The sequence below is a fragment of the Cellulomonas sp. WB94 genome, assembly GCF_003115775.1.
Taxonomy (GTDB): Bacteria; Actinomycetota; Actinomycetes; order Actinomycetales; family Cellulomonadaceae; genus Cellulomonas_A.
Genome location: NZ_QEES01000002.1, coordinates 792218 through 906322, shown reverse-complemented (window position 1 = coordinate 906322; position 114105 = coordinate 792218). Strand labels below are relative to the sequence as shown.

At 72.2% G+C, this 114105-nt stretch carries 107 protein-coding genes, 3 tRNA genes and 2 pseudogenes (2 of these 112 only partly in view); 86 read left to right on the top strand and 26 right to left on the bottom strand.

Going from position 1 to position 114105, the window contains the following annotated elements; translation table 11 throughout:
- The 6 genes in view from DDP54_RS05315 to DDP54_RS05290 are tightly spaced (at most 28 nt apart) and all read left to right on the top strand, a layout consistent with a single transcriptional unit that may run on beyond the window.
- Positions 1-646 carry the 3' portion of a TadA family conjugal transfer-associated ATPase gene (locus tag DDP54_RS05315; RefSeq protein ID WP_242448438.1) on the top strand. 548 nt of this gene lie to the left of the window's left edge, so 646 of the gene's 1194 nt are visible here — the last part of the coding sequence; the start codon falls outside the window, past its left edge; the stop codon is at positions 644-646.
- A complete protein-coding gene (locus tag DDP54_RS05310; protein ID WP_242448234.1) occupies positions 643-1419 on the top strand; it encodes a type II secretion protein F in 777 nt (258 codons plus the stop codon). The genes DDP54_RS05315 and DDP54_RS05310 overlap by 4 nt, the downstream gene beginning before the upstream one ends.
- 28 nt (positions 1420-1447) lie before the next feature.
- Entirely contained in the window at positions 1448-2062 is a 615-nt protein-coding gene (locus DDP54_RS05305; protein ID WP_109130861.1) for a type II secretion system F family protein, read from the top strand.
- Positions 2059-2613, top strand: coding sequence for a DUF4244 domain-containing protein (locus DDP54_RS18895; protein ID WP_347338497.1), 555 nt, complete (start codon positions 2059-2061; stop codon positions 2611-2613). The genes DDP54_RS05305 and DDP54_RS18895 overlap by 4 nt, the downstream gene beginning before the upstream one ends.
- 14 nt (positions 2614-2627) lie before the next feature.
- Positions 2628-3047, top strand: a complete 420-nt coding sequence (locus DDP54_RS05295) for a TadE family type IV pilus minor pilin (protein WP_242448232.1) — start codon at positions 2628-2630, stop codon at positions 3045-3047.
- Positions 3044-3532, top strand: a complete 489-nt coding sequence (locus DDP54_RS05290; RefSeq protein ID WP_109130859.1) for a pilus assembly protein TadG-related protein — start codon at positions 3044-3046, stop codon at positions 3530-3532. Before DDP54_RS05295 ends, DDP54_RS05290 begins: the two co-directional genes overlap by 4 nt.
- A 62-nt stretch (positions 3533-3594) precedes the next feature.
- On the opposite strand, the gene DDP54_RS05285 is transcribed toward DDP54_RS05290, so the two are convergent.
- Positions 3595-6354, bottom strand: a complete 2760-nt coding sequence (locus DDP54_RS05285) for a DEAD/DEAH box helicase (RefSeq protein WP_242448230.1) — start codon at positions 6352-6354, stop codon at positions 3595-3597.
- 345 nt (positions 6355-6699) lie between these two features.
- On the opposite strand from DDP54_RS05285, the gene DDP54_RS05280 reads away from it, so the two are divergent.
- From DDP54_RS05280 to DDP54_RS05270, 3 genes are all read left to right on the top strand, one after another.
- Positions 6700-8526 carry a ribonucleoside triphosphate reductase gene (locus DDP54_RS05280; protein ID WP_109130858.1) on the top strand — a complete coding sequence of 609 codons (1827 nt, stop codon included), beginning with the start codon at positions 6700-6702 and terminating at the stop codon, positions 8524-8526.
- Between the two features lie 26 nt (positions 8527-8552).
- On the top strand, positions 8553-9242 hold the full coding sequence (locus DDP54_RS05275; protein WP_109132371.1) for an anaerobic ribonucleoside-triphosphate reductase activating protein: 690 nt from the start codon (positions 8553-8555) through the stop codon (positions 9240-9242).
- 132 nt (positions 9243-9374) lie between these two features.
- Entirely contained in the window at positions 9375-9710 is a 336-nt protein-coding gene (locus DDP54_RS05270) for an STAS domain-containing protein (protein WP_109130857.1), read from the top strand.
- A gap of 12 nt (positions 9711-9722) precedes the next feature.
- Here the strand turns inward: DDP54_RS05270 and DDP54_RS18545 are convergent, their stop codons facing one another.
- Complete coding sequence (locus DDP54_RS18545; protein ID WP_242448473.1) at positions 9723-9980, bottom strand: hypothetical protein; 258 nt, start codon at positions 9978-9980, stop codon at positions 9723-9725.
- 106 nt (positions 9981-10086) lie between these two features.
- Positions 10087-10275: pseudogene (locus DDP54_RS18830) on the bottom strand (sigma factor); the annotation flags it as partial.
- 204 nt (positions 10276-10479) lie between these two features.
- Here DDP54_RS18830 and DDP54_RS05260 point away from each other — a divergent pair.
- The 24 genes from DDP54_RS05260 to DDP54_RS05145 all read left to right on the top strand — a co-directional run bounded on the left by DDP54_RS05260 (position 10480) and on the right by DDP54_RS05145 (position 39662).
- On the top strand, positions 10480-12795 hold the full coding sequence (locus tag DDP54_RS05260) for a sodium-translocating pyrophosphatase (RefSeq protein ID WP_109130856.1): 2316 nt from the start codon (positions 10480-10482) through the stop codon (positions 12793-12795).
- A 73-nt stretch (positions 12796-12868) separates the two neighbouring features.
- Complete coding sequence (locus DDP54_RS05255; RefSeq protein WP_146192364.1) at positions 12869-13543, top strand: endonuclease/exonuclease/phosphatase family protein; 675 nt, start codon at positions 12869-12871, stop codon at positions 13541-13543.
- A gap of 67 nt (positions 13544-13610) precedes the next feature.
- Positions 13611-15209, top strand: coding sequence for a methyltransferase (locus DDP54_RS05250; RefSeq protein ID WP_109132369.1), 1599 nt, complete (start codon positions 13611-13613; stop codon positions 15207-15209).
- 63 nt (positions 15210-15272) lie between these two features.
- Complete coding sequence (locus tag DDP54_RS05245; RefSeq protein WP_146192363.1) at positions 15273-16649, top strand: biotin/lipoyl-binding protein; 1377 nt, start codon at positions 15273-15275, stop codon at positions 16647-16649.
- Entirely contained in the window at positions 16646-17389 is a 744-nt protein-coding gene (locus tag DDP54_RS05240; protein WP_109130853.1) for an ABC transporter ATP-binding protein, read from the top strand. The genes DDP54_RS05245 and DDP54_RS05240 overlap by 4 nt, the downstream gene beginning before the upstream one ends.
- Positions 17386-18606, top strand: coding sequence for an ABC transporter permease (locus DDP54_RS05235; protein WP_109130852.1), 1221 nt, complete (start codon positions 17386-17388; stop codon positions 18604-18606). The genes DDP54_RS05240 and DDP54_RS05235 overlap by 4 nt, the downstream gene beginning before the upstream one ends.
- 62 nt (positions 18607-18668) lie before the next feature.
- Positions 18669-19256, top strand: a complete 588-nt coding sequence (locus tag DDP54_RS05230; RefSeq protein WP_109130851.1) for a DUF5666 domain-containing protein — start codon at positions 18669-18671, stop codon at positions 19254-19256.
- Between the two features lie 173 nt (positions 19257-19429).
- Positions 19430-20788, top strand: coding sequence for a biotin/lipoyl-binding protein (locus tag DDP54_RS05225; protein ID WP_109130850.1), 1359 nt, complete (start codon positions 19430-19432; stop codon positions 20786-20788).
- 130 nt (positions 20789-20918) lie between these two features.
- Positions 20919-21617 (top strand): DUF5666 domain-containing protein, encoded by a 699-nt coding sequence (locus DDP54_RS05220; protein ID WP_109130849.1) that lies wholly within the window; start codon positions 20919-20921, stop codon positions 21615-21617.
- 65 nt (positions 21618-21682) lie between these two features.
- Positions 21683-22438 carry an ABC transporter ATP-binding protein gene (locus tag DDP54_RS05215; RefSeq protein WP_109130848.1) on the top strand — a complete coding sequence of 252 codons (756 nt, stop codon included), beginning with the start codon at positions 21683-21685 and terminating at the stop codon, positions 22436-22438.
- Complete coding sequence (locus DDP54_RS05210; protein ID WP_109130847.1) at positions 22435-23166, top strand: ABC transporter permease; 732 nt, start codon at positions 22435-22437, stop codon at positions 23164-23166. Before DDP54_RS05215 ends, DDP54_RS05210 begins: the two co-directional genes overlap by 4 nt.
- A 109-nt stretch (positions 23167-23275) precedes the next feature.
- Entirely contained in the window at positions 23276-24139 is an 864-nt protein-coding gene (proC, locus tag DDP54_RS05205) for a pyrroline-5-carboxylate reductase (protein ID WP_242448229.1), read from the top strand.
- 8 nt (positions 24140-24147) lie between these two features.
- Positions 24148-25206 carry a LacI family DNA-binding transcriptional regulator gene (locus DDP54_RS05200; protein WP_242448228.1) on the top strand — a complete coding sequence of 353 codons (1059 nt, stop codon included), beginning with the start codon at positions 24148-24150 and terminating at the stop codon, positions 25204-25206.
- An 84-nt stretch (positions 25207-25290) separates the two neighbouring features.
- Complete coding sequence (araB, locus tag DDP54_RS05195; RefSeq protein ID WP_109132367.1) at positions 25291-27102, top strand: ribulokinase; 1812 nt, start codon at positions 25291-25293, stop codon at positions 27100-27102.
- A complete protein-coding gene (locus DDP54_RS05190; RefSeq protein WP_109130845.1) occupies positions 27099-27872 on the top strand; it encodes an L-ribulose-5-phosphate 4-epimerase in 774 nt (257 codons plus the stop codon). The genes araB and DDP54_RS05190 overlap by 4 nt, the downstream gene beginning before the upstream one ends.
- The gene (araA, locus tag DDP54_RS05185) at positions 27869-29377 is read left to right on the top strand and encodes an L-arabinose isomerase (RefSeq protein WP_109130844.1); all 1509 of its coding nucleotides are present in this window, start codon (positions 27869-27871) and stop codon (positions 29375-29377) included. The genes DDP54_RS05190 and araA overlap by 4 nt, the downstream gene beginning before the upstream one ends.
- Before the next feature lie 185 nt (positions 29378-29562).
- Positions 29563-30714: a multiple monosaccharide ABC transporter substrate-binding protein gene (gene chvE / locus DDP54_RS05180; protein WP_109130843.1), complete on the top strand. Its 1152-nt coding sequence runs from the start codon at positions 29563-29565 to the stop codon at positions 30712-30714.
- A 91-nt stretch (positions 30715-30805) separates the two neighbouring features.
- The gene (gene mmsA / locus DDP54_RS05175) at positions 30806-32335 is read left to right on the top strand and encodes a multiple monosaccharide ABC transporter ATP-binding protein (RefSeq protein WP_109130842.1); all 1530 of its coding nucleotides are present in this window, start codon (positions 30806-30808) and stop codon (positions 32333-32335) included.
- 5 nt (positions 32336-32340) lie between these two features.
- On the top strand, positions 32341-33522 hold the full coding sequence (gene mmsB / locus DDP54_RS05170) for a multiple monosaccharide ABC transporter permease (RefSeq protein ID WP_109130841.1): 1182 nt from the start codon (positions 32341-32343) through the stop codon (positions 33520-33522).
- Between the two features lie 281 nt (positions 33523-33803).
- Entirely contained in the window at positions 33804-34814 is a 1011-nt protein-coding gene (locus DDP54_RS05165) for an ABC transporter substrate-binding protein (protein ID WP_109130840.1), read from the top strand.
- A gap of 109 nt (positions 34815-34923) precedes the next feature.
- Positions 34924-36450 (top strand): sugar ABC transporter ATP-binding protein, encoded by a 1527-nt coding sequence (locus DDP54_RS05160; protein WP_109130839.1) that lies wholly within the window; start codon positions 34924-34926, stop codon positions 36448-36450.
- Positions 36447-37490: an ABC transporter permease gene (locus tag DDP54_RS05155; protein ID WP_109130838.1), complete on the top strand. Its 1044-nt coding sequence runs from the start codon at positions 36447-36449 to the stop codon at positions 37488-37490. Before DDP54_RS05160 ends, DDP54_RS05155 begins: the two co-directional genes overlap by 4 nt.
- On the top strand, positions 37490-38533 hold the full coding sequence (gene yjfF, locus DDP54_RS05150; RefSeq protein WP_109130837.1) for a galactofuranose ABC transporter, permease protein YjfF: 1044 nt from the start codon (positions 37490-37492) through the stop codon (positions 38531-38533). The genes DDP54_RS05155 and yjfF overlap by 1 nt, the downstream gene beginning before the upstream one ends.
- Positions 38534-38615: 82 nt before the next feature.
- The gene (locus DDP54_RS05145; RefSeq protein ID WP_242448227.1) at positions 38616-39662 is read left to right on the top strand and encodes a LacI family DNA-binding transcriptional regulator; all 1047 of its coding nucleotides are present in this window, start codon (positions 38616-38618) and stop codon (positions 39660-39662) included.
- Here the strand turns inward: DDP54_RS05145 and DDP54_RS05140 are convergent.
- Together DDP54_RS05140 and DDP54_RS05135 are read right to left on the bottom strand one after the other, a co-directional pair.
- Positions 39659-40351 carry a TrkA family potassium uptake protein gene (locus tag DDP54_RS05140; protein WP_109130836.1) on the bottom strand — a complete coding sequence of 231 codons (693 nt, stop codon included), beginning with the start codon at positions 40349-40351 and terminating at the stop codon, positions 39659-39661. The genes DDP54_RS05145 and DDP54_RS05140 overlap by 4 nt on opposite strands.
- Positions 40344-41720: a potassium transporter TrkG gene (locus DDP54_RS05135; protein ID WP_109130835.1), complete on the bottom strand. Its 1377-nt coding sequence runs from the start codon at positions 41718-41720 to the stop codon at positions 40344-40346. Before DDP54_RS05135 ends, DDP54_RS05140 begins: the two co-directional genes overlap by 8 nt.
- A 165-nt stretch (positions 41721-41885) precedes the next feature.
- Here DDP54_RS05135 and DDP54_RS05130 point away from each other — a divergent pair, with 165 nt between their 5' ends.
- From DDP54_RS05130 to DDP54_RS05115, 4 genes are all read left to right on the top strand, one after another.
- Positions 41886-43067, top strand: a complete 1182-nt coding sequence (locus DDP54_RS05130) for an acetoin utilization protein AcuC (RefSeq protein WP_109130834.1) — start codon at positions 41886-41888, stop codon at positions 43065-43067.
- 155 nt (positions 43068-43222) lie between these two features.
- Positions 43223-43450 (top strand): helix-turn-helix domain-containing protein, encoded by a 228-nt coding sequence (locus tag DDP54_RS05125; protein WP_109130833.1) that lies wholly within the window; start codon positions 43223-43225, stop codon positions 43448-43450.
- 220 nt (positions 43451-43670) lie between these two features.
- The gene (locus DDP54_RS05120) at positions 43671-43769 is read left to right on the top strand and encodes an AURKAIP1/COX24 domain-containing protein (protein WP_003792170.1); all 99 of its coding nucleotides are present in this window, start codon (positions 43671-43673) and stop codon (positions 43767-43769) included.
- Between the two features lie 275 nt (positions 43770-44044).
- Positions 44045-45052 (top strand): LacI family DNA-binding transcriptional regulator, encoded by a 1008-nt coding sequence (locus tag DDP54_RS05115; protein WP_109132365.1) that lies wholly within the window; start codon positions 44045-44047, stop codon positions 45050-45052.
- A 63-nt stretch (positions 45053-45115) separates the two neighbouring features.
- On the opposite strand, the gene DDP54_RS05110 is transcribed toward DDP54_RS05115, so the two are convergent.
- The 3 genes from DDP54_RS05110 to DDP54_RS05100 all read right to left on the bottom strand — a co-directional run bounded on the left by DDP54_RS05110 (position 45116) and on the right by DDP54_RS05100 (position 48465).
- On the bottom strand, positions 45116-46030 hold the full coding sequence (locus DDP54_RS05110) for a carbohydrate ABC transporter permease (protein ID WP_109130832.1): 915 nt from the start codon (positions 46028-46030) through the stop codon (positions 45116-45118).
- On the bottom strand, positions 46030-46998 hold the full coding sequence (locus DDP54_RS05105) for a sugar ABC transporter permease (RefSeq protein WP_242448226.1): 969 nt from the start codon (positions 46996-46998) through the stop codon (positions 46030-46032). The genes DDP54_RS05110 and DDP54_RS05105 overlap by 1 nt, the downstream gene beginning before the upstream one ends.
- 195 nt (positions 46999-47193) lie before the next feature.
- The gene (locus tag DDP54_RS05100; RefSeq protein WP_109130831.1) at positions 47194-48465 is read right to left on the bottom strand and encodes an extracellular solute-binding protein; all 1272 of its coding nucleotides are present in this window, start codon (positions 48463-48465) and stop codon (positions 47194-47196) included.
- Positions 48466-48979: 514 nt separating this feature from the next.
- Between DDP54_RS05100 and DDP54_RS05095 the strand changes: the two genes are divergently transcribed.
- Entirely contained in the window at positions 48980-50491 is a 1512-nt protein-coding gene (locus DDP54_RS05095; RefSeq protein ID WP_109130830.1) for an alpha-N-arabinofuranosidase, read from the top strand.
- 4 nt (positions 50492-50495) lie between these two features.
- Positions 50496-51569, top strand: coding sequence for an arabinan endo-1,5-alpha-L-arabinosidase (locus DDP54_RS05090; RefSeq protein ID WP_109130829.1), 1074 nt, complete (start codon positions 50496-50498; stop codon positions 51567-51569).
- 40 nt (positions 51570-51609) lie between these two features.
- Here DDP54_RS05090 and DDP54_RS05085 read toward each other — a convergent pair whose 3' ends face one another.
- Together DDP54_RS05085 and DDP54_RS05080 are read right to left on the bottom strand one after the other, a co-directional pair.
- The gene (locus DDP54_RS05085; RefSeq protein WP_109130828.1) at positions 51610-52146 is read right to left on the bottom strand and encodes a GNAT family N-acetyltransferase; all 537 of its coding nucleotides are present in this window, start codon (positions 52144-52146) and stop codon (positions 51610-51612) included.
- A gap of 49 nt (positions 52147-52195) precedes the next feature.
- Positions 52196-53029, bottom strand: a complete 834-nt coding sequence (locus DDP54_RS05080; RefSeq protein ID WP_109130827.1) for an HAD-IB family hydrolase — start codon at positions 53027-53029, stop codon at positions 52196-52198.
- Positions 53030-53064: 35 nt separating this feature from the next.
- On the opposite strand from DDP54_RS05080, the gene DDP54_RS05075 reads away from it, so the two are divergent.
- Positions 53065-53421, top strand: a complete 357-nt coding sequence (locus DDP54_RS05075) for a glutaredoxin family protein (RefSeq protein WP_109130826.1) — start codon at positions 53065-53067, stop codon at positions 53419-53421.
- Positions 53422-53484: 63 nt separating this feature from the next.
- Here the strand turns inward: DDP54_RS05075 and DDP54_RS05070 are convergent, their stop codons facing one another.
- Entirely contained in the window at positions 53485-54042 is a 558-nt protein-coding gene (locus tag DDP54_RS05070; protein ID WP_109130825.1) for a YceI family protein, read from the bottom strand.
- Between the two features lie 134 nt (positions 54043-54176).
- Here DDP54_RS05070 and DDP54_RS05065 point away from each other — a divergent pair, with 134 nt between their 5' ends.
- The 7 genes from DDP54_RS05065 (at position 54177) to DDP54_RS05035 (ending at position 60111) form a co-directional block, all read left to right on the top strand.
- A complete protein-coding gene (locus DDP54_RS05065) occupies positions 54177-54671 on the top strand; it encodes a MarR family transcriptional regulator (RefSeq protein ID WP_109130824.1) in 495 nt (164 codons plus the stop codon).
- Positions 54672-54727: 56 nt separating this feature from the next.
- Positions 54728-55384, top strand: a complete 657-nt coding sequence (locus DDP54_RS05060) for a histidine phosphatase family protein (RefSeq protein WP_109130823.1) — start codon at positions 54728-54730, stop codon at positions 55382-55384.
- 83 nt (positions 55385-55467) lie between these two features.
- Positions 55468-56052, top strand: coding sequence for a TlpA disulfide reductase family protein (locus tag DDP54_RS05055; RefSeq protein ID WP_242448436.1), 585 nt, complete (start codon positions 55468-55470; stop codon positions 56050-56052).
- Positions 56049-56960 carry a cytochrome c biogenesis CcdA family protein gene (locus DDP54_RS05050; RefSeq protein WP_109130822.1) on the top strand — a complete coding sequence of 304 codons (912 nt, stop codon included), beginning with the start codon at positions 56049-56051 and terminating at the stop codon, positions 56958-56960. The genes DDP54_RS05055 and DDP54_RS05050 overlap by 4 nt, the downstream gene beginning before the upstream one ends.
- On the top strand, positions 56960-58723 hold the full coding sequence (locus tag DDP54_RS05045) for a cytochrome c biogenesis protein ResB (RefSeq protein WP_109130821.1): 1764 nt from the start codon (positions 56960-56962) through the stop codon (positions 58721-58723). The genes DDP54_RS05050 and DDP54_RS05045 overlap by 1 nt, the downstream gene beginning before the upstream one ends.
- A complete protein-coding gene (gene ccsB, locus DDP54_RS05040; RefSeq protein ID WP_109130820.1) occupies positions 58720-59790 on the top strand; it encodes a c-type cytochrome biogenesis protein CcsB in 1071 nt (356 codons plus the stop codon). The genes DDP54_RS05045 and ccsB overlap by 4 nt, the downstream gene beginning before the upstream one ends.
- Before the next feature lie 21 nt (positions 59791-59811).
- Positions 59812-60111 (top strand): DUF4229 domain-containing protein, encoded by a 300-nt coding sequence (locus DDP54_RS05035; protein WP_109130819.1) that lies wholly within the window; start codon positions 59812-59814, stop codon positions 60109-60111.
- A gap of 13 nt (positions 60112-60124) precedes the next feature.
- On the opposite strand, the gene DDP54_RS05030 is transcribed toward DDP54_RS05035, so the two are convergent.
- Together DDP54_RS05030 and menE are read right to left on the bottom strand one after the other, a co-directional pair.
- Positions 60125-60994 carry a 1,4-dihydroxy-2-naphthoate polyprenyltransferase gene (locus tag DDP54_RS05030; protein WP_109130818.1) on the bottom strand — a complete coding sequence of 290 codons (870 nt, stop codon included), beginning with the start codon at positions 60992-60994 and terminating at the stop codon, positions 60125-60127.
- A 59-nt stretch (positions 60995-61053) separates the two neighbouring features.
- A complete protein-coding gene (menE, locus tag DDP54_RS05025; RefSeq protein WP_277949598.1) occupies positions 61054-62175 on the bottom strand; it encodes an o-succinylbenzoate--CoA ligase in 1122 nt (373 codons plus the stop codon).
- A 142-nt stretch (positions 62176-62317) separates the two neighbouring features.
- Here menE and DDP54_RS05020 point away from each other — a divergent pair, with 142 nt between their 5' ends.
- The 3 genes from DDP54_RS05020 (at position 62318) to DDP54_RS18355 (ending at position 64768) form a co-directional block, all read left to right on the top strand.
- Positions 62318-63403, top strand: a complete 1086-nt coding sequence (locus DDP54_RS05020; protein WP_109130816.1) for a DUF3048 domain-containing protein — start codon at positions 62318-62320, stop codon at positions 63401-63403.
- Positions 63355-64476 carry a DUF3048 domain-containing protein gene (locus DDP54_RS05015; protein ID WP_242448225.1) on the top strand — a complete coding sequence of 374 codons (1122 nt, stop codon included), beginning with the start codon at positions 63355-63357 and terminating at the stop codon, positions 64474-64476. The genes DDP54_RS05020 and DDP54_RS05015 overlap by 49 nt, the downstream gene beginning before the upstream one ends.
- 127 nt (positions 64477-64603) lie before the next feature.
- Positions 64604-64768, top strand: coding sequence for a hypothetical protein (locus DDP54_RS18355; RefSeq protein ID WP_197711318.1), 165 nt, complete (start codon positions 64604-64606; stop codon positions 64766-64768).
- 48 nt (positions 64769-64816) lie between these two features.
- Here DDP54_RS18355 and DDP54_RS05010 read toward each other — a convergent pair whose 3' ends face one another.
- A complete protein-coding gene (locus DDP54_RS05010) occupies positions 64817-65785 on the bottom strand; it encodes a 1,4-dihydroxy-2-naphthoyl-CoA synthase (protein WP_109130815.1) in 969 nt (322 codons plus the stop codon).
- 59 nt (positions 65786-65844) lie between these two features.
- Between DDP54_RS05010 and DDP54_RS05005 the strand changes: the two are divergent.
- The 3 genes and pseudogenes from DDP54_RS05005 to DDP54_RS04995 all read left to right on the top strand — a co-directional run bounded on the left by DDP54_RS05005 (position 65845) and on the right by DDP54_RS04995 (position 70508).
- Positions 65845-66809 (top strand): annotated as a pseudogene (locus tag DDP54_RS05005) (o-succinylbenzoate synthase).
- A gap of 30 nt (positions 66810-66839) precedes the next feature.
- The gene (gene menD, locus DDP54_RS05000) at positions 66840-68633 is read left to right on the top strand and encodes a 2-succinyl-5-enolpyruvyl-6-hydroxy-3-cyclohexene-1-carboxylic-acid synthase (protein WP_109130814.1); all 1794 of its coding nucleotides are present in this window, start codon (positions 66840-66842) and stop codon (positions 68631-68633) included.
- Positions 68634-68777: 144 nt separating this feature from the next.
- A complete protein-coding gene (locus DDP54_RS04995; RefSeq protein WP_109130813.1) occupies positions 68778-70508 on the top strand; it encodes a trypsin-like peptidase domain-containing protein in 1731 nt (576 codons plus the stop codon).
- A 176-nt stretch (positions 70509-70684) separates the two neighbouring features.
- Here DDP54_RS04995 and DDP54_RS04990 read toward each other — a convergent pair whose 3' ends face one another.
- Positions 70685-72079 carry a chorismate-binding protein gene (locus DDP54_RS04990; protein WP_109130812.1) on the bottom strand — a complete coding sequence of 465 codons (1395 nt, stop codon included), beginning with the start codon at positions 72077-72079 and terminating at the stop codon, positions 70685-70687.
- 59 nt (positions 72080-72138) lie between these two features.
- Between DDP54_RS04990 and DDP54_RS04985 the strand changes: the two genes are divergently transcribed.
- From DDP54_RS04985 to DDP54_RS04885, 21 genes are all read left to right on the top strand, one after another.
- On the top strand, positions 72139-72834 hold the full coding sequence (locus DDP54_RS04985) for a demethylmenaquinone methyltransferase (RefSeq protein ID WP_109130811.1): 696 nt from the start codon (positions 72139-72141) through the stop codon (positions 72832-72834).
- A gap of 151 nt (positions 72835-72985) precedes the next feature.
- Positions 72986-74293: a geranylgeranyl reductase family protein gene (locus tag DDP54_RS04980; RefSeq protein WP_197711317.1), complete on the top strand. Its 1308-nt coding sequence runs from the start codon at positions 72986-72988 to the stop codon at positions 74291-74293.
- A 106-nt stretch (positions 74294-74399) separates the two neighbouring features.
- Positions 74400-74762 (top strand): NADH-quinone oxidoreductase subunit A, encoded by a 363-nt coding sequence (locus DDP54_RS04975; protein ID WP_109130809.1) that lies wholly within the window; start codon positions 74400-74402, stop codon positions 74760-74762.
- 12 nt (positions 74763-74774) lie between these two features.
- Positions 74775-75326 (top strand): NADH-quinone oxidoreductase subunit B, encoded by a 552-nt coding sequence (locus tag DDP54_RS04970; protein WP_109130808.1) that lies wholly within the window; start codon positions 74775-74777, stop codon positions 75324-75326.
- On the top strand, positions 75323-76066 hold the full coding sequence (locus DDP54_RS04965) for an NADH-quinone oxidoreductase subunit C (protein WP_109130807.1): 744 nt from the start codon (positions 75323-75325) through the stop codon (positions 76064-76066). Before DDP54_RS04970 ends, DDP54_RS04965 begins: the two co-directional genes overlap by 4 nt.
- 38 nt (positions 76067-76104) lie before the next feature.
- Positions 76105-77421: an NADH-quinone oxidoreductase subunit D gene (locus DDP54_RS04960; protein WP_242448433.1), complete on the top strand. Its 1317-nt coding sequence runs from the start codon at positions 76105-76107 to the stop codon at positions 77419-77421.
- Entirely contained in the window at positions 77421-78170 is a 750-nt protein-coding gene (nuoE, locus tag DDP54_RS04955) for an NADH-quinone oxidoreductase subunit NuoE (protein ID WP_109130805.1), read from the top strand. The genes DDP54_RS04960 and nuoE overlap by 1 nt, the downstream gene beginning before the upstream one ends.
- Positions 78170-79516 (top strand): NADH-quinone oxidoreductase subunit NuoF, encoded by a 1347-nt coding sequence (gene nuoF / locus DDP54_RS04950; protein ID WP_109130804.1) that lies wholly within the window; start codon positions 78170-78172, stop codon positions 79514-79516. Before nuoE ends, nuoF begins: the two co-directional genes overlap by 1 nt.
- A complete protein-coding gene (locus tag DDP54_RS04945; RefSeq protein WP_109130803.1) occupies positions 79513-82158 on the top strand; it encodes an NADH-quinone oxidoreductase subunit G in 2646 nt (881 codons plus the stop codon). The genes nuoF and DDP54_RS04945 overlap by 4 nt, the downstream gene beginning before the upstream one ends.
- A complete protein-coding gene (nuoH, locus tag DDP54_RS04940; protein WP_109130802.1) occupies positions 82155-83525 on the top strand; it encodes an NADH-quinone oxidoreductase subunit NuoH in 1371 nt (456 codons plus the stop codon). The genes DDP54_RS04945 and nuoH overlap by 4 nt, the downstream gene beginning before the upstream one ends.
- Positions 83526-83565: 40 nt before the next feature.
- Positions 83566-84237, top strand: coding sequence for an NADH-quinone oxidoreductase subunit NuoI (nuoI, locus tag DDP54_RS04935; RefSeq protein WP_109132361.1), 672 nt, complete (start codon positions 83566-83568; stop codon positions 84235-84237).
- On the top strand, positions 84234-85190 hold the full coding sequence (locus DDP54_RS04930) for an NADH-quinone oxidoreductase subunit J (protein ID WP_109130801.1): 957 nt from the start codon (positions 84234-84236) through the stop codon (positions 85188-85190). Before nuoI ends, DDP54_RS04930 begins: the two co-directional genes overlap by 4 nt.
- The gene (nuoK, locus tag DDP54_RS04925; protein WP_109130800.1) at positions 85187-85486 is read left to right on the top strand and encodes an NADH-quinone oxidoreductase subunit NuoK; all 300 of its coding nucleotides are present in this window, start codon (positions 85187-85189) and stop codon (positions 85484-85486) included. The genes DDP54_RS04930 and nuoK overlap by 4 nt, the downstream gene beginning before the upstream one ends.
- A gap of 20 nt (positions 85487-85506) precedes the next feature.
- The gene (nuoL, locus tag DDP54_RS04920) at positions 85507-87474 is read left to right on the top strand and encodes an NADH-quinone oxidoreductase subunit L (RefSeq protein ID WP_242448432.1); all 1968 of its coding nucleotides are present in this window, start codon (positions 85507-85509) and stop codon (positions 87472-87474) included.
- A 16-nt stretch (positions 87475-87490) separates the two neighbouring features.
- On the top strand, positions 87491-89041 hold the full coding sequence (locus DDP54_RS04915) for an NADH-quinone oxidoreductase subunit M (RefSeq protein WP_109130798.1): 1551 nt from the start codon (positions 87491-87493) through the stop codon (positions 89039-89041).
- The gene (gene nuoN / locus DDP54_RS04910; protein WP_109130797.1) at positions 89038-90738 is read left to right on the top strand and encodes an NADH-quinone oxidoreductase subunit NuoN; all 1701 of its coding nucleotides are present in this window, start codon (positions 89038-89040) and stop codon (positions 90736-90738) included. Before DDP54_RS04915 ends, nuoN begins: the two co-directional genes overlap by 4 nt.
- Positions 90735-91742, top strand: coding sequence for a polyprenyl synthetase family protein (locus tag DDP54_RS04905; RefSeq protein ID WP_109130796.1), 1008 nt, complete (start codon positions 90735-90737; stop codon positions 91740-91742). Before nuoN ends, DDP54_RS04905 begins: the two co-directional genes overlap by 4 nt.
- Positions 91743-91830: 88 nt before the next feature.
- Positions 91831-92568, top strand: a complete 738-nt coding sequence (locus tag DDP54_RS04900) for a protein phosphatase 2C domain-containing protein (RefSeq protein ID WP_109130795.1) — start codon at positions 91831-91833, stop codon at positions 92566-92568.
- Positions 92569-92764: 196 nt separating this feature from the next.
- Positions 92765-94171 (top strand): FAD-dependent oxidoreductase, encoded by a 1407-nt coding sequence (locus tag DDP54_RS04895; RefSeq protein WP_109130794.1) that lies wholly within the window; start codon positions 92765-92767, stop codon positions 94169-94171.
- An 89-nt stretch (positions 94172-94260) separates the two neighbouring features.
- Complete coding sequence (htpX, locus tag DDP54_RS04890) at positions 94261-95124, top strand: zinc metalloprotease HtpX (RefSeq protein ID WP_109130793.1); 864 nt, start codon at positions 94261-94263, stop codon at positions 95122-95124.
- Between the two features lie 92 nt (positions 95125-95216).
- The gene (locus tag DDP54_RS04885) at positions 95217-96488 is read left to right on the top strand and encodes an FAD-dependent oxidoreductase (RefSeq protein ID WP_242448224.1); all 1272 of its coding nucleotides are present in this window, start codon (positions 95217-95219) and stop codon (positions 96486-96488) included.
- Here the strand turns inward: DDP54_RS04885 and DDP54_RS04880 are convergent.
- Positions 96485-96982, bottom strand: a complete 498-nt coding sequence (locus tag DDP54_RS04880; RefSeq protein WP_109132359.1) for a YajQ family cyclic di-GMP-binding protein — start codon at positions 96980-96982, stop codon at positions 96485-96487. The two genes, DDP54_RS04885 and DDP54_RS04880, sit on opposite strands and share 4 nt — an antisense overlap.
- A gap of 179 nt (positions 96983-97161) precedes the next feature.
- Here DDP54_RS04880 and DDP54_RS04875 point away from each other — a divergent pair.
- Positions 97162-97243: transfer RNA gene (locus DDP54_RS04875), tRNA-Tyr, on the top strand.
- Between the two features lie 255 nt (positions 97244-97498).
- Here the strand turns inward: DDP54_RS04875 and DDP54_RS04870 are convergent.
- Positions 97499-97702, bottom strand: coding sequence for a hypothetical protein (locus DDP54_RS04870; protein WP_109130792.1), 204 nt, complete (start codon positions 97700-97702; stop codon positions 97499-97501).
- 230 nt (positions 97703-97932) lie between these two features.
- Between DDP54_RS04870 and DDP54_RS04865 the strand changes: the two genes are divergently transcribed.
- The 5 genes from DDP54_RS04865 to DDP54_RS04850 all read left to right on the top strand — a co-directional run bounded on the left by DDP54_RS04865 (position 97933) and on the right by DDP54_RS04850 (position 99290).
- Positions 97933-98005, top strand: a tRNA-Thr gene (locus tag DDP54_RS04865).
- A gap of 64 nt (positions 98006-98069) precedes the next feature.
- Positions 98070-98143, top strand: a tRNA-Met gene (locus tag DDP54_RS04860).
- A gap of 79 nt (positions 98144-98222) precedes the next feature.
- Positions 98223-98393 (top strand): 50S ribosomal protein L33, encoded by a 171-nt coding sequence (rpmG, locus tag DDP54_RS18110; RefSeq protein ID WP_158274455.1) that lies wholly within the window; start codon positions 98223-98225, stop codon positions 98391-98393.
- A gap of 22 nt (positions 98394-98415) precedes the next feature.
- The gene (locus DDP54_RS04855; RefSeq protein WP_158274454.1) at positions 98416-98865 is read left to right on the top strand and encodes a MaoC family dehydratase N-terminal domain-containing protein; all 450 of its coding nucleotides are present in this window, start codon (positions 98416-98418) and stop codon (positions 98863-98865) included.
- Entirely contained in the window at positions 98862-99290 is a 429-nt protein-coding gene (locus DDP54_RS04850; RefSeq protein ID WP_109130790.1) for a MaoC family dehydratase, read from the top strand. The genes DDP54_RS04855 and DDP54_RS04850 overlap by 4 nt, the downstream gene beginning before the upstream one ends.
- Here DDP54_RS04850 and DDP54_RS04845 read toward each other — a convergent pair.
- Both DDP54_RS04845 and DDP54_RS04840 read right to left on the bottom strand, forming a co-directional pair.
- Positions 99287-100480 carry an AI-2E family transporter gene (locus DDP54_RS04845; protein WP_197711315.1) on the bottom strand — a complete coding sequence of 398 codons (1194 nt, stop codon included), beginning with the start codon at positions 100478-100480 and terminating at the stop codon, positions 99287-99289. The two genes, DDP54_RS04850 and DDP54_RS04845, sit on opposite strands and share 4 nt — an antisense overlap.
- A gap of 87 nt (positions 100481-100567) precedes the next feature.
- The gene (locus tag DDP54_RS04840; protein ID WP_242448223.1) at positions 100568-101638 is read right to left on the bottom strand and encodes a LacI family DNA-binding transcriptional regulator; all 1071 of its coding nucleotides are present in this window, start codon (positions 101636-101638) and stop codon (positions 100568-100570) included.
- 223 nt (positions 101639-101861) lie between these two features.
- Here DDP54_RS04840 and DDP54_RS04835 point away from each other — a divergent pair, with 223 nt between their 5' ends.
- The 6 genes from DDP54_RS04835 to DDP54_RS17935 all read left to right on the top strand — a co-directional run bounded on the left by DDP54_RS04835 (position 101862) and on the right by DDP54_RS17935 (position 108138).
- Positions 101862-103397: an MFS transporter gene (locus DDP54_RS04835; protein WP_242448222.1), complete on the top strand. Its 1536-nt coding sequence runs from the start codon at positions 101862-101864 to the stop codon at positions 103395-103397.
- Positions 103394-104650: an MFS transporter gene (locus tag DDP54_RS04830; protein ID WP_109130787.1), complete on the top strand. Its 1257-nt coding sequence runs from the start codon at positions 103394-103396 to the stop codon at positions 104648-104650. The genes DDP54_RS04835 and DDP54_RS04830 overlap by 4 nt, the downstream gene beginning before the upstream one ends.
- On the top strand, positions 104647-105735 hold the full coding sequence (locus DDP54_RS04825) for a UDP-N-acetylmuramate dehydrogenase (protein WP_109130786.1): 1089 nt from the start codon (positions 104647-104649) through the stop codon (positions 105733-105735). Before DDP54_RS04830 ends, DDP54_RS04825 begins: the two co-directional genes overlap by 4 nt.
- 81 nt (positions 105736-105816) lie before the next feature.
- Entirely contained in the window at positions 105817-106314 is a 498-nt protein-coding gene (locus DDP54_RS04820; RefSeq protein ID WP_109130785.1) for a peptidase inhibitor family I36 protein, read from the top strand.
- A gap of 79 nt (positions 106315-106393) precedes the next feature.
- The gene (locus DDP54_RS04815) at positions 106394-107011 is read left to right on the top strand and encodes a sigma-70 family RNA polymerase sigma factor (protein WP_158274453.1); all 618 of its coding nucleotides are present in this window, start codon (positions 106394-106396) and stop codon (positions 107009-107011) included.
- Complete coding sequence (locus DDP54_RS17935) at positions 107008-108138, top strand: hypothetical protein (RefSeq protein WP_146192362.1); 1131 nt, start codon at positions 107008-107010, stop codon at positions 108136-108138. The genes DDP54_RS04815 and DDP54_RS17935 overlap by 4 nt, the downstream gene beginning before the upstream one ends.
- Here DDP54_RS17935 and DDP54_RS18825 read toward each other — a convergent pair.
- The 7 genes from DDP54_RS18825 to DDP54_RS04775 all read right to left on the bottom strand — a co-directional run.
- Positions 108045-108518, bottom strand: coding sequence for a GntR family transcriptional regulator (locus DDP54_RS18825; RefSeq protein ID WP_109130782.1), 474 nt, complete (start codon positions 108516-108518; stop codon positions 108045-108047). The two genes, DDP54_RS17935 and DDP54_RS18825, sit on opposite strands and share 94 nt — an antisense overlap.
- Positions 108515-109474: a hypothetical protein gene (locus tag DDP54_RS04800; RefSeq protein ID WP_109130781.1), complete on the bottom strand. Its 960-nt coding sequence runs from the start codon at positions 109472-109474 to the stop codon at positions 108515-108517. The genes DDP54_RS18825 and DDP54_RS04800 overlap by 4 nt, the downstream gene beginning before the upstream one ends.
- A 109-nt stretch (positions 109475-109583) precedes the next feature.
- Complete coding sequence (locus DDP54_RS04795) at positions 109584-110606, bottom strand: adenosine deaminase (protein ID WP_109130780.1); 1023 nt, start codon at positions 110604-110606, stop codon at positions 109584-109586.
- 53 nt (positions 110607-110659) lie between these two features.
- The gene (locus DDP54_RS04790; protein ID WP_109130779.1) at positions 110660-111352 is read right to left on the bottom strand and encodes a response regulator transcription factor; all 693 of its coding nucleotides are present in this window, start codon (positions 111350-111352) and stop codon (positions 110660-110662) included.
- A complete protein-coding gene (locus tag DDP54_RS04785; RefSeq protein WP_109132357.1) occupies positions 111349-112875 on the bottom strand; it encodes an ATP-binding protein in 1527 nt (508 codons plus the stop codon). The genes DDP54_RS04790 and DDP54_RS04785 overlap by 4 nt, the downstream gene beginning before the upstream one ends.
- Entirely contained in the window at positions 112872-113378 is a 507-nt protein-coding gene (locus DDP54_RS04780; RefSeq protein ID WP_109130778.1) for a hypothetical protein, read from the bottom strand. The genes DDP54_RS04785 and DDP54_RS04780 overlap by 4 nt, the downstream gene beginning before the upstream one ends.
- A 95-nt stretch (positions 113379-113473) precedes the next feature.
- A protein-coding gene (locus DDP54_RS04775; protein WP_109130777.1) for a pyridoxal phosphate-dependent aminotransferase crosses the window boundary here: on the bottom strand, positions 113474-114105 show its 3' portion. The gene runs 607 nt beyond the window's last position; 632 of the gene's 1239 nt are visible here — the last part of the coding sequence; its start codon lies off the right edge, out of view — the gene reads right to left on this strand; its stop codon occupies positions 113474-113476.

Genomic DNA, 114105 nt, shown 5'->3' with positions numbered 1-114105 from the left:
CCTGGCGCCTGTGCTGCGCGCGCTGGTCCTGACCCGCGCGAACCTGCTCGTCACCGGGGCGACCGGCTCGGGCAAGACGACGCTGCTGTCCGCCCTGCTGTCGGTCGTCCCGGACGACGAACGCATCGTCTGCATCGAGGAGTCCGGCGAGCTCACCCCGCACCACCCGCACGTCGTGCGGCTGCTGGCCCGGCGGGCGAACGTCGACGGCGCCGGTGAGGTCCCGCTCGCGGAGCTCGTCCGCCAGGCGCTGCGCATGCGGCCCGACCGGATCGTGCTGGGGGAGTGTCGCGGCGCCGAGGTCCGGGACGTCCTCACGGCACTCAACACCGGTCATGAGGGCGGGTGCGCGACCCTGCACGCCAACGCAGCCGCCGACGTCCCGGCCCGGCTCGAGGCACTGGCGTCCCTCGCCGGGATGGGCCGCGAGGCCGTGGCCGCCCAGGCCGCGAGTGCGTTCGACGCCGTGCTGCACCTGCGCCGCGACGGCCCGCGCCGGTACCTCGCGGAGATCGCCGTGGTGCGCCGTGGTCCCGCGGGGGAGCTCGTCGTCGAGGCGGCCGTCACGGTCGCCGCCGGCGGGCTGCCGGTGCGAGGGACCGGCTGGTCGGCACTCGCGATGCGGATAGGGCTGGGTGCCGCATGAGCGCGCTCGTCGGGCTCCTGGTCGCGGCGGCTGCGCTCGGCGCGCTCGGTCCGCGGGGCCGCAGCCCTGAGGCTCTGGCCGGCGGGCCGCCCGCGCTACGACGCGGCGGACGTGACGGGGCCGGGACGCGACGTCCCCGCGGGTTCGCCGGAGAGCCGGACGGCTCCTCGGTCCCCTCGCTGTCAGGCGCCGTCACAGCCGTCAGCTCCGCGCTCCGTTCCGGTCAGCCGCCTGCGTCGGCGTGGCGCGCCGTGCTGGGCTGCCCGGTCGGGCCGGACGGGGTGCCCACGGTCGACGACCTCCTCGCGGCGACCAGTGAACCCGGCTCCGGACGGCTCGCCGCTCGCACCGAGGCCCTGCTGGCCCGGGTGCCGTTCGTCTCGGCCACGCGCTCCGGTGGTCGCTCGCCCCGGCGGGCAGCTCTCGAACGCCGCGCGGAGGCGGTCGTCGCCGCTGGACGCCTGGCCGCAGCGCTGGGTGCCCCGCTGGCGCCGGTGCTCGACCGGGTGGCCGAGTCGATCGTCGCCGACGACGAGGTCGAGGGCGAGCGTCGTGCCGCGCTCTCCGGGCCAAGGTCGACCGCCACGCTTCTCGGCTGGCTGCCGTTCCTGGGGATCGGCCTCGGGTTCGCGCTGGGGGCCGATCCGGTGGGCGTGGTGCTGCGCGGCGGGGCGGGAACCACCTCGGCCGTCATCGGTGGGCTGCTGCTGCTCGGCGGCCGCCGCTGGACGGGGCGTCTGGTGTCTCGGGCGATGCACGCGGGCAGCGCATGAGCGGTCAGCCGGTCGTGCGGGGTGTGTCGTGACGTCGGTCCTCGTCCTCGCGCTCGAGGTCAGTGGGCTGCTCGCTGGAGCCACGGTGCCGTGGCGCGGAGGGAGCGGTGGCCGGCTCGCTGCTGTCCGAGCGCCCGGTCGGGCTGCGCTGGGCGCCCCCAGCGGTCGCGGGCCCCGGCAGGGTTGGCGCGGCCCTCGGCACGACCGCGCCGAACCGTGCCGGGACGTCGTGCTGCTGCTCGACCTCCTGGACATGGCAGTGACCGCGGGCGCGGGCGTCCCGCGGGCCCTCGAGGCAGTGGGTGAGGCGGTCAGGGGTGCCGACGGTGAACGGCTCACCCGGGTGTCCGTCGAGCTCCTGCTCGGCGCCCCGTGGACCGCCGCCTGGGCGGCGACCTCGGACGACCTCCGACCGATCGCCGAGTGCCTCGAGGCCTCCTGGGTGCAGGGCGCCGCCCCTGGCCCCGCCCTGCGGGCGCGAGCGGGTGCGGTCCGCCGGGATCGGCGTCGGGACGCGCGCGAGGCCGCCGGGCGCCTGGGGGTGCACCTCGTGCTGCCGCTCGGACTCTGCTTCCTGCCAGCGTTCGTCCTGCTCGGGCTGGTGCCGGTGCTGGTGTCGCTCGCGAGCGGTCTCACGCTGTGAGGTCCGTCCACCCACAGCCCGTCGGAGGCCGCGGCGGCGCACGGTCTGGCGCCGCGACCGTCCGGGCGCGGGTCTGGAGCGCGGATCGTCGGGTCCGACGGGCGCTCAGTCGGAGGGTCCGACGAACGAGGGAGAGTCACGTGTCGGACCGTGGAAGTCGAACGGCGGGCGCATCGTCGGGGTCGGGGTCGGGGTCGGGGTCGGGGTCGGGGTTGGGCGCCGGGTCGGCGGTGCGACAGGCCGCGTCGGCCGGGCGAGCTGCGGCGTCCGGCGCCCGGACGGTGGTGTCGGCTGCCCGCGGCCGGGTTTGGGCCTGCCGACGGGTCGCGGCACGGCTCGGCCGAGCCGCATCGTCAGCGGGGGCTCGTGCGCTCGGCGGCGCGCGCGCCCGCATCGACGGTGCCCCCCGCGACGCGGGCATGGCGACCGCCGAGTACGCGATCGCGACGATCGCGGCGGTCGGGTTCGCGGGGCTTCTCGTCGTGGTGCTGCGCAGCGGCGAGGTCCAGGAGCTGTTGATGGGGCTCGTCCGCAGGGCGCTGACGGTGTGAGAAGGCGCGGCTGCGTGAGCTGGCCCCGGGGCACGCCACCGCCGGCGGAGCGGCGGTCGATCGCAGCACCGAGGAGCCGGCGGTCCCCGGGGATGCGGGACGCGGAGCGTGGCAGTGCGACGGCGGAGCTTGCCGTCGCCCTGCCCGCCGTGGTCCTGCTGATCGCCGTGGTCCTCGTGCTGGCAGCGTCCGCGAGTGCTCAGCTCCGTTGCGCGGATGCCGCACGGGCGGGGGCCCGAGCGGCGGCGCTCGGCGAGTCGACCGCAACCGTGACGGCGACCGCCACGAGGCTCGCCGGCGCGGGTGCGCGGGTCGTCCTCAGCCACGACGGCGACTGGGTCACCGTGACGGTCAGCCGGGCCGTCGCGTCCGGTCCTCTCGGCGGCGCCCCGCTCAGGGCCGCCGCGAGCGCGGTCGCCCTGGCGGAGCCGTGACGGGTGCTGCCGGTGTTGGTGCTGGTGCTCGTCTCGGCTCAGCGCCCGCTCGTAGTTCAGCGCCCCCTCGCCGCTCAGGGGTTCGTGACGGTGCCGGCGACCGCGGATCCGGGACCGTACTCGCGCTCGCGGTCATCGCGGTGGTCCTGGTCGTGACGACCGCGCTCGGCCTCCTCGCCGGCGCCCAGGCGGCACGCGGACAGGCGCAGGCGGCGGCGGACCTCGCCGCGCTCGCCGGTGCTTCGCAGCTCCTGCGGGCGGCGGTCGAGGACTCGGGCAGGGGAGGTGCCGGGCGGGGTGCGACGACGGCGTCGTCCGAGTCTGCCGCCTGTGCGACGGCCGCCGAGGCGGCCCGGCGGAACGGCGCGCAGATGACAGCGTGCGTGAGCGAGCCCGGTGGCGTGCTGCGCGTCGCGACGAGCCGTCGGGCCGCGGCGGGGGCGGCGACGGCGCAGGCGCGTGCCGGTCCGCGCTCGGCCCGCTGAGCAGCAGCGAACGTCCGGGGCTGCCGGCGTCAGCCGTGCGGTGCATCCGCTGCAGACCGGCGTCAGCCGTGCGGTGCGTGCGCGAGCACCGCGTCGAGCAGGCGGACGGCCGCCGCCTTCTCGAGCGGGTGGTTCGAGTTGCCGCACTTCGGCGACTGCACGCAGGCGGGGCAGCCGTTCGCGCAGCGGCAGCCCGCGATCGCGTCGCGGGTGGCGCGCAGCCAGGTCGCACCCAGGGCGAAGCCGCGCTCGGCGAACCCCGCGCCGCCCGGGTAGGCGTCGTGGACGAACACGGTGGCCTGACCGGTGTCGGTGTGCAGCTCGGTCGACAGGCCGCCGAGGTCCCAGCGGTCGCACGTCGCCAGAAGAGGAAGGAGTCCGATGGACGCGTGCTCGGCGGCATGCAGCGCGCCCGGGGCGAGCTCGGCGGTGACGCCGGCGGCCTCCAGCACTGACTCGGGGGCGGTCCACCACACGGCTGTCGTGGCAAGGGTCCGCGCCGGCAGCTCGAGCTCCTCGGTGCCGATCACCTGGAAGTCGGGGATGTGCTTGCGCTGATAGTTCATGACCTGCGTCGTGACGTCGACGGTCCCGAACCCCCAGGTCACCGGTCCCCACTGCAGCTCGGAGGTGACCGACGTGATCTCCGTCGAGGTCAGCCAGCGGGCCCAGGTGCCGTAGTCGACGTCGCGCCGTCCGACGAACGCGACGTCGTCGTCGAGACGCAGCTCGTCGACCACGTAGGTGGCGCCCTGGTGCACGTACACCGCACCGGGGTGCACGGTCGAGTCGGCTGCCGCGGCGTCCACCGTCCCGAGCACGCGGCCCGTCGTCGTCTCGATGACGCGGACGGGGTAGCCGCCGGTGCCGCGCAGGTCGGTCAGCCGCGATGCGGGATCGGCGTGCGTCCAGTACCAGCCCGACGGCCGGCGGCGGAGGGCGCCGCGCTCGACGAGCACGTCGAGGAGCTCGCGCGTGCCCGGTCCGAACAGCGGCAGGTCCTCGGTGCGGAGCGGCAGCTCGGCGGCGGCCGCGCACAGGTGCGGTGCCAGCACGTACGGATTGGTCGGGTCGAACACTGTCGCCTCGACCGGGGTGTCGAAGATCGCCTCGGGATGGTGCACGAGGTACGTGTCGAGCGGGTCCTCGCGCGCGACCAGCGCGACCAGCCCCTCCGAGCCCGCCCTGCCCGCCCGCCCGGCCTGCTGCCACAGCGAGACCCGCGTCCCGGGCCAGCCGGCGATGAGCACGGCATCCAGGCCCGTGATGTCGACGCCGAGCTCGAGCGCGTTGGTCGTCGCGAGGGCCCGCAACCGTCCGTCCCTGATCGCGGCCTCGAGTGCGCGCCGCTCCTCGGGCAGGTACCCGCCGCGGTACGCCGCGACCGTGCCTGCGAGCGAGTCGTCGATCTCGCGCAGGTGCGACTGGGTCACGGTCGCGACCGACTCGGCCGCCCGGCGCGAGCGGGTGAACGCCAGGGTCCGGGCGCCCGCGGCTGTGAGGTCGGCGAGCAGGTCGGCCACCTCGGCCGTGGCCGACCGGCGGGGGCGGTCGGGCTCGTCGGCGACGATTCGCTCGCCCGTGCCGAGCGGTCCGGAACCCTCGGTCGGCTCGAGTGGAGCCATGACGCCCAGCCCTGCGGGGCGGCCGACCCCGGCGGAGGCGTCCAGCCCTGCGAAGCCGTCGACCCCGGCTGCGCCGACGAGCCCCGCGGAGCCGCCGACCGCCACCGACGGGTCGAAACCTGCCGAGTCACCGGTCCCCGGCGAGCCGGTGGCGTCGTCGAGCGCGTCCCGGTCGACCGGCGGCAGGGGGAGCGGTACGGCCCAGGGGTCCTCGTCGTCGAGGAGTGCGGCCCGCTCACCGGGGATCTCCGGCGGCTGCCACAGGACGAACGTCTTGCGGCCGGCGGGCGAGGTGTCGGCGGTCACGGCGGTCACGTCGTCGGGGCTGACCCCGAGCAGGCGTGCGGCGCTCGCGGCGGGGTCGGACGTCGTCGCGGACGCGAGCAGGAACACGGGCCCGCGCCGCGGGGCTCGCCCGCCCGAGGCTGTCGTCGCCCCGACGGGTCCTCGTGAGGTGCCGCCGGCCAGTCCCCCGGGAGCAGTCACGCCGCCGGCAGATCCGGACTGGTACGACGCCGCGAGCCGTTGGAGCCGCCGCAGCACCTCCGCGACGTGGGCGCCGAACACCCCCCGGTACGCGTGGCACTCGTCGACGACCACGTACCGCAGCGACCCGAGCAGCCGCGCCCACCGCCGGTGGTTCGGCAGCAGGGCGAAGTGGAGGAAGTCGGGGTTGGTCAGGACGACGTCGCCGTACTGCTGCACCCACCGGCGCTCGTCGAACCCGGTGTCGCCGTCGCACGTCGCGACCCGGACGTCGCGGGCATGGCCGGCGGTCAGGAGCTTCTCGACGCTGACGAGCTGGTCGGCGGCGAGGGCCTTGGTCGGGCACAGGTAGAGCACGGAGCCGCGGCGTCCGACGGTCTCGATGCGCCCGGGGTCGAGCGCGGCTGCGGCGACGTCGGCACGCACGGCGGTCAGCGACGGGAGCCAGAACGCGAGCGACTTGCCCGATCCGGTCGAGGTGGCAAGGACCGTGTGCCGGCCGGACCAGGCTGCGTCGGCCGCCTCGACCTGGTGACGCCACGGCCGCGTCACGCCGAGCGACCGGTACCCGGCGACGAGGTCGGTGTCCGCCCAGGCGGGCCAGTCGACCTGCTCGCCGGGTCGGGCGGGCAGTCGTTCGACGTGCGTCACCCGATCGGCGCGGAGCCCGCCGGCGAGCAGCACGTCCAGCAGCTCACCGGTTCCGACCACGCGGCCATCCTCGCACCCGGCGGCGGGCTGACCTGTGCCCCACGGATGCCCCAGCGCGGTCCGCATCGCCGCGGGGACGGTCGTGCGACGCACATGTCGACGGGGGTCGGCGGTGCCGAGGGACAGGCGTCTCCGCGCGTCGTCCGCGACACGCCGGGCGTGGCGGGTGAGTTCAGCGCGAGGTGGCGCGTCAACCCCCGGCACGCGGCTGGCGCGAGGGACCAAGGTCCCGCCCGCGTTACGCCCATACGGCATAGAAATGGCACATCTAGTTGCTCGACGCTGCGATGACCACAAGATATAGTGGGGACAAAGCGGACGTCGCTCGAAGAGGAGTCGCGCGTCATGGATCATCTGCCCGTCGTCGAGGTCGGTACGTCGATCGATGAATACCTCGACCGCAGTGACTGGCGCGTCAATGCGAACGCGAACCAGGGCTACTCGCTGGGCGGGATGATCCTGAACACCGCGGGCAAGGTCGTCGCGAACTACTGGCTCAGCCACGTGTACGCCCCGGAGATCGGGCGCGCGCACCGCGAGGGCGACCTGCACATCCACGACCTCGACATGTTTGCCGGCTACTGCGCTGGATGGTCGCTGCGGACGCTCCTCCAGGAAGGCCTCAACGGCGTTCCCGGCAAGGTCGAGGCGCGCCCGCCGAAGCATTTCAGCTCCGCCGTCGGGCAGATCGTCAACTTCCTCGGGACGATGCAGAACGAGTGGGCGGGCGCGCAGGCGTTCAGCTCGTTCGACACGTACATGGCGCCGTTCGTCCGGCTCGACGACCTGTCGTACAAGGACGTGCTGCAGTGCGTCCAGGAGCTCGTCTACAACCTCAACGTGCCGTCGCGGTGGGGCACGCAGACGCCGTTCACGAACCTCACGTTCGACTGGGTGTGCCCGGCCGACCTGCGCGACCAGGTGCCGTTCATCGGCGAGGAGCCCGTCGACTTCACGTACGGCGAGCTGCAGGCCGAGATGGACATGATCAACCGCGCGTACATCGAGGTCATGACCGCGGGTGACGCGTCGGGCCGGGTGTTCACGTTCCCGATCCCCACGTACAACATCACCGAGGACTTCGACTGGGACTCCGAGAATGCGGAGCGGCTGTTCGCGATGACCGCCAAGTACGGCCTGCCGTACTTCCAGAACTTCATCAACTCCGAGCTGCAGCCCGGCGACGTGCGCTCGATGTGCTGCCGCCTCCAGCTCGACCTGCGCGAGCTGCTCAAGCGGGGCAACGGTCTGTTCGGCTCGGCCGAGCAGACCGGCTCGCTCGGCGTCGTCACGATCAACTGCGCGCGCCTCGGCTACCTGTACCGGGGCAACGAGGAGATCCTCATCAAGGAGCTCGACTACCTGCTCGAGCTCGCGCGCGACTCGCTCGAGGTCAAGCGTGTCGTCATCCAGAAGTACATCGACGAGGGTCTGTTCCCGTACACGAAGCGGTACCTCGGCACGCTCGACAACCACTTCTCGACGATCGGCGTCAACGGCATCAACGAGATGATCCGCAACTTCACGCGGGACGACGACGAGCCCGTGGACATCACGGACCCGCGCGGCCACGCGCTCGCGATCCGGCTGCTGGACCACGTCCGGGCGCGGATGGTCGAGTTCCAGGAGGCGACCGGCCACCTGTTCAACCTCGAGGCCACGCCGGCCGAGGGGACCACGTACCGGTTCGCCAAGGAGGACAAGAAGCGGTTCGCGGACATCCTCCAGGCCGGCTCGGAGTCCAACCCGTACTACACGAACTCTTCGCAGCTGCCCGTCGGCTTCACCGACGACCCGTTCGAGGCGCTCGAGCGGCAGGAAGAGCTGCAGCGCAAGTACACGGGCGGGACGGTCCTGCACCTGTACATGTCCGAGCGGCTCTCCACCCCCGACGCGTGCCGCGAGCTCGTGCGCCGGTCGCTGTCCACGTTCCGGCTGCCGTACATCACAGTGACGCCGACGTTCTCGATCTGCCCGAACCACGGCTACCTCGCGGGCGAGCACCAGACGTGCGACCGCTGCAGCGCCGAGCACCCGGACGCCGCGCCGGTCGTCTGCGAGGTCTGGACGCGCGTCATGGGCTACCACCGTCCGGTCAGCTCGTTCAACATCGGCAAGAAGGGCGAGCACGCCGAGCGCCTGATGTTCCGCGAGCCCGCCGGGGTGAAGTGACCGAGGAGCAGGTGACGGAGGTCGTCATGCCCGACGCGGCGGGAGCGGTGCGTCACCCGCAGGCCGCGACTGGCGGCGCGGACTCGCTCGCGATCGCGGGCCTGACGCCGCTGTCGTCGTGCGACTGGCCCGGCAAGCTCGTCGCGACGGTGTTCCTGCAGGGCTGCCCGTGGAAGTGCACCTACTGCCAGAACCCGGAGCTCATCGACCCGCGAGCGGCCGGGCAGGTGCCGTGGTCGCGCGTGCGTGGGCTGCTCTCGCGGCGGCACGGGCTGCTCGACGGCCTCGTGCTCTCGGGCGGGGAGCCGACACGCCAGGACGGGCTGCTCGACGCCGCTCGCGAGGTCCGCGCCCTGGGGTTCGGGGTCGGGCTGCACACGTCGGGCGCCTACCCGCGTCGCCTGGCGGCCGTGCTGCCCTTCGTCGACTGGGTCGGGTTCGACGTCAAGGCTCCAGCAGCCCTCTACAGGGCGATCACCGGGGTGGGTGCGAGCGCCGACGCGGCGTTCACGTCGCTGCGGCTCGTGCTCGACTCGGGCGTCGACGTCCAGGTGCGGACGACGGTCGACCCGACGGTCCTGTCGGCGGGCGACATGGCCGAGCTCGGGGTCACGCTCCGCAAGCTCGGCGTGCGGTCGCACGTGCTGCAGGAGGTGCGACCGGACGGGACCACGCCGGAGTATCGGGCAGCGCTCGCTGCGGTGCGTGCGAGCTGACGGCGCCCGCCGCCGGGCGGTCCCTGCAGGGTCGTCCGGGCTGCCTGCGTCCGGGTGAAACGACCGAGCGTGTCAGGAGGCGTCGCCGGGTGATGGGAGACTTCTCACCAGCGCGACGAAAGGAGGCCATCGATGGATGTCAGCGTGACGAGCAAGGACGTCGGTGACCGGACCGTCGTCGACGTGTCGGGCGAGATCGACGTCTACACGGCCTCGGTGCTGCGTGAGCAGCTGTCGAACCTCGTCGAGTCGGGGCGGACTGACCTCGTCGTCGACCTCACGGCCGTGAAGTTCATGGACTCCACAGGCCTCGGTGTGCTGGTCGGCGTGCTGAAGAAGGTGCGCGGGCACGACGGCCGCCTCCAGCTCGTCATCGACTCCGAGCGGCTGCTCAAGGTCTTCCGGATCACCGCGCTGACGCAGGTCTTCACGATCCACGAGACGCTCGACGCGGCGCTCGCAGACTGACCTGCCGGCTGCTCAGCTCGGGCTGATCAGGTAGACGACCGTGGCCTCGCCGTCGCTCGTGAGACTGCCCGTGACCCTGACCTGCCACCGGCCGTCGGGCGTCGGGGCCTCGAGCTGTGTGGAGCCGGCCGACTCCGGCCAGTAGCCCAGGGCGTCGATCGCGCGGGTCAGACCGTCGACACCGTCGACAGCCACCGTCACGGTCCACCCCGAGGCGGTCGTGCCGTCGAGCTGCTTCGCCTCGAGGAGCCGTCCGCCGATGATCGGCACGTCGGCGGGGAATCCGGCGGGCAGGCCGGAGCGGAGCGGGACCTCCCCCCTCGGCGTCGTCGAGCCGCGCCAGCAGGTGCCGCACCCCCGCCCAGCGGCGCCGGCGCCGGTAGCCGTCGAGGAAGATCGACAGGATCGCGCGTCGCACGTAGCTCTCGGCAGCCAGCGTCTGGCGGAGCGGTCGACCCTGGCTGAACGAGCGGACGAGGGCCTCCTGGACCAGGTCGTCGGCGTCGCCGAGGTTGCCCGTGAGGAGCGCGGCGTACCGCACGAGGGCCGGACCGCGCTCGCGCACCAACGCGTCGAGCACGTGCTCCCAGTCCGACACTGCGCCTGCGCGGCCGAGTCCGATCGGCGCGCGAGGTCGCACGCTCACTCATCAGGACGACCCTGAGGTCCGGAACGTTGGTCCGATCTGGATATGGTTGGCCCGTCCGCACGGCAACGACGCCGGGCGGTGTGGCGCAGTCAGGGGTCTGTGCCGGTGAGGGGAGGTCGCATGCTCACTGTCGGAACGACGAGCCTCACGATCGTCGGGGTCATCGCGGCGATCGCAGTCGTGTCGCTGGTCGTCGCGCTGGTGCTGCGGCGTCAGGTCCTCGCGGCGGGCGAGGGGACGCCGGCCATGCAGGACATCGCGACGGCAGTGCAGGAGGGCGCCTCCGCCTACCTGTCACGGCAGTTCCGGACCCTCGCCGTGTTCGCGGCCGTGGTCTTCGGGCTGCTCTTCCTGCTCCCGGGCGAGACCGGGATCCGGGTCGGTCGCTCGCTGTTCTTCCTGCTCGGCGCGGGCTTCTCCGCGAGCATCGGCTATCTCGGCATGTGGCTCGCGACGCGGGCGAACGTGCGGGTCGCCGCGGCCGCGTCCGAGCCCGGTGGTCGGGCCACCGGTGCACGCATCGCGTTCCGTACCGGCGGGGTCGTCGGGATGTCCGTCGTCGGCCTCGGCCTGCTCGGCGCCACCTCGGTCGTGCTGCTCTACCGCGGCGAGGCGCCCGCGGTCCTCGAGGGCTTCGGCTTCGGCGCGGCCCTGCTGGCGATGTTCATGCGGGTCGGCGGCGGGATCTTCACGAAGGCGGCCGACGTCGGCGCCGACCTGGTCGGCAAGGTCGAGCAGGGGATCCCCGAGGACGACCCGCGCAACGCCGCGACCATCGCGGACAACGTGGGCGACAACGTCGGGGACTGCGCGGGCATGGCCGCCGACCTGTTCGAGTCCTACGCCGTGACGCTCGTCGCGGCGCTGATCCTCGGCAAGGCGGCGTTCGGCGAGCGCGGTCTCGTGTTCCCGCTCATCGTGACCGCGGTCGGGGCGTTCGTCGCGGTGCTCGGCGTCGTCATCACGCGCATCCGCGGCACCGAGAGCGGGCTCGCGGCGATCAACCGCGGCTTCTACACCTCCGCGCTGGTCGGCGTGGTGCTCGCCGCCGTGGCCGCGTTCGTGTACCTGCCGTCGTCCTTCAGCGAGCTCACCGGCGGGACCGCCGGGATCGAGACCCACGGCGGCGACCCGCGGCTCATCGCGGCGACCGCGGTCCTCATCGGCGTCCTGCTCGCCGGCATCATCCTGTGGGTCACGGGCTACTTCACGGGCACGACGTCGAAGCCCACCATGCACGTCGCCCGGACGTCGCTCACCGGCGCCGCGACCGTCGTGCTCTCCGGGATCGGGATCGGCTTCGAGTCGGCCGTCTACACCGCGGGCATCATCGCGGCCGCGATCTGCGGGGTGTTCCTCATCTCCGGCGGCTCCGTCCCGCTCGCCCTGTTCCTCGTCGCGCTCGCCGGCTGCGGGCTCCTCACGACGGTCGGCGTGATCGTCGCGATGGACACGTTCGGCCCGGTGAGCGACAACGCGCAGGGCATCGCCGAGATGTCGGGCGACGTCAGCCCGGCCGGCGCCCAGATCCTCACCGACCTCGACGCCGTGGGCAACACGACCAAGGCCGTCACCAAGGGCATCGCGATCGCGACGGCCGTCCTCGCGGCGACCGCGCTGTTCGGCTCGTACGCCCAGGCGGTCACCACGGCGATCGGCCAGGCGGGGGACGTCGCCGGGACGGCCGACATCGTCAAGGCGATGATGACCTACTCGGTCATCTCCCCGATCACCCTCGTCGGCGTGATCCTCGGTGGCGCCACCGTCTTCCTGTTCTCGGGTCTGGCGATCGACGCCGTGACCCGCGCTGCCGGGGCGATCGTGTTCGAGGTCCGCCGCCAGTTCCGCGAGAACCCGGGCATCATGACGGGCGAGGTCCGCCCCGAGTACGCGCGCGTCGTCGACATCTGCACGCGCGACTCGCTGCGTGAGCTCGCGACGCCCGGCCTGCTCGCAGCGTTCGCACCGATCGCCGTGGGCTTCGGCCTCGGCGTCGGGCCGCTCGCGGGGTTCCTCGCCGGCGCCATCGCGACGGGCGTGCTCATGGCCGTGTTCCTGGCGAACTCGGGCGGCGCGTGGGACAACGCCAAGAAGATCGTCGAGGACGGCAGCTTCGGCGGCAAGAACTCTCCGGCGCACGCGGCGGTCGTCATCGGCGACACGGTCGGCGACCCGTTCAAGGACACCGCCGGGCCGGCGATCAACCCGCTCATCAAGGTGATGAACCTCGTGGCCCTGCTGATCGCGCCGGCGATCGTGGCGGTGAGCGTCGGCGACGGCGCGAACCACTGGATCCGGATCGGGATCGCGGTCCTCGCCGCGGCCGTCGCCTTCGGCGCCGTGATCGCGTCGCGGTTCCGGGCCGCGCGCGTCGACCGGGAGGGGCGACTCGAGCTGGAGATCGCCGAGCTCCTCCCTGACGTCACGCGCCCCTGACAGTTCGCCGCGCGCGAAGGCACGTCCGCCCGGCAGACTCGGAGACGTGCCCGAGCCCGATCGCCTCCGCATCATGACCTACAACGTGAAGGGCCTGTCGGTCGACGCCGAGGCTGCCGCGCAGGTCGTCCGGGACGCCGACCCCGACGTCCTCGGCATCCAGGAACCGCCGCGCGGACCGGTCGGTGCCGCGCGCCTGCGCCGGTTCGCGGCCGACGTCGGCATGCGGCCGGTCGTCACGGGGCACGGCGCGCGCACGACGGCGCTGCTCGTCGCCGATCTCCGCGTGGGCACGGTCGAGGCCGCCGCCGCGGTCCGGCTCCCGATGCTCGGGCGTCGGGAGCTCCTCGCGCCGCCGATCCCGCGCGGGTACGCGCGCGCGACGGTCGCGGGCGTGCAGGTCGTCGTCGTGCACCTCTCGCTCGACCCGGCCGAGCGCGCCCGGCACGTGACCCGCATCCTGGCCGACGTCCGGTCCCGGCTCGACGCGGGTGGGCAGTGCGTCGTCGTCGGCGACCTGAACGAGCTGCCGGACGGTCCGGCCTGGGCGCGGTTCGGCGTGCACCTGCGCGACTCCGCGACCGACCCCCAGCCGACGTTCACCGCGCTGCGGCCCGGTCAGCGCATCGACGTGGTCCTGGTGAGCGACGGGCTGCGCGTCGTCGCCTCGCACGTCCCGTCCGGCACAGCTGCCGAGCGTGGGAGTGACCACCGCCCGGTCGTCGCGGACCTCGCGCTGCCGCACTGACGCACCGGCGCACCCCGCGCTCCTGAACCCCGCGCTGCCGCGCGCCCACAGACGGCAGGATGGTCCGGTGAGCGAACCGGCCGACACCCTCCGCCCCGACCGCGCGCTGCTCGACGCCCTGCGCCGCGACCTCACCGTCGCGGGGTACACGGTCGACGGCGTCGAGGACCTGCTCGGCCCGGTGGCGTCCGCCGCGCTGCACCGCGAGGAGCCGGTCCCGGCGCTCCGGGCGACCGCCGACGTCGCAGGCGTCCGCGCCGACCCCCGTGCCACGCTGGTCAGGGCGTTCGTCCTGGGCGTCGAGGTGTCGCGCGCCGCGGCCGAGGGGGCGTTCGGGACGCTCGGTGTCGCGGGCGCCGAGCGGCTCGGGCTGGTCGAGGCCGCGGGGTCCGGGCCCGGTGACGCCGTCCACGCGCGCGTCGACCTGCGTCCCTACGAGGCGGTCGACGGGCTCGACCCGGCCGACGGCCACGACGCGTCCGGCGCGGTCGACTGGTGGATCGCGTCCGACCTCGGCGAGCTCGCGACCGGCCGCGCACTGCGGACCGACCATGTCCTCGGCGTCGGCGGCGCGTCCACGACGCTCGCGCAGGTCACCGTCCGGGACCCGCGCCGGCGCGTGCTCGACCTCGGCACGGGCTGCGGCATCCAGGCGCTGCACGCGAGCCGTCATGCCGCGAGGGTCGTCGGCACGGACATCTCCCACCGCGCCCTGGCCTTCGCCCGGTTCAACGCCGAGCTCGCGGGGCTCGCGCCCGGCAGGTTCGAGCTGCGCGCGGGCTCGATGCTCGAGCCGGTCACCGGTGCGGGAGAGGAGCTGTTCGACCTCGTCGTCTCGAACCCGCCGTTCGTCATCACCCCACGGGTCGCCGGGGTCCCCGCGTACGAGTACCGCGACGGCGGTCGCGCGGGCGACGCGATCGTGCGCGAGCTCGTGACGGGCGTCGGCGCCGTGCTCGCACCGGGCGGGGTCGCGCAGCTGCTCGGCAACTGGGAGGTGCGTCGCGGCGAGGAGTGGCACGAGCGCGTGGGGGAGTGGCTCGACGAGTCGGGCCTCGACGGCTGGGTCGTGCAGCGCGAGCTCCAGGACCCGGCGCAGTACGCCGAGACGTGGATCCGCGACGGCGGCACGACCCCGGACCGTGACAGGCCGGCGTGGGCGGGGCGCTACGGCGCGTGGCTCGACGACTTCGCGTCGCGGGACGTCGAGGCGATCGGCTTCGGGATCGTGACCCTGCGGCGGCCGGTGTCCGGTCCGGCGACGCTGCGCCGGCTCGAGGAGGTCACGGGCTCGGTCCGCCAGCCGCTCGGACCCGTCGTGGCCGCGACGATCGCGGCCCACGACTGGCTCGCCACGAGGGACGACGACGCGATCGCTGTCGAGCATCTTGTCGTCGCGGGGGACGTCACCGAGGAGCGCTACCTGACGCCCGGGGACGCGGACCCGAGCGTCGTGCTGCTATGCCAGGGGCGCGGGTTCGGCCGCACGGTCCGGGCGGGCACAGCGCTCGCGGGGTTCGTCGGGGCGTGCGACGGCGAGCTGACGGTCGGGCAGATCGTCGGGGCGCTCGGGTCGCTGCTCGGCGTCGGGGCCGCCGAGGTCGCGGCCGACGTCGTCCCGTCCGTGCGCGGGCTCGTCCTGGACGGGCTGCTGGCCCCCGCCTGATTCACAGGCGGGTCATAGGGTCCGCTGGCGGGGGTCCCAGCCCCCGCCGGGAGTCTTCGGGTCATGAGCCGAAAGACGCGAACAGACCGAGGCGGTGCGCGCGGCAGGTCCCGCCGCACCAAGCTCCTCATCAACAGCTTCCTGGTGGGAGCCCTCGCCCTGACCGCGGGCGGCACGTGGTGGTTCTTGCACCCCTCGGCCGCGCAGGCCGACAGCAGCGCGACGGCGCGGACCGCGACCGCGACCGTCGGGACGGTGTCCACGACCATCTCGGCTCAGGGCAGCATCGCGGCGGCGACGACGGCGTCCCCGTCGTTCGCGGTGTCGGGGACCGTCGCGACGGTCGACGTCAAGGTCGGTGACGTGGTCACGGTCGGGCAGCAGCTCGGGACCCTCGACACGAGCGACCTCGACGACGCGGTGACGCAGGCGCAGGCGCAGGTGGCGAGCGCGAAGGCGCAGGTCACGACCGCAGGCCTGCAGCTGACGGCGGCCCAGCAGTCGCTGTCGGAGGCCCAGACCGCGCTCGCGACCACCACGACGACGACCGATCCCAGCACGGGCGTGTCGACGACGACGAGCAAGGGCAGCGCGTCGCAGGTCACGAGCGCGAAGGCGCAGGTCAACAACGCTGCCGCCCAGGTGACGACGGCGCAGGCTTCCCTGACGCAGGCCACGACCGACCTCGCGACCGCCAAGGCGAACGTCTCCAAGGCGGTGCTGACCGCGCCCATCGCCGGCACCGTCACCGCGGTTACGGGTACGGCCGGCTCGACGGTCAGCGGGGGCTCGTCGAGCAGCTCCGCGAGCGGGACCACGACCGCCGCGACCACGACCGGGACGACGTCGACGGCCTCGAGCGGGTTCGTGACGATCGCCGACATGACGGTCCTGACGACCTCGGCGTCGTTCGCGGAGGCCGACGCGGCCCAGCTCAGCGTCGGGCAGGTCGCAGCGGTGACGTTCCCCGCGGTCGACGGCGCGACCGCCACCGCGAAGGTCACCTCGATCTCACCGACCGGCACCGCCACCAACAGCGTCGTGACCTACGCCGCGACGATCACCCTCGACTCGGCCCCGGCCGGGGTCCGGCTCGGTCAGACCGCCGACGTCACTGTGACGACAGCGCAGGCGACCGACGCGATCACGCTGCCGAGCAACGCGGTCACGGTCGGCACCACGGCCGCCGACGGCACGACGACCGGGACCGTCAGCCTGCAGGCGGCCGACGGCACCACGACCGTGACGACCGTGACGATCGGGGTGCAGGGCGACACCACCACCCAGATCGTGTCGGGCGTGGCGGAGGGTGACACCGTCGTGGTCTCTCTCGACACCGCGGTCGGCACGACGACGACCACGACCACCTCCCAGTTCGGCGGCGGCGGCGGTCAGTTGCCCGCCGGCGGCTTCCAGGGCGGGCCTGGTGGCAACGGATGACCGGCGCCCTGCGTCCCCCGGTCCTCGAGCTGCGCGGGATCCACAAGGTGTACGGCGAGGGTGAGGGCGAGGTGCGGGCCGTCGACGGTGTCGACCTCATGGTCGAGACCGGCGAGTTCGTGGCCGTGATGGGCGCCTCTGGCTCGGGCAAGTCGACGATGATGAACATCCTTGGCTGCCTGGACGTCCCCACCGAGGGGACCTACCGGCTCGACGGGACCGACGTGTCCACGCTGAGCGAGAAGCAGCTCTCGGCGGTCCGCAACCGGTCGATCGGCTTCATCTTCCAGTCGTTCAACCTGATCCCGAGCATGACGGCCCGCGCGAACGTCGAGCTGCCCATGCTGTACGCCGGGGTGGGCGCCGGTGAGCGCCGGGACCGGGCACAGGCCGCGCTCGAGCTCGTGGGGCTCGCCCCGCGGGCCGGCCACCGCCCGAACCAGCTCTCGGGCGGCCAGCAGCAGCGCGTCGCGGTGGCTCGCTCGCTCGTCAACGCCCCGGCGCTCATCCTCGCGGACGAGCCGACGGGCAACCTCGACTCGCGCTCGACCGAGGAGGTCCTCGACGTGTTCGAGCGGCTCGGGACCATGGGTCGCACGATCGTCCTGATCACCCACGAGCCGGACGTCGCCGCACGCACGCGTCGCGTCGTGCGGATGCGGGACGGACGCATCGTGTCCGACGGCCCGTCGACCCCCTCGCTCGGCGGGTTCGGCACGCACACCGAGGACGTCGCATGAACGCCATGGAGATCCTGCGGTCGTCCCTGCGGGGGATGACGTCGAACCCGATGCGCTCGGTCCTGACCCTGCTCGGGGTCCTCATCGGGGTCGGGTCGGTCATCCTGCTCGTCGGCGTGGGTGCCGGTTCGGCGAAGGCCGTCTCGGACCAGATCGACTCGCTCGGGACGACGACGCTCACGGTCCGGTCGGGCTCCGGCGGCGGGATCCGCTTCCAGGACCTCACGACCGGCGTGGCCGACGCGCTCCAGTCGTCGGTCGACTCGGGCGACGCGACGGCGCTGATCGCCGTCGTCCCCGAGGTCACGAGCTCGCAGACCATCACGGCCGGGACGAGCTCGACGACCGCGCAGATCATCGGCACGACGGCGAACTACTTCGACGTGACGAGCTCCAAGGTCGCCCAGGGCACGGCGTTCACCGCGAACGACCTCACGCAGTCGCGCCGGGTCGTGGTGATCGGCGCCGAGCTGGCCACGACGCTGTTCGGCTCGCAGGGCGACGCCGACTATGTCGACCCGGTCGGTCAGACCGTCGTCGTCGGCTCGACGCCGTACCTCGTGAACGGCGTCATGGCGGCCAAGGACTCGACCGGGACGGAGAGCACCAACAACGTGCTCGTCGTCCCGCTGACCCGGGTCCAGCAGTCGATCGCCGGCTACGGCAACCTCTCCTCGATCGTGCTGCAGGCCTCCGACGCGGGCGCGGTCGACGTGGCCGAGGCCGAGGCCACGACCGTCATCAACACGGAGCTCAAGATCGAGAGCACCGACGACGCGACCTACACGATCAGCAACCAGGCGCAGCTCCTCGCCGCCAGCACGTCGACCGCCTCGACGTTCTCGGCGATGCTCGCCGCGGTCGCCGGCATCTCCCTGCTCGTCGGGGGCATCGGGGTCACGAACATCATGCTCGTGACCGTCACGGAGCGGACCCGGGAGATCGGGATCCGCAAGGCGCTCGGCGCGACCCGCGGCGCGATCCTCGGCCAGTTCCTGACGGAGGCGACCCTGCTGTCGCTGCTCGGCGGGGCGCTCGGGGTGCTCGGTGCGGTCATCGGCTCGCAGTTCGAGATCCTCGGCGTGAAGCCGGCGATCGTCGGCTCCTCGGTGGTCCTGGCCCTGGGTGTGTCCATCGGGATCGGCGTGTTCTTCGGGGGCTACCCCGCCTTCCGCGCCGCCAAGATGCGCCCGGTCGACGCGTTGAGGCACGAGTGAGCCCATCCCCTGACCCCCTCGGACGACACCCGCTCGACCTCCCCGTGACGAAAGGCAGCACCATGACGATCCCCAGCCCCACCCCCGCCAGGAACGACGTCGCCGAGGACCTCCTCGCGCAGGACCTCCTCGCGCAGCGGCCCGCGGTCCTCGCCGGTCCCGCGCCGATCGCGGCGGCACCCCGTCGCCGGCCGTCGCTCACGATGATCCTGGGCGGCGTCGTCGGCGCGGCCGTCCTGTTCGCGGGCGGCCTGCTCGTCGGGCACGCCACGGGGTCGAGCACCACGGCCCAGACGGGACCCGGTGCGAACGGCATGCCGGGCGGTGCGGGTGGCTACGGCGCGACGGGCGGCGGGATCGCGGCCGGCGGCGGCTCCGGATCGGGCGGCCCGGGCGGGTTCACGTCCGGGGAGATCGCGTCGATCGACGGCTCGACGCTGACGATCACGACGTCCGATGGCACCACGGTCACGGTCACGACGAGCTCCGACACCACCGTGTCGCAGACCGCCGACGCGGACGTCTCGGCGCTCGCCGTGGGCGACACCGTGACGGTCGTCGGCCAGACCGCCGACGACAGCTCGGTCGCGGCCCAGGCGATCACCGAGGGCTCGACCGGGTTCGGCCTGCCGGGCGGCGCCCAGAGCTGACCCTTCCCCTGGGCCCGGCCCCCCTCGGCCCGGCACCCTCGGCCCGTGCCCCCGGCCCCTGCCCCCTGCGCGGCGGGCGGGGGCGCGGGCGTGGCGGCGCACTGTCAGCAGATCCATAGGTGGCACACAAGTTACCCAGGAGGAATCTCAGCAACCCCCGCCAGGGTGACGTCATGACTCGGATGTCCCGCGCGGAGCGGACGGCAGGTGCGCGCGCGCCACGGCGCGGCAGTCGCGCGAAGACCCTGACGAACGCCGGGCTCGTCGCCGTGCTCGCCCTGACCGGCGCGGGCACCTGGTGGTACCTGCACCCGTCGAGCGCCCAGGCGGAGACCGGCGCGACCGTCCGTACCGCGACGGCCACGGTCGGCACGGTCACCTCGACCATCTCCGCGCAGGGCAACATCGCCGCCGCGACGACGTCGTCCCCGACGTTCGTCGTCGCCGGGACGGTCGCGACCGTCGACGTCAAGGTCGGCGACGTCGTGACGGTCGGGCAGCGGCTCGGGACGCTCGACACCGCCGCGCTCGACGACGCGGTCACGCAGGCGCAGGCCACGGTGACGAGCGCGCAGCAGCAGGTGACGACTGCGGGCCTCCAGCTCACGGCCGCGAAGCAGTCGCTGGCCGACGCGCAGACGGCGCTGGCGACCACGACGACGAGCCCGACGGGCGTCACGACGACCCAGGGCTCCGCTTCCCAGGTCACGAACGCGAAGGCCCAGGTCAGCAGCGCGACGTCCCAGGTGACGACCGCCGTGGCTGCGGTGGCGCAGGCCAAGGCGGACCTCGCGACAGCGCAGGAGAACGTCGGCAAGGCGGTGCTGACCGCGCCGATCGCGGGCACCGTCACGGCGGTCGGCGCCACAGTCGGCTCGACGGTGGGCAGCGCGTCGAGCGGGTCGAGCGGGTCGACGGGCGCGAGCTCCTCGTCGGCGACGACCGCGTCGAGCGGCTTCGTGACGATCGCCGACCTGACGGTCCTGACGACCTCGGCGTCGTTCGCGGAGGCCGACGCGGCCCACCTCAGCGTGGGTCAGTCCGCCGCGGTGACGTTCCCCGCCGTCCCGAGCGCGTCCGCGACGGCCACGGTCACCTCGATCTCGCCGACCGGCACGACGACCAACGGCGTGGTCACGTACGCGGCGACCCTCACGCTCGACGCCCCGCCCGCCGGTGTCAGGCTCGGGCAGACCGCGGACGTCACGGTGACGACCGCCCAGGCGGTCGACGTGGTCACGCTGCCGAGCACCGCGGTGACGGTCGGGACGGTGGCGGCGGACGGCACGACGACGGGAACGGTCCGGCTCGTCGCGGCCGACGGCACGACGACCCCGACGGCCGTGACGATCGGCCTGCAGGGCGACTCGACGACCCAGGTCGTCGCGGGCGTCGCAGCGGGTGACACGGTCGAGGTCTCCCTCGACACCGCGGTCACGACGACGAACCTGCAGCAGCTCCGGGGCAGCTTCGGCGGCGCGGGCGCGTTCCCGGGCGGCGCCGGGTTCACCGGCGGCCGGAACGGCGGCTGATGGCTGGCGCGCCACCCACCTCCGCGGGGGCGTTCGGCGAACCCGCCCGGCGCGCGCCTGCACCGACCCGAGCGATCGGAACCACGGGCCCGTCCGACAGCCCACTCACCCCCGCACGAGAGGCACGACCATGACGACCCCCGACCCGCAGCCGAACCCCGCGCAGCCGAACCCCGCGCAGCCGAACCCCGCGGAGCCGAACCCTGCGCAGCCGCAGCACGGGATCCCCGCTGAGGACCTCCTCGCGCAGCGACCCGCGGCCATCGCCGAGCCGGTCCGCGCCTCGATCCCGACCCGCGGTCGGCCGTCGGTGACGACGATCCTCGCCGGTGCCGTCGTGGCGGCCCTGCTGTTCGCCGGCGGGCTGCTCGTCGGCCACGCCACCTCGTCGACCGCGACCGCCCAGGACGCCGCCGGCGGCTTCGCCGGGAACGGCCGGGCCTTCGGTGGAGCGGGTGGTCCAGGCGGCGCGGGCAGTGCCGCCGGTGTCGGCCGGACCGGCGGAGCCGACGACGCGGGGGCCCTCGGCGGCCCGGGCGGCTTCACGTCCGGGAAGATCACGTCGATCGACGGCTCCACGCTCACGATCACGACGTCGGACGGCACGACCGTCACGGTCACGACCACGTCGAGCACGACGGTGTCGACGACGGCCGAGTCGGACGTGTCATCGCTCGCGACCGGCGACACGGTGACGGTCGTCGGGGAGGCCGCGGCGGACGGCTCGGTCGCGGCGCAGCGGATCAGTGAGGGCACCGGCGGGTTCGGTGGCTTCGGCGGCCAGGGCGACGGCGCTCGGCCGGAGGCGAACCCGGCGCCGACCAGCTGATTGCGAGCCGCCGTCGCCCGCGAGCCGTCGTTGACCGCACCCGGTCGAGCGGCCAAGGTGTGCGCATGGGCCACCACGCCGCGGACGTCGCCATCCGGATCGAGGCCCTGCGCGTCGTGCGCGGCGGCCGGCGCGGTGTCGTCGTCCTGCCGGGCCTCGACCTGCTGGTCCCGGCCGGGCAGGTCGTCGGGCTGCTGGGCCCGAGCGGGAGCGGCAAGACGACGCTGATGCGGGCGATCGTCGGCGTCCAGACCGTCGAGAGCGGCACGGTCGAGGTGCTCGGCCTGCCCGCCGGGCACCCGGACCTGCGCCGACGCGTCGGGTACGTGACGCAGGCCCCGAGCGTGTACGGCGACCTGACGATCACCGAGAACCTCCGGTACTTCGCCGCCGTCGCGCACGCGGGTCCGGGGGACGTGGACCGTGCGATCGAGGACGTCGACCTCGCCCGGATGGCCGGACGCCGGGTCGACCGGCTGTCGGGCGGCGAGCGGTCGCGCGTGTCGCTCGCGGTCGCACTGCTGGCCTCGCCCGACCTGCTCGTGCTCGACGAGCCGACGGTCGGGCTCGACCCGGTGCTGCGCCGCGACCTGTGGGACCTGTTCGGGCGCCTCGCCGAACGCGGGACGTCGCTGCTCGTCTCGAGCCACGTGATGGACGAGGCGACGCGCTGCGACCGGCTGGTGCTGCTCCGCGACGGCGAGGTCATCGCCGATGCGACGCTCCCGGACCTGCTCGAGGAGACCGGCGCCCCGGACGTCGAGCACGCGTTCCTGGAGCTCGTCGACCATCAGCGCCGCCGACCGGAGGAGGACCGATGAGCGCGCGCCTGACGTGGGCGACCGCGGGGCGGGTGCTGTCGCAGGTCCGGCACGACCCGCGGACGATCGCGATCCTGCTCCTGCTGCCGTGCCTGCTGCTGTGGCTGATCTCGTGGATGTTCGAGGGCACCCCGGTGCTCGACCAGTTCGGCCCGCTCCTGCTCGGGCTGTTCCCGCTCATCGTGATGTTCATCGTGACCAGCGTCGCGACGCTGCGCGAGCGCACGACGGGCACGCTCGAGCGCCTCATGGCGAGCCCGATCGGCAAGGGCGACGTGATCGCGGGCTACGCGGTCGCGTTCGCGCTGCTCGCGGTGGTCCAGGCCGTCGTGCTGACGTCCTTCACGGTCGGGGTGCTCGGCATGAACAGCCGGGGATCGCTGGGCCTGATCATGCTCGTCGCGGTGCTCGACGCGATCCTCGGCTCGACGTTGGGCCTGGCCGCCTCGGCGCTCGCCCGCACCGAGTTCCAGGCGGTGCAGATGATGCCGGTGTTCTTGTTCCCCCAGCTCATCACGTGCGGCCTGCTCATCCCGCGGGCGGCGATGCCGTCGGTGCTCGAGGCGATCTCGCGCGTGCTCCCGCTCACGTACGGCATCGACGCGCTGCAGCGGCTCGAGGTGGGCGCGACGTTCACGGACGTCCGCGACGACGTGCTCGTGATCGTCGGCTTCATCACGCTGGCCGTCGTGGTCGGGTCGACGACGCTGCGCCGCCGCACGCCCTGACGACCCGAGCGGGGGTCCGCGCGCCCGATCGCGCCTGATCTCGCGATGACGGCCTCGTGCTGTGGCTAGGCTCACCCCCAGGTGACGGGCACGCGACGACGAGGACATGATGGCCGACGACGAGGGCACGACGACGGACGAGACCCCCACGGCGGTACCAGGTATGCACGTGGCGGTGCTGGGCGGCGGTGTCATGGGCGCCACGCTCGTCGCGGCGGTGCTGCAGGCCGGCTGGTCGGCCGACGACGTGGACGTGACCGAGCGCTACGCGGCGCGCGCGACGGAGCTCTCGCAGCTGTACGGCGTCAACTCCTCCGAGACGAACCCGACCGCGGTGCGCCGGGCCGACGTCGTCCTCATCGCGCTCAAGCCCGCCGTCGTGCCGGAGGTGCTCGACGAGATCGCCCCGGCGCTGCGTCCGGGCACCCTCGTCGTCAGCGTCGCGGCGGGTGTCCCGATCGCGGCCTACGAGCAGCGGCTGCCGGCGGGCACACCGGTCGTGCGCGTCATGCCGAACACTCCCGCCGTCATCGGCCACGGCGCGAGCGCGATCGCGGCGGGGACGCACGCGACCGAGGACCACCTCGCACTCGTCGAACGCGTGCTCGGTGCGACGGGCCTCGTCGTCCGCGTCCCCGAGAAGGACCTCGATGCCGTGACCGCGATCTCCGGGTCGGGACCGGCCTACGTCTTCTACGTCATCGACGCGCTCGCGGAGGCGGGGGTGCTGCTCGGGCTCACGCGCGAGCTCGCGACCCGGCTCGCGGTCGCGACCGTGGAGGGGTCCGCGGCCCTCGCGCAGCAGTCGGGCGAGCATCCGGTCGTGCTCCGCGAACGGGTGTCGTCCCCGGGCGGCACGACGGTCGCCGGGGTGCGCGAGCTCGACGCGCACGGCGTCCGGGCGGCGTTCGTGGCTGCGGCCGAGGCTGCGCGTGACCGCTCGCGCGAGCTCGCCGCCGAGTCGGCGAAGTAGGACCGCGCGTGTCCACCATCGTGCCCGTGTCCACCTCTGCGCCGCAGCGTCGTCGGCCGCCGGCCATGAGCGACGTGGCCGCGCTCGCGGGCGTCTCCCACCAGACCGTCTCGCGCGTGCTCAACGACCACGACAGCGTGCGTCCCGAGACGCGCGCGCGGGTCCAGGACGCCATCGCCCAGCTCGGCTACCGCCGCAACAGCGCGGCCCGCGCGCTCGTGACCAGGCGCTCGGGGATCATCGGGGTCGTGACGACCGAGTCGGCGCTGTACGGCCCGACGAGCACGCTGGTCGCTCTCGGTGGGGCGGCGCGTGACATCGGGTACTTCGTCAGCGTCGCGACGATCAGCCAGTTCGACTCCGAGGCCATGCACCGCGCGCTCGAGCACTTCATGGGCCAGGGCGTCGAGGGCATCGTCATCATCGCGCCGCAGGACGAGGCGTCGGCCGCGGTCGAGACGTTCGACGCCGAGGTTCCTGTCGTGATGGTCATGTCCGGGGTGCAGGCGCCCACCGAGTCGCTGCGGTGGGTCGGCGTCGAGCAGTTCGACGGCGCGCGGATGGCGACCCGGCACCTCATCGAGGCCGGGCACCGCGAGATCGTGCACCTCACCGGTCCGCTCAACTGCTTCGACGGCCGCGCCCGGCTCGAGGGGTGGACCGCGGAGTGCACCGCGGCGGGCCTGGTCCTCCCGGAGCCCATCGTCGGCGACTGGACGGCCGAGCGCGGGTACGCGGTCGGCCGGGACCTCGCGCGCCAGGGCGCGCCGACCGCGGTGTTCGCCGCGAACGACGAGCTCGCTCTCGGCCTGCTGCGCGCGTTCTGGGAGGCGGGCCTGCGGGTGCCGCACGACGTGGCCGTGGTCGGCTTCGACGACATCTCGAGCTCGGCGTACTTCATCCCGCCGCTGACGACCGTCCGGCAGGACTTCGCGGCGCTCGGCCGGCTCGCGATCCGCGCACTCACGGATGCGCTCGCGGGCGTCGACGAGCTGTTGGCGCCGATCCCGACGACCCTCGTGGTCCGCGCCAGCTCGCTCGAGGAGCCGTACCCGCGCAAGGCTTGACTTCCCCCGCCGTGTGAGCGTTAACATTGCCGAGGCCACCGACGTCCGTCGGGGGCCGTGCGATGGCGACGGGACAGCGACTCGATGGCGACGACGGTAGATCCCCGACGGGCCCTCGTGGTGGGTGTCGACTACGGGACGCTCTCCGGACGGGCCGTCATCGTCCGGGTGCACGACGGCGCCGAGCTCGGCTCTGCCGTCCTGGCCTACCCGCACGCGGTCATGGACCGCACGCTCACCGCCGGACCGGCCGGTGTCGCCGGCACCCCCGTGGCGCTGCGCCCCGACTGGGCGCTCCAGGTCCCGTCCGACTACGTCGACGTGCTCAGGTCCGCCGTTCCGGCCGCGCTCGCCGCCGCCCGGGCCGAGCACGGCGCCGACGTCGTCGACCCGAGCCTCGTCATCGGCATCGGCACCGACTTCACCGCGTGCACGATGGTCCCGACGACCTCCGACGGCACGCCGCTGAGCGAGCTGCCGCAGTTCGCGGACCGCCCGCACGCGTACGTCAAGCTGTGGAAGCACCACGCCGCGCAGGGTCAGGCCGACCGCATCAACGACCTCGCCCACGCCCGCGGCGAGTCCTGGATCAACCGCTACGGCGGCCTCATCTCGTCCGAGTGGGAGTTCGCCAAGGGCCTGCAGCTCCTCGAGGAGGACCGCGAGGTCTACGACGCGACCGAGCACTGGGTCGAGGCCGCCGACTGGATCGTCTGGCAGCTCTCGGGTCGCTACGTCCGCAACGCCTGCACGGCCGGGTACAAGGGCATCTACCAGGACGGCGCGTACCCGAGCGAGGGGTTCCTCGCGGCGCTCAACCCCGACTTCGCGGGCTTCGTCGCGGACAAGCTCGCCCACGAGATCGGCAGCCTCGGCGCCGCCGCCGGCACGCTGACCGCCGAGGCCGCCGCGTGGACCGGGCTGCCCGAGGGCATCGCGGTCGCGGTCGGCAACGTCGACGCGCACGTCACGGCCCCCGCGGCGGGCGCCGTCGAGCCGGGGCAGATGACCGCGATCATGGGCACCTCGACGTGCCACGTGATGAACGGCGAGTCGCTCCACGAGGTCCCCGGCATGTGCGGCGTGGTCGACGGCGGGATCGTCGACGGCCTGTGGGGCTACGAGGCCGGGCAGTCCGGTGTCGGTGACATCTTCGGGTGGTTCGTCGACACGTCGGTGCCCCCGGCGTACGTCGACGCGGCCGCCGCGCGCGGGATCTCGGTGCACGAGCACCTGACCGAGCTCGCCGCGCGTCAGCAGATCGGCGAGCACGGTCTCGTCGCGCTCGACTGGCACTCGGGCAACCGCTCGGTGCTCGTCGACCACGAGCTGTCCGGGGTCGTCGTCGGGCAGGCGCTCGCGACCACCCCGGAGGACCAGTACCGCGCGCTCCTCGAGGCGACCGCGTTCGGCACCCGCACGATCGTCGAGGCGTTCAACTCCTCGGGCGTCCCGGTCACCGAGCTCGTCGTGGCGGGCGGGCTGCTCAAGAACGCCCTGCTCATGCAGATCTACGCCGACGTGACGCGCCTGCCGCTGTCCACGATCGCGTCCGACCAGGGCCCGGCGCTCGGCTCGGCGATCCACGCGGCGGTCGCTGCCGGCGCCTACCCCGACGTGCGCGCGGCCGCCCAGGTCATGGGCCGGCGCACGGTCGCGGCGTACACCCCGATCGAGCCGAACGCGCTCCGCTACGACGCGATCTTCGCCGAGTACACGCTCCTCCACGACTACTTCGGAAGAGGTACGAACGACGTGATGCACCGACTCCGCGCGATCCGCCGCGCAGCAACCTCCCCCCAGCCGGCACCCCCCGCCGAGACTGCGCCCATGGCTGGTCCCGACGGTACTGAGACAACCATCAGCGCAGTCTCGGCGACGGCGGTGTTCGCGTGAGCGGGGCGAGCGGGCTGGCCGGGTACCCCTTCGAGGTCCGGGCGGAGGTCGAACGCGTCCGGGAGGTCGTGGCCCGGCTGCACGCCGAGCTGCCGCGGTGGGGGCTCGTCGTGTGGACCGCGGGCAACGTCTCGCAGCGCGTGAGCGTCCCGGGCTCGCCCGACCTGCTCGTGATCAAGCCCTCGGGGGTGACGTACGACGAGCTGACCGCCGAGTCGATGGTCGTGTGCGACCTCGACGGGAACCTCGTCGACGGCACCCGCGCACCGTCGTCGGACACCGCGGCGCACGCCTACGTGTACCGGCACATGCCCGAGGTGGGCGGCGTCGTGCACACGCACTCCACGTACGCGACCGCGTGGGCCGCGCGCGCCGAGCCCGTGCCGTGCGTCCTGACGATGATGGCCGACGAGTTCGGCGGCCCGGTGCCGATCGGCCCGTTCGCGCTCATCGGCGACGACTCGATCGGCCGCGGCATCGTCGAGACCCTGCGGGAGTCGCGGAGCCCGGCCGTGCTCATGCGCAACCACGGCCCGTTCACGATCGGCAAGGACGCGAAGTCCGCCGTCAAGGCGGCCGTCATGGTCGAGGAGGTGGCGCGCACCGTGCACATCTCCCGCCAGCTGGGCGAGCCCCTGCCGATCCCGCAGTCCGACATCGACGCGCTGTTCGACCGGTACCAGAACGTGTACGGGCAGGCCAGCACCGCAGTCAGCAGCACCCCACCGAGCGACGGCGACGCCGACGCAGATCAGGAGAACGCGCGATGAGCAAGCCGTACGCCGACCGTGAGGTCTGGTTCCTCACCGGCAGCCAGGGCCTCTACGGCAAGGACACGCTGCGGCAGGTCGCCGAGCAGTCCCAGGAGATCGCGCGCGCGCTCGACGCGTCGGGCGACGTCCCGGTCAAGATCGTCTGGAAGCCCGTCCTGACCGACTCGGGCGCCATCCGCCGGGCAGCGCTCGACGCGAACGCCGACGACGCCGTCATCGGGGTCATCGCCTGGATGCACACGTTCTCGCCCGCGAAGATGTGGATCGCCGGTCTCGACGCGCTGCGGACGCCGCTGCTGCACCTGCACACGCAGGCCAACGTCGAGCTGCCGTGGTCGACGATCGACATGGACTTCATGAACCTGAACCAGGCCGCGCACGGCGACCGTGAGTTCGGCTACATCCAGACCCGGCTCGGGGTCGCCCGCAAGACCGTCGTGGGTCACGTCTCGAACCCGGCCGTGACCGCGTCGATCGGCACCTGGGTGCGGGCGGCGGCCGCGTGGTCGGCGACGCACGAGCTCAAGCTCGCGCGGTTCGGCGACAACATGCGCAACGTCGCGGTCACCGAGGGGGACAAGACCGAGGCGGAGCTGCGCTTCGGGGTCTCGGTCAACACGTGGGGCGTGAATGACCTCGTGGCCGCGGTCGACGCCGTCGCCGACGCGGACATCGACACGCTCGTCGCGGAGTACGAGGACCTGTACGACGTCGCCGCCGAGCTGCGTCGTGGCGGCGAGCGGCACGACTCGCTGCGCTACGGCGCGCGTCAGGAGCTCGCGCTCCTCTCCTTCCTCGGCGAGATCGGGGCGACCGCGTTCACGACGAACTTCGAGGACCTCGGTGCGCTGCGCCAGCTGCCCGGCCTCGCCGTCCAGCGGCTCATGTCGCAGGGCTTCGGCTTCGGCGCCGAGGGCGACTGGAAGACGGCCGTGCTCGTCCGCGCCGCGAAGGTGATGGGCGCCGGGCTGCCCGGTGGCGCCTCGCTCATGGAGGACTACACGTACAACCTCGTGCCGGGTGCCGAGAAGATCCTCGGCGCGCACATGCTCGAGGTGTGCCCGTCGCTGACTGCGACGAAGCCCTCGCTCGAGATCCACCCGCTCGGCATCGGCGGCAAGGAGGACCCGGTCCGCCTGGTCTTCGACACCGACTCGGGCCCCGGCGTCGTCGTCTCGCTGGCCGACATGCGTGACCGGTTCCGGCTGACGGCCAACGTCGTCGACATCGTCCCGCCCGACGAGGCGCTGCCGAAGCTCCCCGTCGCGCGTGCCGTCTGGAAGCCGCAGCCCGACTTCGCCACGTCCGCCGAGGCCTGGCTGACCGCGGGCGGGGCGCACCACACGGTGCTGACGACGGCCGTCGGCGTCGACGCGTTCGAGGACTTCGCCGAGATCGCCAGGACCGAGCTGCTCGTGATCGACAAGGACACGACGCGGCGCGGCTTCCGCCAGGAGGTTCGCTGGAACGCGGCCTACTACCGGCTCGCCCAGAGCCTCTGACCGTCACCAAACTGAGTTCAAGTGTTATAGACATGTGACCCGCCATGGCGGTCAGCATGCCGATGTGAGCGCTAACCTGAGTTTCTGGCCTGAACGGCTGGACGCTCAGAACGTCCTGAACGTCAGGCCCGCACCATCGATCGACCGGCGATGCAGCCGTCAGTCAATCTCAACGAGGAGAGCACATGCGCATCAAGCACGTTGCCGCCATCGCGGCGGCATTCACCCTCACACTGGGCCTCGCGGCCTGCAGTGGTGGCGGTGCAGGTACGACGGCCGAGCCCAGCACGTCGGGTTCCGCCGCCGCCGCAGCACCTGCAGCAGAGGGCGCCCTCGTGGGCGTCGCGATGCCGACCAAGTCCTCCGAGCGCTGGATCGCTGACGGCAACAACGTCAAGACCCAGCTCGAGGCGCTCGGCTACAAGGTCGACCTCCAGTACGCCGAGGACGACATCCCGACCCAGGTCAACCAGATCGACACGATGATCACCAAGGGCGCCAAGCTCCTGATCATCGCCTCGATCGACGGCACGGCGCTGACGAGCCAGCTCGAGCAGGCGCACGCCAACGGCATCCAGGTCATCGCGTACGACCGCCTGATCCGGAACTCGGCGAACGTCGACTACTACTCGACCTTCGACAACTTCAAGGTCGGCGTGCAGCAGGCCACCTCGCTCCTCACCGGGCTCGGCGTCCTCGACGCCTCCGGCAAGGACGCGGGCAAGACCGGCCCGCTCAACGTCGAGCTGTTCGCCGGCTCGCCGGACGACAACAACGCGACGTTCTTCTTCAACGGCGCCATGAGCATCCTGCAGCCGTACATCGACTCCAAGGTCCTCGTCGTCAAGAGCGGCCAGACGGACTTCAAGACCGTCGCCACCCTGCGTTGGGACCCGGCCACGGCCCAGTCCCGCATGGAGAACCTGCTCACCTCGACGTACTCGGACGGCTCGCTCGTCTCGGGCGTCCTGTCCCCGTACGACGGTCTGTCGATCGGCATCCTCGGCGCCCTCAAGGGCGTCGGCTACGGCACGGCCAGCCAGCCGTGGCCGATCGTGACCGGCCAGGACGCCGAGGCGGCCTCGGTCAAGTCGATCATCGCGGGCGAGCAGTACTCGACGATCTACAAGGACACCCGTGAGCTCGCCAAGGTGACGGTCGCCATGACCGATGCCATCCTCAAGGGGAACACCCCCGAGGTGACGGACACGAAGACCTACGACAACGGGGTGAAGGTCGTCCCGTCGTACCTGCTCGACTCGCAGATCATCGTCAAGGACAACTACAAGAAGGTCCTCGTCGACGGCGGCTACTACACGGAGGCCGACCTGAGCTGACGCTCAGGCGCTTCCATCGCAGTACGGCGCTCCGCCGGCGGGAACCCCCGCCGGCGGAGCACCGCCCCGAACTAGTGAGATCGGCTGGGACATGAGCGACGACATCCTGGAGATGCGCAGCATCACCAAGACGTTTCCCGGCGTGAAGGCACTGCAGGACGTCAGCCTGTCCGTGGCGCGTGGTGAGATCCACGCGATCTGCGGAGAGAACGGCGCCGGCAAGTCCACGCTGATGAAGGTGCTCTCGGGCGTGTACCCGCACGGCACCTATGAGGGCGAGATCTACTTCGACGGCGAGCTGTGCGAGTTCGCGAGCATCAATGCGAGCGAGGCCCGCGGCATCGTCATCATCCACCAGGAGCTCGCGCTGAGCCCGCTGCTCTCGATCGCCGAGAACATCTTCATGGGCAACGAGCAGAGCTCGCGCGGTTTCATCGACTGGAACAAGACGAACGCCGAGGCGGCCAAGCTGCTCGAGCGCGTCGGCCTCGATGAGAACCCCGTGACGCGCATCGCCGACATCGGTGTCGGCAAGCAGCAGCTCGTGGAGATCGCCAAGGCGTTGTCCAAGGAGGTCAGGCTGCTGATCCTCGACGAGCCGACCTCGGCGCTCAACGACGACGACTCGGCCCACCTGCTCGACCTGCTCCGCCAGCTGAAGGCGGAGGGGATCACGTCGATCATGATCTCCCACAAGCTCAACGAGATCGCCGCGATCGCCGACTCCACGACGATCATCCGCGACGGCAAGACCATCGAGACGCTCAACATGGTCCGCGACGACGTCAGCGAGGACCGGATCATCCGCGGGATGGTCGGTCGCGACCTGGAGCACCGGTTCCCGGAGCACACGTCGAACGTCGGCGCCGAGGTCCTGCGCATCGAGGACTGGACCGTGCACCACCCGATCCAGCACGAGCGCATCGTCGTCAACGGCGCGAGCATCACGGTGCGTCGCGGGGAGATCGTCGGGCTCGCCGGGCTCATGGGCGCCGGCCGCACCGAGCTCGCGATGAGCCTGTTCGGCCGTGCGTACGGTGCCAACATCTCCGGCCGGGTCTACAAGGACGGCCAGGAGGTCCACCTGCACACCGTCTCGGACGCCATCGACGCGGGCATCGCGTACGCGACCGAGGACCGCAAGCGGTACGGCCTGAACCTCATCGAGGACATCAAGCGCAACATCTCGGTCTCCGCCCTCCGCAAGCTGTCCCGCCGCGGGTGGGTCAACGACAACGAGGAGACGAAGATCGCGCAGGAGTACCGCGTCAGCATGAACATCAAGGCGCCCTCGGTGCTCGCGATCGCCGGAAAGCTGTCCGGCGGGAACCAGCAGAAGGTCGTCCTGAGCAAGTGGATCTTCGCTGACCCGGACGTGCTCATCCTCGACGAGCCGACCCGCGGGATCGACGTCGGTGCCAAGTACGAGATCTACACGATCATCAACCGCATGGCCGACGCCGGCAAAGCGGTCATCTTCATCTCCTCCGAGCTGCCCGAGCTGCTCGGCATGTGTGACCGGATCTACGCGATGAGCGCGGGCCGGATCACCGGCGAGGTACCGCGCGAGCGTGCGACCCAGGAAACCCTCATGCAGTACATGACCAAGGTAAAGGACTGAGCCGGATGGGCGCCCTCGAATCGGTGAAGTCACTCTTCACCAAGAACCTTCGCCAGAGCGGTATCTACCTGGCGTTCGTCGCCATCATCATCCTGTTCTACTTCCTGACCGACGGCATCCTCCTGACGCCGCAGAACGTCACGAACATCGTCGTGCAGAACTCCTACATCCTGATCCTCGCGATCGGCATGGTGATCGTCATCATCGCCGGGCACATCGACCTCTCGGTCGGCTCGGTGGTCGCATTCACCGGCGCTGTCGCGGGTGTCCTGACGGTCCGCCAGGGCCTGCCGTGGTGGGTCGGCGTGATCGGCGCGCTCGTCATCGGCGCGGTCGTCGGTGCGTGGCAGGGGTACTGGGTCGCGTTCGTCGGCATCCCCGCGTTCATCGTCACCCTCGCGGGCATGCTCATCTTCCGCGGCGCGACGATGGTGACGCTCGGGAACACGCAGATCTCGCCGTTCCCGGACGCGTTCCGCAACATCGCGTCGGGGTACGTGAACGGGTGGCTCGGCGGCAACGGGGTCGACGTCTTCACGCTCGTGCTCGGCGCGGTCGGGGTGGCCGGCTTCGCGGTGAGCCAGTGGAGGAGCCGGCGTGCCCGCATCGCCTACCAGCAGGTCGTGGACTCCCTGCCCATGTTCATCGGGCGCATCGTGCTCATGGGCATCGTCGCGATGGCGTTCGCCTGGGAGCTCGCGAAGTACAAGGGCCTGCCGATCGTCCTGGTCGTCCTGGCGGTCCTGATCCTCGCGTACTCGGCCATCGCCAAGCGCAGCGTCTTCGGTCGCCACGTCTACTCGATCGGTGGCAACCTCAACGCGGCGATGCTCTCGGGCATCAAGGTCAAGTGGGTCAACTTCTGGATCTTCGTGAACATGGGCGTGCTGTCCGGTCTGGCGGGCATCGTCTTCACCGCCCGCCTCAACCTGGCCAACCCGAAGGCTGGCACGGGCTTCGAGCTCGACGCGATCGCGGCGTGCTTCATCGGTGGCGCGGCGGTGACCGGCGGTGTCGGCACGGTCATCGGCACGATCATCGGTGGTCTGATCATCGGTGTCATGAACAACGGCATGTCGATCATGGGCGTCGGCATCGACTACCAGCAGGCCATCAAGGGCCTCGTCCTGCTGCTGGCCGTCGCGTTCGACGTCTACAACAAGCGGCGGGCCGGCGCCGGGCGCTGACCTGGATGCCCTGACCGACGCAGCAGAGCGGGCGGTGCTTGCGACCCACGGGTCGTCGGCACCGCCCGCTTCGTCGTTCACGGGGGCGTGGGTCGGCGGGTACGTGACCGGGTTGACAGGGTCGCCTAACTGTTACCCAGCCGTGACCTGAAGTCGTGTCAAAGCGGTGCATGTTAACGCTAACGTCGGACCGAGGGCGGTGGGGACCGCTCTCAGCGGACTCACCCACCCGAGGACGATGCCGGCGACGATGCCGGCCCTGCATCTCAAGGAGGAGATCCATGTCCCACAGCAAGCACAAGCGGATCAGCGTCGTCGGGGCCCTGGCCGCGACCGCACTCATGGCCCTGGCGGCCTGCAGCAGCGGCGGGAGCACGGGCACCACGACGTCGGGCGCCGCGGCCGGCTCGGGCGACAAGCTCATCACCGTCGGCTTCTCCCAGGTCGGCTCGGAGAGCGGCTGGCGCGCGGCCAACACCAAGGACATCCAGGAGACGCTCACCAAGGAGAACGGGTTCGACCTGAAGTTCTCCGACGCCCAGCAGAAGCAGGAGAACCAGATCCAGGCGATCCGGACCTACATCGCGCAGGGTGTCGACGTCATCGCGTTCTCCCCGGTCGTCGAGTCCGGCTGGGACGCGGTGCTGGAAGAGGCCAAGGCCGCCAAGATCCCCGTCGTGCTCACCGACCGTGCGGTCGACTCCAAGGACACGTCGCTGTACGTGACGTTCCTCGGTTCCGACTTCATCAAGGAGGGCAAGGCTGCGGGCGACTGGGCCGTCACCGAGTTCGGCGACAAGCCGACCAACATCGTCGAGCTGCAGGGCACGACGGGCTCGGCCCCGGCCAACGACCGCATGGCAGGCTTCAAGGAGGCCATCGCGTCGCACACGAACCTCAAGATCATCGCGTCCCAGACCGGCAACTTCACGCGGTCCGAGGGCAAGACGGTCATGGAGGGCTTCCTGCAGGCCAACCCGAGCATCGACCTCGTCTTCGCCCACAACGACGACATGGGTCTCGGCGCGATCGAGGCCATCGAGGCCGCGGGCAAGGTCCCGGGCAAGGACATCAAGATCGTCACGGTCGACGCGGTCCACGACGGCATGCAGGCGCTGGCCGACGGCAAGATCAACTTCATCGCCGAGTGCTCGCCGCTGCTCGGTCAGCAGCTCGCCGACGTCGTGAAGCAGGTCATGGCGGGCAAGACGCCCGAGAAGCGCATCATCACGACGGAGACCACGTTCACGCAGGAGCAGGCCAAGGCTGCTCTCCCGACGCGCAAGTACTGAGCGCCGGGAGCCTCGCTCCACTGGTCAGCAGAGTGTCACGGCCGGACGATGTCGGTGGTTCGCCACCGGCATCGTCCGGCCCGGCACCCGCCCGTCGGAAGGCCGTCGCATGACCGAATCACCCGCCGCCGTCGAGATGCGCGCCATCTCGATCGAGTTCCCCGGCGTGAAGGCGCTCCAGAACGTCGACTTCACCCTCCGCCCCGGCGAGATCCATGCGCTCATGGGGGAGAACGGCGCAGGCAAGTCCACGCTCATCAAGGCCCTCACGGGCGTCTACACGATCGACTCCGGGTCCATCGTGGTCGACGGCACCGAGCAGGCCTTCGCCGGTCCCGCGGCCGCACAGGCCGCCGGCATCAGCACCGTCTACCAAGAGGTCAACCTCTGCGCCAACCTCACGGTCGCGGAGAACATCATGCTCGGCCACGAGCCGCGGCGCGGGAGCTCGATCGACTGGCGGGCCACGAGGGCCGAGGCCGCGACGTACCTCGCGCGCCTCAACCTCACGATCGACCCGAGGTCGTCGCTGTCCGCCCACTCGCTCGCGGTGCAGCAGCTCGTGGCCATCTGCCGGGCCATGGTCGTCGACGCCAAGGTCCTCATCCTCGACGAGCCGACGTCGAGCCTCGACGCGGGCGAGGTGGAGCAGCTGTTCACGGTCATGCACTCGCTGCGCGACCGCGGCGTCGCGATCCTCTTCGTCTCCCACTTCCTCGAGCAGGTCTACGAGATCTCCGACCGCATGACGGTCCTGCGCAACGGACAGCTCGTCGGCGAGTACGCCACGAGCGCGCTGCCGCGGCTCGACCTGATCTCGAAGATGATCGGCACGTCGCTCGCCGTCCTCGAGGAGCTCGAGGACGCACCCAAGCAGTCGGTCGCGGCCCTCGCGCACACCACCCCGTACCTCCAGGCCATCGGCCTCGGCCGACGCGGAGCCATCGAGCCGTTCGACCTCGACCTGTACGCGGGGGAGGTCGTCGGGCTCGCGGGCCTGCTCGGCTCGGGCCGCACCGAGCTCGCTCGCCTGCTCACGGGCGCCGACCGGCCGGACCACGGCCAGACGCGCATGGGCGACGCCGTCGTGCACCTGCGCACGCCGCGCTCGGCGCTCGCGCGCAAGATCGCGTACTCCTCGGAGGACCGCAAGGCGGAGGGGATCGTCGCGGACCTCACGATGCGCGAGAACATCCTGCTCGGCCTGCAGGCCGAACGCGGGTGGACCCGGCGCATCCCCGCGCGCCGCGCCGAGGAGATCGTGCAGCAGTACATCGCTGCGCTCGACATCCGGCCTCCGAACCCCGACATCCCCGCCCGGAACCTGTCGGGCGGCAACCAGCAGAAGGTCCTGCTCGCCCGCTGGCTCGCGACCGCACCCAAGCTCCTGGTGCTCGACGAGCCCACCCGCGGCATCGACGTCGGCACGAAGGCGGAGATCCAGCGGCTCGTCACCGAGCTGGCTCGGGACGGCATGTCCGTGGTGTTCATCTCCTCGGAGCTCGAGGAGGTCCTGCGGGTCAGCCACCGGGTCGCGGTCCTGCGTGACCACCACAAGATCGCCGACATCGAGAACTCGGACGTCGGCGTCGACGACATCGTCGAGCTCATCGCGAGCGGAGGGCGGGCCTCATGACCGCGTGGAAGACGTTCGTCGGGACCAAGATCTTCTGGCCCGTCATGGCGCTGGTCGCGCTGCTCGTGGCCAACACCGTCAAGACGACGAACTTCGTCAACATCCGCGTCCAGGACGGGCACCTGTTCGGGGCACTCATCGACATCCTGCGCAACAGCTCACCGCTGCTCCTCGTGGCCGTCGGCATGACGCTCGTCATCGCCACCCGCGGCATCGACCTCTCGGTGGGTGCCGTCGTGGCGATCTCGGGCGCGGTCGCGTGCAGCTACATCGCGTCGTCGTCGAACCCCACTGGGGTCGTGACCGTGCTCACCGCCGTCGCGATCGCCGCGGTCCTCTCGCTCGTCCTCGGGGCGTGGAACGGGTTCCTCGTCGCGGTCGTGGGCATCCAACCGATCATCGCGACGCTCGTGCTCATGACGGCCGGTCGCGGGATCGCGATGCTCATCACCGGCGGCCAGATCACGACGATCAACAGCCCGCCGTACAAGATGATCGGCTCCGGGTTCTGGCTCGCCGTCCCGGTCGCGGTCCTCATCGCAGGGAGCCTGTTCGCGATCGTCGCGGTCGTCACCCGCCGCACGGCCCTCGGCATGCTCATCGAGTCGGTCGGCATCAACCCGCAGGCCAGTCGGCTCGCGGGCGTCCAGGCGCGGACGATCATCTGGACCGTGTACGCCATCGCCGGGCTGTTCGCCGGCATCGCCGGGCTCATGATCAGCTCGAACGTCATGGCGGCCGACGCGAACAACGCCGGGCTCTTCATCGAGCTCGACGCGATCCTTGCGGTCGTGATAGGTGGGACGTCGCTCGCGGGCGGCAAGTTCTCGCTCGCCGGGACGCTCGTCGGGGTGCTCGTGATCCAGACCCTCACGCTCACCGTGACGATCCTCGGTGTGCCGCCCGCGGTGACCCCGCTGTTCAAGGCGGTCGTGGTCATCGCCGTCTGCATCATGCAGTCCCCGGTGGTCCGGAACCGGCTCGCCTCGAGACGGCGCATCCCCGTCGTCGCCCCCGTCCCCGCGAAGGTGGGTGCCTGATGACCACTCCCGACGTCCTGCCGACGACGGACGTGACCCGCGCAGAGCCGGACGGTCCCCGCGCACGCCTCACGCGCGTGGCCCGGTCCGTGCACGTGGACCGGCGGTTCCTGCCGGTCCTCGGCGCCCTGGTCGTCCTGGTGCTGATGTTCGTGGTCGGGGGCGTGCGCTACGAGAACTTCCTCTCGGGCCGCGTCGTGTCCAACCTGTTCATCAACAACTCCTACCTGATCGTGCTCGCGGTGGGGATGACGTTCGTCATCATCACCGGCGGCATCGACCTGTCGGTCGGCGCGGTCGTCGCGCTGTCCGGCATCACGGCGGCCTCGCTGTTCGAGAGCGGGTGGCCGGCGTTCGTCGTGATCCCGCTCGTGATCCTCATCGGCTCGGCGCTCGGGCTCGTCGTGGGCGTCATGGTCCGCGTGTTCGAGATCCAACCGTTCATCGCGACGCTCGCTGCGATGTTCCTCGCGCGCGGGCTCTGCTACGTCATCAGCCTGTCGTCGATCCCCATCACCGACCCCACGATCGTGTGGCTCTCCAGCACGCGCATCCCCCTCGGGGAGACGTGGACGCTCACGCCGAGCGGCATCATCGCGCTCGTCGTCGTCGCCGTGGCGTTCTACGTGCTGCACTACACGCGGTTCGGCCGGACCGTGTACGCGATCGGCGGCGGTGAGAGCTCCGCGGTGCTCATGGGTCTGCCCGTCGCCCGCACCAAGGTCCTCGTGTACGTGATCAGCGGGACGTGCGCGGGCATCGGCGGCTTCCTGTTCAGCATCTTCTCCCGATCGGGCTACTCGCTGACCGGCGTCGGCATGGAGCTCGACGCGATCGCGGCCGTGGTCATCGGCGGGACCCTGCTGACCGGCGGGAGCGGCTTCGTCCTCGGGTCGGTCCTCGGCGTCCTCGTCCTCGGGCTCATCCAGACGATCATCACGTTCCAGGGCACGCTGAGCTCGTGGTGGACGAAGATCTTCATCGGCGTGCTGCTGCTTGCCTTCGTCGTCCTGCAGCGGGCGATCGCGGCGCGACGACGATAGGGCGGGCCTGGTCGTCGCGGGCCCGGTCGTCGGGAGCCCGGTCGTCGGGAGCCCCGCGGGCGGGCCGCACTACGCTCCCGGGGTGAGCGACGCGCAGCAGCACCGGCCCGTGATGGCCGACGTCGCGCGCGTCGCCGGGGTGTCGTTGCCGACCGTGTCGCGCGTCCTGACCGGCGCGGTCTCGGTCAGCCCGGACAAGCGGGCCCGGGTCCTGGCGGCGATCGAGCAGCTCGGCTACCGCCCGAACGCCGCGGCGCGCGCACTGGTGTCCGGTCGGCGCTCGCTCATCGCGGTGCTCGCGGGGAACACGTCGCTGTACGGCTATGCCCGGACGATCAGCGGCATCGCGGGGGCCGCGCGCCAGGCGGGCTACACGGTGGTGATCATGGTCGTCGAGTCGGCCGACCCGGCCGTGGTCGACGAGGCGCTGGACCTCGTCCTCGGCCAGCCTGTCGCGGGTGTCATCGTCCTCGAGTTCAACGACGTCGGGCGGGCGGTCGTCGAGCGGCTCCCGCAGGGGATCCCGGTCGTGTCGGCGGGGGGCAGGGTGCGTCGCGACGGACAGGTCAGGTCGGTCCTGATCGACGAGTACGCAGGTGGACGCGCCGTGACCGAGTACCTGCTCGGGCTCGGGCACGCCACCGTGCACCACGTGGCCATCCCGGTGCTCGGCGGAGCGCCCGGGCGGACGGAGGGCTGGCGCGACGCCCTGGCGGCGGCCGGGGCGCCCGTGCCGGAGATCCTGCGGGCGACGTGGGAGCCGGCGAGCGGGTACCGGCTCGGCCTCGAGCTGCTCGGGCGTCTCGACGTGACCGCGGTGTTCTGCGGCAACGACGACCTGGCGATCGGCGTCCTGCGCGCGTTCGTCGAGAACGGCGTCGCTGTCCCGCAGGACGTGTCGGTCGTGGGGTTCGACGACCAGCCGTTCGGTGCGTTCTGGTCCCCGCCGCTCACGACGGCGTCGCAGGACTTCGACGACCTGGGAGCGCGCGCGTTCGCGAGCCTGCAGCACGACCTCGACCCGGCCGCCGCGGAGGACGCGTCGTCGGCTGTGGTCGCGACACCCACGTTGGTCGTCCGCGAGTCGGCGGGACCCGTGGGGCGAGGCGCCGCCGGACGGGGCTCCTAAGGCCGCGCCGAGAACCGTTCGAGCAGGTCGGCGTGCCCCGACACGATGAGCAGGTCGTTCGCGGAGATGCGCGTCTCCGGGGTGGCGTAGACGAAGTCGAGGCCGGGGCTCTTCACGCCGATCACGGTGACGCCGTACCGCTCCCGGATCTTCGACTGGGCGATCGTGAACCCCTGCGTCTCGCGCGGCGGGCGCATCTTGACGATGGTGAAGCCGTCCTCGACCTCGATGTAGTCGAGCATCTTGCCGGACACGAGGTGCGCGACGCGGGCGCCGGCATCGGCCTCGGGGAGCACGATGTGGTGCGCTCCGATCCGCCGGAGGATCCGGGCGTGCTCGGCGCTGACCGCCTTGGCCCAGATCTGCGGCGTGCCGAGGTCGACGAGGTTGCCGGTGATGAGCACGCTCGCCTCGAGGTACGACCCGACCCCGACGACCGCGACCGGGAAGTCGCGCGCGCCGAGCTGTTCGAGCGCCTCGGGGTTGGTGCAGTCGGCCTCGACGAGCGGGATCCGTCCGGACCACTGCGCGACGAGCTCGGGCGACTTCTCGACAGCCAGCACGTCCTGGCCGAGCCGGTCGAGCGTGCCGGCGATCGCCGACCCGAACCGGCCGAGCCCGATCACGAGCACGCCGGCGTCCTTCTTGGAGGTGCGGGTGCCCTCGGGTCCCCGCGCGGTGTCAGCCAATGATGGGCCTCTCTTCCGGGAACCGGATCACCCGACGACGGTTGCGCAGCGCGAGGGCTGCGGCGAGCGTCATGGTGCCGACTCGGCCGATGAACATGAGAACGGTCAGGACGTACTTGCCGGCGTCGGGCAGCCGACTGGTGATGCCGGTGGTCAGCCCGCACGTCGCGAACGCGGAGATGACCTCGAACAGCACCGTGTCGAGCCTGAGGTCGGTGATCGCGAGCAGGAGCAGGCAGGCGACCAGCACGATCGTCGCACTGACCAGCGAGACGGCGATCGCCACCTGGAGGGCCTCGCGCGGGATGCGTCGTCCGAACGCCTCGACGTCCCGGTCGCCGCGCGCCTCGGCGAGGATCGCCAGGAGCATCACGGCGAGGGTCGTGACCTTGATGCCGCCCGCGGTCGACGCGGAGCCGCCACCGACGAACATGAGGGCGTCGTTGAGGAGCCACGTCCCCTCGTGCATCTGCCCGACGTCCACGGTGGAGAAGCCGCCCGAGCGCGGCATGACCCCTGCGAAGAGCGAGGCCAGGAAGGTCCCGGGTGCGTCGAGCCCTCCGAAGGTCCGCGGGTTGGTCCACTCGAACGCGGCGACCAGCAGCGACCCGGCGGCGACCAGGCCGAGGCTCGTGACGATCGTCAGCTTCGCATGCAGGTTCCAGCGGCGGGGGCTGCGCAGGTGGCGGGCGACCTCGAGGATCACGGGGAAGCCGAGCGACCCGATGAAGACCCCCACGATGATGGGCAGCAGGACCCACCAGTCGGACACGTAGGGAGCAAGACCCTCGGCCGTGGGGACGAAGCCGGCGTTGTTGAACGCGGACACCGCATAGAAGGCCCCGTGCCACGCGGACTGGCCCCAGTCCTGGCCGAGCATCCTGAACCGCGGGACGAGCAGCAGCGCGATGGCGATCTCGAGGCTCGTCGAGGTGATGACGACGGTGCGCACGAGAGAGCCGACCTCACCGAGTCGGGTGGTCTTGGTCTCCGAGGCCGTCAGGAGCCGCTGCGTGAGGCCGATGCGCCGGGACACCGCGAGCCCGAGGATCGAGGCGAGGGTCATGACGCCCAGGCCGCCGATCTTGATCGCGACGAGGATCGCCGCCTGCCCCGCGGGTGACCAGAACGTCCCCGTCGGGACCGTGACGAGCCCCGTCACGCAGACCGCCGATGTCGCGGTGAACAGCGCGTCGACGAGTGGCGCGCGCAGCCCCGTCGCGGTCGCCCACGGCATCGACAGGAGCACGGTGAAGATGCCGACGACGCCAGCGAACGTGCCGAGGGCGAGCCGGGCGGGGGACTGGCGTGCGATCCGGTCGACCAGCTCGCGCCCGGACCAGAGCGCAGTCGGCAGGGTCCGAGCCATGACACCTCCCGTACCGACGCGTCCGTTCCGGCACCGGATCGGGCCCTGACGGCACAACTCTGACACGACGAGCCGCGCGGGCCGCATTCGCAGCGCACCGGTGAGCGAGGTCAAGGTCGGCGGTCGCGCCTCGGCAGGATTCGGGGCGGGGGCTAGCGTGGGGGCATGGCGGCGGTCGTGCAGGTCGTGTGGGCGCCCGAGCTGCTGGGGTACGACTTCGGCGCCGGCCACCCGATGGCACCCCTGCGCCTCGAGCTGACGATGGAGCTCGCGCGCGTCCTCGGCCTCCTGAGCGGCGACGACGTCCGACTCGTCGGCGCCAGGCCCGCGTCGGACGCGCTGCTCCAGACCGTCCATGAGCCGGCCTACGTCGCGGCCGTGCACGCGGCGTCCGCCCACGGCACGGCCGACCCGGCCCGCGGCCTCGGCACGGACGACGACCCCGTGTTCCGCGGCATGCACGAGGCGGCCGCCCGCATCGTCACCGGGAGCGTCGACGCCGCGCTCGCGGTGTGGCGGGGCGACGCGGAGCACGCGGTGAACCTCACGGGCGGCATGCACCACGCCATGCCCGGTGCGGCGTCGGGCTTCTGCGTCTACAACGACGCGGCGGTGGCGATCCGACGGCTGCTCGACGAGGGCGCGCAGCGGGTCGCGTACGTCGACCTCGACGCCCACCACGGTGACGGCGTCCAGAAGGTCTTCTGGGACGACCCGCGGGTGCTCACCGTGTCGGTGCACGAGAGCGGCCACACGCTGTTCCCGGGCACCGGGCACGCGCGCGAGACCGGGGGCCCTGCTGCGCCGGGTACAGCGGTGAACGTCGCGCTCCCGGCGCACACCCGCGACGCGGCCTGGCTGCGGGCGATCGACGCCGTCGTGCCGGCGGTCGTGCGGGAGTTCGCACCCGAGGTGATCGTGAGCCAGCACGGCTGCGACTCGCACGTCGAGGACCCCATCACGAACCTGGGCGTGAGCATCGATGCCGAGCGTCTCGGCGCGATGCTCATGCACGACCTGGCGCACGAGGTCGCGGAGGGTCGGTGGCTCGCGCTCGGCGGCGGTGGCTACGCGATCCTCGACGTGGTGCCCCGCGCGTGGACGCACGTGATCGGCATCGCGACGCACCACCCGGTCGACCCGGCCACGCGCGTCCCGGAGGAGTGGCAGGAGGAGGTCGTGCGCCGGTACGGGCGGCGTGGACCCGAGCACATGACCGACGGCGAGTCGGGCGCGTTCCGGCCCTGGGCGGCGGGCTACGACCCGTCCGACGACGTCGACCGGGCCATCCGGGCGACCCGAGCCGCGGTGTTCCCGCTGCTCGGGCTCGACCCCGAGAACGACTGACCGCACGCGCAGCACCGACCGTCGGCGGCTGACGTGCGCTTTCACTCTGGTCCCCCCTTTCACTCGAGCCACATCAGGCTCTAGGGTGATCGCGCGGCCCGCGTCACTGGCCGCCGATGCCGGCTCGCAGGCCGGTACCAGTGAGAGAGCGACCCATGTCGAGCGAGCAACCCCCGCGCGTCGAGCAACCACCGCGCGTGCGGTTCCTGACCGTCGCCGAGGTCGCCGACGTCATGCGTGTGTCGAAGATGACCGTCTACCGCCTGCTCCACTCAGGTGAGATGCCCGCGGTGCGGGTCGGCCGGTCCTTCCGGGTGCCGCAGGACGCGCTCGACCACTACCTGGCGACCGCGGTCATCGACACCGAGCGCATGACGTCCTGACGTCCGTCGGGCCCACCGGTCCGGCCCCCGTCCGCCCGCCCGTTCGGCCGCGCCAGGGGCCGTCGCGCAGCGCCCCGGTGATCCCGTAAGGTAGTGGAGGACTTTCCCGTGCGTGGGCGTCTCGATCCTGTGAGCATCCGTGTGAACATCGACCGCGCCGCGCGTCGATCGGACGACCACCCGGAGCGCATGCGCTCCCACCGGAAGTGAGTGAGGACCTATGGGCTCCGTCATCAAGAAGCGTCGCAAGCGGATGGCAAAGAAGAAGCATCGCAAGCTGCTTCGCAAGACGCGCCACCAGCGTCGCAACAAGAAGTGACCTCACCGCTCTCGCGGTAGGCGGAACTGCTCAGGCCCGGCTGATGTCGGGCCTGAGCCGCGTCCGGGCCCGAATCGTCTATACAACGATGTAATCTGGGGTTCGGGCCGACCTGTCGAGGGCCGGTCCGCGAACCGGCCCCGGCCTGTGCACGGCTCTGGCACAGTGAGTGCGCGCGGCCGGAGGACACGTCCGCGACGGTGCGGCGGCAGTCGTCCAGGACAGCGGAGAAGGCAGGAACGGTGAAGGCTCCGAGGCGAGCGGGCACGGCGACGATGCACGACGTCGCTGCGCTGGCGGGCGTCTCCGTCAAGACCGTGTCGAACGTGGTCAACGGCTACCAGTTCATCCGGCCCGCGACGCGCGCCAAGGTCGAGACGGCGATCGGCGAGCTCGGGTACCAGGTCAACATCACGGCGCGGAACCTGCGCCAGGGCCGCACCGGCATGATCGGGCTGGCCGTCCCGGAGCTGAGCCTTCCGTACTTCGCCGAGCTCGCGGACTCCGTGATCCGCGCCGCGGAGACGGTCGGGCTGACCGTCCTCATCGAGCAGACGGGCGCGGTCCGGCAGCGCGAGCTCGAGGTCCTCTCCGGCCAGCGCCGCCACCTCACCGACGGCCTGATCTTCTCCCCGCTGGACCTCGGCGAGCAGGACAAGGCGTCGTTCGACGTCGACTTCCCCATGGTCCTGCTCGGCGAGCGCATCTTCGGCGGCCCCGCCGACCACGTGACGATGAACAACGTCGACGGGTCACGCGCCGCGACCCAGCACCTCATCGACCTGGGCAGACGACGCATCGCGCTGGTCGGGACCCACCCCGGCGAGACCATGGGCTCGGCCGCGCTGCGTGAGCGGGGCTACCGCCAGGCGCTCGACGCCGCCGGCATCGAGTTCGACCCGGCGCTCCTCGGCGATGCAGGTCTGTGGCACCGCTCGACCGGCGCGGCGGCGATGACCCGGCTGCTCGACTCGGGCGTCGAGATCGACGCCGTGTTCGGACTCAACGACGCGATGGCGCTCGGCGCGATGCACGTCCTGCACGACCGCCGCATCGACGTCCCCGGTCAGGTCGCCGTCATCGGGTTCGACGACATCGACGAGGCGAGCTACTCCTCTCCGCCGCTGACGTCGGTCGTCCCCGGTCGCGAGGAGATCGCGGAGACGGCCGTCAAGCTCCTCGTGGACCAGATCGCGGCGAGCGGTGCTCGTCGCCCCCCGATCGAGGTCGTCGCGCAGTACACGATCGCCGTCCGCGGCTCGACGGCGCCACAGCCCCGCTGACAGCGAAGCGGCCTGCGCACCGGACCAGCCGGTGCGCAGGCCGCTTTCGCCGCGAGCCGTCCGCTACTTGATGCTGCCGAGCGAGAGCCCGCTCTGCCAGTACTTCTGCAGCGCGAGGAACGAGACGATCAACGGGATGATCGAGATGAGCGACCCGGTGACCACAAGGTTCCACAGCTGGGTGCCGGCAGCACCGGACGTCGACTGCGCCTGCCAGGCACCGAGGCCGACCGTGACCGGCAGCAGCTTGGTGTCGGAGAGCACCGCGAGCGGCAGGAAGTAGTTGTTCCACGTGCCGACGACCGACAGGAGCAGCACGGTGACGAGTGCCGGCTTGAGCAGAGGGAGCGCCACGGAGAAGAACGTGCGCACCTCGCCCGCACCGTCGACGCGTGCGGCGTCGAGCATCTCGTCCGGGACCGCGTCCTGCGTGTACACCCGCATCAGGTAGACCCCGAACGGGTTGAGCAGCGACGGCAGGATGACGGCCCAGATCGTGTTCGTCAGGTGGAAGTGCGCCAGCAGGACGAACGTGGGGATCACCAGGGCGGTCAGCGGCACCATCACCGAGCCGAGCAGCATCGCGAAGAAGAAGTTGCGCCCGCGGAACTTGTACTTGGCGAACCCGTAGCCCGCCAGGACCGCGAGGATCGTCGCGCCGATGCCGCCGGTGAAGGCGTAGAGGAACGAGTTGCCGAGCCAGCGCCAGTACAGGCCGCCGTTCTGCGTGAAGAGCTGCTTGATGTTCGCGATGAAGCTGAACGTGTCGTCGAACCACATCGGGCCGTGCGCTCCGGTGAACAGCCCGTTGATGTCCTTCGTGCTGGCGACGATCAGCCACCACAGCGGCACCAGGAAGTACGCGGCAAGGATGATCAGCAGCACGTGCGACCACGGCTGGCGACGCCGTGTGGACCCCCGGCGACCGTTCTTGCGGGGCGCCTCGTGCGTGGTCTCGTCGACGAGAAGGGCGGCCATCAGACGAGTCCGTTCTTCTTGCGGGTCAGGAACAGGAACGAGTACGACCCGATGAACACCACGGCGCCGAGCGCGAACGAGATCGCCGACGCGTAGTTGAACTGCGAGTACGAGAACGCGAGCGTGAACGCGTACATGTTGGGCGTGTACGACGAGTTGATCGACCCGGCCGCCACAGGCCGCAGGACCTGCGGCTCGGTGAAGAACTGCAGCGTGCCGATGAGCGCGAACACGAGGATCAGGATGAGCGCCGAGGAGATCATCGGGACCTTGATGCGCGTGGCGATCTGCCAGCCCTTGGCGCCGTCGATGCGGGCCGCCTCGTAGATCGAGGGGTCGATCCCGCGCAGGGCCGAGTAGATGATGATCATGTAGTACCCGGCCCACTGCCAGGTCACGACGTTGATGAGCCCGCCGAAGACGTTCTGCGGGCTGAGCAGGAAGGGCGCGTCAGCGCCGAACAACCCGAACAGGGACTTGAGCGGCCCGAAGCGCGGGCTGTAGAGGAAGCCCCACATGAGGGCGCCGATGACGACCGGCACCGCGTACGGCACGAAGATCGCGAGCCGGGCGAACCGCGACAGCCGCGTCGTGAGGTTGTCGAGGACGAGCGCCGCGACGAGCGACACGAGCATCTGCAGCGGGATGAGGATGAGCGCGAAGCGTGCCACCAGCCAGACGCCCTGGAGGAACAGCGGGTCGGTGAAGGCCTTCGTGTAGTTGCCCAGGCCCGAGAAGTGCGTGCCGGCAGCCAGCGTCTTCGTCTGCAGGCTCAGCCAGAAGGCATAGCCGAGCGGGGCGACCAGGAACACCGCGAAGACGACCGCGAACGGTGCGACGAAGGCCCAGCCGAACCGCTGGCGACGCCGGTCGTGCCCGGCTCGAGGATTGAGCACGATCGGGGTGCGAGGCATCCGCTGGTCGGTCGGCAGCGCGGCGTGCGCGCCGGTCGCTGTGGGGTTGGTCATGGGATCTCCCAGTGTCGATGACGGGTCCGCCGCCGGGTCGGGTCGGCGTGCGACCCGACCCGGCGACGTCCCCTACGGACTACTTGACCGCGAAGCCCTGGGCCTTGGCGTAGTCGACGACCGTCTTCTGGAGGTTGTCGATCGCATCATCCGTCGACTTCGTCTTCTGCACGACCGCAGCGTTGGCCTCTTCGGTCAGCTTGTCGTAGGCGAAGTTCTGGAACGGGCTCCACGTGAAGCCCTTGTAGCCCTGCGACGCCTTGAGGAAGACGTCCTGGTTGATCTTCTGGCCCCGAAGAACGGGTACGCGAGGTTCGTGAAGTAGTCCGACTCGAGGATGGGCTTCCACAGCGGGAACAGAGCGCCCTTCTCGATGCCGACCTTCCACGCCTCCTCGGTGCCGAAGACCTCCTTCGCGACCGTGGCCGCGGCCTCCGGGTCCTTCGCCTGCGACGTGACCGCGAAGGTCGACCCGCCCCAGTTGATCTGGACCGGCGAGGACGCGTCCCACTGCGGGATCGGCGCGGCCTGCCAGACAGCTGTGGGGTCGGTGCCCGACAGCCCGGACAGGTAGCCGGGGCCCCACGCGGCGGCGAGGTAGACGGCGTAGCTGCCGTCGACCAGCTTCGTGTTGTAGTCCGTCGTGAACGCGTCGTCGGTGCCGACGAGGCCCTTGTCGACGAGGCCCTGCCAGTACGCCATGACGTCCTTGCTGCCCTGGTCGTCCAGCTTGATCGAGATGTCGGTCGGCTTGGCGGCGTCGTAGACGTACGGCGTCGAGCCCTTCTGCGCGAAGAGCGCCTGCAGGTAGGCGCGCCCGTTCGTCGGGAAGTCGGTGAAGACCGCCTTGGAGCCGGAGTCACGCATCTTCTGCGCGTCGGCGGCGAACTCGTCCCACGTCGTCGGGGGCGTCGTGATGCCGGCCTTGTCGAAGAGGTCCTTGCGGTAGAGCATGCCCATCGGGCCGCCGTCGACGGGGATCGCGTAGACCGCGTCGCCGCTGGTGACGTCCTTCCAGACACCGTCGGAGTAGTTCTTCTTGACGTCGGCCGCGCCGTACTTCGACAGGTCGACGAGCGCGTTGCGGATCGTGAAGCTCGACAGGACCTCGGTCTCGAGCATGACGACGTCAGGCGCGCCCGACCCGGCCTCGACCGCGGTGCTGAACTTCGTGTACTCGTCGTTGCCCTGGCCCGCGTTGCTCCAGCAGATCTGGATGTCCTTGTGCGAGTTGTTGAACAGGTCGACGACCTGTTCGAACGCCGGGTACCAGGCCCAGACCGTCACCTGCTTGGCGTCCGCGTTGACGATCTTGTTCGTGCACGAGCCGGAGTCGCCCGCGGCTGCGGTCGCGGCACCTGACGTCCCGTCAGTGGTGGTGGTTCCGCCGCCACCGCTCGAGCACGCGCCGAGCGCCAGGGCCAGCAGTCCGACGGCGGCTGTGCCGACGGCTAGGGATCTCTTCATCGATGATCTTCCTCTCGGTGATGTGCGGCGATGCACAGATGCGGTCCTGCGGAGGAGCACGTCCGTCGTGCGGTCTCGTGGTGCTGCGTCGACGACGGTGCAGCACCGTCGCGGTGCGAAGGGAGCCGGCGGCCGACGTTCCGGATGAGGCGCCGAGGTGCTCGACGCGCTCGCGGTGCTGCCTCCCTACGTGGTGCGGGAGGTCGAGCGCGATGCCGGGTGAAACGTGCGACGGCGCGTGCCGTCGACGGTTCCTCAGCTTCGCCGGCGCCGGAGCGTCGACGACGGGATCGCCCTTGACCTCGTATCTACAACGTTGCACAACATCGCACGCCGCGCGCGCCGGGTCAAGCAACGATCGAGTAACGGACATCCCGGCGAGCCGGATCTCGGCTCGGGCGAGGGTGTTGACGGGGCCGAGGCCGGCAGGCATGATGCATCTACAACGATGTAGAACCCGTCTTCAGGGAAGGGCCGATGGCCCGCGACTCGTCACCGTCGACAAGGAGCACGCATGCTGCCCGTCTCGCTCACCCTCGACCCCGCGTTCCGCGTAGGGCCGGTCAGGCGCCGCACGTTCGGATCGTTCGTCGAGCACCTGGGTCGGTGCGTCTACACCGGCATCCACGACCCCGGTCACCCGACCGCCGACGAGGACGGGTTCCGCGGTGACGTCATCGACCTCACGCGTGAGCTCGGTATCTCCACCGTGCGCTACCCCGGTGGCAACTTCGTCTCCGGGTACCGGTGGGAGGACGGCGTCGGGCCGCGGGCGGACCGGCCGACGCGGCTCGACCTCGCGTGGCACTCGTCCGACCCGAACCTCGTCGGCGTCGACGAGTTCATGCGCTGGTCGGCCAAGGCCGGCACCGAGCCGATGATGGCCGTCAACCTCGGGACGCGCGGCGTCCAGGAGGCCCTCGACCTGCTCGAGTACTGCAACGTGCGCGGCGGCACCCGGCTGTCCGACCTGCGACGCGCCAACGGCGCCGTCGAACCGCACGACGTCCGGATGTGGTGCCTCGGGAACGAGATGGACGGGCCGTGGCAGATCGGGCACAAGACCGCCCACGAGTACGGGCGCCTCGCGGCCGAGACGGCGCGCGCGATGCGGATGATCGACCCGGACCTCGAGCTGGTCGCGTGCGGCTCGTCGGGTCGGCACATGCCGACCTTCGGCGAGTGGGAGCGCATCGTGCTCGGCGAGGCGTACGAGCACGTCGACTACATCTCGGCCCACGCGTACTACTGGGAGGAGGACGGCGACCTCGGCTCGTTCCTCGCGTCGGCGGTCGACATGGACCAGTTCGTCGAGTCGGTCACCGCGACCGCAGACGCGGTGCGGTCGGCCAAGCGAGCCTCCAAGCGCATCCACATCTCGTTCGACGAGTGGAACGTCTGGTACCAGCAGCGGGCCGAGTCGAAGCCCCCGACCGGCCACGACTGGCCCGTCGCGCCCGTCCTGCTCGAGGACCGGTACAACGTCGCCGACGCCGTCGTCGTCGGCAACCTGCTCATCTCGTTGCTGCGCCACACGGACCGTGTGCACTCGGCGAGCCTCGCGCAGCTCGTCAACGTCATTGCGCCGATCATGACCGAGCCTGGCGGGCGGTCCTGGCGGCAGACGACGTTCCACCCGTTCGCGCAGGCCTCGGAGCACGCCGTCGGGGACGTCCTCCAGGTCGCGATCGACGCGCCGACGTACGAGACCGCCAAGTTCGGCGCGGTCCCCGTCGTCGACGCGGTCGCGACGTGGGACGCCGAGACGGGGGCCGTCGCGCTGTTCGCGGTCAACCGCTCCCTCACCGAGACGGTCGAGCTCAGCGTCGACGTGCGGTCGCTGCCCGGTCTCGCCCGGGTCGTGGCGGCCACGTCGCTCGCGAACCCCGACCACACGTGGGCCGCGACGGTCGACGACGCGACCTCGGTGCTCCCGCGGCACAACTCCACCGCCGCGCTCGTCGACGGCCGGCTGACGGTCCAGGTGCCGCCGGTGTCGTGGAACGTCGTCCGGCTGGGCAGCTGACCGCGTGCGCGCATCGCTCGCATCGAGACGCGTCGCACTCGCCGTGGCGCTCGCCGTGCTGGTCGCCGCCGGGGGAGCCGTCTGGTGGCGGGCCTCGGGCGGTCCCGGCTCGGCGAGCAGCGCAGCGACGGCGCTCGAGCTCTCGGGCGACCTCCGGGCGCACGACCCGGCGATCGTCGCGGGCACCGACGGGCAGCCCTGGTACGTGTTCTCGACGGGCGACGCGAGCGTCGCCAAGGGTGCGATCCAGATCCGCACGTCACCCGACGGGCAGGCGTGGACCACGGCAGGCACCGTCTGGGACGCCGCGACCGAGCCGGCCTGGGTGCGCGCCGTGGTGCCGGGAGTCACGAACTTCTGGGCGCCCGACGTCTCCCTGCACGACGGCACGTACTACCTGTACTACGCCGCGTCCTCGTTCGGCTCCAACCGCTCGGTCATCGGGCTGCTCACGAACACGACCCTCGACGCCGCCGACCCCGCGTACGCGTGGGTCGACCGCGGCGAGGTGTGGCGCTCGACCCCCGGGTCGAGCGACTACAACGCGATCGATCCGGGCATCGTCGAGGACGCCGACGGCACGCCCTGGATGGCCTTCGGGTCGTTCTGGGGCGGCATCCAGATGATCAGGCTCGAGTGGCCGAGCGGCCTGCCGGCCGACCCGTCGGCTGCTCCGGTGCACCTCGCGTCCCACACCGTGCCGCCGAACGCGATCGAGGCGCCGACGATCGTGCGGCACGACGGCTGGTTCTACCTGTTCGTGTCGCGCGACCTGTGCTGCCGCGCGAGCGCCTCGACCTACAACATGGTGGTCGGCCGCTCGCGGGCGGTCACCGGGCCGTACGTGGACCGGTCAGGTGCGGACATGGCCGCCGACGGCGGGGAGCAGCTGCTCGCCACGCGCGGCGACATGGTCGGCCCGGGCGGCGAGTCGTACTCGAACGGGTATCTCGCGTTCCACTACTACGCGACGCACCTCGGCGGGGACTTCCAGCTGGCGATCCGCAAGGTCGCGTGGGACCCCGACGGGTGGCCGGTGCTGACGACCGCCGACGAGCAGCGGCCGGCCACGAGCTGACCGCCGGCGCCGCCCGCTGGCTGCTGCGTGGCCGGCGGGCTCAGAGCGTGAGCTCGAGGACGAAGTCGTCCTCGAGGCGGTTGCCGACCTGGAAGTGCTTGGTGCCGACACGCACGAACCCGGACCGTCGGTAGAAGCCCTGCGCGCGCTCGTTGAGCTGGTTGACGCCGAGCCACATCCCGCGGGCGCCCGTGCGTCGGGCGGCGTCGAGCGTCGCGGCCATGAGCGCCGCGGAGACGCCCTGCCCGTGGTGGCCCGGCAGCACGTAGCACTTCGACAGCTCGACGGTCGGCCGCAGGGTGATCGCCGCGCGGACCTCGACGTCAGCCGGCTCGCCCTCGACCAGCATCGTGTAGCCGATCGGCTCGGGCTCCGCGTCGTCGTGCGCGACGAGCAGCACCCGCGCGGGATCCGCGAGGTACTCGGTGAAGCGCTCCACGGACAGCACCGCGTCGATGAACGCCTGCTGGTCCGCGCGCGTCGAGCCCGGCGGGCACGCGAGGGGGAAGGTGACGGCCGCGAGCCAGGCGAGGTCGGCGGCATCCTCGACCGTCGCGCGCCGCACTCGTTCGCTCACGCCCGCGACCTTAGCGGGTGCGCGTCGTCGCGGGGGAGGCGGGAGCGGCTCAGAGCCGGGCGCTGCGCCGGATCGTCCGCACGACGAGGCCCGCGACCCACGCGAGCCCGGCGAGGCTGGCCAGGTTCGCGCTGCGACGGGCCACCCGACGCCGGCCGCGGAACTCCCGGACCGGCCACCCGACGGTCTGCGCGTGGCGGCGCAGGCGCCGGTCGGGGTTGATCGCGCACGGGAAGCCGACCTCGGACAGGATCGGCACGTCGTTCGTCGAGTCGCCGTACGCGTACGACGCGGTGAGGTCGAGGTTCTCGCGCTCCGCCAGCTCGCGGACCGCGCTGGCCTTGGCCTTGCCGTGCAGCATGTCGCCGACCAGGTGACCGGTGTAGAAGCCGTCCTCGTGCTCGGCGATCGTGCCCAGCGCCCCCGTCACCCCGAGCCGGCGCGCGATGAGCTCGCCGATCTCGACCGGGGTCGCGGTGATGAGCCAGACCTCGTGACCTGCGGCGAGGTGGTCGTCGAGGAGCTTCTGGGTGCCGGGGAAGATCCGCAGGCTGAGGACCTCGTCGTAGATGTCCTCGGCGATCGCCACGACCTCGGCGACGGAGTGCCCCGTCATGATCGACAGCCCCTTGTCGCGGACCTCGTCGATCTGCTTGTGGTTCTCGCCGAACATCAGGTAGCGCGACTGGTGGATCGCGAACGTCACGATGTCCCACTTGCGGAAGAACCCGCGGCGGTAGAGCCCGACAGCCAGGTGGAACGCGCTCGCGCCCCGGATGATCGTGTTGTCGACGTCGAAGAATGCTGCCGCGCGTCCGGCGGGCGCCGCCGCCGGTTCGACGAGACCCGACGGGCCTGGGGCTGTCGAGGTCGGCTCGGTCACGCGGCCACTGTATCCACGGTGCCTAGGGTGGTGCCGTGTCGACCACCGATCCTGTCCCCGCACCCGCCGGAGCGCCGGGACATCCTGCCCGGGTCGTCCTTTTCGGGCGCGCCGGCTGCCACCTGTGCACCGAGGCGCGCGCGCTCGTCGCCGAGGTCTGCGCCGAGACGGGGGAGGCCTGGACCGAGATCGACGTCGACGCCCCCGACGTGCCGGCCCTGCCGAGCGGTCGGTCGGTGTTCGACGAGTACTCCGAGCTCGTGCCGGTCGTCGAGGTCGACGGGATCCGGCAGGGCTACTGGCGCATCGACGCGGCCCGGCTCCGTCGAGCTCTTGCCGCAGGGGCTCCCGGGTCCGCAGCGCCTTCCGGGCCGTCCGGCGCGGCGTCCTAGCCCGGACGCACAGACGCCGGGCGGGTCCCCTGAGAGGACCCGCCCGGCGTCGTGCGAGGGGTGTCAGGCCTGCTTGATGGCCGCGATGTCGATCGAGATGACGACCTTGTCGCTGACCAGGACGCCGCCGGCCTCGAGCGCTGCGTTCCAGGTCAGGCCGAACTCCTTGCGGGAGATCGTCGTGCTGGCCGAGAAGCCGGCGCGCAGGTTGTTGTACGGGTCGACGGCGGTGCCGTTGAACTCGGTCTCGAGCTCGATGGACTTCGTCACGCCGTGGATCGTGAGGTCGCCGACGATGACGTAGTCGTTGCCCGTGGCGGTCACGGAGGTCGAGGCGAACGTCCAGGTGGCGAACTGCTCGACGTCGAAGAAGTCGGCGCTCTTGAGGTGGCCGTCGCGGCCCGCGTCGCCGGTGCTGATGGTCGACGGGTCGAGCGTCGCGGTGACCGACGTGACGGTGAGGTCCTCGCCGACGACGATGGTGCCCTCGGTGATCGCGACGGAGCCGCGGACCTTCGAGATGCCCGCGTGGCGGACCGAGAAACCGGCCTCGCTGTGCGACGCGTCGATGGTCCAGGTGCCGGCGACCAGATCGGTGGGGAGTGCGGTGGCGGTGCTCATGATGCTCCTCGTGTGAGAGTGAGAAAGTTGAATCGGCGAAAGTTGAAGCGTCAATCGCCTGTAGTTGACATTTCTACTACAGTGGATCGCAGAGCGCAACCCCCCAGCGCAACTCGTCCCGACCGGAGCCCACCATGACCCAGACCGCCTCGACCCGCACCCCAGGCACCACCGACGACGTCCGCTGGCTCACGCCCGAGCAGCAGACCCACTGGCGTGCCTACCGCGACGGGACCGCGCTGCTCATGGACGTCCTCGCGCGAGAGCTCGACGAGGACACCGCCCTGTCGCTCGCCGAGTACGAGGTGCTCGTGCGGCTGTCCGAGGCCCCCGGCCGGACGCTGCGGATGTCCGAGCTGGCGGGCGAGCTCGCCCACTCGCGGAGCCGGCTCACGCACACGATCCGCCGCATGGAGGACGCCGGCCTCGTCCAGCGCAACCCCTGTGCGGTCGACGCGCGCGGCGTCAACTGCACGATGACGGACCTCGGCCTCCAGCGCATCGTCGAGGCGGCGCCGTCGCACGTCACCTCGGTGCGCACCCACCTCATCGACGTCCTGACCGACGACCAGCTGAGCGCGCTCGGCACCGCGATGGGCATCGTCGCGCACGCGTTGCGCGAGAGCTGAGCGGCTGACCCGGACGAACGTCCCACGCACACAGTCAGGTTTGCGAGACTGTCCCCATGGTCGCGACGACGATCCACCTGCTCCGGCACGGTGAGGTCCACAACCCCGAGGGCGTGCTGTACGGCCGCCTGCCCGGCTACCACCTGTCACCGCGCGGTATCGCGATGGCCGAGATGGTCGCAGCCCACCTCGCCGGGGACGGTCCGGTGCCGCGCTACGACATCACCGCCGTCATCGCCTCACCGCTGCAGCGCGCCCAGGAGACCGCCGCGCCCATCGCCGCGAGGTTCGGGCTCCCGATCGGCACGGACGCGAACCTCATCGAGGCCGAGAACCAGTTCCAGGGCCTGACGTTCGGCGTCGGCGACGGGTCGCTGCGGCACATGCGGCACTGGCCGCTGCTGCGCAACCCGTTCCGACCGTCGTGGGGAGAGCCGTACCGCGAGCAGGCGGACCGCGTGCTCGCGGCCGTCGACGCGGCCCGCGAGCTCGCACGCGGGCACGAGGCGCTGCTCGTGAGCCACCAGCTGCCCATCTGGGTCACGCGGCTCGCCGCCGAGAAGCGGCACCTCTGGCACGACCCGCGCCGCCGGCAGTGCTCGCTCGCGTCGGTCACGAGCCTGCACTTCGACGACGACACGCTCGTCGGGCTCGGGTACACCGAGCCGGCCGCGGCGCTCCTCGACGGTGCGGCGACGGTGGCGGGCGCGTGAACCCTCGCGCGACCGGCGCCCCCCGCGTCACCCGCGCTCCGCGCGTGGCCGGGGGTCTCGTCGTGCTCGCCCTGGGTGCGGCCCTGCTTGCCGGCTGCGCGCCGAGCGGGACCCCCGCGGCGTCAGCGACAGCAGTCGCGAACCAGGGCTACCAGTCGGGTGACGGCTCGACCCGCAAGTGGGCCGTCGCCGACCGGTCCGAGCCGGTCGCGCTGGCCGGGACCGACTTCGCCGGGACGACGCAGGACCTGACGACCTGGCGCGGGGACGTCGTCGTGCTCAACAGCTGGTACGCGGCCTGCCCGCCATGCCGCGCGGAGGCCCCCGACCTCGTGGCGTTCGCGAACGACTACGCCGCGAGCGGCGTGCACGTCCTCGGGATCAACGGGACCGACGACGTCGGCGCGGCGCAGGCGTTCGAGCGCACGTTCTCGATCCCGTACCCGAGCCTCGCGGACACCGGCGGCCACGCGATCGCGGCGCTGCAGGGAGCCGTGCCGGTCCAGGCCGTGCCGACGACCGTCGTGCTCGACCGCGAGGGTCGCGTCGCCGCCCGGATCCTCGGCCTCGCCGACCCCTCGACGCTGCGCGGTCTCGTCGACGACGTCCTCGCCGAGTCGGCCACGCCGGCCGCCGGCGCGACAGCGGGAGCGACGGCCACGCCATGAGCGACCTCGGCACGACGTTCGCGCAGGCCGCGTTCTCCGGCTCGATGCTGCTGGCCGTCCCGGTCGCGGCCGTCGCCGGCTTCGTCGCGTTCGCCTCGCCGTGCGTGCTCCCGCTCGTCCCGGGCTACCTCGGCTACCTCGGCGGCATGTCGGGTGCGACGCTCGCCGGATCGCGTCGACGTGACGCCGAACCGTCGACCGGTGTCGCGTCGGCCGATGCCGTGCCGACCGATGCTGCGTCGGCCGATGCCGTGCCCGGTGGCGTGCCGACCGTGCGGGCGCCGCGTCCGAAGGCGGCCGTTCAGTCGTCGACCGACGTCGGCCGGACCAGGCTCCTGGCAGGCGTGGGGCTGTTCGTCGCGGGGTTCACGGTCGTCTTCGTGCTGCTCGGAGTGCTCGCGGGCTCGGTCGGCGGGGTGCTCAAGGACTGGCAGGATCCGCTGACCCGCATCCTCGGTGTCGTCGTCGTGCTCATGGGGCTGGCGTTCATGGGCCTCGTCCCGTTCCTCCAGCAGGACCGCCGCGTGCACCTCAGCCCGCGCGCCGGGCTGTGGGGGGCGCCGCTGCTCGGGCTCGTGTTCGGCCTGGGGTGGACCCCGTGCATCGGTCCGACGCTCGTCGCGATCACCGCGCTGTCGCTCGACGGCGGCTCGGCGGTGCGCGGCGCGGTGCTGTCGGTCGCGTTCTGCCTGGGGCTCGGTCTGCCCTTCCTGCTCATCGCGTTCGGCACGGCCCGCAGCGCGCGCGCCCTGGCCCTGCTGCGCCGGCACCGGCTGGCGGTGATGCGCGCGGGCGGCGGACTCCTGGTCGTGCTCGGGCTCGCGCTCGTCAGCGGGCTCTGGGGCACCTGGGCGCAGTGGCTGCAGGGCCTGCTCACCACCTCCGGCGTGTTCGTCCCGGTGGTCTGATGAGCGCGACGGGGACGAGCGACCAGCAGCGGTACACGCCCGAGGGCATCGACGACGCGTTCGCGGGCGACACCCCGGTCCTGCCGCAGCTCGGGGCGGCCGGCTGGCTGCGATGGGCCTGGCGGCAGCTGTCGAGCATGCGGGTCGCGCTGCTCCTCCTCATGCTGCTCGCCGTCGCCGCGGTGCCGGGCTCGGTGTTCCCGCAGCGTCCCCAGTTCCCCGAGAAGGTCGCGCAGTACCTCCTCGACCATCCCACCCTGGGTCCGCTGCTCGACCGGGTCGGGATGTTCGACGTCTACACGTCGATCTGGTTCTCGGCGATCTACCTGCTGCTGTTCGTCTCGCTCGTCGGCTGCATCCTGCCGCGCACCCGGTCCCACCTGCGTGCGCTCCGGGCGGCCCCGCCCCGGACCCCGCGGCGCTTCGACCGGTTCCCCGCGCAGGGGAGCGCGGCGTCGGGCGCGACGCCCGAGGTCGTCGTGCGTGCCGCGGCGGGCGCCCTGCACGGCCGCTACCGCAGGCTCCCGCGGTTCCGCACGGACGTCCGCGACGACGGCCACGGCACGTGGAGCGTCTCCGCCGAGCGCGGCTACCTGCGCGAGACCGGCAACCTCGTGTTCCACCTCGCGCTCGTCGGGCTGCTCGTGTCCGTCGCGACCGGCCAGCTGCTGCACTACCGCGGGCAGACGATCCTCGTCGAGGGGCACGGGTTCGCCAACGCCCAGACGGACTACGACACGTTCGAGGCCGGGTCCGCGTTCGACCCCGCCTCCCTCGTGCCGTTCACGCTCGGCCTCGACCGGTTCACGTCGCGGTTCGACCCGCGCACGCTGCAGTCGCGGGCGTTCCTCGCCGAGGTCACGCTCGCCGAGCCCGGCCAGGCTCCGCGCGCGACGACGATCCAGGTCAATCACCCGCTCACCGCGGGCGGCGCGAAGGTGTACCTGCAGGGCAACGGGTATGCGCCCGACGTCGTCGTGCGGGACGCCGCGGGCAAGGTCGCGTTCTCGGGAGCCGTGCCGTTCCTGCCGCAGGACACCGTCTACACGTCGAACGGCGTCATCAAGGTGCCCGACGTGTCGGGCGGGCAGGCGCAGATCGGGCTCGTCGGCTCGCTCCTGCCCACCGCCCAGCAGGTCTCACCGTCGATCTGGCGCTCGGTCGACCCCGAACCGACCGACCCCGTCCTCGTGCTGGCCGTCTGGTCGGGCAACCTCGGGCTCGACACCGGCGTCCCGCAGAACGTCTACACGCTCGACGACGCCCGCATGACGCAGTCCGTCGAGGCCGACGGCACACCGGTCACGCTCCGCATCCGTCCCGGCGAGACGGTCGCGCTGCCGGACGGGCTGGGCACGCTCGAGTTCCGCGCCCTGCCGCGTTTCGTCGCCCTCGACCTGCGCTACGACCCGGCGCTCGCGTTCGTCCTGGCGTTCGCGCTCGCCGCGCTCGCGGGCCTTGCGACGTCGCTGTTCACCCCGCGGCGACGCGTGTGGGTCCGTGCGACCCCGGACCCCGCCGACCCGCGCCGCACCCTGGTCACCGCCGCGGCGCTCGCTCGCGGGGACGACATCGCGCTGCCCACCGAGATCGACCGGGTGCTCGCCGCGCTCCCGGAGCGGCTCGACGTGCGCGACGACGCCGATTCGCCGGACACCCCACCGGAATCCCGCCCGGACACAGCGCCGGACACCGACCACGACCGTGACGCGCACCCGCGCGCAGCACTCGACCCCCACGACCAGGAAGAGGCCCAGTCATGACCGTCGGGGACATCAGCACGCTGCTCGTCTGGGGCGCGATGACCGCGTTCACGATCGGCTTCCTCGCGTACACCGCCGACCTGGCCCGGATCGCCGAGGCAGCGTCCCGCGCGTCCCGGCTGCCGGTGGGGGAGCGCGCACTGGCCGAGGTCGGCGCCGGGGCGTCGTCCGCTGCGCAGGCGGGTGCCGCGCAGACGGGTGCCGCGCAGACGGGTGCTGCGCAGACGGGTGGCGCGCCGGCTGCGGGCGGGTCGCGGCGCGCCGAGGGCATCTCGCGGTCGACGACGTACCTCGGGGTGCTCCTGCTGCTCGCCGGGATCGTGGCGCGCGGGATCGCCGCGGGCCGCTGGCCGACCGCCAACATGTACGAGTTCACGCTCGTCGGCGCGTTCGTGGCCGTCACCGTGCTCGCCGTCGTGCAGCGCCGGCGCTACATCCCGTTCCTCGGCGTCGTCGTGCACGGCATCGCGGTGCTGGCCCTCGCGCTCGCGCTGCTCGTGTTCTACGTGCAGGCCGACGCCGTGCAGCCCGCGCTGCAGAGCTACTGGCTCGTGCTGCACGTGGGGGTCGCGATCTCGGCGACGGGCGTGTTCACCGTGGCGTTCGCCGCGGCGGTGCTCCAGGTGCTCAAGGACGCCCGCGAGGCGGGACGCAGCCGGCTCGACGCCCCGTGGCAGCGATTCGAACCTGTGCGCGCGAGCCTCCAGCGCTGGCGCGTGACCGGGCCCGCGTGGGAGTGGCTGCGCTCGGTGCCGTCAGCGCGCGAGCTCGAGGCGCTGTCGTTCAGGCTCAACTCGATCGGCTTCGTCCTGTGGACGTTCACGCTCATCGGCGGGGCCATCTGGGCCGAGCACGCGTGGGGCCGGTACTGGGGCTGGGACCCCAAGGAGGTCGGCACCTTCATCGCGTGGGTCGTCTACGCCGCGTACCTGCACGCGCGCACGACGCGGGGGTGGAGCGGACGTCGGGCCGCGTACTTCGTGTTCGTCGGCTACGCGGTCGTCCTGGCCAACTTCACGGTCATCAACCTGTTCGTCACCGGCAAGCACTCGTACTCGGGGCTGTGACAGGGGACCTAGGCTGATCGCGTGCCTCTCATCATCTACTCGGCCCTGCGCCTCGGCCTGTTCGCTGCGCTCACGTTGCTCATGCACTTCTGGGCCGGCATGGAGTGGTGGTTCGCCGCGCTGATCTCGGTGTTCGCCGCCTGGGGCCTGTCGTACACGATGCTCGACGGACCCCGCGACGCCGCGGCCCGCTACCTCGCCGACCGCGCCGAGGCCCGCAAGGCTCGCAAGGGTCTCTCGGTCGGTCAGAGCGAGGACGCCCAGGTCGAGGACGCCGCCCAGGACGCCGCACCGGAGCCGGTCGAGCGCGACGAGCCGTAGGTCCGGTCGCCCGCTACAGCGCGAGCCCGAGCCCGAGCAGCACCCCGAACGCCAGCTCGAGCATGCCGGTGCCCGCAAGCACCGGGACCAGCAGACGCCCGCGGGCGCCCGCCAGCACCGTCACCGTGAGAAGTCCGGCCGGGAACCCGAGCAGGACGACGAGGATCGACCACGGCGCGACGAGCGCGCAGCCGAGACCCAGCACGATCGGCACCCAGAGCAGCGCCGCGTACACGCGCCGGGACCTGTGTTCGCCGAGCCGCACCGCGAGCGTGCGCTTGCCTGCGAGGACGTCGGTGGGGACATCGCGCAGGTTGTTGACCATGAGCAGGGCGCACGCCAGGAGCCCGATCGCGACGGCCCCGGTCACGGCCACCCACGAGATCCGGCCGGCCTGGGTGTAGGTCGTCCCGAGCACCGCGACGAGCCCGAAGAACACGAAGACGCCGACCTCGCCGAGCCCGCGGTACCCGTACGGCCGGCGGCCGCCGGTGTAGTACCAGGCGGCGGCGATCGACGCGGCGCCGACGGCGATGAGCCACCACTGCCCGGACAGCGCCACGAGCGCGAGGCCTAGCAGCGCGCCGACGCCGAACGACGCGAACGCCGCCCACTTGACGTGCTCGGGGCGCGCCGCGCCGGACGCCGTCAGACGCATCGGGCCGACGCGGTCGAGGTCGGTGCCGCGGACCCCGTCGGAGTAGTCGTTGGCGAGGTTGACGCCGATCTGCAGCGCGAGCGCGACGCCGAGCGCGAGCAGGGCCCGGCCGGGGTTAGCGGCGCCGAGCTGAGCGGCCGCGCCGGTCCCGACCAGCACGGGGGCCGCGGCGGCGGGCAGGGTGCGGGGTCGGGCACCTGCGATCCACTCGGAGGTCGTGGCCATGGTGTTCCTGTCAGTCGGGAGCGGGCGAGCGGGCTGGCTGGGGCGTGCGGTCGGACGGTTCAGGGCACGGGTCGGACGAGCCGCCGGGCCACGTCGGCGGCGGCGCGACGATCGACCTTGCCGGGGCCCCGCAGCGGCAGCGCGTCGACCACCACGACGTGGCGCGGGGCTGCCGAGCGACCGAGGCTGCTCTCGACGGTAGCCCGCACCGCGGCCAGGTCCGGCATCGGTGCACCCGGGCGCAGCACGAGCACGGCCGTGACGGCGTGCCCCCACTCCTCGTCGGGCAGACCGACGACGCACGCCTCGGCGACACCGGCCAGCTCGCCGAGCACGCGTTCGACGGCGGCCGGTGCCACCTTGGCGCCGCCCGTGACGATCACGTCGTCGAGCCGGCCGAGGACCGTCAGGACCCCGTCGGTGGCCAGGGCTCCGACGTCGGTCGTCCGCAGCCAGCGCTCACCGCCACGCTGGACGAACACCTGCGCGTCGAGGTCGGGCCGACCGCGGTACCCGGTCGCGAGGACCGGACCGGTCAGCAGCACCCGGCCGTCGGGCTCGAGGTCGACGCGGACGCCGTCGAGCGGGACGCCGTCGTAGACGCAGCCCCCGCAGGTCTCGGACATGCCGTAGGTGGTCACGACGGCGATCCCGGCCGCGCGGGCGTCGGCGACGAGCGAGGGGGCCGCCGCCGCGCCGCCGAGCAGGACCGCGTCGAACGCTCGGAGCGCGTCCACGCCGTCCGGCGAGCCCAGCAGGCGGTGCAGCTGCGTCGGCACGAGCGAGGTGTACCGGCGACCCGCCCCGAGCTTGAGCCGTCCGCTCGCCGCGGCGAACGCGTCGGCGCGGAACGGACCGGCCGGGACGGCGACGGGGACGGTCCCGGCGAGCACCGACCGGACGAGCACCTGCAGGCCCGCGACGTGCGTGGTCGGCAGCGCGAGCAGCCAGCGTCCCGGTCCGCCCAGCCGGGCCTCGGTCGCCGCGGCGGAGGCGCGCAGGGCCGCCGCCGACAGCAGCACCTGTCGCGCGTCCCCTGTCGATCCGGACGTCTGGACGACGAGCGCCACGTCGTCGGGCACCTCGCGCGCGTCGGCCTCGGGCTCGGGAGCACCGGGCGCGGGGGTCGCCAGCACCGCCGGCCCGTCGCCGTCCAGGGCTGCAGCGAGGGCGGCGAGCAGGACGTCGGTCGTCGGCGGCCCGTCGCCGTGCGGCTCAGGCGACGGCACGACGCGGACGGGACGACTCACCGGCTCAGCGTAGGCGGCACCGTAGAGTGTGGCGCGACGATCCGGACGCCGTGCCGGGAGAAGGAGTTCCGCTGTGCCCTTGACCGTGTCCTTGCGCCAGACCCGCGCTGTCGCGCTCCTCACGGTCGCTGTCGCGGCCGCGCTCGGCGCCTGCGGCGGGGGGAGCACCCCTGGCCCCGCCGTCTCGGTGCCGCCCGTGACCGTCGCCCCGAGCGTCGACCCCGCGAAGCAGGCGGCGCCCACGCCCGTCGTGCCGGCGCGCTGGCCGCTCACCGGGGTCGCCGCCGCCGACGTCGTCGTGCGCCCCGCGCTCGCGGTCAAGATCGAGAACCCCGCCGAGGTCCGCCCGCAGACGGGCCTCGACCAGGCCGACATGGTCTGGGAGGAGGTCGTCGAGGGCGGCATCACGCGGTTCGTCGCGATCTTCCACTCGCAGGTGCCCGCCGAGGTCGGACCGATCCGTTCGGTCCGCCCGATGGACCCGGCGATCGTCTCCCCGCTGCACGGCCTCATCGCGTTCTCGGGTGGTCAGGCCCAATATGTCGCTGCGCTCCCGGCCGCGGGCTTGCAGATCCTCAGCCAGGACCGCGGCGACCCCGGGTTCGCGCGCTCGAAGATCCGCGCAGCTCCACATAATGTCTTCGGCACACCCACGACGTTCTGGAACCAGGCGGACGACAGCCACAAGGCCACCCCGCCCGAGCAGTTCCACTTCGCGCGGACGGCCGACCAGGCCACCGCAGTGCTCTCCGGCGCCCCCGCCACGACGGTCGCTCTCCAGCTCTCGGGCGGCTCGCACCCCGGCTGGTCCTGGAACGCCGCCGATTCGACCTGGCTCCGCTCGGAGTTCGGCACGCCCGCGACCTCCGTGTCGGGTGCGCGTCTCGCCGCGACGAACGTCATCGCCCTGAAGGTCACCCTCGTGGACTCCGGCACGATCGACCCGGCAGGCAACCCAGTCCCCGAGACCAAGCTCGTGGGTTCGGGCGAGGCCCTGGTCGCGACCGGCGGCAAGTCGATCGCCGCGACCTGGACCAAGAGCGCGACCGACGCGCCGCTCACGCTCGCGGCCGCCGACGGCACCGACATCAAGCTCGCCGCGGGCACGACGTGGATCGAGCTCGTGCCGAACGGCTCCGGCTCGATGAGCGCGAGCTGACCGCGGCGATGCGGTCCACCGTCGCAGGCATCGGCCTGCTGTGCGCGCTCGCGCTGACCGCGTGCACGTCGGCCGCCCCGACGGCGCCGCCGACGCCGGACACCGTGACGATCGCGCCGACCGTCGACCCAGCGAAGGCTGCGGCGCCCGCGCCCGTGCCCCCCGCGCCGGTCCTCCCGCCGACCTGGCCGCTGACCGGGATCGAGGGCGAGGTCGCCCAGCGCCCGGCCCTCGCGGTCAAGATCGAGAACACCTCGCAGGCCCGCCCCCAGACCGGTCTGGAGCAGGCCGACGTGGTCTGGGAGACGATCGTCGAGTTCCAGGTGTCGCGGTTCGTCGCGGTCTTCCACTCGCAGGTGCCCGCCGAGGTCGGTCCGATCCGCTCGGTCCGCCCGATGGACCCGCTGATCGTGGCCCCGTTGCACGGACTCATCGCGTACTCCGGCGGGCAGCCGGGGATCCTCGCGCTCGTCCAGGCGAGCGGGGCGCAGTCGATCAGCCACGACGCGGGTGCGCCGGGGCTCTACCGCATCAAGACCCGCGCCGCGCCGCACAACGTCTACGGCTCGCCGCAGACGTTCTGGGGTCAGGCCGACGCCGACCACCAGGCCGCGCCCGGGGAGCAGTTCGTGTTCGCCCGCACCCTCGAGGCTGCATCGGCGGTCGCCGGCGGAGCACCGACGACGACCCTGTCGCTGCACCTGTCGACGGCGTCGAACCCGAGCTGGTCCTGGGACGGGACGTCGTGGCTGCGCTCCGAGGGGTCGGCGCCCGCGATGGCGGCGAGCGGCGCGCGTCTGTCCGCGACCAACGTCGTGACGATCACGGCCGACCACCCGAACACCGGCTTCGGTGCGCAGGGCGGGGCTCCGGTCCCGACCTACTCGCTCGTGGGCGCGGGTGACGCGGTCGTCGCGACGGGTGGCAAGACGCTGGCCGCGCGGTGGCAGAAGGACGCGCAGGACGCGCCGATGCGGCTCGTCGCGGCCGACGGCTCGCCCGTGACCCTCGCCCCGGGCACCACCTGGGTCGAGCTCGTGCCGGCCGGCAGCGGGTCGCTGACCCTGGGCTGAGCCTGCGCGCTCCGCCCCCGGGTGGAGGTGGGCGTGGGCCCGGCTGCTCCCGGCGGGGGATCCCGGCTGGGCGAGGTCGGTCCCGCGGGCTGATCCGCATCCTCGCGGCCCGACGCAGGGTGGTCCCATGACCACGATCACGTCCGACCACGGCGAGGACCACGAGGAGCGCGTGCACGCGATCGGGGCTGTGCTCGGCGCCGGCGCGGTGCTGATGGGGCTCCTCATCGGCGCCGCGTACGTCGTCAGCCAGCTCGTCTCGCTGCTCGCCTGGGCGTTCGTGAGCCACTGAGCCGCGTCAGGCCGGACGGGGACTGAGCGAGCAGCGGCAGAGCGAACCTCAGAACGCGTACGGGAACCCGGACCAGTCCGGCTCGCGGTGCTCGAGGAACGCGTCGCGACCCTCGACCGCCTCGTCCGTGAGGTACGCGAGCCGCGTGGCCTCTCCGGCGAACACCTGCTGTCCGGCGAGGCCGTCGTCGGCCAGGTTGAACGCGAACTTGAGCATCCGGATCGCCTGCGGGGACTTCGTCGCGATGATCCGCGCGTACTCGAGCGCGGCGTCCTCGAGGTCGGCGTGGTCGACGACGTCATTCACGGCGCCCCATGCGAGCGCGTCCTCGGCGGAGTACTCGCGGGCGAGGAAGAAGATCTCGCGGGCGCGCTTCTGGCCGACCTGGCGGGCGAGCAGCGCCGAGCCGTAGCCACCGTCGAACGAGCCGACGTTCGCGTCGGTCTGCATGAAGCGCGCATGCTGGCGCGACGCGATCGTGAGGTCGGCCACGACGTGCAGAGAGTGCCCACCGCCCGCGGCCCAGCCGCCGACGACCGCGACGACGACCTTCGGCATCGTCCGGATCAGCCGCTGCACCTCGAGGATGTGCAGGCGCCCGGCTCGGGCCGGGTCGATCGCGTCGGCGGTCTGCGCGTCAGGGTCGCCGGTGTACCGGTAGCCGTCGCGCGCGCGGATGCGCTGGTCGCCGCCCGAGCAGAACGCCCAGCCGCCGTCCTTGGGGCTCGGACCGTTGCCGGTGAGCAGCACGGTCCCCACGTCGGAGCTCATGCGCGCGTGGTCGAGCACACGGTAGAGCTCGTCGACCGTGTGGGGGCGGAACGCGTTGCGGACCTCGGGCCGGTCGAACGCGACACGCACCACGGGGAGGTCACGCTCGGTCGGCGCACCGTCGTCGGCCACTCCTCGCGCGACGCCTCGGTGGTACGTCATGTCCGTCAGGTCCTCGAACCCGGCGACGGTGCGCCAGCGGCTCGGGTCGAACGTCTCGGACACCTGCGCGGGGATCTCACTCACCCACCCAGCGTAGGCGGACCGCAGCGAACGCGGCCCGCAGCCGGCCGTAGCCTGGGGGCATGCCTGACCTGCACGTGTACTCGATCCCGATGCGCACCCGCTTCCGGGGGATCACGGTGCGCGAGGGTGTCCTGGTGCGCGGCGCGGCCGGCTGGGGCGAGTTCTCACCGTTCTGGGACTACGACGCGGCGGAGTCGGCAGCGTGGTGGCGCGCCGCGCGCGAAGCCGCCGCCGACGCGTGGCCGCCCGCGGTGCGGACCCACATCCCGGTCAACGTGACGGTCCCCGCGGTCGACGCCGCGACCGCGCACCGCATCGTGACCGCCTCGGGCGGCTGCCGCACCGCGAAGGTCAAGGTCGCCGAGCCTGGGCAGTCGGTCGACGACGAGATCGCGCGCCTCGAGGCCGTGCGCGACGCGATCGGGCCGGACGGTGCGATCCGCATCGACGCGAACGGGCTGTGGGACGTCGATACAGCCCTGGCCCGGCTCGCGGTCCTCGACCGGGCCGCGGGCGGTCTGGAGTACGCCGAGCAGCCCGTCCCGACCGTCGCGGACCTCGCGGCCGTCCGGCGCGCGACCCACGTGCTGATCGCCGCCGACGAGTCGATCCGTCGTGCCGAGGACCCGCTGGCCGTCGTCCGGGCGCACGCCGCGGACATCGTCGTGCTCAAGGTGCAGCCGCTCGGGGGGTTCGGGCCTGCCTCGCGCTCGCCGAGCGGGTCGGCCTGCCCGTCGTGGTGTCCTCCGCTCTCGAGACGTCGGTCGGCCTCGCGGCGGGGATCGCGCTCGCGGCGGCCCTGCCCGAGCTGCCCTACGCGTGCGGGCTCGCGACGGTGCAGCTGCTCACCGCGGACGTCGTCGCGCACCCGCTGCTGCCCGTCGACGGAATGATCCGGGTCGACCGGCCCGACGTCGACCCTGCCCTGCTCGCTGCCGCCGCGGCCGACGCGCCGACGCGCGACCGGTGGCACGAGCGGCTGGACGCCGTCCGATCCGTCCTCGCCGAGCCCGACCGTGCCTGACAGGCTCGCCGGCCCGATTACGGTGGGCACGTGACGACAGCTGCGGACAACCCGGCGACGACTGCCGCGCGGGTCCTCGTCCAGGCGCTCGCGGCGCTCGGTGTCCGGGAGGTCGTGCTCGCGCCCGGCTCGCGCAGCGCCCCGCTGGCCTACGCGCTCGCGGACGCGGCCCGCGCCGACCGCGACCGTCCGGCCGGTGCGCCGTCGCTCACGCTGCACGTGCGCGTCGACGAGCGGTCCGCGGGGTTCCTCGCGCTCGGGCTGGCCAAGGCCGCGGACGCCGTCGGCGAGACCCGTCCGGTCGCGGTCGTCACGACGTCGGGCACTGCGGTCGCCAACCTGCACCCGGCCGTCCTCGAGGCCTCGCACGCCGGCCTGCCGCTCCTGATCCTGACCGCCGACCGCCCGCACGAGCTGCGCGGCACCGGCGCGAACCAGACCACGAACCAGGTCGGGCTGTTCGGCTCGGCCATGCGGTTCGCCGCCGACGTGCCCGCGCCCACGGGCCGCGCGGGGGAGGGGCGCGACCTGCGCCACCTCCTCTCGCGCGCCGTCGCGGCGGCCCTGGGCTCGCGGACCGGTGCGCCCGGTCCGGTCCATCTCGACCTCGCCTACCGGGAGCCGCTCGCGCCCGCCTCGGCCACGTGGCCCGCACCGGCGGCCGCGGGGCTCGTCGAGGTCCAGCGGCGCGGCCCGGCCGGGGACGACGGTGGACCCCACGGCACGCCTGCGGCGACCGACGACGCCGGCACGGTCGTGGTCGCGGGCGACGGCGCCGGTCCCCTCGCGCGGGCGGTCGCCGAGGCGAACGGCTGGCCGCTGCTCGCCGAGCCGTCGTCCGGGGCACTCGGCGGACCGTGCGCGATCGGTGCGTACCGCCTCCTGCTCGGCAGGCCGGACCTCGGCGGGCGGGTGCGTCGGGTGCTCGTGCTCGGGCGTCCCACGCTGTCGCGCCCGGTGACGTCCCTGCTCGCGCGCGACGACGTCGAGGTGGTCGTCGTCGCGCCGCGCGGCGCCGACTGGCCGGACGCCTCGCGATCCGCGGCGCAGGTGCTCGTCGAGGTGCCCGCGCGGCTCCTCGGCGGGCCGTCGGGCGACGGGCGCCCCGTCTCGGGTCCCTGGCTCGACGCGTGGGTGGCGGCCGGCTCGGCGGCACTCGCCGCGATCGACGACGTCCTCGACCCCGAGGTCCTCGCGGCGCCGTCCCGCGCCGGCACCCGCGTGACCGGGCCGCTGCTCGCTCGCGCCGTCGCGCGCGCCACGTCCGAGGGTGACGTGCTCGTCGTCGGCTCGAGCAACCCGGTGCGTGACCTCGACCTCGTCGGGGTGTGGGACGCCCCGCCGCTCGTGCTCGCGAACCGCGGCCTCGCCGGGATCGACGGTACGCTGTCGACCGCGATCGGGGTCGCCCTTGCGCTGCCGACGCGTCGCGTGCGGGCACTCGTCGGGGACCTGACGTTCCTGCACGACGTCGGCGGCCTGCTGCGCGGTTCCCTCGAGGCCCCGGCCGACCTGCAGATCGTCGTGGCCAACGACGACGGCGGGTCTATCTTCGCGACCCTCGAGCACGGCGCCCCCGAGCGTGCGGACGTCTTCGAGCGTGTGTTCGGTACCCCCCACGGTGCCGACCTGTCCGCGCTGTGCGCCGCGTACGGCGTGCGGCACACCCGGGTGGGCGACGTCGACGGGCTCGCCCCCGCGCTCGCCGCACCCGGACCCGGGGTGTCCGTGGTCGAGGTCCGGGTCGACCGTGCCGGTCGCCGCGCGCTGATGGCGCGGATCGCCGAGGCCGTCGACGACGCGGTCGCAGCCCTCTCGCACTGAGCCGTCCGCGGCTGCACGGGCTCGCGGCCGCACCGGGCCGCGGTCGAGCTGCCCGCGATCGATTCGCAGCCGATTCCCAGGAACCCTCAAGACTGCGCACAGCGCCCCCGGGTGTGATGGTGGACAACAAGGAGGGCAGATCACATGAGCACCACACCCGAGGTCCCCGGCCCGGCCGAGCCCGAGCAGAACGCAGCGCCGACCACCGGCAGCACGACACCGGCCGAGCCGGCCGCCGCGTCCGAGCAGCCGGCAGCGCCCGAGCACCCCACCCAACCCTTGCCGCCGGCGCAGGTGACGCAGCCCTTGCCGCCGACGCATCCCACGCATCCCACGCAGCCCTTGCCACCGACGCAGACCACCCAGCCGCTGCCGCCGACGGCCCAGCCGGCCAACCCCTTCGTGCCGCCGCAGCCCGCGCCGGGCGTCGACCCTCGCGCTCAGTACGCGGCGCAGCAGTACGCCGCCGCGCAGCAGCATGCCGCCGCCCAGCACGCGGCCGCCCAGGAGGCAGCCGCCCGGCAGCACGCGGCCGCTGCGCAGCAGCACGCGGCCCGGTCGGGCGCCGACCCGTTCCTCGCGCCGGGCGTCACGCCGGGCCTCACACCGGGCCAGGCGCCCGCTGCGACCGAGCCCGGTGCGGTGCCGACCCAGGGCCGGCGCTCGATCTGGCTGCCGATCACGGCGGCTGCCGCGGGTGCGGCCCTGATCGCCAGCTTCGGCACGGCCGCGCTGACCGGCGCGTTCAACGACGGCACCACGAGCGTGACGCCGTCGTCGATCGCGACCATCGGGCAGAGCACCAACGAGTCCGTCCCCGTGGCGGGCTCCACGTCCGACAACCCCGACTGGCAGAAGGTCGCCGCGGCCGTGCAGGCCTCGGTCGTCGCGATCGAGGTCACGACGACGAGCGGGAGCGCGCAGGGCTCCGGCGTCATCCTCGACAAGACCGGCAACATCATCACGAACAACCACGTGGTCGAGGGCGCCCAGGGCGACGTCTCGGTGACGCTCACCGACGGGCGCGTGTTCAAGGCCACCATCGTGGGCACCGACGCGACGACGGACCTCGCGGTGATCAAGCTCACGGACGCCCCGACCGACCTGTCGCCCGCGGCACTCGGTGACTCGAGCACCATCGTGGTCGGCCAGCCCGTCATGGCGGTCGGCAACCCGCTCGGTCTGGCGAACACGGTCACGACGGGCATCGTCTCGGCCGTGGACCGCCCGGTGTCGACGTCGACCACGGGCTCGAGCTCGGACGCGGTCGTGACGAACGCGATCCAGATCGACGCGGCGGTCAACCCGGGCAACTCCGGTGGCCCGCTGTTCGACGCGGAGGGCAGGGTCGTCGGGATCACGTCGTCGATCGCGACGCTGTCGAGCTCGTCGGGCTCGATCGGTCTCGGCTTCGCGATCCCGGTGAACCTCGTCAAGAACATCGCGACGCAGCTCGTCGACTCGGGCTCCGCCGAGCACGCCTTCCTGGGCGTCTCGCTCAGTGACGGCACGGCGACGGTGGACAACACGACCCGTCTCGGCGCGGTCGTCCAGGAGGTCACGGCCGGCTCGCCCGCGGCGAACGCCAGCATGCAGGCCAAGGACGTGATCGTCGCGATCGACGGCAAGCCTGTCGGCGGGGCCGAGTCTCTGACGGCCTACGTCCGGGGCATGGCGTCCGGTGCACAGGCGATGCTGACCGTGGTTCGCGACGGCAAGGCGATCGACGTCAAGGTCACCCTGGCGACGAAGGCCGCGACCACGCCGAGCTCGGACTCGACCACCCCGACGGACCCGCGGCAGATGACCCCGGACCAGCTCTACAAGTGGTACCAGGAGCAGCAGCAGGGCCAGGGCGGTACCGGCCAGGGCTGACGCAGACGCCCGGGCCGGGTGTCCTCCCTTCGCCCCCCGGGAGACGGTCGATGCGGATCCCCCACCCGCGTCCCGTCACAGGAACGGCCGGCACCCTGGGGTGCCGGCCGTTCCTTCGTTCGTCGCCCCGACGTGCGCGCCTCCGGGCGCGCGGGAGCGGGTGACGAGCTGCGGCGTCAGTCGGACGCGAGCGCGTCGCGCATGGGGATGAGCTTGGCCTCGGACTCCGCGAGCTCGGCGGCCGGGTCGGACGCGGCGACGATGCCGCACCCGGCGAACAGCCGGATGCGCCGAGGGTCGTCGGGGTCCACCTGCGCGGAGCGCAGCGCGATGCCCCACTCGCCGTCGCCGTCGGCGCCGAACCAGCCGACGGGACCGGCGTAGCGCGCGCGGTCCATGCCCTCGATCTGGCTGATGAGTTCCCGGGCGGCGGCCGTCGGGGTGCCGCACACGGCGGCCGACGGGTGCAGCGCCGCGGCGAGCGCGAGGCTCGACGGGTGGGTGCTCGGGGTTCCGGCGAGCGCCGCGATGCCGGCTGCGGTGCCGGTGGCGTCTGGGGCCACGCCCGCGAGGACGCCCGTGACGTCCGAGGCGAGGTGCAGGACGTTGGGCAGGTGCAGGACGAACGGCACGTCGGGCACGTTGATCGAGGTGCAGAAGGGTTCGAGGGCGTGGGCGACGGAGGCGACCGCGTACTCGTGCTCCTCGAGGTCCTTCGAGGAGTGCGCGAGGATCGCGGCGCGCGCGACGTCGGCGTTCTCGTCGCCGGTGCGCCGGATGGTCCCGGCGAGCACGCGGGACGTGACGAGCCCCTTCTCGGAGCGCACGAGCAGCTCGGGCGTCGCCCCGAGCATGCCGTCGACCGAGAACGTCCAGCACGACGGGTACTGCTGGGCGAGGCGGCGCAGCGGCCAGCGCACGTCGAGCGGGTCGGCTGTGCGGGCGCAGACGTCGCGTGCGAGCACCACCTTGTCGAGCTCGCCCGCGCGGATCGCCGCGATGCCCTGCCCGACGACGTCGGGCCAGCGGTCCGCCGGGACGTCGCCGTCGCCGTACATGACGGCACCCGGCGAGTGGACGGGCGCTCGGACGCCGACCACGTCCGCGAGCGTGGGCGCCGGGCGCAGGGTCGCACCCGACTCGATGGTCGTGAGCCACACGCGGCCCCCGCGCCGCCCGACGACGACGCGGGGGACGACGACGACGCCGCCCGCCGCGGAGTCCTCGTCGAACGCGAACGAGCCGAACGCAACGGGTCCGGTCCCGGGCAGGCCGACCTCGTCGCGCACGACGCAGTGCGCGAGCACCTCGTGCCAGGCGCGCTCGGCGTCGGCGAAGCGGTCGGGGCCGGTGACGGTGATCCGCAGCGCCTCGCCCCACCCGACGAGACCGTCGCCGCGCCGGACCCACGCGAGCGGGGCGTCGGGGGGCAGCAGGTCGAGCAGGGCGGTCGCGTCGTCGGTGCCGGGACCGGCGCCGACGGTCCGGGGACCGTGGTGGGCGAGGTCGTCGAGCGCGACCGTCCGTACGACCAAGGGATACGGGACGGCATCGGGCGAGGTGCTGGTCATCGTGTGTCAGGGTACGTCCCCCGGACGTACCACCCCTGCCGACCTGAGACGATGGGGTCATGCCCCGCGCCACCCTCGACAAGGACCCCCGCGCCGTCGCCGCCATGTTCGACGCCGTCGCGCGCCGCTACGACGTGACGAACGACGTCATCTCGCTGGGGCAGGACCGCTACTGGCGCCGGGCGACCCTCGCCGCCGTCGGGGCGAAGCAGGGTGAGCAGGTCCTCGACCTCGCCGCGGGCACGGGGACGTCGAGCGAGCCGCTCGCCGACGCGGGCGTGCGCGTCGTGCCGTGCGACCTGTCGTTCGGGATGCTCGAGGTCGGCAAGCGCCGGCGCCCCGACCTGGGGTTCGTCGCCGGTGACGCGACGGCGCTGCCGTTCGCTGACGAGTCGTTCGACGCCGTGACGATCTCCTTCGGCCTGCGCAACGTCGTCGACACCGCGGGTGCGCTCGCCGAGCTGCTGCGCGTGACCCGGCCCGGCGGGCGACTGGTCGTGTGCGAGTTCTCGCGGCCGACCTGGGCGCCGTTCCGGACCGTCTACACCGAGTACCTCATGCGCGCGCTGCCGCCTGTCGCGCGCGCGGTGTCCAAGGAGCCCGACGCGTACGTGTACCTCGCGGAGTCGATCCGCGAGTGGCCGGACCAGCAGGGTCTCGGGCAGCTGATCAAGGCCGCCGGATGGGGTCAGGTCGCATTTCGGAACCTTTCGGGCGGGATCGTGGCGCTGCATCGTGGCGTGCGTCCGGCCTGAGAATCGAGGGCCCGCACCTGCGCCTCCATGAGGCGCGAGGACGGGATGTGAGCAGGGACACGGCTGGTCAGCGATGATGAGGTAAGCCTTCGCAGACACGTCGTGGGACGGTGGTTAGACTCGGCAAGTCGTAGCAGGAATGCCTTCACAAATGGGGAAGTCCGTGGTCAATGCAGGGCACGATGACGCTGATGTCATCGTCGTCGGCGCTGGCCCCGCAGGCTCGAGCGCGGCGTACCACTGCGCGTCGGCCGGCCTGGACGTGCTGCTCCTCGACAAGGCGTCGTTCCCCCGGGACAAGATCTGCGGCGACGGCCTGACGCCCCGCGCGGTCAAGGAGCTCGTCGCGATGGGCGTGCCGCTCCGCGAGAGCGACGGCTGGATCCGCAACAAGGGTCTGCGCGTCGTGGGCGGCGGCCACAGCCTCGAGCTGCCCTGGCCCGAGCTGTCGAGCTACCCGTCCTACGGGCTCGCACGCACGCGCATGAGCCTCGACCACGCGCTGGTCGAGCACGCCCGTGCCGCGGGCGCCAAGCTGCTCGAGCGCACCAACGTCACGGGCCCGGTGCTCGACGAGCGCACGGGTCGCGTCGTCGGCGTCACGGCCCGGCCGGTGGACGACGACGGCCGCAGGAGCGGCGACGAGATCACCTACCGCGCCCCGGTCGTCATCGCCGCGGACGGCGTGTCGGCCCGGCTCGCGACCGGCCTCGGTCTGGCCAAGCGCGACGACCGCCCGATGGGGGTCGCCGTGCGCACGTACTTCCGCACGCCGCGCGACCAGGACCCCTGGATGGAGAGCCACCTCGAGCTGTGGGACGGTGCCCCCGGGCGCTCCAACCTCATGCCCGGGTACGGCTGGATCTTCTCGCTCGGGGACGGCACCGCGAACGTGGGTCTCGGCAGCGTGTCGTCGACGGCCGCCGCGACCAAGGTCGACTACAAGGACCTGTTCGCGAAGTGGATGGCCAACGCGCCCGCCGAGTGGGAGTTCACCCCCGAGAACCAGATCGGGCCGGTGCGCGGCGCCGCGCTGCCCATGGGCTTCAACCGCGGACCGCTCTACGGGCGCGGCCTCATGCTCGCCGGCGACTCGGCCGGCATGGTCAGCCCGTTCAACGGTGAGGGCATCGCGTACGGGCTGCAGGCCGGCCGGTTCGCCGCCGACGCCGTGGTCCAGGCCGCCTCACGCGGGTCGGCCGCGGGTCGCGAGCGCGCGCTCGGGACGTACGCCAGCCGCATGAAGGACGACCTCGGCGGGTACTACACCCTCGGCCGCTACTTCGTGAAGATCATCGAGCACCCGCAGATCATGCGGCTGTGCACGCGGTACGGGCTGCCCCGGCCGCTCCTCATGCGCTTCACGCTCAAGCTGCTCTCGGACTGCTACGAGCCGCGCGGCGGCGACGTGGTCGACCGCGTGATCTCAGGTCTCACCAAGATCGTTCCGGCAGCATGAGCGGCGACTGCGCGACCCTCGACCGCTCGACCTCCGACTGTTCTCCGACCGACCGCAGGACCTCGGCACCGAGGCCCACCCAATCCCTGACCGGGAGGGCTCTGAGATGACCAACCCGTACGTGCCGATCCTGGTGATGATGGGGATCGCCGCTGTGCTCGCCCTCGGTGGCGTCGGCGCGAGCGCGATCCTCGGCCCGCGCCGCTACAACCGCGCCAAGCTGGACGCGTACGAGTGCGGCATCGAGCCGACCCCGCACGCCGTCGGCGGTGGCCGGTTCCCGATCAAGTACTACCTCGTCGCGATGACGTTCATCATCTTCGACATCGAGGTCGTCTTCCTCTATCCGTGGGCCGTGAACTTCACGGAGCTCGCCGTGTTCGGCCTCGTCGCGATGATGGGCTTCCTCGCCATCATCACGGTGCCGTTCGTGTACGAGTGGCGCCGCGGTGGACTCGAGTGGGACTAGGGGTGAGCTGACATGGGCATCGAAGAGGCACCCTCGGGGTTCCTGCTGACGACGGTCGAGGACCTCGTCGGCTACTTCCGCAAGGGCTCGCTGTGGCCGGTGACGTTCGGTCTGGCGTGCTGCGCGATCGAGATGATGGCGACCGGTGCGTCGCGCTACGACATCTCGCGCTTCGGCATGGAGGTCTTCCGCGCGTCGCCGCGCCAGGCGGACCTCATGATCGTCGCGGGGCGCGTGAGCCAGAAGATGGCGCCCGTGGTCCGGCAGGTCTACGACCAGATGCCCGAGCCCAAGTGGGTCCTGTCGATGGGCGTGTGCGCGTCGTCGGGCGGGATGTTCAACAACTACGCGATCGTGCAGGGCGTCGACCACGTCGTGCCGGTCGACATCTACCTGCCCGGCTGTCCGCCGCGCCCCGAGATGCTCATCAACGCGATCCTCGCGCTGCACGAGCAGATCCAGTCCACGCCGCTGGGCGTGAACCGCGAGGAGGCGGCCCGGGCGGCCGAGGCCGCGGCGCTCGCCGCGACGCCGACGTCCCACATGACAGGGCTGCTGCGATGAGCGACGCTCCCCAGGAACTCACGACCGCGGCAGAGCTCGAGGGCGCCGCCGCGGCCGTGTCCGCAGGCGGGCGCGCGCCGCTCGACGTCGTCGACGTCCGCACGGGCCAGTTCGGCGCACCGGGCACGGGCGACACGTCCGGGTATGGCGGCCTCGTGACGACGGTCGTCCTGCCCGGGCCGACCGCCCGGCCGTACGGAGGCTGGTTCGACGAGGTCGTCGACATCCTCGCCGAGGTCCTCGAGGAGTCCGGCACACCGTTCGACGCCGCGATCGAGTCCGTCGTCGTGGACCGCGGCGAGCTCACGCTCAACGTGGCCCGCGAGCACGTCCTGGCGGTCTGCCGGGCGCTGCGGGACGACCAGGACCTGCGCTTCGAGCTGAGCCTCGGCGTCTCCGGCGCGCACTACCCGCACGACTCGGGCCGCGAGCTGCACGCGGTCTACCACCTCGTGTCCATCACGCACAGCCACCGGCTGCGGCTCGAGGTCGCGGTCGCGGACGGCGACGCGCACATCCCGTCGACGGTCGCGGTGTACCCCACCCACGACTGGCACGAGCGCGAGACCTGGGACTTCTTCGGCATCGAGTTCGACGGGCACCCGGCGCTCGCGCGCATCGAGATGCCCGACGACTGGCCGGGCCACCCCCAGCGCAAGGACTACCCCCTCGGGGGCATCCCGGTCGAGTACAAGGGCGCCACCGTGCCGCCCGCGGACCAGCGGAGGTCGTACAAGTGACACCGAGCACCCCCGGCGCACCCCGGTCGACCGGCCACATCGTCGACGAGGACGCCACCGGCATCCCGTCGTTCGAGGCCGCCGGCGGCGACTGGTCCGAGATCGCCGAAGAGGCCCTGCGGCTCGGCGAGGAACGCATCGTCGTCAACATGGGACCGCAGCACCCGTCGACCCACGGCGTCCTGCGGCTCATGCTCGAGATCGACGGTGAGACGGTGACCGAGGCCCGCGCGGGCATCGGGTACCTGCACACCGGCATCGAGAAGAACATGGAGTTCCGCACCTGGACCCAGGGTGTGACGTTCTGCACGCGCATGGACTACGTCGCGCCGATCTCCTCCGAGGCCGCGTACTGCCTGGCCGTCGAGAAGCTGCTCGGCATCACCGACGACATCCCCGAGCGTGCGACGGTCATCCGGGTCCTGATGCTCGAGCTCAACCGGATCGCGTCGCACCTCGTGTGTCTCGCGTCGGGCGGCAACGAGCTCGGCGCGACGACCATCATGACGACCGGCTTCACGGCCCGCGAAGAGGTCCTCAAGATCTTCGAGCTGATCACCGGTCTGCGCATGAACCACGCGTACATCCGCCCCGGCGGCGTCGCGCAGGACATCCCGCCGGGCGCTCTCGACACGATCCGCGAGTCCCTCGTGACGATGAAGCACTACATGCGCCAGCTCGAGGACCTCATGCTGGGCAACCCGATCCTGCAGGGCCGCATGAAGGGCGTCGGCTACCTCAACCTGTCGGGCTGCATGGCGCTCGGCATGACGGGTCCGGTGCTGCGGTCGGCCGGCCTCCCGTACGACGTGCGCAAGTCCGCGCCGTACTGCGGCTACGAGACGTACGACTTCGAGGTCCCCGTCGCCGACACCGGTGACGCGTGGGGCCGGATGATCGTCCGGATCGAGGAGATCTACCAGTCCATGCACATCGTCGAGCAGACGCTCGAGAGGCTCCAGGCGTCAGGCCCGGGCCCGGTCATGGTCGCCGACAGGAAGATCGCGTGGCCGGCACAGCTCGCGATCGGCTCGGACGGCATGGGCAACTCGCTCGACCACATCCGGGAGATCATGGGCACCTCGATGGAGGCCCTGATCCACCACTTCAAGCTCGTCACCGAGGGCTTCCGGGTCCCCGCGGGCCAGGTGTTCCAGAGCGTCGAGGCCCCCCGCGGCGAGCTGGGCGTGCACCTCGTGTCCGACGGTGGCACCAAGCCGTACCGGGCGCACTTCCGTGACCCGTCGTTCAACAACCTGCAGGCCGTGTCGGTCATGTGCGAGGGCGGCCTCCTGGCCGACGTCGTCGTGTCCGTCGCGTCGCTGGACCCTGTTCTGGGAGGGGTGGACCGCTGATGTCCGTCGAGAGCACACCGTCGAGCCGGGGCGCTGCCGTCCGCCGCGGCGCCTATGACGAGGCCACGCGCGCCCGTCTGGAGGCCGATGCCGCGCAGGTCGTCGCGCGCTACCCCGAGGCCCGCTCGGCGCTCCTGCCGCTGCTGCACCTCGTGCAGAGCGAGGACGGGTACGTGAGCCCGGCCGGGATCGCGTTCTGCGCCGAGACGCTGAGCCTGTCGACGGCCGAGGTCTCGGCCGTGGCGACGTTCTACACGCAGTACAAGCGGCGCCCGAACGGCGAGTACACCGTGGGGGTCTGCACCAACACGCTGTGCGCGGTGATGGGCGGCGACGCGATCTGGGAGGAGCTGTCCGACCACCTCGGCGTCGGCAACGACGAGACGACCCCGGACGGCGCGATCACGCTCGAGCGTGTCGAGTGCAACGCTGCGTGCGACTACGCGCCCGTCGTGATGGTCAACTGGGAGTTCTTCGACAACCAGACCCCCGCGAGCGCGGTCGAGACGGTCGACCGGCTGCGCGCTGGTGAGCCGGTCGCGCCGACCCGGGGCGCGGCGAGCGTCTGCTCGTTCAAGGCCATGTCGCGCGTCCTCGCCGGGTTCTCCGACGGTCGCGCCGACGAGGGTGTGGGCGCGGGCGAGGCGACGACGCGCGGCACGGTGCTGGCCCGTGAGCGCGGCTGGACCGCGCCCCCGTTCCCGGCGGCCGACGCGGACCAGCCCTCCGACCAGGTGAAGGGCTCCTGATGACCGAGTCGACGACCCTGACCCCGGTTCTGACGAAGAACTGGGACGCCGACCGTTCCTGGACGCTGGCGACGTACCTGAAGAACGGCGGCTACCGCGGTCTGCGCGCGGCCCTCGCGATGGCTCCCGCCGACGTCGTGACCGCGGTCAGGGACTCCGGGCTGCGGGGCCGTGGCGGTGCGGGGTTCCCGACGGGCATGAAGTGGGGCTTCCTGCCCGCGCCCGACGGCGGCCCGCGCTACCTCGTGATCAACGCGGACGAGTCGGAGCCGGGGACCTGCAAGGACATCCCGCTCATGCTCGCGAGCCCGCAGGAGCTCATCGAGGGCGCGATCATCACGTCGTACGCGATCGGCTGCCACCATGCGTTCATCTACGTGCGCGGCGAGGTCGTGCACGTCTACCGCCGGCTGCTCAACGCGGTCGCCGAGGCCAGGGCCGCCGGGTACGTCGGGGAGAACATCCTCGGCACCGGCTTCGACCTCGAGATCACGGTGCACGCCGGTGCCGGCGCGTACATCTGCGGCGAGGAGACGGCGCTGCTCGACTCGCTCGAAGGCAGGCGCGGTCAGCCGCGCCTGAAGCCGCCGTTCCCTGCAGTCGCTGGTCTGTACGCGCGCCCGACGGTGGTCAACAACGTCGAGTCGATCGCCTCGGTGCCCGCGATCCTCGAGGGCGGCGCGGACTGGTTCAAGTCCATGGGGACCGAGCGCTCGACCGGCCACGGCCTGTTCTCCCTGTCGGGGCACGTCACGCGCCCTGGTCAGTACGAGGCGCCGCTCGGCATCACGCTGCGTGAGCTGCTCGACATGGCAGGCGGGGTCCGCGAGGGTCACGAGCTGAAGTTCTGGACGCCCGGTGGGTCCTCCACGCCGCTCTTCACGGCCGAGCACCTCGACGTGCCGCTCGACTACGAGTCGGTCGGCAAGGCCGGCTCGATGCTCGGCACGCGCGCGCTGCAGATCTTCGACGAGACGACGTCCGTCGTGCGGGCCGTCTCGCGCTGGATCGCGTTCTACAAGCACGAGTCGTGCGGCAAGTGCACGCCGTGCCGCGAGGGCACGTTCTGGCTCGACCAGATCCTCCAGCGCCTCGTCGCCGGCAACGGCACGAGCGAGGACATCGACACGCTGCTCGACCTGTGCGACAACATCCTCGGGCGCGCGTTCTGCGCGCTCGGCGACGGCGCGACGAGCCCGGTCACGTCCGCGATCCAGTACTTCCGCGACGAGTTCGAGGCGGGCACGCACACGCCCGCCGACGTGCTCTTCCCACCGGAGCGAAGCTCGCTGTTCACCTACACCCCGCGCCCCGGCGCCGGGCAGCTCGCGGGGGTACACGCATGACGACCACCACACCGAAGCCCTCGACCGGGATCCTCGCGACCCCGCCGGCGGCAGTGGCCCCGCCGCTCGACCCGGCGAACGCGGTGACGTTCTCGATCGACGACATCGAGATGGCGGTGCCGAAGGGCACGCTCGTCATCCGGGCCGCCGAGCAGCTGGGCATCGCGATCCCGCGGTTCTGCGACCACCCGCTGCTCGCGCCCGTGGGCGCGTGCCGCCAGTGTCTCGTCGAGGTCTGGGCCCCGGGTCGCGACGGCAAGCTCGCGAAGATGCCCAAGCCCCAGCCGTCGTGCACGCTCGAGGCGACGCCCGGGATGCAGGTCAAGACGCAGCTGACCTCCGGCGAGAGCGACAAGGCGCAGCACGGCGTCATGGAGCTGCTCCTCATCAACCACCCGCTCGACTGCCCGGTCTGCGACAAGGGCGGCGAGTGCCCCCTGCAGAACCAGGCGATGAGCAACGGGCGCAGCCAGAGCCGGTTCGTCGACATCAAGCGGACGTTCCCCAAGCCGATCGCGATCTCGACGCAGATCCTGCTCGACCGCGAGCGCTGCATCCTGTGCCAGCGGTGCACGCGGTTCTCCAAGGAGATCGCGGGCGACCCGTTCATCGACCTGCAGAAGCGTGGTGCGAGCCAGCAGATCGGTCGGTTCGACACCGGCATCCTCGGCTTCGCGACCGGCGGGACGCCCGGTGAGGCCACCTTCGCCGAGCTGCCGATCGGGCCGGCCGAGCTCGTCGACGAGTCGGGCGCGCCGTTCGCGTCGTACTTCTCCGGCAACACCGTGCAGATCTGCCCGGTCGGTGCGCTGACGAGTGCCGCGTACCGGTTCCGGTCGCGACCGTTCGACCTCGTGTCGACCCCCGGCATCTCGGAGCACGACTCATCCGGCTCGGCGATCCGCGTGGACCACCGCCGCGGCGTGGTGCTGCGCCGGCTCGCGGGGGAGGACCCCGCGGTCAACGAGGAGTGGATCACCGACAAGGACCGGTTCGCGTTCGCCTGGCAGTCCGCGCCGGACCGCCTGCGGTCCCCGCTCGTGCGCGACGCGGCGACCGGTGAGCTCGTCCCGGCGAGCTGGCCCGAGGCCCTCGAGGTCGCGGCGGCCGGTCTGGCTGCGGCGACCGGCACCGACACGGCGTCGGCCGGTGCGCGCGGCGTCGGGGTGCTCCCCGGTGGCCGCCTCACGATCGAGGACGCCTACGCGTACTCCAAGTTCGCCCGCGTCGCGCTCGGCACCAACGACATCGACCTGCGGTCCCGGCCGCACTCGGCGGAGGAGGAGGCCTTCCTCGCGTCGAGCGTGGCGGGGCGTCCCCTCGACGTGACGTTCGCCGACCTCGAGCGGTCCCCGCGCGTCCTGCTCGTCGCCCTCGAGGCCGAGGAGGAGGCCGGGGTCGCGTTCCTGCGGCTGCGCAAGGGTGTCCTCGCCGGTCGGACGCACGTGACGTCGCTCGCACCGTTCGCGACGCGCGCGCTCGACCGCCTCGACGGCACGCTCCTCGCGGCCGCGCCCGGCACGGAGCCGGAGGTGCTCGACGCGATCGCGACGGACGCCCCCGAGGCCGAGCTGAGCGCGCTGGCGGCCGAGCTCGGGCTCGACGGCGCCCTCGTCCTCGTGGGAGAGCGCCTCGGTGCGATCCCCGGCGGGCTGTCCGCGGTGCGCAGGCTGGCCGACCGCACGGGAGCACGCCTCGCGTGGATCCCGCGGCGTGCGGGCGAGCGTGGCGGCATCGAGGTCGGTGCGCTGCCGAGCCTCCTGCCCGGTGGTCGTCCGGTCGCCCAGGCGGCAGCCCGGGTCGACGTGGCCGCTGTGTGGGGCGTCGACCACCTTCCTGAGGAGCCGGGCCGCTCGGTCTCGGCGATGCTCGAGGCGGCACGGACCGGCTCGCTGGCGGCGCTCGTCGTCGGCGGTGTGGACGTCCGTGACCTCCCCGACCCTGCCGCGGCGCGCGAGGCTCTCGCCGCCGTCGGCTTCCTGGTCTCGCTCGAGGTGCGTCCCTCGGAGGTGACCGACCTGGCGGACGTCGTCCTGCCGGTCGCGCCCCCGGTCGAGAAGCCCGGCACGTACCTCAACTGGGAGGGTCGCCCGCGGCCGTTCCCGCAGGCCCTGACGTCGACCGCGATGTCGGACCACCGCGTCCTCGACGCCCTGGCCGACGCGCTCGGCGTCACGCTCGGGCTGCGCACCCTCGCCCAGGTGCACGACGAGCTCGACGAGCTCGGCGCGTGGGACGGCGAGCGCATCGCGGCCCCGGACGTGTCAGCGGTCGAGCCGCCCGCGATCGCCCCCGGGCACGCGGTCCTGGCGACGTGGCACCAGCTGCTCGACGCCGGTCACCTGCAGGACGGCGAGGTCTTCCTCGCGGGGACGGCCAAGCGTCCGGTCGCGCGGGTCTCGGCGGCCACGGCCGCGGGTGTCGGCGTGGCGGACGGCGGCCTGCTCGAGGTGTCGACCGACGCGGGTACGGTGACGCTGCCGGTCGCCGTGACGGCGATGGGTGACCACATCGTGTGGCTGCCGACCTGCTCGCCCGGCAGCCAGGTCCGCGACTCGCTGCGGTCCGGCCCCGGTGCGCTCGTGCGGCTGGCCGCAGGCACCGACCTGACCGTCGCCACAGACTCGGAGGTGCAGTCATGACGCTGCTCGCTGCTGTCCTCCCCGCGGCATCCGGGGCGCAGTACCCCGTGATCGCCGACTTCAGCCACGACAACGGCTGGATCTGGCTGCTCAAGTCCGTCGCGATCATCGTGTTCCTGCTCACGAGCGTGCTCATCGCCATCTGGTTCGAGCGCAAGGTCGTCGGGCGCATGCAGGTGCGTCCCGGGCCCAACGTGCACGGCCCGTTCGGTCTGCTGCAGTCGCTCGCCGACGCGATGAAGCTCCTGTTCAAGGAGGACATCACCGTCAAGGCGGCTGACAAGCTCGTCTACATCGTCGCGCCGATGATCGCGGTGTTCTGCTCGCTCCTGACGTACGCGGTGATCCCGTTCGGGCCGGCCGTGAGCATGTTCGGGATCGTCACGCCGCTCCAGCTGACCGACTTCCCGGTCGCGATCCTCTACATCCTGGCGTGCGCGTCGGTCGGGGTGTACGGCATCGTGCTCGGCGGCTGGTCCTCGGGCTCGACGTACCCGCTGCTGGGCGCGGTCCGCTCGACCGCGCAGGTCATCTCGTACGAGCTCGCGATGGGCCTGTCGCTCGTCAGCGTGTTCATCATCGCGGGGTCGATGTCGACCTCGCAGATCGTGGGCTCGCAGACGACCGTCTGGTGGTTCCTACCGCTGCTGCCGGCATTCGTCATCTACATCATCTCGATGGTCGGCGAGACGAACCGCCTGCCGTTCGACCTCCCCGAGGCCGAGGGCGAGCTCGTCTCGGGCTACATGACCGAGTACTCCTCGATGAAGTTCGCGTGGTTCTTCCTCGCGGAGTACATCAACATGCTGAACGTCTCGGCGGTCGCCACGACGCTGTTCTTCGGTGGCTGGCGGGCACCGTGGCCGCTGTCGGCGATCAACGACGGAATGTTCAACCTCGGCTGGTGGCCCGCGCTGTGGTTCATCGGCAAGGTGTGGCTGTTCATGTTCCTGTTCGTGTGGATCCGCGGCACGCTGCTGCGCTTCCGGTACGACCAGTTCATGTCGTTCGGCTGGAAGGTGCTCATCCCGGCCTCGCTCGGCTGGGTCGTGTGCGTCTCCGTCGTCCAGGGTGTCCGGCAGTTCTCGGGCCTGGACCTGCGCGCGATCCTGTTCGGGCTCGCCGGCGTGGTGCTCGTGGGCGTCCTCGTGTCGTTCCTCATCCCTGAGAAGAAGCCGCAGCCCGGCCCGGGCGCCGGTGGTCCACCGACGGTGTTCGACCCGTTCGCGGGCGGCTACCCGGTCCCGCCCATGCCCGGCCAGGTTCTTCCCCCGTCCCCCCGCGCGCAGCGCGCGGCCGCCCGGGCCGCCTCGGTGGCGGACCAGACCGAGACCCCGCAGGTCACGCAGGAGGTGCACGGTGGCTGAGTCCTCGAAGGACGTCACGCCTCGCCCGAAGGCAGGAGACGTGGCCGCCCCGATCGCGTACACGTCGCTCATCGAGCCCCGCAAGGGCATCGCCGAGGTGGTCGCGCCGATCGCCGGCTTCGGCGTCACGTTCTCGAACATGTTCCGGCCCGTCGTCACGGAGCAGTACCCGTATGAGCGTGTTCCCACGCAGCCGCGGTACCACGGTCGCCACCAGCTCAACCGGTACGCGGACGGGCTCGAGAAGTGCATCGGCTGCGAGCTGTGCGCGTGGGTGTGCCCCGCGGACGCGATCTACGTCGAGGGCGCCGACAACACGCCCGACGAGCAGTTCTCGCCCGGCGAGCGGTACGGCCGCGTCTACCAGATCAACTACCTGCGCTGCATCTTCTGTGCGCTGTGCATCGAGGCGTGCCCGACGCGCGCGCTGACGATGACCAACGAGTTCGAGCTCGCGGGCCCGACCCGGGCCGGGCTCATCTTCGAGAAGCAGGATCTCCTCGCCCCGATGGGGGACGGGATGATCGCGGCCCCGCACCCGATGGTGCCGGGGACTACGGACACCGACTACTACCGCGGCGCGGTCACGGGCTCGACGCCCGAGCAGGCGGCGTGGGTCGCCGAGCACCGGCCGGACGACACGACGCTCCCCGCGTCATCGAGCCCCGCCTCGACCACCGCATCGACGACCGCAGCGGGGGAGACCCGATGAGCGTCCTCGCGACCGCCGTTCCGGCGGTGCTGACCGGGACCCTGCCGATGTCGCTCACGACCGCGGGGGTGACGACCACCTCGGAGGCCGTCCTGTTCTGGGTGCTCGGCCCGGTGATGGTCCTGGCGGCCCTGGGCCTGCTGTTCGCCCGCAAGGCCGTCCACGCCGCGATGTCGGTCGTCGTCGTGATGATCTCGCTCGCGTTCCTCTACGTCGCGCAGGACGCCCCGTTCCTCGGGGTGGTCCAGGTCGTGGTGTACACGGGCGCGATCATGATGCTGTTCCTCTTCGTCCTCATGCTCGTCGGGGTCGACGCGTCCGACTCGCTCGTCGAGACGATCCGCGGCCAGCGCTGGATCGGGCTGCTCGCGGGTGCGGGCCTCGGCGTCGTCCTCGTCGGCGTGGCCGTGCGGGCGACGTACCCGAAGGCCACCGGCCTGCAGGAGCCCAACGCGGACTCGAACCCGGTGGGCATCGCCCGCATCGTGTTCAGCGACTACCCCTTCGCGCTCGAGGTCGTCGGCGCGCTGCTCGTGATCGCTGCGCTCGGCGCGCTCGTCCTGACGCACCGTCAGCGTCTCGTCCCGCGCATCGGGCAGAAGGAGCGGGCCGACTCCCGCGTCGCGAAGGGCGAGCGCCTCACCCCGCTGCCCGCTCCCGGCGTGTACGCGCGGCACAACGCTATGGACGTGCCCGCGCTCGACCCGCGGGGCAACCCGATCGAGGAGTCCGTCTCGCGCGTGCTGCGCGTTCGCGGCCAGGAGCAGGGCGCGCGCGTCCTCGACACCGCCGTCGGGACGCTCGTCGAGACGCCGCACGAGGTCGCCGCGCCGCCCGGGACGGTCCCGCCGGGTCTGCCGGCCTTCCCGCCGGTCACGCGCACCGATCCCGGCGCGAGTTCCGGCACAGATCACGGCACCGATACCGGCGCGGATACGGAGGAGGGGCTGTGAGCCTGACGAACTACCTCGTGCTCGCCTCGATCCTGTTCACGATCGGCGCGACGACGGTGCTGCTGCGCCGCAACGCGATCATCGTGTTCATGGGCGTCGAGCTCATGCTCAACGCGACGAACCTGCTGCTCGTGACGTTCTCGCGCCTGCACGGCAACCTCACCGGGCAGGTGCTGGCCTTCTTCGTGATGGTCGTCGCCGCCGCTGAGGTCGTCGTCGGCCTGGCGATCATCGTGGCCATCTTCCGAACCCGCCGCTCGGCCTCGGTCGACGACGTCAACCTGTTGAAGAGCTGAGGGCCGCCGCCGTGAGCACCGTGACCACCCTGGCCCTCGTGGGCCAGGACACCATCGCCGCTGCGACGCCGGCCGGAGGCGTCCTCGCTCTGGGCTGGCTCCTCGTCGCGCTTCCCGCCCTCTCAGCCGCCGTGCTGCTGCTCGCGGGCCGACGCTCGGACCGCTGGGGCCACTGGCTCGGCGTGCTTGCGCCCGGCCTGAGCTTCGTCGTCGGCCTCGTCGCGCTCATCGACCTGCTCGGGCGGCCGGCCGCGGAGCGCGTCGTCGACCTGCACCTGTTCTCGTGGATCCCCGCGGCGGCGTTCACGCTCGACGCGGGACTGCGCCTCGACCCGCTGTCGCTCACGTTCGTGCTGCTCGTGACGTTCGTCGGCACGCTCATCCACGTCTACTCCGTGGCGTACATGGAGGAGGACGTCGACCGTCGCCGGTTCTTCGCGTACCTCAACCTGTTCGTCGCGGCGATGCTCCTGCTGGTCCTCGCGGACAGCTACCTGCTGCTGTTCGTCGGGTGGGAGGGTGTCGGCCTCGCGTCGTACCTGCTCATCGGCTTCTGGAACCACAAGACGCCCAACGCGGTCGCGGCCAAGAAGGCCTTCATCGCGAACCGCGTCGGTGACATCGGGCTGCTCGTCGCGATGATGATCATGTTCGCGACGTTCGGTGCCGTCGACTTCACGTCGGTGCACGCGGGGGTCTCGGGGGCGAGCCAGGGCACGCTCACCGCGCTCGGCCTGATGCTGCTGCTCGCCGCGTGCGGCAAGTCGGCGCAGTTCCCGCTGCAGTCGTGGCTCGGGGACGCGATGGCCGGCCCGACGCCGGTGTCGGCCCTGATCCACGCGGCGACCATGGTCACCGCGGGCGTCTACCTCATCGTCCGCTCGGCCCCGATCTTCGACGCGACGCCGGACGCCCGGCTCGTCGTGGCGATCGTCGGCGCGATCACGCTGCTGTTCGGTGCGGTCGTCGGTGCCGCGAAGGACGACATCAAGAAGGTGCTGGCCGCGTCGACGATGTCGCAGATCGGCTACATGATGCTCGCCGCGGGCCTCGGCCCGATCGGGTACGCGTTCGCGATCTTCCACCTCGTGACGCACGGCTTCTTCAAGGCCGGCATGTTCCTCGGCGCGGGGTCCGTCATGCACGGCATGGACGACCAGGTCGACATGCGCCGCTTCGGCGGCCTCGCGCGGTACATGAAGATCACGTGGATCACGTTCATGGCCGGCTGGCTCGCGATCCTCGGCATCCCGCCGTTCTCCGGGTACTGGAGCAAGGACAAGATCATCGAGGCGGCGTTCATGCCGGTCGACGGGTCGCCGTGGCGCGCGTGGGTCTTCGGCCTCGTCGCGCTCGTCGGCGCCGGACTGACCGCCTTCTACATGTCGCGCCTGTTCTTCATGACGTTCGAGGGCGAGAAGCGGTGGAGCGCGCGGCTCGACGGCAGCAAGCAGCACCCGCACGAGGCGCCCAAGCTCATGACGGTCCCGATGATCGTGCTGGCCGTCGGGTCGGTCGCGATCGGCTTCGTCCTCCAGCTCGGCGGCGGCCTGACCGGCTGGCTCGAGCCGGTCACGGGTCATGTCGACCACGAGGGCTCGCCGGTGCTGCCGGTCTGGCTGCTCGTCACCCTGACGCTCGTGCTGGTCATCGCCGGCGTCGTGCTGGCCTGGCGCCAGTACGCGACGGCTCTGGTGCCGATCACGCCGCCGCGGGCCTCGGTGCTCACGCGCGCCGCCCGCGTGGACCTCTACCAGGACGAGGTCAACGACGCGCTGCTCGTCGAGCCGGGTCAGCACCTGACCCGGTCGCTCGTCTACGGCGACGCCCAGGTCGTCGACGGCGCGTTCGCCGGGCTCGCGAAGCTGACGGTGGGCCTCGGCAGCGTCGTGCGCAAGTTCCAGACGGGCTATGCCCGCACCTACGCCGCAACGATGCTCGTGGGCGTTGTCGTCCTCGCCGTCATCGTCCTGGCACCGCGGATCTGAGGGAGAGCACCGACCGATGACATCCTCCGGATTCCCCTGGCTCACAGCGCTGATCGTGCTGCCGCTCCTGGGCGCGGCCACGGTGTGGGCGCTGCCGAGGTCGCAGCGACGGATCGTGCGGCACGTGGCCTTCGCGTTCTCGATCGTCGAGCTCGCGCTCGCCGTCGGTGCGCTGCTCGCGTTCGACACGTCCGCGTCGGGCACCCACCAGCTCAGCGAGACCCACGCGTGGATCTCGTCGTTCGGGGTCAGCTACGCCGTGGGCGTCGATGGCGTCGGGCTCGCGCTCGTCCTGCTGTCGGTCGTGCTGGTGCCGCTCGTCATCCTCGCCGCCTGGCGCGAGCAGGACGGCGACCTCGACCGGCTGCGGCACTACGTCGCGCTGGTCCTGCTCCTCGAGGTCTTCATGGTGGCGGTGTTCGCCGCCCGCGACGTGTTCCTGTTCTACGTGCTGTTCGAGGCGATGCTCATCCCGGTGTACTTCATGATCGGGGTCTTCGGCGGGGTGCACCGGCGCTACGCGGCCGTGAAGTTCCTGCTGTTCTCGCTCGCGGGCGGGCTCATCATGCTGGTCGGCGTCATCGCGCTGTACCTGCAGGGACCGGGCGGCCCGCAGGGCTTCCTCATCGACAACCTCGTCGGTGCGGACATCCCGGTGACGACGGGACGGTGGCTGTTCGCGGCGTTCTTCATCGCGTTCGCGATCAAGGCCCCGATGTTCCCGGTGCACACGTGGCTGCCCGACGCCGCCGAGAACGCGCCCGCGGGCACGTCGGTGCTGCTGGTCGGCGTGCTCGACAAGGTCGGCACCTTCGGGATGCTGACGCTGTGCCTCCCGCTGTTCCCCGAGGCCTCGCGCTGGGCCGCGCCCGCCGTGATCGTGCTCGCCGTCATCTCGATCCTGTACGGCGGTCTGCTGGCGATCGGCCAGAAGGACCTCATGCGCCTCATCGCCTACACGTCGGTGTCGCACTTCGGGGTCATCGTGCTGGGGATCTTCGCCTTCACGTCGGTGAGCGTCGCCGGCTCGTCGTTCTACATGGTCAACCACGGGCTCTCGACGGGCGGGCTGTTCCTGCTCGCGGGGTACCTCGTGCGCCGCCGCGGCTCCCAGCAGATCGCTGACTTCGGCGGGCTGCAGAAGGTCACGCCGGTGCTCGCCGGCCTGTTCCTGACCGTGGGTCTCTCGGCGCTGTCGCTCCCCGGGATGTCGACGTTCGTCAGCGAGTACCTCGTCCTCATCGGGACGTACGCACGTCACCGACCGGCTGCGGTCGCCGCGGTCGTCGTGGTGATCCTCGCGGCGCTGTACATCCTGCTGACCTACCAGCGGATCTTCACCGGCCCGGTCCGCACCGGGCTCGAGACCACGCCCGACCTGTCCACCCGCGAGAAGTGGGCCGTCGCGCCCCTCGTCGCGATCATGCTCGTGCTCGGCTTCTACCCGGCACCCGCGCTCGATCTCGTGCGCGAGCCCGCGAAGGTCACGCTCGAGCTCATCGGTGTGCAGGACGTGCCCGCCGTCGCGGCCCAGAACGCCGCGGCGACCGAGGGGAGCAACAAGTGACCGGGTCCTTCACCGCGCCTGACATCGCGTGGGCGCAGCTCACGCCGGTGCTCCTGGTGCTCGGGGCCGCCGTCGTCGGCGTGCTCGTCGAGGCGTTCGCGCCCGCGCGGCTGCGCCGACCGCTGCAGCTCACGCTCTCGCTCCTCGCGACGGCGGGTGCGCTCGTCGCGGTCGCCGCGCTGTGGAACGGGGTGCGGGCGAACGGCGGGACCGTCGTCCTCGGCGGCTCGCTCATCGTCGACGGCCCGACGCTCGTCCTCCAGGGCACGATCGCGCTGCTCGCGCTGCTGTCGATCCTCGTGATGGCCGACCGCACAGAGACGGGCGAGGACGCGTTCGCGCCCCAGGCCGCCGCGGTCCCCGGGTCGGACTACGAGGAGGTCGCGCGGCGCAAGGGCCTGAGCCAGACCGAGGTCTACCCGCTCGTGCTCTTCGCGACGGGCGGGATGCTGATCTTCCCCGCGACGGGCGACCTGCTGACGCTGTTCGTCGCGCTCGAGGTGCTCTCGCTGCCGCTCTACCTGCTCTCGGGGCTCGCGCGCCGTCGCCGCCTGCTGAGCCAGGAGGCGTCGATGAAGTACTTCCTCCTCGGCGCGTTCGCCTCGGCGATCCTCCTGTTCGGCATCGCGTTGCTGTACGGCTTCGCCGGGTCGATCCGTTACGCGGACATCGCTGCGGCGACGCACGCGGTCGTCGGTCTCGACGGTCTGCTGCTCGCGGGCGCGCTGATGGTCCTGGTCGGGCTGCTGTTCAAGGTCGGCGCCGTCCCGTTCCACGCGTGGACGCCCGACGTCTACCAGGGCGCACCGACCCCGATCACGGGCTTCATGGCCGCGTGCACCAAGGTCGCGGCGTTCGGCGCCCTGCTGCGCATGGTCTACGTCGTCCTGCCCGACCTCAAGTGGGACCTCGCCCCGGCGCTGTGGGCCGTCGCGATCCTCACGATCGTCGTCGGGACGGTCGCCGGTCTGCTGCAGACCGACATCAAGCGCATGCTCGCGTACTCCTCGATCGCGCACGCGGGCTTCGTGCTCACGGGCGTCATCGCGCTGAACACGCAGGGTGTGTCGTCGGTCCTGTTCTACCTGCTCGCGTACGGCGCGGCGACGGTCGGTGCGTTCGGCATCGTCTCGCTCGTCCGTGAGCGCAGCGCCGTCGCCGTGCAGGTCGGCGCGCCTGTCGCCGTGGGTGTCGGTGCGTCGGGCTCAGCGTCCGACGTCGAGGAGTCGACGGACCTCGCGGCGCAGGGGTCGGTCCTCGGAGAGGCGACCCAGGTGTCCCAGTGGGCCGGTCTCGGCCGCACCCACCCCGTGCTCGCGGTGACCTTCACCCTGTTCCTCCTGTCGTTCACGGGCATCCCGCTGACGGCCGGCTTCACGGGGAAGTTCGCGGTGTTCTCCGCGGCGGTCGCCGGTGGAGCGACGGGGCTCGCGATCGTCGGTGTGCTGGCGTCGGCAGCCGCCGCGTTCTTCTACGTGCGCATCATCGTCCTGATGTTCTTCACGCCCCCCGCCGACGCGGACACCGACGGCACCGTCGCGGCCGGCTCGAGCAGCCAGCCCACGACGACCGTCGTCACGTCCGAGGGCTTCGCGGTCGTCGCGATCGCGATCTGTGCCGTCCTGACGGTGCTGCTCGGCGTCGTCCCGGGGCCGGTTCTCGATCTCGTGACCGAGGCAGCTAAGTTCATCCCGTGACCTCCGCCGACTCGCTCCCGCTGGCCGACCCGGTGCTGGCCGACCTGCTGACGGGTCGTCTCGCCCTGGTCGAAGAGCGTCTGCGCGACGCCGTGACGCAGGCGGACACCCTCGTGGACGACGCGTCCCGGCACCTCGTCAACGCGGGTGGCAAGCGCCTGCGACCCCTGCTCACGCTCCTCGCGGCCGAGCTGGGCGACGGATCGCGTCGCGAGGCGATCGACGCGGCCGTCGTGGTCGAGCTGACGCATCTCGCGTCGCTGTACCACGACGACGTCATGGACTCCGCGCCGCTGCGCCGCGGTGCACCGGCCGCGCACGAGGTGTGGGGCAACCAGGTGGCGATCCTCACGGGCGACCTGCTGTTCGCCCGGGCGTCACTGACGGTTGCCGGGCTCGGGCCGGAGGCCGTGCGGATCCAGGCGTCGACGTTCGAGCGCCTGTGCCTCGGTCAGCTCCACGAGACGATCGGGCCTCGCCCCGGTGAGGACCCCATCGCGCACTACCGCCAGGTGCTCGCGGACAAGACGGCGTCGCTCATCGCCACGTCGGCCCGGCTGGGTGCGATGTTCGCCGGCTGCGCTCCGGACGTGGTGTCGACGGTCATGCGCTTCGGGGAGAAGATCGGCGTCGCGTTCCAGCTGGCCGACGACGTCATCGACCTGACCTCCGACGGCACGACGACGGGCAAGACGCCCGGCACGGACCTGCGTGAGCATGTCCCCACGATGCCCGTCCTGCTGCTCCGCGAGCTCGCGGCCGGGCCGTCGGGGACCGCCGCCGACCGGGACCTGGTCACGCTGCTCGACTCCGACCTGTCGAGCGACCCCGCGCTCGCGCAGGCCGTGGCTGCCCTGAGGCGGCACGACGTGGTGGAGCGCACCCGCCAGCAGGCGACCGCGCTCGCGCACGAGGCGGTCGCCGAGCTGGACCCGCTGCCTGACGGCGCGGCGAAGGACGCGCTGGTGTCGTTCGCTGCCACGCTGGTCGACCGCGCATCCTGACGGTGCCCACCGAACTGCGGCACGCTGCGGCGCGCACCCCTGAGCGAACCGGCGCGAGCAGTCGGCGCGCGAGCGGGCAGGCGCACCGATGACGGCGACGGTGGCGGGGGTCAGCTGGGGCGTCGCGACGGACCGCGGGACGCGGCGGCAGGTCAACGAGGACAGCTTCCTCGCGCGGTTCCCGGTGTTCGTGGTCGCCGACGGCATGGGTGGCCACGAGTCGGGGGAGGTGGCGAGCGCGTACACGATCGAGGCGCTGCGCGGGCTGCTCGACGAGCCGACCCTGACGCCCCAGATCGTCACGACCCACCTGCGGCGAGCCGTCGCGCGCATCCGCTCGATCCCGACCGGGTCGGGTCCGCCGCCCGGGACGACCCTCACAGGAGCGCTCGTCGTGCGGGGGCCGGCCGGTCCGTCGTGGCTGGTCGTCAACGTCGGCGACTCCCGCACCTACCGCCTCTCGGGCGGCGAGCTCGCCCAGGTGAGCATCGACCACTCCGAGGTCGCGGAGCTGGTCGCGCGCGGGCTCCTGACGGCCGAGGAGGCGGCGCGCCACCCGCACCGCCACGTCGTGACCCGGGTGCTCGGCGGCGGTGGCGGCGACGATCCCGAGCCGGACTTCTTCCCGTTGGACTTCGTCGCGGGCGACCGGGTCCTCGTGTGCTCGGACGGCCTCACGGGCGAGGTCGACGACGCGCACATCACCGAGATCCTCCGCACGCACCCCGACCCCCAGGACGCTGCCGACCACCTCGTCGCGGCGGCGCTCGTCGCGGGCGGACGCGACAACGTGACGGTGATCGTCGTGGACGCCCCCGCCGGCTGACCGCCGTGCGTGCCGTCGGGGCGTGTCCGCATGGTGGTGGTCTCTCCGGGATGCCGCGGCTCGTCGCCGTAGACTGGCGTCAGCACCCCTGTGCCTGGCAGTCCCGCCAGATCGGCAGATCGACTGGTCCGCAGATCGATCCGAGCTGTCAGGGTCTCTCCGACCCGCTTCCTCGACCCGGAAGGTCCCGCGTCCCGTGAGCACGAACCGCAAGCTGCGTGTGGCGATCGTCGGCGCCGGCCCCGCCGGCATCTACGCAGCCGACATCCTGTCGAAGACAGGCATCGACGTCAGCATCGACCTCTTCGAGCGCCTCCCCGCGCCGTTCGGCCTCGTGCGCTACGGCGTGGCACCGGACCACCCGCGCATCAAGCAGATCATCGTGGCGCTCCACAAGGTGCTCGAGCGCGGCGACATCCGCCTGCTCGCCAACGTGGACTACGGCGTCGACGTCAAGCTCGAGGACCTGCGCCAGTTCTACGACGCCGTGATCTTCTCGACGGGCTCGATCCGCGACGCCGCCCTGTCGATCCCGGGCATCGACCTCGAAGGCTCCTACGGTGCGGCCGACTTCGTCTCCTGGTACGACGGGCACCCCGACGTCCCGCGGACGTGGCCGTTGCACGCCAAGGAGGTCGCGGTGCTCGGGGCGGGGAACGTCGCGCTCGACGTCGCCCGCATCCTCGCCAAGCACGCCGACGACCTGCTGCCGACCGAGATCCCGGCCAACGTCTACGAGACCCTCAAGGCCTCTCCCGTCACCGACGTCCACCTCTTCGCCCGTCGTGGGCCGGCGCAGGTCAAGTTCTCGCCGCTCGAGCTGCGCGAGCTGGGCCACGTGCCCGACGTCGACGTCATCGTCTACCCGGAGGACTTCGAGTTCGACGAGGGCTCGATGGCCGCGATCCACTCCTCGAACCAGACGAAGCAGGTCGTCAAGACGCTCACGGACTGGACGCTCAAGGAGCCCGAGGAGCTGACCGCCCCCCGTCGCATCCACCTGCACTTCCTCCACAAGCCGGTCGAGGTGCTGGGCGAGGACGGCCGGGTCGTGGGCCTGCGCACCGAGCGAACGGTCCTTCGGGGCGACGGCAACGTCGCGGGCACGGGTGAGCTGCACGACTGGCCGGTGCAGGCCGTGTACCGCGCGGTCGGCTACTTCGGCTCGCCGCTCGTGGACATCCCGTTCGACGACGCCGCCGGTGTCATCCCCAACGAGGAGGGGCGCGTTCTCGACGCCGACGGCACGCCGCTCCCCGGCGTCTACACGACCGGGTGGATCAAGCGGGGGCCCGTCGGGCTGATCGGGCACACCAAGTCCGACGCGACCGAGACCATCCGGCACCTCACCGAGGACGTCGGCGACGCGCAGGACGCCGCGAACCCGTTCTTCACGGCCGCAGACCGCGACCCGCACGCGGTCCTGGACCACCTGACGGCGCGGGGCGTCGAGGTCATCCAGTGGTCCGACTGGGAGGTCCTGGACGCCCACGAGCGCTCGCTCGGGGAGCCCGAGGGGCGCGAGCGCATCAAGGTCGTCCCGCGCGAGGACATGGTGGCCGTCTCGCTCGGGCGCCCGCTCACAGAGGACCCTCAGGCCTGAGAGGGAACGCTCCGGGGCCGACGCGCGTTGTCGAAGTCAGACGCCCCGCATCCGCGCGGGCCACGGTTCGCAAGGAGCGGGACGTTCCCATGGGGCACCGTCATTTCAACGGACTGAAGACCGCAGCACTGTTCGGCGTGCTGTGGGTCGTGCTGCTGGCGCTCGGCGCCTCGGTCGGGCGGGGCCGGTACATCTTCCTGTTCGCCGGTCTCGGCGTCGTCATGACCGCCTACAGCTACTGGAACTCGGACAAGATCGCGATCCGGGCGATGCACGCGGTGCCGGTGAGCGAGCTCGAGCAGCCCGGCATGTACCGGATCGTGCGTGAGCTCTCGACGGCCGCACGCCAGCCGATGCCGCGGTTGTTCGTGTCGCCGACGGCCGCCCCGAACGCGTTCGCGACGGGCCGCAACCCGCGCAACGCCGCCGTGTGCTGCACCGAGGGCATCCTTGCGCTGCTCGACGAGCGCGAGCTGCGTGGGGTGCTCGGCCACGAGCTCACGCACGTCTACAACCGGGACATCCTCACGTCGTCGGTCGCGGCGGCGGTGGCCGGCGTCATCACCTCGATCGCGCAGTTCCTCATGTTCTTCGGCGGTGGCGACCGTGACCGCAGCAGCAACCCGATCGCGGGCATCGCGATGGCGCTCCTGGCACCGCTCGCCGCCACGATGATCCAGCTCGCGATCAGCCGCACGCGCGAGTACGACGCGGACGAGGACGGTGCGCGCCTCACGGGCGACCCGCTGGCTCTCGCCTCGGCGCTGCGCAAGCTCGAGCGCGGCACGCAGGTCGCCCCGCTGCCACGGGACCAGAAGCTCGTCGACGTGTCGCACCTCATGATCGCCAACCCGTTCAAGGCGACCGGGGTCGCGCGGCTCTTCGCGACGCACCCGCCGATGGCCGACCGCATCGACCGCCTCCAGCGCATGGCGGGTCTGCCCCCGTACTGATCCGCAGTCCTCCTGGTGAGCACGCGTACCGGGACAACCCGGACGCACGCTAGCGTGCCGCCATCGGTGGGCGACGAGGGGCGGGCGAACGCGTGGTCGGAGCAGTCGAAGCACAGGTGGACGGGCCGCACGACCGCCCGGTGATCGTCGTCGGTGGGGGAGCCATGGGCTCGGCCGCGGCGTGGGCGCTCGCGCGCAGGGGCGTGCCGACGACGCTCCTCGAGCAGTTCGGCCCGGGGCACGTGCGTGGCGCCTCGCACGGTGCCGGGCGCATCTTCCGGCTCGGGTACGCCGACGTCGGGCACGTGCGGCTCGCCCAGTTCGCCCACCGGTGGTGGGACGTGCTCCAGGAGGAGTCGGGCGAGCGGCTGCTGACCCTCAACGGCTGCGTCGACCACGGACCCGTCCGCGCGCTGCGGGGCCTCGTCGAGGCGCTGCTCGTGTGCGGGGTCCCCTTCGAGTACCTGACGGGTCCCGAGGCGGAGGGTCGCTGGCCCGGGATGCGGTTCGACGACCGCGTCGTCGTGCAGAAGGTCGCGGGGCGCGTGCACGCCGACCGGACCGTCGCGGCGCTCCAGGCGCAGGCAGCCCGGCACGGAGCCGAGGTGCGTCACCACGTGCGGGTGACGGGGATCGAGGTGGCGGCCGACGGCGGCGCCGTGGTGCACGTCGTCGACGAGGGGCCGGACTCCGGGGGAGTCGTGAGTGAGCTCCGGGCGAGCGCGGTCGTGGTGACGACCGGCGCCTGGACGGCGGGGATGCTCGCGGGCGTGCCCGGGTTCGACGTGCTGCCCTCGCTCGTCGTGACCCAGGAGCAGCCCGCGCACTTCCCGCTGCGCGACCCGGCGCTCGTCGCCGGTGACGCGTGGCCCAGCTTCATCCACCACGTCGACCCCGCCGCGCACGCCGAGGCCCGCCTGCCGGACGCGCCCGACGGCGGGTACCCCCTGAGCGGCACGTACGGCCACCACACGCCCGGCGAGGGCGTGAAGGTGGGTCACCACGGCACCGGCCCGGTCGTCGACCCCGACACCCGGGACTTCATGGCCGAGCCCGGTCGTCTCGCCGAGCTGCGCGCCTACGTGCGGGAGTGGTTCGCGGGCCTCGACGCCGACGCGCCTGCGCCGATCAGCTGCACCTACACGACGACCCCCGACGAACGGTTCCTGCTCGACCGCGTCGGCCCGGTCGTGATCGGGGCGGGCTTCTCGGGCCACGGCTTCACGTTCACGCCCGGCATCGGCCAGGTGCTCGCCGACCTGGCGACCGGGCTGCGCCCCGAGGTGCCGGGCGTGGATCTCGACGCGTTCGCGCTCGCCCGGTTCACCGTCGGGGCAGTAGCGCCCGAGCCGGTCGAGGTCTAGCGGTAGTTCGTGAACTGCAGGGCGGCGTCGAGGTCGGCACCCTTGAGCAGCGCGATGACCTCCTGGAGGTCGTCGCGGCTCTTCGCCGAGATGCGCACCTCGTCCCCCGTGATGGTCGACTTGACGCCCTTGGGGCCCTCGTCGCGCACGAGCTTGCCGATCTTCTTGGCGACCTCGCTGCTCAGGCCCTCCTTGAGCGACGCCTCGAGGCGGAACTCCTTGCCGGAGGGGCGCGGCTTGCCGTCGCCGGTGTCGAGCGACTTCAGCGAGATCCCACGGTGGATGAGCCTGCCCTGCAGGACGTCGAGGATCGCCAGCACGCGCTCCTCGGAGTTCGCGACCATGAGGATCTTCTCGCCGCTCCAGCCGAGCGACGCGCCGATGTTCTTGAAGTCGTACCGCTGCGCGACCTCCTTGGCGGCCTGGTTGAGCGCGTTGTCGACCTCTTGACGGTCGACCTTGCTGACGACGTCGAACGACGCTTCGCTCGCCATGGTGTCCTCCCTGTCGAGCCGCACGGGGCGGGTCGGGTCGTGATCCTGAACGTCTACGTGACGGGATGCTGCGCGAGCACCCCGCTGGACTTGCTATCCTTCCACCCGCACGCCGTGCGCGGTGTGCGCAGGTGTGAGAGCTCGTGACATGCCTGCGTGAGACAACTGCACACGACCCTGGCGGGTTACCCGAGTGGCCAAAGGGGGCTGACTGTAAATCAGCTGGCAACGCCTACGGGGGTTCGAATCCCTCACCCGCCACAGAACGAACGGGGCGTCCTCTCGATGAGAGGGCGCCCCGTTCGCTGTCGGGTCCCACGGCTTCGCGTCGTACCCGGCGGCCTTGAGCTCGTCGACCGCCGGCTGGAGCTCGGCGTCGACGCCGGCCTTGGCGTCGGCGGGCAGGGCCATCGCGGCTGGCCAGGACGGGCCGGTGTCGACGGCGGCGTCCTTCGGCGACGTGCACGCGCTGGTCAGCGCGACGGCGAGCAGGAGGGCGAGGGTGACGGTCTCCACTCACGACGGCCGGCGGTAGCCGGGCTTGCGGACCTCGTCGGCGATCTGCTGCGCCTGGGTCGAGATGAGGCGCTTGTAGAACCAGAGGGCTCGCTCGACGTCGCGGTCGGGGTCGACACCGTCACGTGCGGCGAGCCAGTCCTTCTTGGCAGCGCGCACGTCGGCGTCGGTGATCTCCACGCGGAGCGCGTCGTCGATGGGCACCCGCGTACTCTTCCGTACGTTGATGTCCAGTTCACAGCGTTGGCGGACGAGTTCACCCGGCCGGTGCAGCGGATCGCGCGAACGTCACCCACCTGGCCCGCGACGCGTCTCACGATGCGGCTGGCGAGCGCCCTGCGGGCCCCGGCGGAAGGCGGATCTGGGCGGGTTCGGTCCGGTCCAGGGGGCCGATTTCGCTGGCGCGCCTGCGGCCGTGTAATCTTGCTCGCGCTGCCCCGATAGCTCAGTCGGCAGAGCGTCTCCATGGTAAGGAGAAGGTCAAGGGTTCGATTCCCTTTCGGGGCTCTGTTGGTGTGTCGGGGGTTCGTGTCACGGCTCGTCCGTGGGCGGCCCCTGCGCATCGATACAAGGCGGGGTAGCTCAGGTGGTTAGAGCACACGGCTCATAATCGTGGTGTCGCGGGTTCGAGTCCCGCTCCCGCTACCGCCACAGGACAGATCCGCGCGTCGGCCGGCGCGCGCAGACCGGTACGTTGCGCTTCGGCGCGAGAGGTGACAAGACCATGGCAAGCAAGAGCACGGACGTCCGCCCCAAGATCACGCTGGCCTGCACGGAGTGCAAGGAGCGGAACTACATCACGAAGAAGAACCGCCGGAACGACCCCGACCGCCTCGAGCTGTCGAAGTTCTGCCCGCGCGACAAGCGCCACACGCTGCACCGCGAGACCCGCTGACCTGAGCCCGGCAGCTCAGGCCGTGCGGGTCAACGCTGAGTACGCGGGGCGCGAGTACCCGCCGAACGCCGCCTACGAGGTCGGCCGCGAGAAGATCCGCGAGTTCGCCCAGGCCGTCGGTGCGACTCATCCGGCGCACCTGGATCCGGACGCCGCGCGTGCGCTCGGCTACCCCGACGTCATCGCACCTCCGACGTTCGCGGTGGTCGTCGCCCAGCGCGCCGAGGCGCAGCTGCTCGAGGACCCCGATGCGGGGATCGACTTCAGCCGCGTCGTGCACGCCGACGAGCGGTTCACGCACCACCGCCCGATCCACGCGGGCGATCGTCTCGTGACGGTCCTCCACGTCGACTCGATCACGGAGCGGGCCGGCCTCGCCATGGTCACCACCCGCGCCGAGATCGTCGCGGACGACGGCGCCCCGGTCGCGACCGTCGTCTCGACCCTCGCGGTGCGGGGGGACGTCGCATGACACAGCCCCGGCCCACCATCGCGCAGCTCGCCGTCGGCGACGAGGTCGTCCGCCGTCAGATCACCGTCGACCGCGCGCGGCTCGTGCGCTACGCGGGCGCGAGCGGTGACTTCAACCCGATCCACTGGAACGAGCGCGTCGCCCTCGAGGTCGGCCTGCCGGGGGTCATCGCGCACGGCATGTGGACCATGGGTGCCGTCTCGTCGGTCGTCGCCGACTGGGCGGGCGACCCGGGCGCCGTCGTCGACTACCAGGTGCGCTTCACGCGCCCCGTCCCCGTCCCCGACCCGGGCTCCGCGACCGTCGAGGTCGTCGGGACCGTCGGCGTGGTCGACGTGGCCGCGGGCACGGTCCGCCTCGACCTGACCGCGACGTGCGACGGCGTCCGGGTCCTCGGCAAGGCGCAGGCGGTCGTCCGGCTCTAGGTGCCGGGGCTCGAGGTGCCGGGGCTTGAACTGCTGGAGCGTGCTGCGGTCTGCGGCGCATCGTCCGGGACGCCGCCGGCCTCCGGTTCGATCGGGTTGCGCTTGGCGTAGATGTCGAGCAGCGACAGCAGGGTCGCGCAGATCGGGACGGCGAGCAGCGCGCCCGCGATGCCGAAGAGCGACGCGCCGACCAGCACGGAGACGAACGCGACCGCCGGGTGGATGTTCACCGCCCGGGCGCTGATGCGGGGTTCGAACGTGAGGTTCTCGACCTGCTGGTAGACCACGGCCCAGGCCAGCGCGATCACCCCCGTCCACGGGTGAGGGCTGAGCAGACCCACCAGCACGGGCAGGGCGATCGAGATGTAGGTCCCGATCGTGGGGACGAACTGCGCGACGAGCCCGGTCCAGATGCCGAGCGCGAGCCACGACGGCATCCCGGTGACGAGGAAGACGAGCGCCGAGGTGCTCGAGTTGATCGTCGCGAGTACGACGCGGGCCGCGACGTACTCGCCGGTCTTGACGGACGTGAGGTCCCAGACGTTGAGGAAGACCTCCTGCGACCGGTCGGGCAGCAGGCTCGCCACCCATCGCCGGAGGCGAGGACCGTCCGCGGACAGGTAGAAGACGAGCAGGAGCATGGTGAAGGCCGTCGCGATCGCGCCGACGAGCGATCCGATGATGCCGATCGCGCCACCGATCACCTGGTTCGCGTACCCGGTCGCCTGGGACGGCGTGAGCTGGATGGAGCTCAGGATGTCCTCGACGCGATAGCTCGTCGAGAACGTGCCGTTGACCCAGTCGGTCGCCGCGGTGACCACGTCCGGCAGTGCGCGCAGCAGCTGGGCGATCTGCTGGACGAACATGGTCCCGAACGCGACGACGAACACGACGGCGAACCCGCCGACCGCTGCCATCACGAGCAGCGTCGCGGCGCCCCGGCGCATGTGCCTCGAGAGTCGGAGGACGGCCGGCTCCATGGCGAGCGAGGCGAACCATGACATGACCACGGTGAAGATCACGGACCGGGCGTCGGTCAGCACGAACGATGCCAACGCCGCCGTGGCGACGAGCGCCAGGACGACGAGTCCCGCCTGCCAGACGTTACGAGGCGAGAACATGACGCGTGTGGTGCCTGTCGCGTCCGGCTCCGGGCCGGTCGCTGCGGTCTCGGGCCCCTGTCGGTCCACGACTGCCCTCCGTGGTGTCGTGCGCGACCGTGCGGTGCGCACCTGTGAGGGTAGCCAGAGTGCCGGGCGCGCGCGGGCGGTCGACTGTCAGGGCAGGTGCTGCGGGGGTGGTCCGGTCGTCGTGCCCGGGCGCAGCACCACCGGGAGCAGCAGCGGTTCGGGGGTGCGCCCGGCCAGGAGCGCCTCGACCGCGTGACCGATCGCGGCACCCTTCTCGGCGAGCGGCTGAGCGACGCTCGTGAGGACGTCGGGTGCGAGCCAGGGCAGGTCGAGGCCGTCGAACCCGGCGACGGAGACGTCCTGGGGCACGCGGAGCCCGAGCTCGCGGGCCGCGAGCACGACGCCCGCAGCGAGCAGGTCCGACTGCGCGATGATCGCGGTCGGCGGCTCGGGCGACGTGAGCAGCGCTCGCCCTGCCGCGGTGCCGTGCTCGACGAGCGAGGCGGGGGTCTCCCAGATCGCGACCGGGGTGATGCCCGCGTCGCCGAGCCCTTCGAGCCGGCGACGGGTGTACGCCCACTCGATGTCCGCGATCCGGTCGGCGTCGGCCAGACCCTCGCGGCGGTCGTGGCCGAACGCGAGCGTGACGGTCGCGATGCGCTCGTGGCCCAGCTCGAGCAGGTACCGACCGAGCCGCGCGATCCCCGCGCGGTCGTCGATGCCGACCGCGGCGACGCCCTCCTCCGGTGCGCCCTCGACGAGGACCGTGGGGGTTCCACGGCGTCGGAGCGCCGCGAGGACAGGGTCCCCGACCGAGCCGCCCCACATGATCACCGCGACATCCATCGCTGCCGACTCGACGAGCGGGTCGACGGCCGGAGCGCCGGGCGCGGTCGAGCCGGGCACGAGGAGCACCCCGAGCCCGAGCGGTCCGAGCGTGCTCACGAGGCCGTCGAGCGTCTGGACCGAGACGGGATCGCGGAACGACCGTCGCAGGGCGTCGCCGATGATGACGCCGACGATCCCGGAGCGGCCGCTGCGGAGCTGTCGTCCGAGCGGGTTGGGGCCGCTGTAGCCGAGCTCCTCGGCGGCGGCGAGCACCCGACGGCGGGTCTCGGCGGCGATGGGTCCGGCGCCCGAGAACGCCAGTGAGGCCGTCGAGACGGACACACGAGCGCTCGACGCGACGTCGGCCAGGGTCGGGCGGGGGTTCGACACGGGACCCAACGCCTCCGGTGGTCTCAGGCCGTCGGTCCGGGCACCCTCCGCGCAGGAGGTGAGCGTCCGACGGCGGTCGTGGTTGACGGTCATGGTGGTGGACGGCGGTTCTGGTTGACGCAGCGGTCAGCGTACGCGCACAATCATGTCGGTATCGAATCGATTCGACACGCACCTACCCGGACGCACCGACGCCCGTCCCCAGCAGATCGTGAGTTGTCTCGTGAGTCTCGGCAGTAGCGCGCGCACCTCGGGCGCGTCCCGTCCCGTCCCCACCATCGCCCCGACCTCGACGCCAGATCCCCTCGTCGCCCGCGCCCGACTGCTGCTCCTGGGACTGTTCGCCCTCAACGGGCTGACGTTCTCGAGCTGGCTCGCACGCCTCCCGACCGTCCGCGACGAGCTCGGCCTGTCGACCGGACAGCTCGGGAGCGTGCTGCTCGCGAGCTCGGCCGGATCGCTCGTGATGGTGGTGATCGCGGGAACCCTCGTCACCCGCTTCGGCGGACGACGCGTCCTGCTGGCCTCGACCGTCGGCTTCACGCTCGCGTACGCGTTCATGGGGATCGGGCCGACGGCCGGCTCGGTCGCGATGCTCGTCGTCGGCGTGATGCTCAACGGCATGTCGTTCGCGCTGTGCAACGTGCCGCTCAACGTCGAGACCGCAGCGGTCGAGCGGCGCATGGGCCGCACGATGCTGCCGCACTTCCACGCGGCGTTCTCGATCGGCGCGGTCGTCGGCTCGGGCCTCGGCGGTCTCGCGTCGCACGGGGGAGTGCCCCTGACCGTCCAGTTCGGTGTGACGGCCGTGATCGCGCTCGCCTGGCGACTCGGCTCGATCTCCCACGTCGTCCTCGACACGGTCGCGGCGCCGCGCCGGACCGACCTCGCCGCGCCGGACCTCGGCGTGTCGGACCTCGGCGTGTCGGACCTCGCCGCGCAGGACCTCGCCGTGTCGGAGGTTGCCGCGCCGGACCGCGCCGCCACGGGCGCCTCCGCTGCGGGCACCGCTGTGCGCCGCCGGGGCCTCGCCTCAGCGCTCGACGCGTGGCGCGAGCCCCGGACCCTGCTCATCGGCACCGTCATCATGGCGGCCGCGCTCTCGGAGGGCTCCGCCAACAACTGGCTCTCGCTCGCGGTGGTCGACGGGTTCGGGCGCGCGGAGGCGGTCGGCGCCGTGGTCCTGGCGGTCTTCATCGGGTCGATGACGCTCGTGCGGCTGTTCGGCACGCGGCTCATCGACCGTCACGGGCGCGTAGCGGTCCTGCGGGTCTCGGGCCTCGTCGCGCTGGCGGGCCTGCTGCTGTTCGGCCTGGCACCGAACCTGCCGATCGCGGCTGTCGGTGTGATGGCCTGGGGCTTCGGTGCCGCACTGGCCTTCCCGATCGGGATCGCTGCCGCGTCGGACGACCCGATGCGCGCCGCAGCCCGCGTCTCGGTGATCTCCGCGTTCTCGTCGGTCGCCTCGCTGGCGGCGCCCCCGCTGCTCGGCCTCGTCGCGCAGTCGATCGGGATCCGCCATGCGCTGCTGCTCATCACCGGCGCGATGGTCGTCAGCGTGCTGCTCGCACGCTCGGTCGGCCGCCCCGAACAGGGCACACTCGACGCTGTGACCACCGTGAGCTCCGTGACCACCGTGACCTCCTCGACAGGTGAGACCGCCGTGACCCCTTCGCCAGCCGTGACCGCAGAACCGCTACCCCTGTCGCTGCCCCGGCCGCGGACCGAACCCGTGCCGAGCCTGGCGGGCCGGCCATGACCGCGGCACCGGCCAGGGCGTCGTCCCGGACAACGACCGATCCCGCGCTGCGGGCCGCCTCGCGCGCGGTGTTCGCCGTCTTCGTGCTCAACGGCTTCAACTTCTCGAGCTGGGCCGCGCGCCTGCCCGCGGTGCGGGACGGCCTCGGCCTGACGCCGAGCCGGATCGGCGTCCTGCTGCTCATCGGCTCGATCGGCTCGTTGCTGGCGCTGCCGCTCTCGGGCCTGCTCGTGACCCGGCTCGGCGCCCCACGGACGGTGCTGGGCTTCGCGATCCTCAACGCGTCGGGACTCACCGTCGCGTCCGTCGGCGTGGCGACCGGGCAGGTCGTCGTCGTCGGGATCGGCCTCGTGATGTACGGGGTGGGGACCGGGGTCTGGGACGCGGCGATGAACCTCGAGGGCGCGATCGTCGAGCAGCACCTGGGCCGCACGGTCATGCCGCGGTACCACGCGGGGTTCTCGGTCGGGACGGCGGCTGCGGCGGGCGTCGCGGCGCTCGCGGCGTGGCTGCGGGTACCCGTCGTCGTGCACCTGCCCGTCGTGGTCGTCCTGACCACGCTCGGGGTGGTGTGGGCCGTACGCCAGTTCCTCCCGACGCCGACCGGCCACGGCGCGCCGTCGCACGAGGGCGAGCCGACCCTGCACGCGCCCTCCGAGGGTCGCCTGCGCCGCGCGTTCGGCGCCTGGTTCGAGGGTCGCACGCTGCTCATCGGGCTCGTGGTGCTGGCCGCGGCCCTGACCGAGGGGTCCGCCAACGACTGGGTCGCGCTCGCGGTCGTCGACGGCTTCGGCACGGACAACGCCGTCGGCGCGCTCACGTTCGGGCTGTTCGTGACCGCGATGACCGCGATGCGGTTCCTCGGGACCGGGCTGCTCGACCGGTACGGCCGCGTCGTCGTCCTGCGCCTGTGCTCGGGCCTCGCGCTGGCCGGCCTCCTGCTGTTCGCCCTGGTCAGCGAGGACATGATGGGGCTCGCCCTCGTCGGCGTCGTGCTGTGGGGGATGGGTGCGGCGCTCGGCTTCCCCGTCGGGATGAGCGCGGCGAGCGACGACCCGCTGCGAGCCGCGGCCCGCGTGAGCGTCGTCTCGACCATCGGCTACTCGGCGTTCCTCGCGGGACCGCCGCTGCTGGGGATGCTCGCGCAGCACGTGGGCTACCGCCATGCGCTGCTCGCGATCGCGATCCCGGTGGTCATCGGCCTCGGCGTGATCAGGGCGGCCGCACCGGTGCGGGCTAACCTGACGCAGTGACGACCTCGACCCGGACCCCGACGCTCGCGCAGCTCACGACCCTGCGCGTCGGCGGACCGGCGGGGCGGTACGTGGAGACATCGACCGAGGCCGAGCTCATCGACGTCGTGCGCTCGGCCGACGACGCGGGCGAGCCGCTGCTCGTGCTCGGTGCCGGCTCGAACGTCCTCGTGTCGGACGAGGGTTTCGACGGTGTCGTCGTGCGCGACCTGCGGACCGGCGTGACGACCCCCGACCACTCGGCGTGCGCAGGGGTGACGGTCGCCGTGCCCGCCGGGACGCCCTGGGACGACGTCGTCGCGCATGCCGTCGGCACCCGGCTCTACGGGGTCGAGGCGCTGTCGGGCATCCCCGGGTCGACCGGTGCGACCCCGGTGCAGAACGTGGGCGCCTACGGCCAGGACGTCGCCCAGTCGATCGCGACGGTGCGGACGTGGGACCGGTCGCGCGGACGGGTGCGGACGCTCGCGTTCGGCGAGCTCGCGTTCGCGTACCGCACCTCGCTGCTCAAGCGCTCGATGCGTGTCGACCCCTCCGACCCGCGCTCGCCGTGGTCGCCGACGCCGCGCTACGTGGTGCTCGACCTCACCCTCCAGCTGCGCGTCGGCCCGCTCTCCGCGCCGATCGCGTACGCCGAGCTGGCCAGGGCCCTCGATGTCGCCGTCGGGGAGCGGGCTCCCCTGGCTGAGGTGCGCGCCGCGGTCCTCGCGCTGCGTGCGGGCAAGGGCATGGTGCTGGACCCGACCGACCCGGACACCTCGAGCGCGGGCTCGTTCTTCACCAACCCGCTGCTGACCTCGGCGGACGCCGCGCTGCTTCCCGACGACGCACCGCGCTACCCGGCCGGCGACGGCACGGTCAAGACGAGTGCGGCCTGGCTCATCGAGCGCGCCGGCTTCGGTCGCGGGTACGGCCTGCCGGGTCCTGCTGCGGTCTCGACGAAGCACACGCTCGCGCTCACGAACCGCGGCGGCGCGAGTGCGCAGGACGTCCTGACGCTCGCCCGCACGATCCGGGACGGCGTGTCGGCGCAGTTCGGGATCAGGCTCGAGCCGGAGCCGGTGCTGGTCGGCACCGCGCTCTGACGCACCCTGCTCCGCCGGCCGATGTGGCGCAGGTCACACCCGATCGCGGTGATTCGCGGGCCCGGCCGGACATGACGAGGTATGGGACACCTCTCGCGGATCGGCGCGCGCGCCTCGGCCACCCGGCGCTCCCTCGTGGTGTCGGTGGCGCTGAGCCTCGCCACGCTCGCCGTCGCGTCCCCGTCGTTCGCCGCCGACGTCGGGTCCCCGACCGCTCCGCCGGTGGACAGGGTCGTCACCACGACCAGCCAGCGCGACGGTGCCGTCCTCGTCACGACCGCCGAGGTCGGGACGCTGTCGATCAGCGACTGCCGCTGGGGCTACACGTGCGTCTGGAGCTCGCCGTTCTACGCGGGAACCCTGGTGCAGTACAGGCTGCCGGGGCAGTACATCCCGCTGCCGTCGTTCCCGATCGGCTCGTACACGAACCGGTACGAGAAGCGCGCGACGTTCTACGAGACGGTCGGCGGTGGCGGACACAGCACGTGCGCCCCGCCGGGGACGTCCAACCAGTCGGTGTCGGGCTGGTTGAGTGCTGCCCGGTCGCTGTACCAGAGCACCACGACGACGAGCTGCTAGCGACCCCATGTCCCCTCGGCCGGCCCCGGGTGCTGTGCGGACCCCGCCCCCTAGACTCGACGCGACGGGGAGGCGGGGCGTGGACGAAGAGCAGTTCGCAGCGATGTTCGCCGACCTCTACCCCGTCGTGCTCGGCTATGCGGCGCGCCGCACGGACTGGCACGTCGCCGAGGACATCGCCGCGCAGACGCTCACGATCGCGTGGCACCGGGGTGACGTCCTGCCGGCCGATCGCGACGGCCGGTGCGCCTGGCTGATCGTCGTCGCCCGCAACCTCCTCGCGAACTCGCAGCGCGCCCGCATGCGGGCTGCCCATCTCGATGTCCGGATCCGCGCCGGGCTCGCCGCGGGCGTCCCGATGGTCGAGCTCGACCCCGCGTCGATCGTCGTCGACCGCATCGCCGCCTCGACCGCCATGCGCCGGCTCGCTCCCCGCGACCAGGAGATCCTCCAGCTCGTCGCGTGGGACGGCCTCGACCTGACGGGGCTGTCCCGCGTCCTGGGCTGCTCGACGACCGCCGCGGCCATGCGGCTGCACCGGGCGCGACGCCGGCTCGAGCTGCTCATGCGCGCCGGCCACCCGGAGGCCGACGATGGCGGCATCGACGCGTCAAGCGTGGGCGACGCGGCGAGCAGCAGCCCGCGCGGTCCCGACACCGACGGCCGGGGTCTCCCGGCAGTTCCGCCGCGCCGATGAACGACGCCGAGCTGCTGAGGGTCCGGCACCTGCTGGACGGGACGAACCCCGTCCCCGAGCGCGTCGTCGAGGGCTCCGACGAGCGTGCGGCCGGGCAGCGGGCTCTCGCGCGGATCGTCGCGACGCCACCGGACGCGGCGTCGGCGCGGATCCCCGGCGACGTGCGCGCGGCGGCGAACGGGGGAACCGCTCGGTACCGCAACCAGCGCCGGATCGGGCTGGGTGCGATGGCCGCGTGCATCCTCGTCGCGATCGGGATCGTCGTGAACCCCGCGACCCCGGCCGCCGTCGCCACGATGCCGCCCCCGCTGCGCTACGACCTCGTGGCGGACGGGGACATCGCGACTGCCGTCGGCGCCGCTGCGGCCCCGGTGCTGACCGGGCTCGCGACCGTGGCCGCCGAGCGCGTCGAGGCCACCCGCTCGGGCGACGTGCAGTACGTGCGCTCGGAGCGGTGGACCTTCGTCTCGGTGCAGGGCGGTGACGAGAGCGGCGCCGCTGTGGTCCCGAGCGCGGTCCTGACCTGGGTCTCGCCGGACGGCACGCTGCGCCGGTCGTCGCAGTCGGGCCAGCCCCTCCTGCTCAACGGGACGTTCACGCTGCCCCCGGCAGGGCAGCCGGCCGACGGCGACCTGGGGGTGGGGATCGAGCAGTTCGGTCCCGGCTCGAGCCGCGCTCCCGATGTCGCGGCTCTGGCGACGCTCGGGCCCGACGCGCTGCGCGCGACGCTCCTCGAGCGTGCGGGCTGCGTCACGCCGGACCAGCCGGCCGCCCCGTGCCTGCTCGACGGGGTCGCGCGGATCCATGACGACGCGGTCGTCGATGGCCAGGTCGACGCGGTGCTGTGGTCGCTGCTCGCCGCTGACCCGACGATCGTCACCCTCGGCCATGTCACCGACCGGGCCGGGCGCGACGACGTCGCCCTGACGACGGCCGTGGACGTGAAGGCCCCGGTGCGCACCATCCTGCTCATCGATCCGGCCACGGGCGCGCTCGTCGGCGTCGAGCAGGTGCTGCTGTCCGAGGACGCGGGCTACGGCGTGGCGGCGCCGGCGGTCATCGGGTTCGTGGCGTTCCTCGAGGAGGCCTGGGTCGTCGACCCCGTCGGGCTCTCGCGAGGCACCTGAGCGTCGGGGACCGGCCCGCTCCGCATGAGGGCGCCGCGGACGAGCGCGAGGGCCGTCTCGTCGGTCAGTCCAGCGGCCCGTGCCGTGTCGACGAACAGCCGTGCGGCCTGCTGACCTGCCGCATCGGCCGACGCGACGCCGGAGGCCACCGTCGTGCCGGCCCGGCGCCGGGTCGTGACGACGCCGGCAGTCTCGAGCTCGCGGTAGGCGCGTGCGACGGTCCCCGCGGCGACCCCGAGGTCGGTCGCGAGCGCGCGGATCGTGGGCAGGTGGTCACCGGGCGTGAGCCGCCCGGCTGCGACGTGGGCGACCACCTGCAGGCGGATCTGCTCGAACACGGGGACGCTCGACGCGAGGTCGACCTCGAGCAGCAGGCTCATGATCCGACCGGACCGCTCGCCGCGTGCAGCGCGCGGCCCACCGGTGCGGCGCTGCGAGCCGGCGCGGTCATCGCGGTCATCAGGATCGTTGCCGGTCCGGCGAGCGCGACCGCGAGGCCGAGGACCAGCAGGGTCGTGCCGCCGGCGACGAGGCCGACGCTCGTGCGGACGACCCCGTCGACCTCGATGGTCCCGACGTTGCGCAGCGCGCTCCCGGCGACGAGGAGGACACCGGCGAGGGTCCACGCGAGCACCAGCTGGGCGCCCCGCAGGACGCGCAGGGATGACAGCGCGCGTAGCGCGAGGTCGTCGGCGGGCGCGGTGTCCACCACGGCCGGGCGTCGCGCGACGAGCCGGAGGACGACCTCGGGCACCACCACGAGGACGGCAGTCGCCACGACGAGCGGTCCCCCGTAGAACCAGCCGGGGAACGGACCGGCGGCACCCGACGACGAGGCGTCCCACACGCGCGCGATGTCGCGACCGTTGCCGGAGGAGAGCCCGCACGCGACGAGGGCCAGGGCGAGACCTCCGGCCCACCCCCAGGTGAGGCGACGCAGCCCGACGGGCGCGATGTCGCGCACGGTCCGCGGGGTGAGCGGCGCCCGCCGCACCGAGCCGCTCGGGCGCGGCCACGTGAGCTCGCCGACGGACTGCACGGCCAGGAAGGTCGCCCCCGCCAGGGCGGGCGTCAGTCCGAAGAGCACGCCCGTGCCGAGCCCGCTGGTGAGGGAGGGGGTGAACGCCTGGATCACGACGAGCGCCGCGACGAGACCGACCCAGGCCAGCGCGTCGATGCCGCCGGCGTGCCGCCGCGCGGCCACGAGGGCGGAGCCGGGGGAGGCGGTCCGTTCGCGCGCGCTCAGCCGGTGGGCCAGCCCGATCACGACGACGGCGACCGCGACCGCGAGGGCGAGCGGGAGCAGCGCGAGCAGGGCGACGATGGGCACCGACATGACAGGCTCCGATCAATGAGTTAGTACATTGATACAATCGCCTCGTCGCCGGGGTGTCAAGTCGTCGAGGCGACGCTCACCCTGAGCAGCCGGTCGCCCCTCGGTCGCGTCAGGCCGGCGCGGCCAGCCAGGCGTCCACGCCTGCGAGCAGACGGGCCCGCGTCCCGTCCGAGGCCCGGCTCGCCCGGATCGACCCGCGCGCCAGGTCGGCGAGCTCGACGTCGTCGAACCCGTGCACGTCCCGAGCGGCCTCGTACTGCGCGACGAGCCGCGAGCCGAACAGCAGCGGGTCGTCGGCGCCGAGGGCGACCGTCGCGCCGGCCTCGACGAGCACGCGGAGCGGGACGTCCGACGCGCGTCGGTACACGCCGAGCGAGACGTTGGAGGCAGGGCAGACCTCGAGCGCGACACCCCGTTCGACGATGCGCGCGAGGACCGCGGGGTCCTCAGCGGCGCGGACGCCGTGGCCGAGGCGGTCCGGTGCGAGGTGGTCGAGCACCACGTCGATGTGAGCCGGTCCGAGCAGCTCGCCGCCGTGCGGCACCAGAGTGAGCCCCGCCCGCCGGGCGACCGCGAACGCCGCCGCGAACTCGGACGTCTCGCCGCGGCGCTCGTCGTTGCTCAGCCCGAACCCGACGACCTGGCCCGGCCCGTCGCCTGCGTGTGCCGCCGCGAGCCGCGCCAGGGTCCGCGCCTCGAGCGGGTGCCGCATCCGGGACGCCGCGACGATGACGCCGACCTCGATCGCGCTGGCCTCGCTCGCCGTGCGTGCCGCGTCGAGCACGATCTCGAGCGCCGGGGTGATGCCTCCGACGTAGGGCGCGTAGGACGTCGGGTCGACCTGGATCTCGAGGCGCCCCGACCCCTCGGCGGCGTCGTCGGCGGCGGCCTCCGCGACGATGCGGCGCAGGTCGTCCTCGCTCCGCACGCACGCGCGCGCCGCGTCGTAGAGCCGCTGGAACCGGAACCAGCCGCGCTCGTCCGCCGGAACTCGCAGCGGGTCGCCGTCGAGCAGCGCCGGCGGGAGCCGCACCCCGCGCGCGGCCGCGAGCGCCGCCAGGGTCGGCACGCGCATGGACCCGGTGAAGTGCAGGTGAAGGTGCGCCTTGGGGAGAAGAGCCACGTCACGCACGCCGTCAGTGTGCCAGGCGGTGTGCGTCCGCCGAGACTCCCGCGCGGCCGCGGTCAGTCGTCGGACTGCGCCGGCTGCGCCGTGGCGTCGACGAGGCGGTAGCCGACCCCCCGGACGGTGTCGAAGTGCTCCGCGCCGAGCTTCTTGCGCAGGTACCGCACGTAGACGTCGACGATGTTGGACCCCGGGTCGAAGTCGTACCCCCACACGAGCGACAGCAGCTGCTCGCGTCTCAGGACGTGGCCGGGATGCCGCAGGAACGTCTCAGCGAGCGCGAACTCGCGAGCCGACAGGTCGACCTCGCGGTTGCCCACCCGCATCCGCCGCGTCTGGAGGTCGAGCTCGAGGGCGCCGTGCGCGAGGGTCGTGACCTCGTCTGCGCCCGGCGGTGGTCGCAGCCGGAGCCGCACGCGGGCGAGGAGCTCCTCGAAGCGGAACGGCTTGGCCATGTAGTCATCGGCACCCTGCTCGAGCCCCGCCACCGTGTCCGTGACGGAGCTGCGCGCGGTGAGGATGAGGACGGGGATCTGGTCGCCGGCCTCTCTGAGCCGGCGCAGCACCTCGAACCCGTCCATGTCGGCCAGGCCGAGATCGAGGATCAGCAGCGCGTAGTCGCCGGTCCGGGCGAGCGCGAGCGCCTCCCCACCGGTGGGGACAGCCGTCGTCTCGAAGCCCGCGCCATGCAGGCCCTTGGCGATGAACGCGGCGATGCGCTCCTCGTCCTCGGCGATGAGGATCTGTGTCATATCTGCTCCTGCAGCTCGATGTCGGTGAATCGACCGCCGAGCGCGAGCCCGACGGCTGGCAGGTCGAGAACGAAGACGGCCCCGGTGCCCGAGGCGGGGGGCGGCTCCTCGACACGGACCGTGCCATGGTGTGCCGCGGCGATCGCCGCAACGATCGGGAGCCCGAGCCCGACGCCACCGTCGGCCCGGCGCCGGGTCCGATCCGCGCGTCCGCGCTGGAACCGCTCGAAGATGGCGTCCACCTCGCCGGCCGGGACGCCGGGACCTTCGTCGCGCACCCAGAACAGCACGCGTTCGCCCGTCACCTCGCTGCCGATGCGGATCGTGGTGCCCTCGGCGGAGAACCGCACCGCGTTCGCGAGGAGCTGCAGCCACGCCTGCGTGATCCGCTGCGAGTCGACGTTCACCGTCGCGTCGGCCCGCGCGGCGACCTGCCACCGGCGCCGGCCGAGCCCGCGCGCCTTGTCGAGCACGTCGTCGGTCAGTCGTCCGACATCGGTCGGTGCGGGGCGGACGAAGTCGGGGCGGTCGGCGGTGGCGAGCGTCACGAGGTCGTCGACGAGCCTGCGCATGCGGTCCAGCTCGTCGAGCGCGAGCGCCTGGGTGGCCCGCACGTCGTCCGGATCGTCCGGGTCGAGCAGCTCGAGGTGCCCACGCACGATCGTCAAGGGCGTACGAAGCTCGTGCCCGACGTCGTCGAGGAGCTCGCGCTGCGAGCCGAAGGCGCTCTGGAGGCGGTCGAGCATGTCGTTGACGGTCCGGGCGAGGTCCGACAGGTCGTCCTTCCCCGTGACCGGGATCCGCTCGGACAGGTCCGACTCCGTGATCTGCCGGGCGGTGTCGCGGAGCAGTCGTACCGGGCTGAGCAGGCGCCCGACGACGAGCCAGGCGACGACGGCGATGATCAGCAGCGAGCCGATCGTCACGATCGCGTACGTCGCGTACGTCGCCGTCAGGCGCGCGACCTCCGCGCCTCGGTCGACCGCCACGACGAACAGGCCGGTGTGCGGGTCACCCGTGACGGCGACGGGGATGGCGACGAGCCGGTACTGCGTCACGGCTGTGGTCACGGTGCGCAGCTCGACCGACGAGCCGGGCGGGATCGCGCCAAGAACCCGGACCAGCTGGGCGTCCGCCTCGAGCCGCAGCGGGACCGAGCTGGAGGCGAGCCAGTGCGGCGCGCCGTCGAGGAACGCGATCACGCCCTCGTTCTCGGTGAGCCCGCGGCGCTGGACTGCGTCGTGCAGCAGATCCTCGACCGTCGTGAACTCGGCCTGGGCCTTCTCCGGCTGCGGACCCGAGGCCGCGTCGGTGCGCAGGATGTCGACCGCACGACGCAGGGAGTCGTCGATGCGAGCGTCGGTGCGTTGCGCCTGAAGCGCAGAGGCCGCCGCACCTGCGATGAGAACGGCGAGCGCGGCGAGCAGGAGCACCGCCGACAGCACCCGCGCGCGGACCGTCAGATGCCTGCGGGCGCGGCGCGGAGCTGGAGCCGCGCGGTGGTGGCGGCGGCGTCGCCTCATCGGTGCGCCCATGGCGGGCTCACGGTGAACCACCCAGGCGTCGCGTCGACGTTGCTGGTCGACGTTCCGCTGGTCGTGGTCGGGCTCGGTATGGCGGCATCCGCCCGGCCTGCCCCGGGCGGGGTCTTGGCAGAGTCGTTGGCGGGCTTGCCGTTGGCGCGCGGAGCGCTCGACGTCGCGGTGCCGTCGGCCGACGGCGAAGCGGCGGACGTCGCCGTGAGCGCGCGGACGTCGCCGCCCGACGAGGCCGACGGTGCCACGGCCGCAGCCGGCCGTGCCACCTGACGCGCCGGCGTCATGGCGAGCGCGTCGGGTGGCGTCGGCTCGGTTGTCGCCGCGGGGGATGCGGAGGGTGGCGGATCTGTCTCGGTGGCGTTCGTGACGACGAGCGGTCCGCCGAGCTCGCTCATGCGCGACGGGTCAGCGAAGAGCATCCACGTGCCGAACCCGAGCAGCACGACGGCGGCGATTCCGCCTGCGACGATGCTCCGAGTCTGTGACACGACTCGACAGTATCGGGGGTTTCGGACAGATCCGTAGGAACCGTCGCTGCACCGGTCGTGCGCCGGCGACGACCGGCAGCCGGAACAGGCCCGGCCTACTCGGCCTCGCCCAGCAGCGACTGGATCCGCGACACGCCTTCGACGAGGTCGTCGTCACCGAGCGCGTACGACAGCCGCAGGAACCCGCTCGGACCGAAGGCCTCGCCAGGCACGACGGCGACCTCGACCTGCTCGAGGATCAGGGTCGCCAGCTGGGCCGACGTCGTCGGGGTCACCCCGCGGATCGTACGACCGAGGACCCCGGCGACCGACGGGTAGGCGTAGAACGCGCCCCGCGGCACGGGGATGCGGACGCCGTCGATCTGGCCGAGCATCTCGACCATCGTCCGGCGACGACGGTCGAACGCCGTCCGCATCGTCTCGACCGCGGACAGGTCCCCGCTCACCGCGGCGATCGCTGCGCGCTGCGAGACGTTCGCGACGTTGGACGTCAGGTGGGACTGGAGGTTCGTGACGGCCTTGATGACGTCCGGGGGCCCGATCATCCAGCCGACCCGCCAGCCCGTCATCGCATAGGTCTTGGCGACCCCGTTGAGCACGATCGTGGTGTTGGCCAGCTCGGGGACCGCGCGGACGATGGGCGTGAACACCGCGTCGTCGTACGTGAGGTGCTCGTAGATCTCGTCGGTGAGGACCCAGATGCCGTGCTCGTGCGCCCACCGGCCGA

What these genes read in the sequence shown, in the direction of transcription:
- DDP54_RS05310 (WP_242448234.1), top strand. Translation starts at nt 643, where the DNA reads ATGAGCGCGCTCGTCGGGCTCCTGGTCGCGGCGGCTGCGCTCGGCGCG.
- DDP54_RS05280 (WP_109130858.1), top strand. Translation starts at nt 6,700, where the DNA reads ATGGATCATCTGCCCGTCGTCGAGGTCGGTACGTCGATCGATGAATAC.
- DDP54_RS05275 (WP_109132371.1), top strand. Translation starts at nt 8,553, where the DNA reads ATGCCCGACGCGGCGGGAGCGGTGCGTCACCCGCAGGCCGCGACTGGC.
- DDP54_RS05270 (WP_109130857.1), top strand. Translation starts at nt 9,375, where the DNA reads ATGGATGTCAGCGTGACGAGCAAGGACGTCGGTGACCGGACCGTCGTC.
- DDP54_RS05260 (WP_109130856.1), top strand. Translation starts at nt 10,480, where the DNA reads ATGCTCACTGTCGGAACGACGAGCCTCACGATCGTCGGGGTCATCGCG.
- DDP54_RS05255 (WP_146192364.1), top strand. Translation starts at nt 12,869, where the DNA reads ATGACCTACAACGTGAAGGGCCTGTCGGTCGACGCCGAGGCTGCCGCG.
- DDP54_RS05245 (WP_146192363.1), top strand. Translation starts at nt 15,273, where the DNA reads ATGAGCCGAAAGACGCGAACAGACCGAGGCGGTGCGCGCGGCAGGTCC.
- DDP54_RS05240 (WP_109130853.1), top strand. Translation starts at nt 16,646, where the DNA reads ATGACCGGCGCCCTGCGTCCCCCGGTCCTCGAGCTGCGCGGGATCCAC.
- DDP54_RS05235 (WP_109130852.1), top strand. Translation starts at nt 17,386, where the DNA reads ATGAACGCCATGGAGATCCTGCGGTCGTCCCTGCGGGGGATGACGTCG.
- DDP54_RS05230 (WP_109130851.1), top strand. Translation starts at nt 18,669, where the DNA reads ATGACGATCCCCAGCCCCACCCCCGCCAGGAACGACGTCGCCGAGGAC.
- DDP54_RS05225 (WP_109130850.1), top strand. Translation starts at nt 19,430, where the DNA reads ATGACTCGGATGTCCCGCGCGGAGCGGACGGCAGGTGCGCGCGCGCCA.
- DDP54_RS05220 (WP_109130849.1), top strand. Translation starts at nt 20,919, where the DNA reads ATGACGACCCCCGACCCGCAGCCGAACCCCGCGCAGCCGAACCCCGCG.
- DDP54_RS05215 (WP_109130848.1), top strand. Translation starts at nt 21,683, where the DNA reads ATGGGCCACCACGCCGCGGACGTCGCCATCCGGATCGAGGCCCTGCGC.
- DDP54_RS05210 (WP_109130847.1), top strand. Translation starts at nt 22,435, where the DNA reads ATGAGCGCGCGCCTGACGTGGGCGACCGCGGGGCGGGTGCTGTCGCAG.
- proC (WP_242448229.1), top strand. Translation starts at nt 23,276, where the DNA reads ATGGCCGACGACGAGGGCACGACGACGGACGAGACCCCCACGGCGGTA.
- araB (WP_109132367.1), top strand. Translation starts at nt 25,291, where the DNA reads ATGGCGACGACGGTAGATCCCCGACGGGCCCTCGTGGTGGGTGTCGAC.
- araA (WP_109130844.1), top strand. Translation starts at nt 27,869, where the DNA reads ATGAGCAAGCCGTACGCCGACCGTGAGGTCTGGTTCCTCACCGGCAGC.
- chvE (WP_109130843.1), top strand. Translation starts at nt 29,563, where the DNA reads ATGCGCATCAAGCACGTTGCCGCCATCGCGGCGGCATTCACCCTCACA.
- mmsA (WP_109130842.1), top strand. Translation starts at nt 30,806, where the DNA reads ATGAGCGACGACATCCTGGAGATGCGCAGCATCACCAAGACGTTTCCC.
- mmsB (WP_109130841.1), top strand. Translation starts at nt 32,341, where the DNA reads ATGGGCGCCCTCGAATCGGTGAAGTCACTCTTCACCAAGAACCTTCGC.
- DDP54_RS05165 (WP_109130840.1), top strand. Translation starts at nt 33,804, where the DNA reads ATGTCCCACAGCAAGCACAAGCGGATCAGCGTCGTCGGGGCCCTGGCC.
- DDP54_RS05160 (WP_109130839.1), top strand. Translation starts at nt 34,924, where the DNA reads ATGACCGAATCACCCGCCGCCGTCGAGATGCGCGCCATCTCGATCGAG.
- DDP54_RS05155 (WP_109130838.1), top strand. Translation starts at nt 36,447, where the DNA reads ATGACCGCGTGGAAGACGTTCGTCGGGACCAAGATCTTCTGGCCCGTC.
- yjfF (WP_109130837.1), top strand. Translation starts at nt 37,490, where the DNA reads ATGACCACTCCCGACGTCCTGCCGACGACGGACGTGACCCGCGCAGAG.
- DDP54_RS05135 (WP_109130835.1), bottom strand. Translation starts at nt 41,720, where the DNA reads ATGGCTCGGACCCTGCCGACTGCGCTCTGGTCCGGGCGCGAGCTGGTC.
- DDP54_RS05130 (WP_109130834.1), top strand. Translation starts at nt 41,886, where the DNA reads ATGGCGGCGGTCGTGCAGGTCGTGTGGGCGCCCGAGCTGCTGGGGTAC.
- DDP54_RS05125 (WP_109130833.1), top strand. Translation starts at nt 43,223, where the DNA reads ATGTCGAGCGAGCAACCCCCGCGCGTCGAGCAACCACCGCGCGTGCGG.
- DDP54_RS05120 (WP_003792170.1), top strand. Translation starts at nt 43,671, where the DNA reads ATGGGCTCCGTCATCAAGAAGCGTCGCAAGCGGATGGCAAAGAAGAAG.
- DDP54_RS05115 (WP_109132365.1), top strand. Translation starts at nt 44,045, where the DNA reads ATGCACGACGTCGCTGCGCTGGCGGGCGTCTCCGTCAAGACCGTGTCG.
- DDP54_RS05110 (WP_109130832.1), bottom strand. Translation starts at nt 46,030, where the DNA reads ATGGCCGCCCTTCTCGTCGACGAGACCACGCACGAGGCGCCCCGCAAG.
- DDP54_RS05105 (WP_242448226.1), bottom strand. Translation starts at nt 46,998, where the DNA reads ATGACCAACCCCACAGCGACCGGCGCGCACGCCGCGCTGCCGACCGAC.
- DDP54_RS05100 (WP_109130831.1), bottom strand. Translation starts at nt 48,465, where the DNA reads ATGAAGAGATCCCTAGCCGTCGGCACAGCCGCCGTCGGACTGCTGGCC.
- DDP54_RS05095 (WP_109130830.1), top strand. Translation starts at nt 48,980, where the DNA reads ATGCTGCCCGTCTCGCTCACCCTCGACCCCGCGTTCCGCGTAGGGCCG.
- DDP54_RS05070 (WP_109130825.1), bottom strand. Translation starts at nt 54,042, where the DNA reads ATGAGCACCGCCACCGCACTCCCCACCGATCTGGTCGCCGGCACCTGG.
- DDP54_RS05065 (WP_109130824.1), top strand. Translation starts at nt 54,177, where the DNA reads ATGACCCAGACCGCCTCGACCCGCACCCCAGGCACCACCGACGACGTC.
- DDP54_RS05060 (WP_109130823.1), top strand. Translation starts at nt 54,728, where the DNA reads ATGGTCGCGACGACGATCCACCTGCTCCGGCACGGTGAGGTCCACAAC.
- DDP54_RS05050 (WP_109130822.1), top strand. Translation starts at nt 56,049, where the DNA reads ATGAGCGACCTCGGCACGACGTTCGCGCAGGCCGCGTTCTCCGGCTCG.
- DDP54_RS05045 (WP_109130821.1), top strand. Translation starts at nt 56,960, where the DNA reads ATGAGCGCGACGGGGACGAGCGACCAGCAGCGGTACACGCCCGAGGGC.
- ccsB (WP_109130820.1), top strand. Translation starts at nt 58,720, where the DNA reads ATGACCGTCGGGGACATCAGCACGCTGCTCGTCTGGGGCGCGATGACC.
- DDP54_RS05030 (WP_109130818.1), bottom strand. Translation starts at nt 60,994, where the DNA reads ATGGCCACGACCTCCGAGTGGATCGCAGGTGCCCGACCCCGCACCCTG.
- DDP54_RS18355 (WP_197711318.1), top strand. Translation starts at nt 64,604, where the DNA reads ATGACCACGATCACGTCCGACCACGGCGAGGACCACGAGGAGCGCGTG.
- DDP54_RS04995 (WP_109130813.1), top strand. Translation starts at nt 68,778, where the DNA reads ATGAGCACCACACCCGAGGTCCCCGGCCCGGCCGAGCCCGAGCAGAAC.
- DDP54_RS04990 (WP_109130812.1), bottom strand. Translation starts at nt 72,079, where the DNA reads ATGACCAGCACCTCGCCCGATGCCGTCCCGTATCCCTTGGTCGTACGG.
- DDP54_RS04985 (WP_109130811.1), top strand. Translation starts at nt 72,139, where the DNA reads ATGCCCCGCGCCACCCTCGACAAGGACCCCCGCGCCGTCGCCGCCATG.
- DDP54_RS04980 (WP_197711317.1), top strand. Translation starts at nt 72,986, where the DNA reads ATGGGGAAGTCCGTGGTCAATGCAGGGCACGATGACGCTGATGTCATC.
- DDP54_RS04975 (WP_109130809.1), top strand. Translation starts at nt 74,400, where the DNA reads ATGACCAACCCGTACGTGCCGATCCTGGTGATGATGGGGATCGCCGCT.
- DDP54_RS04970 (WP_109130808.1), top strand. Translation starts at nt 74,775, where the DNA reads ATGGGCATCGAAGAGGCACCCTCGGGGTTCCTGCTGACGACGGTCGAG.
- DDP54_RS04965 (WP_109130807.1), top strand. Translation starts at nt 75,323, where the DNA reads ATGAGCGACGCTCCCCAGGAACTCACGACCGCGGCAGAGCTCGAGGGC.
- nuoE (WP_109130805.1), top strand. Translation starts at nt 77,421, where the DNA reads ATGTCCGTCGAGAGCACACCGTCGAGCCGGGGCGCTGCCGTCCGCCGC.
- nuoF (WP_109130804.1), top strand. Translation starts at nt 78,170, where the DNA reads ATGACCGAGTCGACGACCCTGACCCCGGTTCTGACGAAGAACTGGGAC.
- DDP54_RS04945 (WP_109130803.1), top strand. Translation starts at nt 79,513, where the DNA reads ATGACGACCACCACACCGAAGCCCTCGACCGGGATCCTCGCGACCCCG.
- nuoH (WP_109130802.1), top strand. Translation starts at nt 82,155, where the DNA reads ATGACGCTGCTCGCTGCTGTCCTCCCCGCGGCATCCGGGGCGCAGTAC.
- DDP54_RS04930 (WP_109130801.1), top strand. Translation starts at nt 84,234, where the DNA reads ATGAGCGTCCTCGCGACCGCCGTTCCGGCGGTGCTGACCGGGACCCTG.
- DDP54_RS04915 (WP_109130798.1), top strand. Translation starts at nt 87,491, where the DNA reads ATGACATCCTCCGGATTCCCCTGGCTCACAGCGCTGATCGTGCTGCCG.
- DDP54_RS04900 (WP_109130795.1), top strand. Translation starts at nt 91,831, where the DNA reads ATGACGGCGACGGTGGCGGGGGTCAGCTGGGGCGTCGCGACGGACCGC.
- htpX (WP_109130793.1), top strand. Translation starts at nt 94,261, where the DNA reads ATGGGGCACCGTCATTTCAACGGACTGAAGACCGCAGCACTGTTCGGC.
- DDP54_RS04880 (WP_109132359.1), bottom strand. Translation starts at nt 96,982, where the DNA reads ATGGCGAGCGAAGCGTCGTTCGACGTCGTCAGCAAGGTCGACCGTCAA.
- rpmG (WP_158274455.1), top strand. Translation starts at nt 98,223, where the DNA reads ATGGCAAGCAAGAGCACGGACGTCCGCCCCAAGATCACGCTGGCCTGC.
- DDP54_RS04850 (WP_109130790.1), top strand. Translation starts at nt 98,862, where the DNA reads ATGACACAGCCCCGGCCCACCATCGCGCAGCTCGCCGTCGGCGACGAG.
- DDP54_RS04830 (WP_109130787.1), top strand. Translation starts at nt 103,394, where the DNA reads ATGACCGCGGCACCGGCCAGGGCGTCGTCCCGGACAACGACCGATCCC.
- DDP54_RS04820 (WP_109130785.1), top strand. Translation starts at nt 105,817, where the DNA reads ATGGGACACCTCTCGCGGATCGGCGCGCGCGCCTCGGCCACCCGGCGC.
- DDP54_RS17935 (WP_146192362.1), top strand. Translation starts at nt 107,008, where the DNA reads ATGAACGACGCCGAGCTGCTGAGGGTCCGGCACCTGCTGGACGGGACG.
- DDP54_RS18825 (WP_109130782.1), bottom strand. Translation starts at nt 108,518, where the DNA reads ATGAGCCTGCTGCTCGAGGTCGACCTCGCGTCGAGCGTCCCCGTGTTC.
- DDP54_RS04800 (WP_109130781.1), bottom strand. Translation starts at nt 109,474, where the DNA reads ATGTCGGTGCCCATCGTCGCCCTGCTCGCGCTGCTCCCGCTCGCCCTC.
- DDP54_RS04790 (WP_109130779.1), bottom strand. Translation starts at nt 111,352, where the DNA reads ATGACACAGATCCTCATCGCCGAGGACGAGGAGCGCATCGCCGCGTTC.
- DDP54_RS04785 (WP_109132357.1), bottom strand. Translation starts at nt 112,875, where the DNA reads ATGAGGCGACGCCGCCGCCACCACCGCGCGGCTCCAGCTCCGCGCCGC.